This is a genomic window from Legionella taurinensis, assembly GCF_900452865.1.
Lineage (GTDB): Bacteria > Pseudomonadota > Gammaproteobacteria > Legionellales > Legionellaceae > Legionella_C > Legionella_C taurinensis.
In genome coordinates this window covers 2,945,001-3,060,343 of the sequence record NZ_UGOZ01000001.1, presented here as the reverse complement: position 1 = coordinate 3,060,343, position 115,343 = coordinate 2,945,001, and the positions used below count along the sequence as shown (strand labels likewise).

Below are 115,343 nucleotides of genomic sequence, written 5' to 3'. Positions count from 1 at the left end.
AACCGTTGCGGATTTGTTTCAAAATACTCAACCAGGGCTTGAGCCACACGCTCATTGTCGGGGTAAAAAATGATGGCATTGTAGACTTTGGTGATGCCTTCATGCTGCGCTAGAATGTCATTTTCGATTTCATCAACCGTTTGAGTATCCTCGGCTTCTTTAAGCCGCTGCCGAAACAATTCCTTTTGAGCATCAAGCAGTTGTGCAACGGAGCTTAATTGCTTAAGCCGCTGCATAAAATCTTTCGCCATTTGCAACTCGTCACCACTTAATTTGGCATAAAGCGTTTGTTCGCCGAGCCGTTCCCGCGTAGTAGTGATTAAGTTGGCGAGGCTATTGTCGGCGTGAAATACCGCCATGATTTCGGTCAATTCACTGTCGCTTTCGCATTGCTGGCAAATGGCGTCAAACAGGGTTTTATCCATGCCGGAGGCGGCCTTTTGCAATAACTGATTCAGTTCTTTTTCCCGTTGATCAATACCCTGCACCAGGGTGGTCAATTCATCCTCTTCGCTGACCGTTTCCAGTTGCTTTTTAAAATCCTGCATCGACTCTTTAAATAACATGATCTGGGGTCTAAGCTGCTTTAAGGCGCTAATGATGGTGGTCAATGTCGTTTGCTGGTCGTTGGGCATCATCAATCCGGATGGTTAGAACAGGGTTATAGTAGCATAGAGTGCTGCTTTAAGAGAAAAGGCTTCTCACGTATCGCCCAAAAGCATCTTGTGCGATAATCCCTGCTTCACTTAACTCCTGTACGATGGCATGAAATATACTGATTTACGTGATTTTATCGACCAGCTTGAATCGCGTCATTTGCTGCAACGCATTGATTACCCGGTGTCGCCCATTCTCGAAATGACCGTCATCAGCGATCGGGTTTTACGCAAAGCCGGCCCGGCTTTATTATTCACCAGCCCCAAAGGGGCGGCCATGCCGGTATTGACCAATTTATTCGGTACCCCCGAGCGTGTGGCGCTGGGAATGGGAGAAGAATCGGTCCGTGCGTTGCGGGACGTGGGTGTCTTGCTGGCTGCGCTTAAGGAGCCCGAGCCGCCGAAAGGTTTTAAAGACGCATTCAGCAAATTGCCCTTGTTGAAGCAGGCGCTGACGATGGCGCCTAAATACATCAGCCAGGCCCCCTGCCAGACCCATGTGTTTGAAGGCGATGAGGTTGATCTTAGCCGTTTGCCTGTCCAGACCTGCTGGCCTGGCGATGCAGCGCCTTTAATCACCTGGGGTTTGGTGACCACTAAAGGCCCGCATCAGGCGCGTGAAAACATGGGTATTTATCGTCAGCAGGTCATTGGTAAAAACAAAGTGATCATGCGTTGGCTGTCTCATCGGGGCGGTGCACTGGATTACCAGGCCTGGCAGGCCGCCTATCCGGGGGAGCGTTTTCCCGTGGCCGTAACGCTTGGCGCGGATCCTGCCACCCTGCTTGCGGCGGTGACGCCTGTACCGGATACGTTATCCGAATATGCCTTTGCCGGGTTATTACGTGGGCAGCGTACGCAATTAACACAATGCCTGGGCAGTGATCTGCATGTTCCTGCCAGCGCCGAAATTATTCTTGAAGGGTACATTAATCCCGGAGAAGAAGCGGCTGAAGGACCGTTCGGCGATCACACCGGTTATTACAATGAAGTGGACCATTTTCCCGTGTTGACGGTCGAGCGTATCACCCATCGCCCGGATCCCATTTACCACAGCACCTACACTGGCCGTCCGCCTGATGAGCCGGCCATTTTAGGGGTGGCCTTAAACGAGGTATTTATTCCCCTGTTACAAAAGCAGTTCCCAGAAATAGTCGATTTTTATTTGCCACCGGAGGGTTGTTCCTACCGTCTGGCTGTCGTTACCATCAAAAAGCAATACCCCGGCCATGCCAAACGCATCATGATGGCTGTCTGGTCGTTTTTACGGCAATTCATGTACACTAAATTTGTTATTGTCTGCGATGATGACATTAATGCGCGTCAATGGGAGGATGTGATCTGGGCGATGACCACGCGTGTTGACCCTTCGCGGGATACCGTCCTGTTGGATAATACCCCGATTGATTACCTTGATTTTGCTTCACCGGTATCAGGATTAGGCTCTAAAATGGGTATCGATGCGACCCATAAATGGAAAGGTGAAACCCAGCGCGAATGGGGTAAGGCCATTGAAATGGATGATGAGATTATTCAGCGTGTCGACGGCTATTGGGATTCTCTGGGACTGTCGTTATGAGCATTAAAAAGACCTGGGCGCAGGTGGAGCGCGTTACTCCCTTAACCGACAGTATTATTGAATTAACTCTTTCGCCGCAACACTTCATCGACTATCAACCCGGCCAGTATTTAAAAATTCTTTGTGGTGAAGACGCATTAAGTTTTTCCATTGCCAATGCCCCGCTGGGTTCGCATAAGTACGAATTGCACATACGCCATGAGCAGGGGAATCCCTACAATCAGCCGTTGTTTGCAGAAATAAAACGCGAAGGCCGTGTGCAGATAGCCTTGCCTTATGGCGATTGCTTTCTCAATCAGTTGCACCCGGATCGCCCTGTGCTATTCCTTGCTGGCGGCACGGGTTTTGCTCCCGTTAAGGCCATGATCGAACAATTACTGGCTACCGGCGATGCCCGGGCGTTTGCCCTCTATTGGGGCGCGCGCTCACAAAGCGATTTATACATGGATGATAAAGTGAAGCAGTGGCAGGCTCATGTCAGCCGCTTTCGCTACGTCACTTTGCTGTCAGGGGAGAGCCGCGAAAACGTAGCCTCCGTTGTGCAAACGGATTACCCTGACACCTTGCTGAACCACCAGATTGTTATCGCCGGACCGTTTGACATGGTGTATGCCATCCGCGATGCCCTGGTGGCCTCTGGCATGCCGCGTGAACAATTATTTTCAGATGCATTCAGTTTCGAATCGGAGGACAATTAATGGAAACCTTATATCAAATACTCGGGCTTATTGGCGCAGGTTTAATCATTTGGTATTTATTCCGCACGGTCAAAGGGCGGCCTGATTTATTTACCAGTGAAAATTTCAGTAAAAGCTTTGCCACCATGGGCCTCCTTGCGCTGGTGCTGATTGCCTTTGTTGCCTTTCTGGTTTTCATGGTGCGAAGCACGTAACCTCAGTGGCGCTTGGAATTACTGGAGTAACCGTTCTTTTTTTCAATGAGGTAATCACCTACATTGGGATTGTCTATCCACAACGGAATAGTATCGGGCGTTAGATGGCATTCTTCAACATAGGTAATCTGGCTGCAGTTGTCGACTAAAAGCCGGTACCAGGGATTGCGGGTTGCAAAAGCCCGTTTACTGGCCTGAGGATTGTAACGTCCGGAGGCCTGAAAAACAGGATCCGCGTCAATGATCACGGCACGATATCCCAGTTGCTGATGCCATACCCGATCGCCTATATTAAATTTCGCATTTTTAATCATGATACACCTCACCGCGTGATCAAATTTGCCTTTTAATTAATTTATCGGTTAGCCTGAGCGAATCTTGAATGCCAATGCAACAATGAATGAATAAAGAGCTCTTTCGCTATAAAACCGCCTTCGTGACCTGGGTTCTGGTGATAAGTTATGCCTACATGCACGTGAGGCTAACGGGCATCTATATCGATACGGATCTTGAAAAACTCATGAATTTAAGCGCCAGACTGCCTTTTGGGCAGCGCATGCTGGTTCCAGCCCTGGCCAATGGTCTGCATCGTATCCTGCCCTGGTCCCCTGAAGAGATTTTTTTTCTACTGGAACTCTTCTTTGTCAGTCTTTTGTTTTTTACCCTAAAACGTTTGTTTCAGTTTGCATTTAATAAAAACCAGTCGGAATTGTTCAGTTGGTTTTTTCTGCTGTTACTGCCGTTAATGAGCGTGGTGAACTATCGCTTTACTACTCAGGGTGAGGCCACCTTTTTTTATCCCTATGACAGCGCCTGTCTTTTTTTTATGGCCTTGGGCTTTTTACTGTGTCTGCAAAAACGTTGGGTTGCGTTCACGCTGGTGGTGTTAGTGGCTACGTTTAATCGTGAAAGCAGTGTGTTGCTGGTCTTGCTGATTCCAGCCCTGCACTCGCAGGAACGCCGCGGCATGCTCAAGCCCCTGGCGGCTGCCGCCCTGGCCTATGCTTTCGCCCGCCTGATGATCCTGTTTCTGGTCCGCCATTTACCCGGCGCTTGGACGGAGTGGTATTTTCTTTCGTTTGCAGAAACGCATTTTCACAGCAATTTAATCTGGTTATTTAATCAGCAGCATCTGTTGCTGTTTATGTTTTGTTTTGCCGGATTGCCTTTATTCTGGTTTGCTTTTTATGATTACATCCCCAGGCGCTACAGGCCGCTGCGCTATGTCGCTTTTTTTTATTTTACCGCGCTGCTTTTCATCGGTAATTTTATTGAGGCCCGCGTATTTCAGGAAATTCTCATGTTGCTTTATTTGCCGGTGTGCATTGCCATTAGTCGCTGGGTGAGCGGTCAGGAACCGGACTGGCAGGCTCCTTTAGGCCCGCTTGATTACCTTAACCGTTATGCGATTTTTATCATGATGGCAGGCCTCCTGCTGTTACGCCATCCCTTGCAGGCGCTTGCAGTAAGGTTGTCTGCCTGAGTTAACCTTCTGCGCTGCGTTGAGGCAGTGTCGCGGGCTTGAGGCGTTTATTCCAGACGGCTAGCCAAATCCCGGCTTCGTACAGAAGGCATAAAGGCACGGCCAGGATGACTTGCGACAAGACATCCGGCGGCGTTAGCAACATGCCGAGGGTAAAGGCCGCCACGATAATGTAGGGTCGTACCTGCCTTAAGGTCGCCACGTCAAGCCATTGCAGGCGCACCAGGGTGGTGCACAGCAGAGGAACTTGAAAGCAGAAGCCAAAAAGAATCAGCATGCGGGTAATAAAATCAATGGCATCATTCATGTCTGGCATAAGTTTCACGCCGTCGGGAACTGCCTGGGCAAAGAATTGAAACATAAAGGGCAGGACGATATAAAAGCAGAAAAGCAATCCTGCCATAAACAAAACCAGGCCTAAGCTCAAGGCGCCGACGATGGACTGGCGCTCACGTCGGTAGAGGCCTGGGGCAATGAATAACCACAATTGGCTTAAGGCAAAGGGGGCGGTGACCAGCAGCGCGGTATCAGCCGCAAGCCTGACCGGGGTGAGGACTGGTGAGGTAATTCGGGTGGCAATCAACGTATGGTTTGCAGGCAATTGCTTAAGCAGGGGCGTCACCAACGTGTGAAACAGGGCATTGGCATAAAAAAAGAAAAAACAAAAAAGCACCAGAAAAAAAATCACTGTTTTCAGCGCCCTGTGCCGTAGTTCGATTAAATGCAGAAGCATGATAAGGTTCATGAAAAGAGAGTTCTGATTAAGCTATCACGGAAGCGGCTGTATCGGTAGCCGTCCGATTGGCAAATCGGACAAAAGCTGAAAAATCCGGTATAATGAGTGCGATTTTAAACGAGGTAAAGTCCGGTGAGTCATCGTCCACGCAAGCGTTTTGGCCAGAATTTTTTACAGGATCAGGCGGTCATTGGCCGTATCATCGATGCCATTAATCCGCAACCGGCCGACACCATGGTCGAAATCGGTCCAGGGCTTGCGGCATTGACTGTGCCGCTTCTGGGTCGACTCAATCAACTCATTGCCATCGAAATTGATACGGATTTGCAGCAAAGGCTCCTGGAGTTGCCTAAAGCGAAAGACAAATTGCAGTTGCTTGGGGCGGATGCCCTGAGCGTGGATTTTTCGCAGTGGGGCAGACACTTGCGTGTGGTTGGCAATTTGCCGTACAACATTTCAACGCCCCTGCTGCTGCATTTGCTGCATCAGGTCACGTTCATCCGGGACATGCACTTTATGCTGCAGAAAGAAGTCGTCAGCCGAATCGCTGCGGAACCGGGTTCAAAAGCCTATGGACGATTAAGTATCATGGCTCAATATTACTGCGAGGCGAGCTTTTTGTTTGACGTGCCGCCCGATGCGTTTTATCCGAAACCCAAGGTGGATTCCGCCATCCTGCGCCTCGTGCCCTACCCGCAATCCCCGTTTGAAGAAGTGGATTATGGCGTACTGGAAAAAGTGGTGGCCCTGGCGTTCGGAATGCGTCGAAAAACGCTGGCTAACAATTTAAAACCGGTACTAAGTGCTGATCAGTTGCAGGACATTGGCATTAACCCTGTCATGCGGCCTGAACAGGTGTCTGTCAGAGAGTATGTCCGCATAGCCAATGCGGTTGGCAATAGTATAAAATTATAACTGTAGTACAATTTTTGGAGACTCCATTGTTCCATCGTCCTGGCAAAAAAGGCAAGGCCTTGCAGGCTCGCCCGTTGAAAGATATGACTCGTGTTCTTGCTGCCGAAGTACTGCTGGCTGAAGAAAAAAGAGTCACGTTGCTCAATCAGATCAAAGACACGCTGGCCCTCGATTCCACCCGGTTTGAGACACTTTGCCAGGCGTTAATGAACCATTTTGTCAACCACTGTCAGAATTTGCCGGAAACGTCCAACAGTTATTATTCGCAGCCCGGGGGTTTTCTTGATCACGCCTTAAACCGAACTGAGGCAGCACTGAATTTGTTTAAGCAGTTTATTTTGCTGGACGGTGCTGCGGAATTGTCTGAAGAGCAGAAACTCTGGCAATACACCCTGTTTTCAGCCGCCCTTCTGCAGGGAATAGGTAAACTGCAAATCGATTTGAAAGTAGAACTGTTTGATAACAACGGCTTGTTTTTAAAACAATGGAATCCGCTGCTGGAGAGTCTGGCTGCTGTCGGAAGCCATTATGTCTATGAATTTTTGAAAGAATCCGATGTGGAGTTTCGGCGCCGACTCAATTTGCTGTTGGCAACTCGTCTAATGCCCGCCACCGGATTTGCCTGGATTGCTTCCAATCCCCAGGTGCTGGCCATCTGGCTTGCGTTATTGAACGAAGATCATTACGCCGCCGGAACCTTGGGCGCGATTCTCATTCGCGCTGATGCGATTGCCATTCAGCGTTATTTCAATCAGTTAATGGCTCGTAATTACGGTTCCCGAGGCGGCAACCGTTATGGCCGCGTCAGTACTTTTGCGGGCGGCGTGCCGGAATCCATCAGCAACATGGAACAGCAGCTTGGCCTGGAGTTTATCCAGTGGCTGACCAAATCGCTGGAAAGCGGGCGAATAATGATTAACAAGGCGCCCCTGTTGATGGTTCCCGGTGGTCTTTTAATGTCGCCGGACATCTTTAAATTGTTTGTGCGTGAGCATCCTGAGTTTAAAAACTGGCAGGCCATACAAAATGGATTTCTCTCTTTAGGCTTGCACAGGGCAGGTCCCGATGGCCAGGTGGTTTCACGTTTTGAACAATTGAATAACCAGCAGATGCACAGCGGTATCGTGTTTGCCGATTACGCCATTGCCCTGCCGGCGGAGGTGTCTGTTCATTCCCTGCAATCTGGAAAAGTAAGCACGCTTTCGGCCACCGAATTCATCCATCAGGCGCAAGTGAATCATCAGTTTATCGGCCACGCATCCCATGCTGCGATTCAGGCATTGCATCACCTCAATGCCGAAGGCCGTTGGCAGACGGTAGCGCCGGCTTCAGCCCAGGCGAAACCCGGAGTATTAAACGGTGCCTGATTACGCGATAGGCGATATCCAGGGCTGTTATGAACCGTTACTTCGTTTACTGGACCACATTCAATTTAATGAGCATAGCGACAGGCTTTGGTTTGTCGGGGATCTGGTCAATCGCGGGCCGCAATCGCTTGCGGTATTGCGTTTTGTTAAAAACTTGCCGCTGACGCCTTATGTCACCCTGGGTAATCATGATTTGCATCTTCTGAGCCGATTATTTACCGATTCTCTCCGTCAAAACCAGGATGACACCCTGGACGACATCCTTGCCGCCCCCGATCGTGACGACTTGGGGCATTGGTTACGGCACCAGTCTATTCTCCATCACGAAGAGGCTTTAAATGTGGTGATGTGCCATGCCGGCATTGCGCCGGTCTGGGATTTAACCCAGGCGAAACAGCTTGCTGGTGAACTTGAGCAGGTGCTGTCTGGACCCGATTTCCGGGAATTCCTTGCCCACATGTATGGCAATAGTCCCGACCACTGGTCCGATGAACTCCGCGGCATGGAGCGACTGCGTCTGATTACCAATTATTGTACTCGCATGCGCTTTTGCGATGCTGAGGGGCGTTTGCTGCTGCATCATAAAGGCCCCCTGGCCTCGGCCTCGGTAGAGATGCTGCCCTGGTTTGATGTGCCGAGCCGGCGTGGGGTTGAGGCTGACATTGTCTTTGGTCATTGGGCGGCATTGCAGGGCCACTCGCCCAATCCCCGTATTCATGCCATCGACACCGGCTGCTTATGGGGGGGATCGTTAACTGCTCTCCGGTTACAGGATAAGCAACGGTTCAGTGTGCCCGGCTTAAATGCGGCCTAGGTTCTTCTCCCTGCAGCACGCCTTAGTGATCAAATTAAATACATATGATAAACTCCGGTCGCCACAATCAGTGGTCATTAGGAGATTTAGATGAACGTAACACCAGCAATCGCTTTAACCCTGCTCATGAGCAGCAGCGTCATGGCTCAGGACATTCACATCCAGGGAACTTTTTCCAAAACCATCAAGGCCCCCATCGTGCAGGGCAAAAACAGCCTGCAGGCGCCCAAGATTAAAACCATCAAATTACTCAAAGTCGAACTTTCAGCGCACGCACAGCAAATTCTGGCAGCCAGAGCGGCTGCAGCCGTGAACAAAACGCAACAATGGACGTCCCCCTCCAGCAGCAAGTACCCTCCCCAGGTGGAATTGGGCATGAATGACGTGCCGGTACTGGATCAGGGCTTCCATGGCTCCTGCGTGACCTTCGCGTCCACGGCGGCCGTGGATGCCGTGTTGCAAAAGGGCGACTACGTCAGCCAATTATGCCAATTGCAGTTAGGCAATTACCTGGAAAAACAAGGGTATGCCTTAAGCGGTTGGGACGGCTCACTGGGACGATTTGTTTTAAGCCAGATGGACATGTTTGGGATCGTGCCCAAAGAGCGTGAAGCGGCTCAGGGATGCGGTGGTTTGCACGAGTATCCGCTGGAAGGCGAAAGACCGTTTGACGTAATGACGCCTGAGGAATACCGTGAAATCAGCCTGCCCATGGACGAACGCGTAGCCTGGTCTCCTGTCCTGGATGTTATGGATGCCTTTGATCGTTTTGACACCAATCAAACCTTGTCGCAGGTGAAAGCCTCCCTGTCCGCGGGTGATCGGGTGACATTCGGTGTGTTGTTGCTTGATTTTGATCTCGGTACCATGGGGGCAGTCGGCACGCGCAATTCCACCAACGACAGCTGGGTACTGACACCGCAAATTGCCCGCGATGTTTACCAAAGACCCTTTTTTGGTGGACATGAAATGGTCATTACCGGCTATGATGACAATGCCGTTGCAATTGATGATGAAGGACGTGAGCATCGCGGTCTGTTAACCCTGCGTAATTCCTGGGGTGATCGTCTGGGAGATCATGGTGATTTTTACATGTCTTACGATTACTTCAAGCTGCTGGTTATCGAAGCCCAACGCATTCGCTCGCTGGGTGAAACCGATGAAGGCGGTGATGAGTCCGCTCAAACGCATTAATGCCTTGTCCTAAGTTGTTCCTTATCGCGGCTTGCCTGGCTGGCCGCGATAAACGCCAGAATACAATCACGTCATCAATAAATTAATTGCCACGTCCAAATCGCGATTTGCTGAAAGCGACCCGCGCAGGAACGGATTCTTTACCCAACGCCGCACGTGCTTCAATCTCACGGTAACGGGTTAAGCCCCCTTCGCGATTGGCAATTTGAATATTAAGGCCGGGACGGGCATTCAGTTCCAGCATAAAAGGACCGTGCTCTTTATCAAGTACAATATCCACGCCCAGATAACCCAGACCGGTTAATTCATAACAACTGGCGGCAATTTCAAGAATTTTATCCCAGTAAGGGACTTCAATGCCGACAATGGCATTGAGCGTATCGGGGTGAAAATCAATGGCATCGTTGTGGAATACGCCGCCTAAAGTCTTACCGCTGGCTAAATCCACCCCCACCCCTATTGCGCCCTGATGCAGGTTGGCCTTACCTCCGGATAAACGCGTGGGCAACCTGACCATGGCCATGGCTGGATAACCCAGAAGGGTAATAATACGGATGTCAGGAATGCCTTCGTAACTGACTTCTTTAAACACCGGATCCACCACCACGCGGTGTTCAATGATGGCATAATCCGCATGGCCGCCCAGGCTGTAAGCGCCGGAAAGCAGGCAGGACAAGTGATAACTTAATTCTTGGCTAGTGGTTAACTTGCCATTGATTTGACGGTAGCGTCCAAATACTCGATCGGTGAACACAAGAATGCCATCGCCGCCTGCGCCATGTGCGGGTTTGACCACAAAATCCTTATACGGCGAAAGCAAGTCATCGATTGTCTTGATTTGATGTTCATTTTCAATGGTCAAATACAATTCCGGCACGGCAATGCCGGCTGCAATCGCCAGGCGTTTCGTTTTTAATTTGTCATCCACCAGCGGATAAAGTTTGCGTTCATTGTAGGGCAAGACATAATCACAGTTTCGTTGATTAATGCTTAAAACACCACGCTCACGCAAATGACGATAGAGTTTCCACATCATTGCTCTCCGCCTAAGACTTTAAAGCGCTTCAGCTCGGACAAACGATAACCCCGGTATTGGCCGAACCAGATAATCAGTGCCAGCAGAACGAGTAACAATTCCGGAAACGCGAAAACCAAATACTGCATGGGGGCATAATTCATGGCGCCAAACGCGATGACTGCCGCAATCAAACTGCCGATGCCGGATTTAATCGCTTCCGATGCCCCCCGCTCATCCCAGGTGATGCACATCCTTTCGATGGTCATCGTCAGAATCACCATGGGGAAGAGGGCCACGGACAAGCCCGATTCGAGACCTAAATTCTGGCTCATGACGCTGATAAAAATCATGAGAAGAATGACCACCGTGAGGATGGCGGCTAATCGCGGCACCAGCAAAAGCCGCAATTGATCCAGGTAAAATCGCGCCAGCAAACCGAATGACACAATGATCACAAACAGGGTGATTCCCCAAATGACATGGGTTTCACGGAACGCCAATGCAATCAATACTGGCATGAACGTACCGAAGGTTTTCAACCCGACAAAATTACGCAGCAAAAGGATAATAAAGGCGCCTATGGGCACTGTTAGGAGAATTTTATAGGTTTCCTGAACGTTGACTGGCAATTGCAGTAAGGAAAAACGCAACAGCTGCGAATCAGTCTGCAGCCCGCGTGCCTTGGCAATGGTCAGGGCATTGATTGGGGTTGGGGAAATGGTCAGATTAAAAACCGGTTTCTTGCCGCCGGTAACCTGAAACAGGGGTTCAGCACCATATTGCCATACCAGAAAATTCCTGGGAAACCCGGCGCCGCCTGTTCTGGGATTGATATAAATCCACTCTTTCCCATTGTAAACCACGAGGTAGGATTTGAATTCTGCCTTATTCTGCTGGCTTAAATTCAACCCCTTCACCGGCATGGCATAAATTCTGGCCTGATTGAGCACGGTGATGGCGGCTTGAATCACGTTGTCGTCAGTGAAATCAGGCCCTACCAGTAACTTGGCATTGCCGTCTTTTTTATTGAGCTCCTTGATGGTGCCCTGAGCAAAGGTCTGGATATCGGCCGACGATTGCCGCACCAAGGTGGTAATGGTATCCACAGCCGACTTCTGGTTTTCGGCCAGGGGTTGGGCTTTGACGATGGGCGGTTTGCCCAGACTGGATTCATTGCCGTCTGTTTCACGGAAAATGGCGCGGTAATACAGTGACTGCGCACCGCTGCCACGACGCAGCGACCAGACTGTTTGACGATTAAAGCCGCTTAAATTGGTGGTGACCCCGTAATTATGGGAGACAAAATATTCGTCGAGAATGGCAAAATAAGGGGGCATGTAAGGGATAACAAAATTGGCTTTGACCGGCGTATTGCGATTGGCTACAAAGCGTAAATTCGCTTCGACCATCCAGCTGTTGACAGTTTCAGTATCGGTAAGGGGAACATCCAGCGCCAGGTGACGGTAGAAAAAAAGGCCGAGGCCAATGACAAACAGCGAGATGATCAGGCCATACACATGGCGTTTGTTTGATTTCATTTTGGTTCAACTTTTTCGGTTTTAATAGTAAAAGCTAAGCTGGGATCGACTAAACCATCGAAGGCTTTAATGGCGTCACGTCCCAATAATAAAGGGTAATTGAAGCGTTTGCGGTTAGTTAAATTGACCGCGATAAGGCGTTCCCTTTCGCCGATTTTAATCCGGATAAGCACGACAGGGCGTTTGATAGGCGCGATTTTGGAGATGCCCTCGTGTCGCTCCCCGGCACGCACTTTGATTTTGACTTTGCCGATGTATTCCGAAGTGAATTCCACATTGCCTATTTTGCTGGGGACAATGTAGCGCAGGTAAGATTTGCCGTCTTTTTCAAATTCCTGAATGTTGATTGCGCTTAAAGAGGCCGATTTCGCTCCGGTATCCAGTTTGGCCGACAGCATCAGATTTTTTTCTACCAGTGTTGCTTTCTCGACATAGCCATAAATTATTTTTTCATTTGCTGCCATGGAACACCCTGATAATACTGCCCAAACCATACCAATCAAACCACTCAACTTCATTCACTTGACCTTTCGATAAATGCTGACAAGACTGCTAATACTAGCAGGTTAGTGTAATTACGCACAGTTCCGGCAAGGGGAATTGCGTATAAAATCAGTGCCGTACTATAGCATTATTCTTGCCTCAGGGGGAGTAATTGTTGTTTTTTTAAGCTAAAATTGTGTTCAATTTAATCAAAAAAACCGGCCTTCGTGCAGGCGGATTGGAATCGCATGATTTTTAAAGCCGATTGGGAAGCGGCAGGACAAGCTGTTGTCCTGCCTAATGCTGTTATCGACGCGATGGTCTCTGAGGCCTTGCCTGACAGGAAACGCTACCGTTGGGAGCGGCTTGGCGGCGGATGCGCCAATTGCTCTATTCTTATCCGTCGCGAGCATGAGCCGGTGTATGTCCTTCGCATTTACCTGCGCGACCAGGATGCCGCCTTTCGTGAGCAGCAATTGGCAAGCCGCCTGGCACCGCAACTGCCTGTCCCGCAAAGCCGCTTTGTCGGGGTTCAGTCGGGGTATCGTTTTGCTTTAATTGATTATTGCCGGGGAATCAGCCTTCGCGAGGTGTTGCTTGGCAACGAAAAACAGCACGGTGATTCTCTCCTGTATCAGGCCGGGGTTTTACTTGGCCAAATCCAGACTCACCGCTTTAACTCGGCGGGCTTCTTCGACCGGGAATTGCATATCGTAAAACCTGAAAACCCGACGCTTGCGGCCTTTGTTGACAGGCAACTTACGCACCCGACTGCCTCAGCCCAACTGTCTACCGCGCAAAGGCAGAGAATAGCGACGTGTTTCAGCCGCTTTGCCGCCTGCCTGCCCAATGAATCCCCGGCGCACCTGGTCCATGGCGACTACGATCCTGCCAACCTGCTGGTGGATAAAAGCGATGGAGCATGGCGCATTACCGCTGCCCTTGATTGGGAGTTCGCCTTTGCCGGGTCACCGCTTTGGGATGTGGCGAACATGTTGCGTTATGCGCATGCCATGCCCGCGTCCTGGGCGTCGTCGTTTGTTGACGGTCTACAGGCAACCTGTCTGCTGCCAAACCAGTGGCAGGTGACGGTTCACCTGTTAAACCTTGCGTCCCTGTTGGACTGCCTGTGCCGTACCGAGCCCGCGAGACAACCGCGCCGGCTTCAGGATATTTTGACTCTGATGAATACCATTATCAGTCAGTTATCCCTTGAGGCCTGATTGATTCAGTGCAGTGGGTTCAAGGTCTGGGGGTGCAGAGACAGGGAGTTGCCGTTTCAACGTTTCCAATTGAGCGCGCAGACTCTTTTCGTAGCCTTTGCCTGCGCTTGCCCGCGGTGAAAAATTCGTTATACCCTGGTCCAGGCAATCAATCAGTGACTGGTAGTTCGCCGGTGTAGGTTCCTTCTGATACAGGTCAAACTCGCTTTTTAAATCGAAAATATAACGGGTACGCCGCTCCTTATCGCTTCGGCAGCCGGTACGGGCAAACCAAGAGCATGTCCATTCACTGATTTTATCTTTGACATAATAGGTCTGGGAGCGCTCCAGCAAGTAGTTATCCAGCGGTTGTAAATCACAGTTTATTCCCTTCTCACCGCTCAAATTAACCGGCTCACGGCGAGCCGGCATAAGGGAGGAGGAGGGCGGCGCTTCGCCAAAAAACAGACGCTCTGATAAGGTTTCTGGCGCCAGAATATCGCGCTGTAATGCCATCGCACTGACTTTGGACACCAAGTCTTCAACGAGGGGCGTGCGTGGCCTCGACTTTAAGCGGTGTAAAAGCGGTTCTAAACGGCCATTGCCAAAAAAAGCCTCATAGGCTTCATACAAACCCGCGCGGTTGCCGTGTTGATTAAAGCGGCCCATTAATGCATTGCAATCCTGTAAAAGATCCCATGCCTCGCGTCTGTCATTTTCTTCCTCATAGCGCATCATGTGCGGTTTAAGCTGGGAGAGGAGGGTATCCAGTTGGAGCCGTTTAGACGCCACATCCCTGTTCTGATTTCCCTTTGTGGCTTCCAACACTGCTGCCGTGTTGAGGCTTAGTGCGTTTAATTCACGCATTCGTGCGCTGGGGTTGCTTTCGACAACCGCTTCCTTGCTGACGATGTGAAGCGTCTGTGCAATGCTTTGCTGCTGTCTGGTTAATTGCAATAAATCATCCGCGGACTGGTAACGTTCAAGCTGAGATTCGATTAAGGTTGCCGCCTGACGCAATTGTTTGGAATGGCAGACAACAGTCGGGTCGCTGCGTTTTTCCATCTCGCCAAGTAGATTGATTGTTGCCGTGAGCAACGGCTGTAATTCAGCAACCAGAAGGGCAGGCTCTCTCGTCCTTTCATCGTTGGCGAGTCGCGTTAAAACGGTTTCAATGTCCTGCCGCTGCTTCATCAGCCGCATGACGTCAGACATTGCATGCAGCTGTTGCACTTTTTCATTGTTTAAGGCGGTAAGGCGCAAGGCTTTTTCCTGTAAACACTCAAACTCCGCCAGCAGGTTGTCCTGAAACCCGTTGAGTTGAGGATCTGGTGCGGCTTTGCGGCAGGAATCGATTAAATCCCTGAGATTTGTTGTTTGTTTAATCCGTTCTTGTTCAAGGGCTGCGGCCAGTTCACTGAGTGACAAATCATGAAACGATGGGCGTGAGGTGATAAGGGCGGTTGCATTTATCCCTGCCGACACGTCCGACGGAGTCTTATTTAAAAAGCACTGGAATGCCTCATTGGGCTCTTTCGTTTTTAATTCTTGAAACCACGTAAGCGACGCGTCTGTTTTTTCTGCTAGCTGAACCAGTCCCCATTCAATTTTAAGAATAGTCAGCGCCAGTTGGGCCTGCTGATGTTCACAATAAGCGAGCTGTACCGTGTATTGGCTTTGCAGCAAACGCTTCGCCATGCCTTCGATGCTTCGTTGCGAAGGTTCAAGGACTAAGTCTTTTGCCTGCTGCAACGCCTGGTTTTCTTTAAGGGTTGTTGTGTGGATTTTATGGAGCGCTTCTTTTCGCTTAAGAAGCGGGCCTTCGTCTGCCTTCATTGTCCAGAGATTTCTCTCCGGCAAAAAAGAGGTGGCCTGGTGTTTTTCAGTCGCCAATTCCCCCTCATGGGTGTCCTGTTCCAGAGCTTCCCCGCTCTCAAAGGATGTTAATTCGTAATCAATCCATTTTAATTTTTCCTTGAAGCAGACCAGAAGATCAAACAAATCTTCTTCGGCTTCGGTGGCTTGAAAAAAAGTCGTGTAATAAAGCCAATGCTGATGAACATTGTGACGGTTGAAACCAAAATAGGCATTCCCACGGCTCTGGTTTTCATAAACACGGTCAATGGCTGCGGTCATTTTTGAATGGGTGCATTCAAGATACCCCCGTAACTCCTGAGCTGGGATGTCAGTCGGAATGTAGAGTCCTTTATCGGCGCTTAAGCGCTTATGGAATTCGCTTAATCGTGTTTTTGCCATTGAAAGATGTTCTTTGCGGGTTTTAATCTGCAAAGTCAGGGTTTCTATTTCCATGGTCAGTTGCTGATGCTCCGTCTCAATCTGCAACAGTTGCTGCTGCTTTTCCTTGATGAGCGGGTCAAACTGGCTATCAGCGTCATGGCAGGCGCTTCGATAATGCTCGGTTAACAGGTCCATCGTTCGGGTTTGACGGGAAAGTGTTCCTCTGGCGTCGCTCAGCCATTTAAACGCCCGGTTAACGCGTTCACCGGCGCTCAGACGCTGCTCTTCCCGAGCTCTGGAAGAGCGTTTCGCCATCTCTTCCAGACCCTGGTTGTGTTGCTGTGTCTCTTTGCCCATTCCAATACCCTGTTCAAACGGTTTATTCCATTGCTGCGTTTGATAGTATTCGATTTTAGCGAAGGAGTGAAAGCCCCGCTATCAATAAGGTCATTAAGGTAATGCTGTAAAAGGCCAGCGCTTTAAGGGCAGGCTTTTTCCGCAAAACAAGACCAAGCAGCGTCAGGGCGATGACGCCTGGGTAAGTCAATTCAAGTACTGGCGCTAAAAACGCAGCGATTCCTCTGAAGTCCAGCAGAGAGACGACAAACGACGTCAGGGTGGTGCCGGCAAGGAGGAGTGGAAAGCGGTTTTCACCCAGCTTTAAGGACGAATGCAGGTAACGTGCAAACAGATTATTCAGCGCCACAGCCGTGGTCAGACAGGAGAAGAACATGGCGACACCCATGATAAGGGTAGCCCGGCTGCCCAGGGTATTGGCAGCGATTGCCGGTAACATCAGTTCAGGTTTCACGTGTTCAAGCAGGGCCTGGTAATGCGCACCCATGTAGACAAAGCCCAGGTACACTAAGGCCAGAAGGCTTGCCCCCAGAAGGCTCGGTTTGATGGCAAAACGTATAATGTCGCTCTGACTGGCGTTGGGAAATTGTTGCTGAATCTGGTTAAAAATCAAGGCGGAAAAAAAGAAGGCAGCAAACAAATCCATGGTTTGATAGCCAGTCAGAAAGCCATTGGTTAGCGAAATGGATGGTTTGATGGCCTGAGAGGTCTCCGGGGACTGGATAACCGCCATACCTATCAGGATGAGTAAGGTTATGATCAAGACCGGACTCATCCATTTGCCGAGTATTTTGACCATGATGCGATCGTCAAGGCAGCACAGGAAGGTAATGAGGCAAAAGAAAAGGCTGAAGGGCAAAAGATGAATCTGGGGAATTAAGTAACTCATGCTGCCGTAGGCGACAGTGATGCATCGCGGCACAACGCCAAAGGAACCGAGTAAAGCCAGCATCAACAGTGGCAGCAGCCCACCGGCCAGTTTTCCAGCGCCATTAAAAAAAGCACGGTAATCGCCATGGTGCAGTTTAATCACAAACAGCCCGGCCAGCGGCAGAAAAATACCGGTCAGTAACAATCCAAAAAAACCATACACCCAGCTCCCGCCTGCGGCATGGCCTATTTCGAGGGGGAAAACAAGATTGCCCGAGCCAAAAAACATGGCAAAAATAGCAAAGCCATAGACAAAAATGGATTTATAGTGCGGCATAAAAGCGATTCCTCAAAGGGGTTAATGGGCAGTCTGAATTGGGGGGGAGTCGAGGGCCTAGGCGGCCACATTCACCACAGGAGAAACGCAGGAGGCCAAATCATGCACGACGCGACGCGCTAACGCGTTTAAGGTGGAAGAAGCAGAACAGGGTATGAATTGGCTTATAAACATTATGGTTTGATTAAATAAATGGCAAACAATTCTCTTTATACTCAATTTTTGCCGGCTTGGCAAGCCAATAATTGCTGTTGAATCAATGAAAAGTAATAGGAATATTGATTTTTCTTGTGGTAAAATACGCAATGGCCTTGCCATTTTTGACTTTTTTTGAGTCATTGTGCGAATTTTCTTGTCAAAAACGCATGATTTCGGTAGAATGCGCACATCTTTGGCAATGCACAGACTAAATAAGCATGACCGAGGTTAATCCCAAAACTGCTGATACCCAAAACGATCCGGATGAAACTGTTTATCTGATTGCTGGCAGAATGGATGCGCAAAGCCGGTTACTGGCCAAATGGTTACATACGAACGGTAAAATATACCTGGCTTATGCTTGCCTTGACGGTTGGAATCTTTCCTACAGTACTCTCAAGTATTTTTTTGATGTTGCCCTGACCAACAGTGATCGATCGTCTTCGGATGTCATGCATGAATGGCTGCTGACTCCTGCCGGTATCGCGGTCGCTGCAACAGAGTCCATTACCCTCATTGTTTTCGCCATGCTGGCCACCCACTTTGATGACAACCCTGACAAATTAAAACGCTTCATTGCGGTTGTCTGGCCTTATTGCCGCGACACCATGAAAGGCTTGAAAAATGCTTATAAAGGAGTACGCAGCACCATTCAGATGCTCAATGTGTTGGGCGGTACTAACCTTAATTTTCTCATGCTGCCCCTGGCCCTGGCGCTTGGCGGTATTTCCATAGCCAACCGGCTATGGTTCCGCCACATGCTGAGCCAGCGCAAAGACATGATGAAAAATAACAAGCTTTTGCTGGAAGAGATTCAAAACGCGGAATCTTTAAACAAAGAAGAGTGTCAGCTGCTGCGGGAAAAAATACAGCGTCAGACGCTGAGTACTCGCCGTGCCGCTTTGTTTTCAGCTGCTTTAGGGGGCGCCATCGACAGCCTCTACCTGTACGTGGGTATACTCTTTTTAGCCCCGACGGCCTGGCCGGTCTTTGTTACCCTGTCTGTCTTTTGCATGGTCTTCTCACTCCTGTGCGTGGCCACTCGTATCTATGAGGAATATGATTTTCAAAAGAAACTGCTGATAGCCCAGGCGAAAGTGGAACTGGCGCTTTACAGTAAAGAACATGGCCAGGAAATCATTGAGTTGCTGAATGAGTTGCAGCGGCTTTCCATCGAGTTATCAAAATTTGCTCCTACAGAAGAAAATTACGAAGCCATTCAGAAACTTGAAGAACAACGCAATGCGCTTTCCCGCGACATCCACCGCATTAAGCAGGAATTTGAAGGCAAGCGGGAAGAGTTACAGTCCTTACTGACCTTGTCCTACGCCTCCGCCTTTTTAGCCGGGGCTAAAAATGGTCTGGCCGCGTTTAGCGCCGTCACCAGTATTTTATTTACCTTGGGTACGGTGTTTGTTCTGGCCTCAGCCCCTTTTCCACCGCTGCTGTTAATTCTGGGGGCAGGCCTCGGGATGGCCTTATTGATTGGCTTCATCAGCCAATCCCTCATCCAGAACTGGCGTCATCATCAGACCTTGAAGGAGCGGGAAAAGCCTTATGAGCCGCTTGCCGAGATGCTGGAAAAGATTAAGGACATCAAAAATTCCGCTCAGGAAATGAATGTCGATGAGGAAGTAAGAAGCGCTATAGACAGCGGTTTGACCCTGGATTATTCGCCCCAGTACTTTTTTCAGGAGTGGTTTGAAGTGATTCGCTCCTTCTTTTCCGGGTTAGGGAAAGGCTCCAAAGCGGTGGATTATTCCATGAATCCCCTGCAGGAAATGAATGACAAGGGGCATTATCAGGATACGCCAGCGATGCTTGGCGTGAGTGCTGTCATGTCTCTGTTTTATGCCGCAGTCCTGTCCTTAAGGGCACTGGCACGCGGCTTTGGCCGCCCGCCGCTGGATCAAATGCCTTTGATTAAAGAGGCAAAAAGTGAAGAGCGCGCCGCCTCATCGCTGCTGATTAATGAAGAAGGGGTATCGGATGAGGAAAACGACGCGTCCGGTATGGAGGTCCTATCGACCGATTCGTCGCGACGGGAACCAAATCCGCCGGTGAAAAAATTTGGTTCCCGTTCTAATCTTACCTCTTCCTGGCCCGGCTTTTTCACCCCTTCTCAATCCAAACCTATCCCCATCCCTCGTCGTACTACCTCACAACCCTCTCATTTCAACGATGTCGATATATCTCCGGGTTTAAACTAGGATCGTTATACATTTTGAATTGATGATAGACTCTGAAGGTCCGCTGTTTATTTTTAACGTCATCCAATAATTGCGTTAAGCAGGACAATAACTGCAGTTGCTGCGCATGGATAATCAGTAATTTGCGCTGGCAGGTTTGACGATGGGATTCATCCGCATCGGAACGTTCTGTCTGCTCCTGCATATGGTAAGCCTTGAGCGCCAGAATGGAGAGGCGGTCAATCATCATGCCGGGTGTTTCCGAGTGAACCGGGCAGGCATCAGGCGCCTGAGGCTCCAATTGCTGATAAAGCCATTGATCCATGGCTTCCATGCGATCGTTGCGCTGCTGGTTGCAATAATCAATTTCGCGTTTAGCTTTATAAACGAATTCAAAACCCATGTCTTCACGTCGCGCCCGATCTTCAGCATGCCATAACTGATAATTAAAGGCGTGGTTTTGTTCTACCAGGCCCAAAAAGCCTTCTTCATGGGTGGTTATGCCCTGCTGTTTCCAATCAATGATGCGATGATGATGTAACTCTTTAATTGACTCGACTAAAGTACTCATGGAATCTGACCTTGGCAAAAGGCCTAGTGTACCATGACTTAAAGCCGGTGTTGTACTTTACCGATCTACAAACGCAGGGCTCCAAAATAGCGGGAGTATAGTTTAAGGTAAGCGCCGTCGTTTTCCATGGCCAGCAATTGCCGGTTGACCGTTGCAATTAAATCCTGGCGGCTTTGGTTTGCCATGATGCCATAGCCTATACCAACGGGCAGGCTTTCGCCGATGGCTTTAAACGAGCCGCTGTTATTAACTACCCAGTATTGGGCGGCACCGGTATCAATCAGGGCCGCATCGATTTCCTCATTACTTAATGCGTTTAAGACATCCTGCTGCGTAGCGTATTCGCTGATGTCGATGGCATCCTGGTATTGCGCCTGAAGCATTTGTTTAAAGACGGTGCCCCGTTCAATGCCGACGCGTTGATTGCGGATATCCAGGATGGTATTAATGGGCGATTGGCTTTTGGTCAGAAACTGGGCGCCGCTGGCCATGTAAGGCAGGCTGAACAGGAAATTTTTTTGACGTTCGCTGGTGATGCTGATGGCACTGATGGCCAAATCGATGGTGTTGTCTTTCAGTTCAGTAAACAACTGTTCAAAGAGCATCCCTTTAAATTGGCAACGCCAGCCTGCACGCTGACAAATTTCCTGCATGAGCTCAATGTCAAAGCCATACATGTTCTTTTGCCTGTCGGCCTGCATTTCAAACGGTGGTGCGTACAAGCCGGTACCCACACGGATGGTCTGGGCATATACATTGACGCTGAGTAACACTAAAAACAGCTTTGCAAGGAAGCGCACGCTCAATTTCCTGAATTTTTTACTCAAGACTACTTTACTTGTACCGGATTGCCAAGGTAGCTTACATGCAAATTTTTAAGCGTACCCAAGAGGAGTCGTCCATGAAGTATCTGTTAGCCCTGTTAATGCTCGTTTCAGCCGCTGTGAACGCACAAGACCAGGCCCCTGCCTCGTGTCAGCCTGTGGCGGTTCAGGGTGAATCCGTGATGTTGTCGGCAAAAAAACCAGTGTTGATTTTGATTCATAATTTATCTAAAAATGATCTCTGGATTACCCATCCGGTTTCCGATCCGAGTGCAAGCGCTGGGTGGAGCAGCCGTTTAGAAAGCGATAAATGGTCGGCTCTGGCGCTGGATAAGGACGCGTTTGAATTAAGCTGTATCGAGTCGAAACCGGGGCACGAGCAGCAAATCCCCTGCACCGGTGCGATTGCGGTCTGCCAATGGCCGGTCGTGACCATGCCTGCCCAGTCAAGCGGTACGTATTGGGCCGGTGAAGACATGGCGCTTTCGGCGTTGTTGACGCATTTGGGCGGAAATGGATTTGGATTACCCCCTTCGCCCTAATCAGTGATAGACTGTAGGGAATTCGTAAAAAGACAGGTGACTGTGAGTAAGAAACGCAAAGATCCCCACTATAAGAGGGAAAAGGAAAAATACAAGCTCCCCATTCCAAGCCGTGAATGGATAATGCAGGTACTGGAAGAATACGGACGTCCTATGTCTCGAAATCAATTAATTGATAAACTCGAGATTGAGGAGCAGGAGCAGGAAGCCCTGGGCTTTCGCTTAAAGGCCATGGTGCGGGATGGGCAGATCATGCAGGATCGGCGAGGCCGCTTCTGCCTGCTCGGGCGCATCAACCTGCAACGCGGTACCATTCAGGGGCATCCTGACGGGTACGGTTTCTTTATTCCCGATGACGGCAGTGACGACATGGTGGTTTCGGCCAAAGACATGCGTGAAGTCATGCATGGCGATGTCGTGCTTGCCTACCAGAGTGGTGTCGATCGCCGCGGACGTGCGGAAGTTAAAATCCATGAAGTCGTCGAACACGCCAATACCAATGTCGTCGGGCGATTTTTTACCGAACACGGAGTTGGCTTTTTAATTCCTGATAACAAACGTCTGACGCAGGATATCTCCATTCCTCTCGAATTTGCGGGCAACGCCCGCAATGGTCAGATTGTTCTGGCCGAAATCATCGCCTTTCCCACCAAACGCAATCAGGCAATTGGCAAAATTATCCATATTCTTGGCGAGCACATGGCGCCGGGGATGGAAATTGAAGTCGCGATTCATGCCCATGCCATTCCTGCCTCCTGGCCGGAGGAAGTGCTGACAGAAGTGGCTAAAATTCCCATGCAGGTCAAAGAAGGCGATTTGAAGGGCCGTACGGATTTACGGGATTTGCCTTTTGTAACCATTGATGGCGAAGACGCCAAGGATTTTGACGACGCGGTGTACTGTTACAAAAAAGGGAAAGGCTACCAGTTGTATGTGGCCATTGCCGATGTCAGCCATTACGTGACCAAGGATTCGGCGTTGGACAGAGAAGCGGCGAATCGCGGCAATTCGGTTTATTTCCCAGGGAAAGTGGTGCCCATGCTGCCTGAGGCTTTATCCAATGGCATTTGCTCGCTCAACCCCAAGGTTGACAGACTCTGCATGGTCGCTGAAATGTCCATCAGTGCCGAAGGAAAAATTACCCGCAGCCGTTTTTACCGGGCGGTATTCCACTCCCAGGCAAGGCTAACCTACACCCAGGTGGGGCGCTGGATGGAAAGCAACACCATCGATCCGCAATACCAGTCGCTGCAACCAATGCTGATGTCGCTCTATGAGCTGTACCAGGTGCTGCACAAGGCACGCAAAGTGCGCGGCGCCATTGATTTTGATACGACTGAAACCCGAATCGAATTCGATGAGAACCGTAAAATTCAACGTATTCTTCCGGTCATACGAAACGATGCCCATCGACTGATCGAGGAGTGCATGCTGGCGGCCAACGTGGCTGTGGCGCGATTCCTTGAAAAGGCATCCATCTCTGTGCTTTACCGTGTTCACCCGGTGCCTGATGAAGACAAGATCATGGCGCTGCGCCAGTTTCTTGGAGAATTGGGCCTGACCCTGGGCGGGGGTAAGAAACCGCATCCTAAAGATTTTCAAAAAACCATGGGCATGATTGCCAACAGACCGGAAAAACACCTGATCGAAACCGTCATGCTGCGTTCGCTCAAGCAGGCGCAATACCATGAAAGCAACGATGGTCATTTTGGTCTGGCTTATTCAGCTTATACCCATTTTACCTCACCCATTCGCCGTTATCCGGATTTATTAATCCACCGCGCTATCGGTCACCTGATCGATAATCATGCGGTTGATCAGTTCAGTTACAGCGAAGACGACATGAATCGACTGGGCCGGCATTGCTCAGCCACCGAGCGGCGCGCGGATGAAGCCACACGCGAAGTGGTTGCCTGGTTGAAATGCGAATACATGCAGGACAAACTCGGGCAGGTCTTTAATGGCACCATTTCAGCGGTAACGGGGTTTGGCATTTTTGTGGAACTTGATGAAATCTACGTCGAAGGCCTGGTCCATGTGACGTCGCTGCGCAATGACTATTATGCCTTTGATGCCGTCAAACACCGCCTTGTTGGTGAGCGCGGCGGGCAGGTGTATCGTCTGGGCGATAAAATGAAAGTCCTGGTGGCGCGGGTGGATCTCGATGAGCGTAAAATTGATTTTGAGCCGGTCGAGTCAGAGAGTAATCATGAGTGAGCAGTATGTCTATGGGCTGCATGCAGTCAAAGCCCTGTTAGGCAATCCCTATCGCACCATTAGAAAACTGTATGTGAGCCAGGAACGCCTGGATCAAAAAGTACAGTCCATTCTGGAATTGGCCGAGCGCCGGAATGTCGCTGTGGAAAAATTAAATCAGCAGACGATGAATCAACGCTTTCAGGCCTTTACCCATCAAGGCCTCGTGGCGGAAGCCACACCGGTGCGTGATTTTAATGAAAGCGATTTGAAGGATCTGTTGTCAGCAAGCCAATCGCCCGCGCTTATCCTTATTTTAGACGGTGTGACCGACCCGCATAATCTGGGTGCCTGTTTACGCTCAGCCGATGCGGCCGGGGTTCGTTTTGTCATGATTCCCAAAGACAAAAGCGCCAGCATCACGCCGGTGGTCAGTAAGGTGGCCTGTGGTGCGGCGGAGTCAGTTCCCCTGGTTCGAGTGACGAATCTGGTTAGGGCAATGGAAATCATCAAACAGGAAGGTGTCTGGATTTATGGTGCCGCCGGTGAAGCGACTCAAAGTCTTTATCAACTGGATTGCCGTTCGTCCATTGCATTGGTGATGGGGGCGGAGGGCGATGGGTTAAGACGGCTGACGCGCGAGCATTGCGACGGGCTTTTTTCACTGCCCATGCTGGGCAGTGTAGAGAGTTTAAATGTCTCGGTGGCCACAGGCATTTCCCTTTATGAGGCGGTTCGCCAGCGTCAAAGCGGCTTACAGGGTTAAGTCCATGACAATGTCCTGAGAGGGGTAATGAAAGGCATTGGGCAACTGAAGTTTCAACAGCATCGCTCGACTGACAAAGGGTCGAAGGTAATCATAATGCCCCTGATCGGTATGGTGCGGGTAATGGTATTTCGCTAAAAGACTATCCAGCCCATCGCGAAAAGCGTGACGCTCCGTTTTATTCGAGATCAATTCAAGTTGAGTCCGTATGCAATAAATTCCGCCGACCAGTTCATATTCTGACAGGGGTTGTGTCGTTAAGTCTTCAAACCATTGCAACAGGGCATTGTATTGCGAGGAGTGCCAGGAAGAAAACGCCTGGAACAGACCGAAACAGTTAAAGCGGTGTTCATTCACCCATCGGTGGCAGAATGCCCTTAACTGCATGAGCTCATACTTTATTTCAATCGAGCGCAAATAGCCTGTGGCGGTACTCAGCGTTTTATGGGCCTGGTGGAGGGTTTCCTCGTCCTCAGACGTCAGCGATTTATTCCCTAACACCATGGCTAACAGATTGGCGTAATTATCAATGGCCGTGGCGACGACCCTGATTTTGATTTCCAGGGCTTTGCGGCTATCGCTATCAGCCGGATTTTGCGGCTTGATGGCCACTTCAATTTCAGCGTTATTCAGCGCTTCCTGCAGGTAATCATTGAATTTGCCCTGGACGCTGTCTTGGAGCAGCAGCAAAATGTCCTTAATGGGCAGCATGGTGCTCTTAAAAAGCCCATGAGGGGTTGGTTCCTCTTTTTTTAGCGAGAGAAACGAGGCCAGGGGGCTTTGATTCACTGTCTGCCGTTCTTCATTTGAAAGTTGCTTCAACTCCAGGCGTTTGGGTAATAAATCCTTGCGCAGACTCTCGAGGCTTTTTAAGGGATCCCGGTTAGCGTATTTCATGGTGCGTCCTGTTCACGTCCGTGTACGATGTTTTAGTTTAAAGGTTGACCAGGGCGATTAGCAAGCCGCCCCCGTTCACTGACTTGACGCGTGTGATCAACTCTGCCTATGCTAATTGAAACTAGGGAATGGTTATGGCTAAACACACAAAAACAATCAATCTGGCCCTACAGGGCGGCGGTACACACGGCGCTTTGGCCTGGGGGGTGCTGGACAGGCTTCTTGAAGACGGCAGCATTGAACTGGATTGTATTTCAGCCACCAGCGCCGGGGCAATGAACGCCGTCATTCTGGCGCAGGGAATGGCCAACGGAGGACCTGACGAAGCCCGTAAATTATTAGCCCATTTCTGGAAAACAATAAGCGAAGCCGGCGTTTTCTTCAGCCCCGTCAAGGTCACCTGGCTTGAGCAATGGCTGGGAATCACCCCTGAATTCTCCCAGGGCTATTTTCTGTTCGATATGATGACCAAATTGTTCTCTCCCTACGAATTTAATCCGGGCAATGTCAATCCGTTGCGGGACATTGTGGAGTCCTTAGTCGACTTTAAACAAATCAGTCAAAGCAAAGCCCTTCGTCTGTTTATTTGTGCAACCAATGTAAGAACCGGCAAAATCAAGGTCTTTCAAAACGAAGAAATCTGCCTTGATGCCGTCATGGCTTCCTCCTGCCTGCCTTTTCTTTTTCAGGCAGTTCAGGTGAAGGAGGATTATTATTGGGATGGTGGTTACATGGGAAATCCTGCCCTGTTCCCTCTTATTTATGAATCCCATCATAACGATATTCTGATCATCCACATCAATCCCATTCAGCGTGAAAAATTACCGCAAAAGGCTTCAGAAATCATAAACCGCATGAATGAGGTGAGTTTTAATTCGTCGCTGATGCGCGAAATGCGGGCGGTCGCTTTCGTCAGTAAGATGCTTGATGAAGGCTGGATTAAAGACGAGTATGCCCGAACCATGAAACGGATCTATATGCACGCCATACGGGCAGATAAAGCGATGGAAAATTATTCCGTGGCCAGTAAATTAAATACCGATTGGGAGTTTATCCTTCACCTGTTTGACCTGGGGCGTCATTTGGCTGATGATTGGTTAAAGGAAAACGTTATCCACCTGGGTAAACGCTCAAGTATCGATATTAATGAATATCTTTAAGGCCAGTTCAATCACCACGACTGTGTTCGCCGGTTTACTCCTTGGTACCCTGGTGGCCGTGGATTGCCTGTCGTACGCGTCGCTGATTTTTAGCGGGCCTTTATCGTCTGATCTATTGTATGGGATTTCAGCCGGCTTATTAGGCTCGGGTATCCTGTTGATTCTTATGGCCTCGTTCAGTTCGTCCCGATACACCATTGCCGCCTCTCAGGATATCTTTGCCATCATCACCGCCCTGGTGGCGGCCTCCCTTGCCAGGGAATTGCTGGCACTGGACAAAGGACTTGACCCGTTACCGACGGTGATGATGGCGATCGTCATCATGGCCCTGCTTTTGGGCCTTACCATGTACGTCTTAGGAGCGTTTAAGCTTGGAAAACTGGTTCGTTATATTCCGTACCCGGTGATTGGCGGTTTTTTGGCCGGGACAGGGTGGTTGCTCCTGGTCAGTACCCTGCAGTCTATGGTCGGCGGCCATTCTACCCTGGCCATGTTTGAGGCGCTTGTTCAGGAGCAGACGCTGGCATTATGGATTTTACCGGCGGCATTAGGCGGTAGCATCCTCATTCTGGAGCGGTTGCTGGGAAGCAGCCGCGTGTTCCCAATGATGGTTATTTTAAGTTTTGTCGGGTTTTATCTTTATTTGCTGGTTCAGGGTATTTCACTGAATGACGCGAAACAGGCCGGTTTGATGCTGGGACCCTTTCCTGACGGCAGACTCCCGTTGTGGCCCGGTGAAAACGTGCTGAATCAGTCCGTGCAATGGCGCCTGCTGCTTAATCACATGGCGGATTATTTTGCCTTGGCGGTATTGGGTATGATCAGCATGCTTCTCAATATATCGAGCTTTGAGATAAGCAGCCGCGAAAACATGGATATTAACCGCGAATTAAAGGCCAATGGCATTGCCAACAGCTTAATCAGTTTAGGCGGCGGGTTAGGCGGTTATCATGTGCTGTCGTTCTCGAAAACCAATCTCCATTTTCGCCTTGGCCAGCGCGCTGTGGGTATCCTGGCTGGTATTTTCTGTCTGATATTGATGCTTGCCGGGGCAGAGTTGTTAACCCTGTTGCCGAAATTTATTTTCAGCGGCCTGCTGCTCTATGTGGCGTTTGATTTTTTGCTGGAATGGCTGGTAACGATCAAGACGAAAATTTCCTGGTTGGATTACCTGATTGTGCTGATGATTATGGCCACCATCGTGTTTTTAGGTCTGCTGACGGGAATCATGATTGGTTTGTTATTGTCCTTAGCCATCTTCTTTTTCCGTTATAGCCGTATCCCGGTTGTGTCTTCCATGCTTTCCGCCGAAGTCTTACACAGCCACGTCGAACGCAATGAAGCAGACAAAATCCTATTGGAACAACACGGCAATAAAATTTTAATCGTCAATGTCAGAGGGTATCTTTTTTTTGGTAATGCCTATGACATCCTGAATCGCATTCGCAAGCACCTGGATAAAGGCGCGCACGGGGATTACCTGATTATTAATTTTAACCAGGTGACCGGGATTGAGGTGTCGGGTGCCTTAAGCTTCATTAATTTGCTGAATTATACCCAGAAACAACGCGTCAAGGTGCTGTTTACTCATCTACCTCGCGTGATTGAGCAGGAGATCCAGCGTTTTGCCGTCACGGAGCATAAAAAACTGGCCTATAAAAAATTCCCCGATCTTGACCATGCCCTTGAATGGTGTGAAAACGCGTTAATGCAAAAATACCAGACCAACAGGAAAGAGGATTACAAGTCGCTTTTTAATTTAAGTTTTCCTGACATTCGCGAGATTGATGATTTATTGTCTTATGGCGAACGATTGACGTTCAGCAAGGGAAGCATTGTCTGCGAGGAGGGAGAAGAAACGCGGGAACTGTTCTGGATAGCAGAGGGTGAATTGGAAATCATTTTAGGCTATGGCACAGCGAAAGAAAAACGGTTGCGCCGCCTGCTTGCCGGCACCATTGTGGGTGAAATGGCGTTCTATTTAAATCAACCCCGCACAGCCTCAGTCGTGGCGGCCAATGACTGTTTGGCTTATCGTTTTACTGCAGAGAGCCTGACTAAAATGACAGATGAGCACCCGGAACTGGCGGCGGCTTTCCATAAGGGCATCGTCAAAATAATTGCCAAGCGCTTGTTTTATGCCAATCGCCTGCTGGCCAGTGATTCCATGTAATGCGGTTGACGATGTGTAATCAGGCAGAGTACGATTGCTAACGGATGAGAGAATTCAGGGACATACTCACATGAAAAAACTGCTCTTTTTTTGTTTATTGGGTCATGCTTTTGCGGCTTATGCACAGCAGGCCATCGGCACCGTGCTGTTCGCCAGCAATCAGGTGACGGTGGAGCGCAATAACCAAAAAGTTCCACTGACGCGCGGCGCTTCCTTTTATGTGGGGGATACCATTGTGACTGGGGCCAATTCCCAGGTCCAGATTCGCTACAGCAACGGCACCTTAGTGGCATTGCAGCCCAATTCGACGTATGAGATTACCAGTTACACCCCTGAGAGTAAGGGCATCCAGAGTCAGGCCAATTTAAAAAGCGGCGGTGTGGAATCAACGACCAAGAGTCAGAAAAAAGCCATTTTAAAAACCCCGGTGATCGCCCTGGCAATTTCCGGTACCTCTTACAGAGCAATGGTGGTAAAATCGCCAACGTCAGAAAAACGATGCAAAGACAACAGGAATATCAACGCCACCCGAATTGCCACGCAAGTCTATCAGGGGCAGGTCACCATGGGGAGCACCCGTTTGGGGCCTAAAGAAAAATACAAAAGCGCTACCTATGACTGCGTTTCAGGTCAGGTGACGCCAGGGACTATTTCCTGGGGCGCATTAGGCTGGGTAGTGACTGCCGCGTCCAAGGTGGAACCGGCGTTAATGGCGATTGATGTGATTGGGCAACTGGTCCCGAGCAACGTGACCGATACCGCGGTAGAATCACCGCTGGGGCCGACACTCACCGTGACGCCTGATTTTCCACCATTCCTGGCAACCTAGTTGCAGGGAGTGATTTAATGATTTTGCTCGATTCTGCTGAATAAAAAGCATTATAATTTTAGGTTAACAGGGGCCTGATGCCGAGTTGGCAGCCTTTTTAGGGCCAAGTAACCTGCATGGAGTAGCTATGAATAAGAATAAGTGGTTATGCTATGCCTGTCTGCTGTTCCCTTTGATGGCGACTGCCAGTACAGAGCAAAGCAAAGAAATTGATTCCCCGGTGGACAATGTGCCTTCGGTGAGCCGGTATGATCTGGGTGCCGCCTACAGCTACCAGGATTTTAAATTTGATTCGTCCAAATTACTCACCTTTAACCGGTTTAATGGGCATTCCAACCTGTATGGCGTGGGCGGCAATAATTTTCAATTTAATCAGCGCATTTCCGGTGGCTTTTTTATTTACAAACTGGATACCGAACTCAGTTCGCAACTGCAACTGCTTTCCCTGCCGCTGGTTTCGTCCACGCAATCAATCCGCAACAACAGCATTTACGCCCACGTATTAACGCGCCTTATGCAGCATTTTTTCTTTGATTTGGCCGGCGGCTATGGCCAAAACAGTTTAAGCTACAATACCAGCACGCGGTTTGAGTTCCAGCAGAAAAACGGCTACGCCAATGCCATCAGTAAAAACTGGTTTGCCAGTGTGTCTGCCCTGTTTACACACACCTGGAAAGAGTTTGTATTTAACGCCAACCTGCGTGCGCTGCGCACGGAAGTAGATCAGGATCCTTACGCCATTCATTTTGCCTTTGATCCGGCAACACAGAGCGTTCCATCCTTAACCAATAAAGTATCTTATTTACAGGAAAATGCGGAACTTGGTTATAAAATCAATGACAGCGTTCAGCCGTTTGTTGAGGGCGGCCTGTTGCAGGTTCTGGATTTTTCTAATAGCCGTCCTGCGCTGACCGGCGTGATTTTAGGACCTGTCCCCGAGTTCAATCTGGACATGAATGGTTATAAAGTGGGCGGTGGTATTGCCTTCAATTACAAGCAATACGTTTTCCGTCTGGAGCAGCAGTACTTCCAGCGCGGCAGTGTCTACCACAGCAACCAATCGACTCTGTCAGTGAAAATGAACATAGGATAACCAACGAGTGAGTAATCGTTGGTTTTAAGCGGCATCTTACAGGTACTATCATGAAAGTGACTGGACATGGATGTTAAGGCTTCTTTCAAAGCCAAACGATTGCAAATTCTGGCCGGTTTTCTTGTTGTAATAGCCAGTCTCTGTCTCGAGCAATTCCGTGTTGTGGAGTCCAGTCACTTCCTGCATCGACTCGATAATTATTTTTACGACATTCTGGTCAGGAACAGCCCCAGGCCATTGCCTTCTTTCCCGCGGGTTGTCATTGCCGACATTGATGACTACTCCGTGGCAAAAAAGGGTCGCTGGCCTTGGCCGCGCGCCATTTTTGCCCAGTTGATTGAACGCCTGAAAGAGTATGGCGTCATCCTTGTCGCCTTTGATGTTGTTTTTTCCGAGCCAGAAATCAATTATGCGCTGGGTTTAAAGGACAAGATTATTCACCTGCCCTCGGCCAATTCCTGGCAGCCATTAATGGATACACTGGACAAGCTCGCGCCGGCGGTTGACAATGATTTGCTGTTCGCCAGGGCAATGCAAACCCACGAAACAGTACTGGGGTATTTGTTTTACCAGGCTAAACTCAACAAAGGCGCACTGCCTGCCGCTTTACTGAACGAAAAAGAGGAGGCTATTCAATCCAACGGGTTGTCGGTCATTCAGTTTCAAGGCTATCAATCGAGCCTTAAGTCCTTCATTGAGGCTGCTCGTTTTGGCGGGTTCGTTTCCAATTTTCCTGATGCCGACGGATTGGTCAGACACGGTCTGCTGGTCGCTGGGTTTGAAAACAAACTATACCCCAGTTTAAGCCTCGCGGTGGTCATGCGCTATCTGCTGGTGGATCATGTGTCGCTGTTAACCCGGCCAAACGGCGAGGGAAAGGCCATTTTAACCGGGCTGAATGTCGGTGGGACGGTCATTCCGCTTAATCCCTCGGGGCAAATTCTCATTCCATTTTTTGGTGAAGCCGGCACACTTCCCTATTATCCCATTGCTGATCTACTCGATAAAAAAGTTCCCGCGGAGGAACTGGCTGGGGCCATCGTCATTGTCGGCTCGTCAACCATTCTGCTATCCGATCGTCACCCGACGCCTGTTTCCGAGACGTTTCCCGGTGTAGAAATCAATGCCAATGTCATTGCAGCGATCTTAAACCAGCAAATTCCAACCATTCACCATTCGCATCACGCGAAAAAGTTGGTGGAAATGTCACTGCTTGGGGCACCGCTCATCGTGATTATGCCGTTTCTTGGCCCCGTGTGGCTGATTATTCTTTATCTGCTCTTAACTGCGGCCCTCTTGTTGGGTTCTTTTTTATTGTTTACCTATAAAAACATCTATTTTTCGGTGGCGAGTTTCTGTCTGTTGCTCTTGTTGCTGGCGCTGGTTAATTTTCTTTATGAATTTGTGTACGAGCGGCGGCAAAAAAATAAAATCAAACGGTTATTTGGGCAGTATGTGCCGCCTTCTCACATCGAGGAGATGACCAATGCGGCGGAGCATTTCAGCATGGAAGGGGAAACGCGGGAAATGTCTGTGTTATTTTCCGATGTCCGTGATTTTACCGCCATTAGCGAAAGTCTGGATGCCAGCACCGTCAAGTGGCTGTTGAATGCCTTGTTTACGCCCATGACCCGTATTATTTTTGAACATCAAGGCACCATAGACAAGTACGTGGGCGACATGGTCATGGCCTTTTGGGGTGCGCCGCTGCACGATGAGCAGCATGCGTTTCATGCCGTGGCCGCGGCCTTGGCAATCAAGACCACGTTACCAAAAACCATTCACCACGGGCAGGTTGCTTTTCCTGAAATTAAACTGGGCATTGGCATTTCCACCGGCAAAATGGATGTCGGAGACATGGGTTCGGAGTTTCGACGGGCGTATACCGTGATTGGCGACACCGTGAATCTGGCTTCGCGGCTTGAGCAACTCACTAAATTCTACCGCGTCGATATTTTAGTCAGTGAGGCGACACGGGCTTCCCAGGATGCCTTTGTCTGGCAGCTCATTGACAAGGTTACCGTGAAAGGCCGGCAGCAACCCGTGGCGATTTATGAACCCTTGGGCTACCAGCAAGAGGCCGATGCGGCCTTACTGACGCAATTACAGCATTATGAGACTGCACTGGCACTTTTTTATCAACAGCGCTGGACTCAGGCTTTAACCGCATTTCAGGCGCTGCAGAAATGCTATCCTGATAGATATCTGTATGAACTTTATATTCAACGAATTATGCACTTGCGCACCCAGGACTTACCGCCGGATTGGAATGGGGTTTTTGTGCATACGCATAAATAGGACAGAGTATGAAATTATTATTTTTAGGTACAGCCAATGGCTTATCAGAAGATGCGGGTAATTTTCATTCCAACATGCTGTTGATCACCGATGAGGGGAAAACATTACTCATTGATTGCGGTACCGATGTTCGGTTCTCCTTAGCGCATGCGAACTATGCTGCAAAAGACATTGATGCCATCTACATCAGTCATTTGCATGGGGATCACTGCGGCGGACTTGAATGGCTGGGATTTAAGCGCAAATTTACCACGGATTTGCCCAAGCCCGAGTTACTTATCCATGAAAGTTTAGTCGATCCCTTGTGGCAGCATCGCCTGGAGGGCGGTATGGCGACATTAAAAACCGAAGAAGCCTCGCTTTCCAGTTATTTCAATGTTAGGGCCATGACGGATACCATCCCGTTTGTCTGGGAGGGGATTTCATTGACTCTGATAAAAACGGTGCACATGATTTCTAATGGCGTACTGAAACCAAGCTATGGTTTGCTTATGCAGGCGAAAAAAAACAAGATTCTGCTGACGACGGACACCCAATTTAATTTACACAGGCTGCTGCCTTATTATCAGCAGGCCGACCTTATTTTTCACGATTGCGAAACGTCAGCGTATTTAAGCGGTGTGCATGCCAATTTTGTTGAGCTGAGTCAATTGGATGCCGGAATCAAAAGCAAAATGTGGTTATACCATTACAATGACGGGGAATTACCCGACGCTCAACAGCAGGGATTCTGCGGTTTCGTCAAGCGCGGGCAGGTGTTTGATCTCACTTAATCATCCTGCCCGTTAATGGCGGGCAGAATTAAACTCAGCTGACTTCCTTCGCTTTCAAGGCGATGAATTCATGAATGGTTCTGCAGACACGCGAAACCAATTCTTCAATTTCATTTTCACTGATAATTAAAGGCGGCAGCAGGCGGATGACATTTTCCGCGGTGACATTGAACAAAACCCCATGCTTAAGCCCAATCGCCCGGGCATCATTCGCGGGTCTGTCGAGTTCAATTCCCAGCATGAGGCCGCGGCCGCGGATGGCGCGCACCGCCGGATGATCGTTGAGTTCACGCATGAGTTTTTCTTTAAGAAAGTTGCCGTTACTTGCGGCCTTCTCACACAGTTTGTCACGCTCAATGACCTCAAGCACGGTCAGGGCCGTCGCGCAGGCTAATGGATTGCCGCCGAAAGTGGAGCCATGATTGCCCGGTTTAAAGAGGTTGCAGGCGCGCTGACTCATTAAGCAGGCACTGATGGGTACGCCATTGGCCAATCCCTTAGCGGTCGTGACGATATCCGGACGAATATTGGTGTGCATGTAAGCAAACCATTTACCGGTGCGGCCGTTGCCCGTCTGGATTTCATCGAGGATCAGCAGCCAGTCATGTTGGTGACAAAGTTGTTCCACTGCCCGTAAGTAAGAATCATCCGCGGCAAAAATACCGCCCTCACCCTGAACGGGTTCAAGCATGATGGCAACCACATCGTCGCGATTCGCCGCGATGGTATGCAGGGCTTCCAGATCATTAAATGGCGCACGGATAAAACCCGGAACCAGAGGCTCAAAGCCGGCCTGCACCTTGCGGCTGCCGGAGGCTGTGAGTGTCGCCATGGTACGGCCGTGAAATGCACGCTCCATGACAATAATGGACGGTGTTTCGATGCCTTTTTTATGTCCGTACAGACGGGTCAGTTTAATGGCCGCTTCGTTGGCCTCGGCGCCTGAATTGGCAAAAAAAACCTGTTCCATGCCGGTAATTGCCGTTAACTTTTCGGCAAGCAATTCCTGCTCTTTAATGTGGAAGGCATTGGATGTGTGCAGCAGTTTGGCCGCCTGAGTTTGGATGGTTTTAGTGACGTCGGGGTGAGCATGACCCAACCCGCAGACGGCAATACCGCTTAAGCCATCAAGGTAGGCCTTGCCGTGTTCATCATAAAGCCAGACACCTTCTCCATGAGTAAAAGTAATCGGCAGCGGGTTATAACTCGTAATTAATGCCATTAAAACTCCTTATTAATCATCAGGCGGTTAAACCTGCACTATTAGCGCAGGTTCTCTTCTACAAATTGCCAGTTCACCAGATTCCAGAATGCACTGACATAGTCAGGACGGGCATTACGGTAATCGATGTAATAGGCATGTTCCCAGACGTCACAGGTCAACAGGGCATTCAATCCCTCTGTCATCGGGGTGCCGGCATTGCTGGTACTGGTGATTTTCAATTCGCCGTCCTTGTCCTGCACCAGCCAGGCCCAGCCTGAACCAAACGTGGTAATGGCCGCTTGACTGAATTGCTCTTTAAACGCGGAAAAGGAACCAAATTTTTTAGCAATCATGTCAGCCAGTCGCCCTTTGGGTTCGCCGCCGCCGTTAGGGCTTAAACAATGCCAGTAAAAGGTATGATTCCACACCTGAGCGGCATTATTAAAAATACCGCCTGAGGACTGTTTGATGATGTCTTCAAGGCTTAACTGCTCGAATTCGGTACCGGCAATTAATTTGTTAAGGTTAGTCACGTACGCATTGTGATGTTTGCCATAATGATATTCCAGGGTTTCTTTGGAAATGGTGGGCGCTAAGGCTTCGAGACTGTAAGGTAAGGGGGGTAAGCTGAATGCCATGAATCATTCTCCAGTTTTATTTTTGAGTTAGTAAGTGTAGCAGGATGTTCAACATATTCAATGCGGGTAAAGGGTAACCCCAGTTGCTAACTGGTCTTATTTTCGCCATAATTGGCGGTGTTTTTTTAATTTTCAAAAATGTAGGTGACTTTGTGGAAACCATTGATAAAATCAAACAACAAATTGCTGAAAATGCGATATTGTTATATATGAAGGGCACGCCTAAAATGCCTCAATGCGGCTTTTCTGCCCGTGCTGTCCAGTGCATTGATGCGTGTGGTGTTGATTTTGCTTATGTCGATGTACTTGCCAATCCTGACATCCGTCAAACGCTTCCTCAATATGCTGATTGGCCCACCTTCCCGCAGCTTTGGGTAAAAGGTGAATTAATCGGGGGTTCTGATATCATTGCCGAACTCTATCAGCAGGGGGAACTGGAAGCCTTGTTAAGAGACGCGATTGCTCTCTAAGCCATTGCACCCTGTACACTGTGAATTTAAATCCGCGTACCTGGTACGCCTTTCCTAAGGAGAAGCAGATGAGTGTTTTAGTTGGAAGAAAAGCCCCGGACTTTACTGTACCTGCCGTACTCGGTAATGGTGAAATCACTGATAAATTGAATTTGCATGACACCATCAAAGGAAAATACGGGCTTGTTTTCTTCTACCCCCTCGATTTCACCTTTGTATGCCCTTCCGAGCTGATTGCTCTGGATCACCGCATGCATGAGTTTAAAGAGCGCGGAGTGGAAGTGATTGCGGTATCCATTGATTCGCAATTTACGCATAATGCTTACCGTAACACGGCAGTGAAAGACGGGGGTATTGGCCCGGTCAAATTCGCTCTGGCGGCTGACATTTCGCATACCATTTGCCAATCTTACGGCGTGGAACACCCTGTTGCCGGCGTTGCATTCCGCGGGGCTTTTGTCATCGATAAAAATGGCGTGGTCCGTTCACAAATCGTGAATGACTTACCCATTGGCCGAAATGTGGATGAAATTCTGCGTATTATCGATGCGGTCCAATTCTTTGAAGAACATGGCGAAGTCTGCCCAGCCGGCTGGCAAAAAGGCAAGGCGGGTATGAAGGCTTCTCCCAAAGGGGTTGCCGAGTACCTGGCGTCTCACTCTGACTCGCTGTAACAGTTTTCTGCCGGCGTTAGCGCCGGCAGTCTTTTTTTATTCCTGAACAGTCTTTGTCAGCGTTTTATGCCAGGTGTTGATCATCCTGCAAAAGAGCTCCGCTGTTTTTTCCGCATCATAAATGGCTGAATGAGCCTCCTCAGTATTGAAGGGAATGCCTGCGGACGCCGCGGCTTTAGCCAGCACGGTTTCTCCATAAAACAAACCCCCAAGCGTTGCCGTATCAAAGCAGGTAAAGGCATGGAAGGGGCTTTTTACGCCAGTACGCTTCACGGCTTCCTTAATAAAAAGCAAATCAAACCAGGCATTATGGCCGACCAGCACGGCGCGCTGGCATTTGCTTTTGTCCAGGGCGGCAAGGATGGGGGTAAACAGGCGTTGCAGGGCTTCCTTCTCATCGACCGCGAACCGCAGGGGTTGAAAGGGGTCAATTTGATTAAACGCCAGAGACTTGGCATCCAGTTCCGCACCGTCAAAAGGCAGAATGTGTTCAAAATGCGAGGCTGCCGGGTAATAATGCCCCTGCTCGTCCATGTCGAGAATAACAATGCACATTTCCAGCAAGGCGTTTTTGCAGGGATCCACGCCTGCAGTTTCGATGTCGACGACCACCGGGAGGAAACCGCGAAAACGGTGTTTAAGGCTCGACTTTAATAATGCACTAACCTTCATGAACACTCCAGGCTAATGTGTCGCCCGCGGCCATGGGGATGACGCTGTCCTTCCCGAGTGGCAGGCTGGGAGGTACGGTTAGCGGCTGCCGTTTAAGCAGCAATTCACTTTTATTGATGGGTAATCGATAGAATGACGCGCCGAAATGGCCCATGAAGTGATTTAATTTTTCAAGCTGGCCGAGTTCATCAAACACTTGGGCGTAAAGTGAAACGGCATAAGGCGCGGAATAGATGCCGGCACAACCGCAGGCAGTCTCTTTGGTCTGGCGGGCATGCGGGGCGCTGTCGGTGCCGGCAAAAAATTTAGCATTACCGCTGATGGCGGCTTGTTGTAAAGCCAGTTGATCACGCTCTCGTTTAAGAACCGGTAAACAGTAATAATGGGGTTTAATTCCGCCACTCAACAGTTGATTGCGATTATACATTAAATGATGCGGCGTAATGGTGGCGGCAACCCGCTCGCTGGCCTCACTAACAAAATCGACGGCGGCTTTGGTGGAAATATGTTCCAAAACGATGCGAAGCTTTGGGAAATCGCGGGTTAAGGGCAATAACCCTTCGGTAAGAAACGCGGCTTCGCGATCGAAAATATCCCCGTGAGTGATTTCGCCATGGATCTGCAACACCAGATCCTGCTGCTGCATGAGCTCCAGTAAAGGGTAGAGGGCGCGTAATGAATGAGCCCCTTCTTCTGAATTGGTGGTGGCGCCGGCGGGATAGAGCTTGGCGCCCAGAATGGCATCGCCTTCCTTAATGCCTAGCATCTCCTCGGGCTGTACCTGTTCATTGAGATAAAGCGTCATGTAAGGAGTAAAATCATAGGCTGAGTTCAGCGCCTTCATAAGACGTTCCCGATAAGCCAACACGGACTTAACCGACGTCAATGCCGGCTTTAAGTTAGGCATGGCCAGCGCACGCGCAAAATGCCTCGCGGTGGCGGCGACTGTCTCTTTAAGCGCGTCGCCGTCGCGAAAATGCACATGCCAATCGTCCGGACGGGTTATAACGAGTGTTTGCAAAATAAAGGTTCCACAAAGTTAGCCGATAATAGGGAGCATAACACGGAATAACAAAGCAGGATGAACAAAAAATGGCTTTAAAGCAGTTTTTTACATGTTCCGTTTTGCCTTTGATCGTGATTGGCAGCTTGTGGGGAGAGCAGGCAAAGGCAGTCGTGCCGGTTCAATTCAAAAGCCCCATGGGGTTTGAGAAATGGAAAATGACCGGCAACCGCCTGCGTTGCGGCCTGTCTTTGGTTATACCCAACTACGGCATTGCCTATTTTGAGCAATATGCGGCCAAACCGCCGCATTTCATCATGAGCAAATGGGAGCAGGTGCAAAGAGAGCTGCCGGCGGTGGTCTATGCGAAAGAGCCTGTATGGAAACCGCGCGCACTGCGCTTTCCGATTACTAAAACCGTACTGACCCCAGGCGAATTCGCACTTTTCCTGCCGCGGGACCCGGCTCTCAGTACCCTGACTTATCTGGCCAAGGGATATAACACGCGTATCCAATACCGTTCGGAACAAGGATTTCCAGTCACGGTGATTCTCTCCCCTATTCATTTTCAGAAAGTGTACGCCAAATACCAGCGCTGCCTCGGGAATCTCCTGCCGTTTAATTACGAGCATGTTAAAACCACCGTTTTACTGTTTGATACCAACGATTACAAACTGGAAGAAGCCCAACTGCGGCAACTCAAACGCATCGTGATCTATGTGAGTGCCGATCCGCAAGTCAAGAAAATCAACATTTACGGGTATTCGGATGATCGGGGCCGTAAATCCATTAATAATGCGATGTCGGAAGCCAGGGCTAAAGCGGTTGAGAAGTTTCTATTAAGTCAGGGCATTAACAAAGACATGATTTATACCACCTGGTTTGGCATACTGGATCCGGTCGCACCGAATACCACAGAGGCTGGCATGGCATTAAACCGTCGCGTGGTGGTCGAAATAGAGAAAAAAATATAGGCTGGTTACAGTTCATTCAGTGCATCGATACATTATATATAGTTCTTCACGCCGTGTTGATTTAAACGCTGGCGTTCAATACGTTGATCATGGTATTTAATTTATCTTGTTGTATCAATAAGATGCATGCTTGGCGATGTTCGCATAAAAACCAAAAAAAAAGCTTACTTTCAGGTGGCAAAACTAAAAAAATTCATGTAGCCTTAACCATTAAGCCTGCTTGTGAGAGTTCTGCATTATATTTTTCAGGCTGAATAAAATATGAGCGAATTCGAGGAAAATATTAAGATTGTTGATAAAACTTGCAATTTTAATGTTGACTTTACAAGAATTGGACTAGATAATTTGCCTATGTACGTTCTCGGATAGAGCGATGATTGCGTACTGTGGTCAACACCTTGTTGTGATTTGACAGCAAAACGGAAAGTTAATAATAAAAAGTGGAGATGAAGCAATGTTAAATTTGAAAAAAACAGCGGTAGCTGTTCTTGCTTTAGGAAGCAGTGCAGTGTTTGCTGGTACCATGGGTCCTGTTTGCACCCCTGGTAATGTTACCGTTCCTTGCGAAAGAACTGCTTGGGATTTCGGTGTACAAGCCTTATATTTGCAACCAGTTTATGACGGCGATTTCGGTTACCGTTTCGCTACAACTGATGCTGCTGGCAACACCTACTACCACGACTTAGATCTGGATTGGGGTTGGGGCTTCAAGTTAGAAGGTTCTTACCACTTCAGCACTGGTAACGACATCAACATCAACTGGTACCACTTCAGCAAAGACACTGATTTCAATTTCACTGATGATCTGTTTGCTTTCGGTGGCGTTGCCAGTGTTGAGCCAAAGTGGGATGCTGTAAACTTTGAATTCGGTCAACACGTTGACTTCGGTGAGTTCAAAAACATCCGTTTCCACGGTGGTGCTCAATACGCTCGTATCGACACTGATTTCTGGTCTCAAGTTAACGCTTTAGCTGTTCGTGATACAGCTGACCTGCGTTTCAACGGTTTCGGTCCTCGAATTGGTGCTGACATGTCCTACGATTGGGGTAACGGTTTCGCAGTTTATGCAAACGGCGCAACTGCTATTCTGGTTGGCGACAGCAAGTTTGACACAGCTCGTGTAGTTAACGGTGTTACAGTTGCTACTACTCACGGTTCCAGAACTGCTATCGTTCCTGAACTGGAAGCTAAACTGGGTGCTAAATACACTTACGCTATGGCTCAAGGCGATCTGACTCTGGATGCTGGTTACATGTGGGTTAACTACTTCAATGCTCAGCATATCGGAACTAGCCCATTGGTCCTGGGTACTAACGTTATCGAAACTGACTTCGCACTGCACGGTCCTTACGTCGGTCTGAAGTGGGTTGGCAACGTTTAATTAGCTACTCGGTAAGATTTAAGCCCATCACCTGTGATGGGCTTTTTTTTGGATTAAGGGAGTAAACATGTTTAAAAGAATAACCCTGGCAATTCTAGGAATGAGTATCAGTGGTTTTGCAGCAGCGGGTATGTATGGTGCTCCGCCGGCTCCGACTTGTACCCCGGGCGATGTCACAGTCCCCTGCGAAGCAAAAAAATGGGATCTCGGCATACAGGCATTGTACTTAAAGCCTATTTACGACGCTGACAAGGCTTACGGTCTCGCTGCCTCTTCCCTGAGTGAATACAAAGATGTTGATAATGAATGGGGATGGGGATACAAACTCGAAGGATCCTACCATTTCCGCACAGGCAATGACATCACTGTTGATTGGTTGCATTATGATGTGGATAGCAACAACGGCGCATTCACTGGCGTTTTCCCCTCGCCGCTGGGTGGTGTTGTAAATGCCAACTTTACCCACACATTCACCAACAAATTTGATCGTGTGAATGCTGTGATGGGTCAACACGTGGACATGGGCATGCGTAAGAACGCCCGTTTTTATGGCGGTTTCCAGTATGCTGACATTCGTGTCAACAGCAACTTGGCTTACAGCGTTGTATCTCCCACCATCCTCTTATTGACCTCTGGAGTGTTTGGTACGCAAAATACCGACTTCAATGGTGTGGGACCCGTCGTGGGGGTTGATTTTTCCTATGATCTGACGGAAAGCTTTAGCATTACAGCCAATACTTCCGGCTCTATTCTTTATGGAACTGGACGTTATAACGAAGCAACCTTCTTTGGTAATAATCTGGTTGCGTTCACTCGTTACGGTACGCAGAAATCAGTGGTTCCCAGCGTAGAAGCCAAATTAGGCGCTAACTATGCTTATGAAACAGCGAATGGAACACTGAATATTGAAGCAGGCTATCAGGTATTTAACTACTTCAATTCATTACAGCACATTAACCCATTGTGCGGATGCTTAAGAATTGATATGTCTGACTTTGGCATGTACGGTGTTTACGGCGGACTGAAATGGGTTGCCGCAGCTTAATGCCAATCCCGCTTTGAGAACCCATCTTCGGATGGGTTTTTTATTGCAAAAAATTACCTTTTAGACAAATAGAATGAACAATCGCTGGCCAGCCTGACTCCCGCCAGTTATAATCAACTCGCCGAAGCAAGTGGAAGATTGAATTATAATCAGGAGTATCGGTTGTGAAACACAAAGTATTATTTATGGCCCTGGCGGCATTGGCCAGCCCGGGTTTTGCGGTAGCGGATAAGGAATTGTTGCAAGAAATTCAACGTCTTCAAAAGCAGACGAAAGCACTTCAGGATCAGATTAACACACTGCAAAAGCAGGTGATCTCGCAATCCACACAACCGGCGGCCCCCCCCAAATCCAATAAAAAGCCATCCAGTAAAGCGCCTGCAACGGCTAATCCAACGAATCCGATCCCCCGAGAAGGCCCCTTGTCATTCCATAGCAGCTTGCTCAGTGTACATACCATTGACAGCCATCCAGAATCCATCGGCTTTTACCCAACCGCATTGGTTGCCGATGAGCAAGTATTGACCTACATTGCCGGTACGCCCGTTGTGACCTCGCCCTACCTTGGTGACAGGCCCGCCTTTGATGGCTCTGATTACATTGTTAATATTTCCAGTATTAACCGCGATATCCGTTTGATGCAGCAGCGTCGACGTCTGTACCGAGCCTATGAGCGCATTGGTTATCCTGTCCCTACCATGCCCATTATTGCCATCAGCGGTAAAACGGAACCCGTGGCCACGCTCTCGAGGCCTTTTGTTGGTAATTCACAGGGTGATATTACTTTAGGATCCAGTGAGTTGGATGTTGCGGCAGCCTTAAACGACATGGTGGAAGCCTTCATCGGGATTGCCTATGATGAATCACCGCCCGATCTCAGCAATCAACGCGTCGCCAATTCATCCTTTGATTTGAACCTGGGTTTTGTCAACATTGGTAATCTGGACAAATCGCCCTTCTATTTTACCGCAGGCCAGTTATTTGTTCCTTTTGGAAAGTATGCAAGCGCCATGGTGAGTTCGCCCATTACGATGATCATGGCGCGTACTAAAGCCAGACCGATTATCCTGGGGTATAAATCACAACAGGGTTCCGGACCTTATGCCCAGGCTTACGCCTTCCGTTCCGATACCACCCTCGGGCGTGATGGTGTAGGGGGTGTCAATGCCGGTTATACGCTGGAAAAGGGTGATGTCACCGGCGAGATCGGTGCAGGGTACCTTGGCACGATCGCTGACGCCGGCGGTATGCAGAACACGGGTTCCCCCGCAGGCACCACCTTTGGCGGCTTTGGCTCAATTACCAATGGTTCTGAGGCCGTTGGCAAAGTACCGGCCTTTAATATTCATGGTAATGTGAGTTTCGATCGTTATACCCTGGCTTTAGAATGGGTCGGCGCGACCAAAGCATTCAATCCCAATGCCTTAAGTTTTAACGGCCGAGGGGCAAAACCCCAGGCTGCTCAGATTGAAGGGGGCGTGACATTCAAAGCCTTTGATAAACCCGCCTCGTTGGCATTGGGTTATCAATGGTCTAAAGACACGCTGGCACTCAATTTACCGCGGGAACGAATCAGTACGGTTTTCAATATTTCCCTGTGGAAAGACACGGTAGAAAGCCTTGAATACCGCCATGACATTGACTACCGCAGTGGTGATTTTGCCAACGGTATCGCCCCTCCAGGTGTAATCAATGCCAACAGCGTCGGTACAGGTAAAACAGCCGATACCGTGGTTGCACAGATTGGTGTTTTCTTCTAATGATGAGGTCAGCCGTTAAGGCTGACCACGCTGTCACCTGGGTCACTCCCTGGCAAAGCAAGGTTAAATGCTATGCTTAAGGAATGGGAGACAAACAGGATGTTGTATGAACCCGCACAAACGACGTGCCTTTTTTGTGAAATGGGCTATTTGTTTAACACTGTTGCTTATTCCGGCCATCACCTACGCTGCGAAAATTATTGTTCTCGACGTAGAAGGCGCTATTGGCCCTGCCATGGCCGATTACATTCATCGCGGCATCACTCAAGCCGACAAAGCATCATTGATTATCCTGCGTATCAATACCCCTGGCGGATTGGATAAATCCTTACGCCTGATTGTTCAGACTATTCTGTCGTCTAAAACACCGGTGGTTGCATACGTCGCTCCCAATGGCGCCAGGGCGGCCAGCGCCGGTACGTATATTCTTTATGCGAGTACCCTGGCGGCGATGGCACCTGGTACGCATTTGGGCGCGGCAAGCCCTGTGCAGATCGGTGAGGAAAACAAGGGCTCAGACGATAAAAAAAATAACTCAATGATGGGCAAGAAATTAACCAATGATGCACAAGCTTATATCCGCACCCTGGCACAGTTGCGCGGACGCGACCCCAAATTTGCCGAAAAAGCCGTTACCGATGCCGCCACCATGACCGCACAGGAAGCATTAAAGGCTGGTGTAATCAATTTCATTGCCGACAGTGAGAACGATTTGCTACAGCAATTGCAGGGGCAAGTGGTGATGCAAAATGGCATGAAAATTCAAATTGATACTGAAAAAAACAGCATTGAACGCATTCATCCTGATTGGCGTACGCAATTGCTTTTGATTATCACCGACCCCACGATTGCCTACCTCCTGTTGCTTTTAGGCATTTACGGCATTTTTTTCGAGTTAATGAACCCGGGTTTTGTATTGCCTGGTGTCATTGGTGCGATTGCGATGTTAGTTGCACTGTATGGTTTGCAATTGTTGCCTGTCAGTTACGCCGGTTTGGGCTTAATTCTGCTCGGTATCGTTTTTATTATTGCCGAAGCGTTTTCCCCAAGTTTTGGCGCGTTGGGGATTGGCGGCAGCGCCGCCTTTATTTTTGGGTCTATCCTGTTAATTGATACTGACCATCAAAGCTATCAGGTCGCCTGGTCTGCTATTTGGGCCATGGCGGCAGTCAATATCCTGGTGCTGTTTACTCTGCTTGGGATGGCCATCAAGTCACGGCGCCATGAAGTTCAGCACGGCACGGCCATTCTCGTGGGCGCAGAGGGGAGAGCCATGGAGGACATTGATTTACAGGGTCAGGCTGTTATTCGCGGGGAAATATGGAATGTGCATGCGTCGCAACCCATAAGCAAGAATAAGAAAATAAAGGTCATTGCCGCGAAAGGCCTGCTTTTGGAAGTGAAGGAAATGAAACCTGCAAAAAAAACACGGCTGGAAAATAGCAACGCCGTGAAGAAGCAGGATAGTTAGGAGGATATTATGGCACCCTTTCTGATGTTCGCATTAATCATACTGGCCTTGCTGTTGCTCTCAACCTTCAAGGTGCTTCGTGAATACGAGCGCGGCGTTGTTTTTATGTTAGGGCGATTCTGGCAAGTGAAAGGCCCCGGCTTAATTATTGTGATCCCGGGTGTTCAACAAATGGTCCGTGTCGATTTACGGACGGTGGTGATGGATATTCCCAGCCAGGATGTTATTTCTCGTGATAACGTGTCAGTCAGAGTCAATGCGGTTCTTTATTTTCGTGTTGTTGAACCGAAAAATGCGATTATTCAGGTGGAGAATTATTTTGAGGCCACCAGTCAATTGGCGCAAACGACCCTGCGTTCCGTTTTAGGGCAGCATGAACTCGATGAAATGCTGGCCGAACGTGAACAATTAAACAGCGACATTCAGCGCATTCTCGATGCGCAAACGGATAACTGGGGCATCAAAGTGGCCAACGTGGAAATTAAACACGTGGATTTGGATGAAAGCATGATACGCGCGATTGCGAAACAAGCTGAGGCTGAGCGCGATCGCCGCGCCAAAGTCATTCATGCGGAAGGGGAACTGCAGGCTTCAGAAAAATTATTGCAGGCCGCCAAAGTGCTGGCTGAACAACCGCAAGCCATGCAACTGCGGTATCTCCAGACTTTAGCGACCATTGCCGGAACGAATAATTCCACCATTATTTTTCCTATGCCTGTGGAATTGGGGGATTTGTTGCGGAAATTGAGCCCTTAAACGAACTGACGGCGAGTGAGCTTGTGACCTCTGGTTTTGACGGGGAAGACCCTTTAAAAAAATGACCATAGGCTTTGGTTAGGCACTGCCTCAAAGCAGAAGCGGAATCCTTGGGTGTTGAGGCTTGATGGCTGGTAATGGCCTCGATGGCCGCCTGATTATCATAAACGGCGGCCAGTTCCACAATGGGCTTACCTTCAGGAGACAGGGTATTGGCTCCGCGTTCAAGCAAGGCTAAAAAAAGCGCACGGTTAGCGGTTGTGCATTCGGAGGTGCAGGCCAGCATCAAGGGGGTGTATCCCTCTTTGTTGATGTAATTCACGTCCACTCTCGGGTCACGCAGCAATTCACACACGGCTTCCGTATGTCCTTCCCGACAGGCGAGACCCAGCATGCTGTTGTGGTCGGAGTCACAGGGAGTATTGAGATCAAGACCCGCTTTTCGACGAAGCATTTTGAGAATGGCCGCATGATTGTAAGCGGCGGCATAAAAAAGCGTACGCTTAAGCTGGGTTTTATTAAGAAAGGCATGCTGATTATCCAGCGTCAACAGCTCCCTCACGGTAGGCACATCATTGCTTTGCGTCGCAATAGGCAACAAACCATAACCGCGCGAATTGGTGATGGCCATGTTTTTTTTAGTGACCGGGAACATTAAATCCAGCTTTTTTAAACGGTGCAGCAAGCTGGCATTGGGGCTGGCGATAAAGCAGGTGGATAGGATGAAATGGTTGCCCTTTTCAAAAAGCGTTTCATACAACCGTTCTGCGAGTAGTGCCGTTGACAGGATTTGCTGCGGGTAGTCTTTTGATTGCTTGTACAGGTTATTGATATCCATGAACAGCCATCCTTTGGAATGAACCCGAAAGCCAACACTATGCTCTTCGCTGCCCGCAAGAATGGCGACATGATCCCCCAGTCTGAGCAGCAGACGCATTTGCTGCAGGAATTCCTGCAGCCTGGCTTTTGAAGCACAGGGCACGGTTTTTTGATACAGGCATTGGACGGTTTGATGTTCCGGCGTTTTTTGATGGCGGATCATTTTAAGGATTGGATTAATGGCGCTTTGTGCCAGCGGTTTATTATAGACCTCGTGATAAACATCCGGATCCTGGGCGAGGCAGATAAGGCCTAAAAGCGATTGCAACTCGCCCAGGTGTATTTCCTTTTTATTCAACGGCAGGTGATTTTTTACCTTTTCGCTGATGGATTTTGATTGATCAAGCAGAACAGCCTTATGCGTCCTTAAGGTGTTCAGCAGATTAAAAAAATAGTTTTCCGATTTACCTGCGGCAGCCAAAGCCCAATTTAAAGTAAAGCCGTGACAGACACCATCAATTTCGACAGGGGTGTACTCAAAAAAATGCAACAGCTGAAGCAGGTCGTTGTGGCTCAGCGTGGTCGCGTTCGTCAGGGAATGGTTCTGGCTTTTGATTAAGTAACCCGGGAAGATCAGAGGGGTTAGCAGGTAAGCCAAAGCGCACAGTAACAGGAAAATGATGAGATAGATCATGCGATAAACCCCTTGCCTCTTTTTTACAATAAAACATAAAGAAAATGGGATTGCAACGCGCGTTGTGACGGGAGTGGACGGCGATGCCTGTGTGGGGTTCTGGCCAAAAAGGCCTGGCGCTTCCGAACCTGTGGCTGATGCAAATGGCATGGCCGAGGCTTTCGACAAAACATTTAAGCAGGATTACGCGGATTTGATGATCCTAAGATGCTCAATCACGTATGAATAAACTTCCCCCCATGGTTTTGCGATTACAACAACGTTGACCCTCAGAGGGGATTGATCATGGCTCTATTTTAACGGGGGAATGCCATGAACAAGCGAAATCCGGTGGTAATATGAGCCACAACATTTAATTCGCAACGGATGTATCATGTCAAACAAGAAAAAATGTACAGGGATTACCATTGAAACCCTTGTTTTAGTTGCTGTTTGGGAAACCCCTTTTATTTTTCAAGGATGCTTTAAAATCACGGAATTAGAGGGTAGCGACAGTGTTTTGTTTTTCTTTAGATGTCAGGGGAATCATGCGCAACAGCCAGATATTCTTCACACTGATTTTTCATCTGAACACTATGAGTTTAGTCACTTCTATCATGAAGAAGGTCTGATTCACTTAGGTCACCTGGATAAAACGCAGGAAGATGCCCTGTATTTATTAAAATATGCTCTCCATGTCACCCTGGGAGAGATGATATCCAGTAGAAAAAGGCATTTTACATCAATAGATGATATTGCCATGCAGGCACTGATTGATAAAGTAAGGGTAATTTTGAAGAAAGAGTTCACTTTACCTGCAGAGGATCACATTGGGTTTGCTGTTGCCATGGATTTCCGTCCAGAGGTAGACAGGGCGTTATTGGCTGCATTGACCTTACTGGGTAAATTAAAAAAGACAGGCTCTAAAGCCAGACACACTCATTAGAAATGAGGATGAATCCTTACTCATTCAATCCTGTTGCATCAGGGCGCACGTTTCGAAGCACGAGGTTAAAACGATGATTCTGAAGGTATCGCTGGCGTGCACCCCTGCTGGTTTATTGATTGATAATTGCGCTATACCTTCCCCTGCGGCATGCTTTGTGGTAGAAAATCGGTTTTAAAATTTATACAGGGTTGCCATGTCAATTAAATCAGATCGCTGGATAGAGAAAATGGCCATGGAAGAAGGCATGATTTCTCCCTATGAGCGCCGGCAGGTAAGGGAAACGGGAAATGGTCGTATCATTTCCTATGGTGTTTCCAGTTATGGTTACGATGTGCGCTGTGCGGATGAATTTAAAATTTTTACCAACATCAACTCCGCCATAGTTGATCCTAAAAATTTTGATGCCAACAGCTTCGTCGATGTTCAATCCGATGTCTGCATTATTCCGCCGAATTCGTTTGCACTGGCTCGCACGGTGGAGTATTTTCGAATTCCTCGCAATGTCCTGACCATTTGCCTTGGGAAATCCACCTATGCACGCTGCGGCATTATCGTGAACGTGACCCCGCTTGAACCGGAATGGGAGGGGCATGTGACGCTTGAATTTTCAAACACCACACCCTTGCCCGCTAAAATTTATGCTAACGAGGGGGTTGCGCAAATGTTGTTTTTGGAGTCCGACGAGGTCTGTGCCGTGTCCTATCGCGACAGGGGCGGTAAATACCAGGGGCAAACCGGCGTTACCTTACCCCGAACCTGAACGCGCGCATTACTCGTCTTCTTTCGCAAGCGGTATTTTGCCTCGTGAAGCATCTACCCGTTCACGAAGCTCTTTCCCGGGTTTGAAGTGGGGGCTGTATTTGGCTTCAGTGACCACTTTTTCCCCGGTTTTGGGGTTGTGGGCATTGCGGGGTGGACGGTAATGCAGTGAGAAGCTGCCAAATCCTCTAATCTCAATGCGCTTTCCATCAATCAGGGCCTGGCTCATTAAGTCGAGAATTCGGTTAATGCCGTCAGTCACTTGCTTCTCAGGAAGGCGTGTCATTTCAGCAGCAAGGGTTGCAATGAGTTCCGATTTAATCATACCCACCTCGGTTAGCCGCGTTCTAAGGTCTACCATTACCAGAGCACTGCCGGTAATGCCTATTTTATGGTTTTATATTCAGTATAGACCCGAGAATAAATTATTCAATGTTATCAATTAACTGTAACAAGATTTAGCCAAATAATGCAAATGCAGCGGCCTGACCGGCGTTTACTTCGTGTGCAAACGGTGCTGTAAATAGGCTGTCACTCGTCCCCAGCTCATTTGCAGGACGGTGGTTTTTAGTACGTAGAACGCCGCGGAATCCAGGGGTTTGCTGGTACTGATCACCTGCGTTCCCGGTTTCAATTGTTCCAGATGACCGCTAATTCTGCGCCAATAATCGCCAAAAAAGGCAGTGGAATTAATAAAAATCAAGTCAGCATCACGCAAATCAGCCTCTAGAAAATCGGCCTGTCTGAATTCTATGCGCTTGGCTTTAAGCGCATACTCAGGCCATGCCTGCAACCGAATGCGCAGCTCATCAGCGGCTTGATGAAGTGGCGCGAACAGTTCAATCCCGCAACTGCGCCCCGGGGAGTAGACCATGGCACAGGCAACGATCGCTTTGCCACAACCGCTGCCTAAATCATAAAATACGGTGTGCGGGGTGATGTGACAAAGCGACAACAAGGCGATGAAGGGTTCAAACTCAATTTCACCATAAACGTATTCCATCGCATCCTGATGGGTCCGGCTTAAACGGGATAACGCAAAGCCATCCACATTCTGGTAAAGCGCCGTAAAGCGTTTGGCATGATGGTGAAGCGCAAGCGTCTGACGCCATCGCCGCAGGCGCCGGCGTTGTTTGAAGGCAGGCCAGCCCAGGGCGAGCAGGGACGTGATGGCGGCAAAGACTAAGCCAGTCAAGACTTGTTCCTTTTCCCACCGGCAACGATGTTGTCTTTTTCCTGCTGCGACAGCATGGGCCAGGCTCTCATCAGTAATTTACCCGCTTCGCGTTCGTTGCGTGCCTGCTGGTGCATTTCCCAAGGCATTTCATTGTTGACATACAACCCTACGCCGAACGCCGTCAGCAGCGTTGTTAAACAGGCGAATGCGGCGGCGCGCCATTGAAAGGTTCTGAGCAGGCGTGTGCTTTGGGCGATGGCCTGACTGGCTGCTTTTTCCACGTATTCACAACTTTCATTCGCTACCCGTTTGAAATGCTGCACATCATAGTCAGCCAGCAACGTGCCTATTTTTTGAATGGCTGTCAACGCATAATCATCGAGCTGCGCTAAACTTTTCTCGACGGTTTTAGTGAACTCCCGATGCTGAGACTGCATATCGGCGAGCATTTGCTGACTGGTTTTCTGCAGGGAATGGAGATGGCTTTCACCCTGTTTCAGCGTTTGTTCGGTCTGCTGGCGAAGGCGTTGCAGCCCTGCCTGGGTTAATACCTCATGGAAATTTTCAAGTTCCTTGCGCAGGCTTTGTAACTGTTCCTGTGTCTGTTGCTGCTGCAATTGCGTCTGCAATTCGATGTCCTGGCGCCATTCCATCATTTTAATTTCAGCCAGTTCAAAATAGGCAATGAATTCACTGGCATGCCGCAGCAATTCCTTTATTCTCAGCAAATCTTCTTCCCGCACACGGTCCATACCATCTCCTTGCTGGGTACAGTGTCTCCCGGGTCGTGTATTGTTTGAATGGAGACCCTGCTTTAAAGTAGAGGACTTCGCCTTCTAATGACGCAATAATGAAACAGTTTCTTTGGGCGCTTGCCTTTGTGTTCACTCTGCTTATGTTGCTTCTGTATTTTTTACAGCGGCATCTTATGTATTTTCCAGCAAAACAAATGCCAAGTCGACAGCATTTCCATGCACAAACGATGCAGGATGTTAAATTAAGCACACCGGATGGCCTTCAGTTAAACTCGTGGTACAAAAAAGCGGCGACGGGAAAACCAACCATTCTCTATTTACATGGTAATGCTGGGCATATTGGTTTTCGCATGCCGCTGGTGACAGGGTTTTTAGATGCCGGATACGGGGTTTTGCTGCTGGAATACCGCGGCTATGGCGGTAATCCTGGAAGCCCGGGGGAGGCTGGCCTGTACCGCGATGGCGAGGCGGCGATGACTTTTTTACTCAACGAAGGCGTGACCAGCGATAAGGTGGTTCTTTATGGCGAATCCTTAGGCAGCGGTGTCGCGACCAAATTGGCTGAACAATACCGCGTTTGCGCCGTGATTCTGCAATCCCCCTACACCTCCATGACAGCGGTGGCTCGATTTCATTATCCCTGGATTCTGCTGCCGCCCTGGGATAAGTTCGATTCCTTATCCCGGATTGACCGCATTGGTGCGCCACTGCTTATTCTGCATGGGCGTTTAGACCGGATTGTGCCCTTTGAACAGGCTCAGGTTTTGTATAAAAAAGCCAAAGAACCTAAAAAATTGATTGAATTTGCAGATAAAGATCATAATAATTTGTGGGATAAGGATTTTTTTGCGCAGCTTATGCAATTTATTCGCTCCCATTGCCCGGGGAGTGATTAAAATTGGCTTTGTTGGGTAATTGAACAAACAGTATTCCTAAATCTAGTTTGATTAGAATGGAAGAATAACCCGACACAGAGGTGTGCGATGAGTACATCAAGTTTTTTTAGAGACCCGGCCAGGGTCAAGCCCAACCAGGGTGTGGCGCCGACTTATTCAAAAGTAGTCAAACGTCAGGAACCTGCGTTCGTCGATGTCGGCGGTCACGGCGATTGCGGTTTTAGAGCGATTGCAGCGGCCTTGGTTGATAAGCTGTTGACTAAAAACAATTTTCCCATGAATGCCCGTTCCCGAGGCATCGAAGACCTGTTTAAGCGTTTATTAGCACGTCATTTTAAATTATTCCCCATGAAGCATGGCTCTGGATTAAAAACAGTGACTGAGCGTGTCCGCGATTTAGTCGATTCACCGGCAAGAATGGTGGATTCACCTGTCAAAATGGCTGAATTCATTGATAAATTGGCGTATACCCTGCGCCAGATTGCAGTCGATGAAATGGTGACTTATCCCGAAAACTATCGAGGTGCTTTCGTTGATAACACGGAAGGCACGTCACCGGCTGAAATGCGCCAGCAATCCACCTGGATTGATGAAACGGCCCTTGCCGCCTTGGCCAATGCCCTGCACATTCCGATTACCGTGAAAATGGTCGAGCCCAACAAAGAAATACCCGCAATGAAGTACCATGGTCAAGCGGAATCTCAAGGGGTGGGCGAGGTTGTGATCCAGTTGCAGGGACAACACTACATTCCTCGCGTATCCCAACCCGAACGCTTTCAACTGGTTGCCAATCAACCCGTTCCACCCATTGAACCGAACCCTGAACAAAGCAAGCCCGATCCGGAAATGCCGGCCATCCTGGCGCGCATTGAGGCGGAAGACAAGCGGTTGCTGGCGGAGTTTGATTATTATAAAAGCCTGCTGGCCAATATGGTTCAGTATGGCAATTTGAACAAAGACCAACTGATTGCCATGTATGTCAAAGGATTAGGCAGCAGTGATTACCTGCGAGGGCGCATTCGTCAGGTAGGACTTGAGTACGGTAATGAGCATTTCTTTGCTGAAATCACGTCCAGAGCTCAGAACAAACCCGCCATCATTGCCTTGAACAGGGAATCCAATGAGTCGCAAGTGGTTAACGAACTTATCCATGCCATTGCCCGCGCGGTCAGCATTGGCCAGCTTGACTCCAAACTGGTACTTGACATGATTGAAAACGACAATCAGGAAAATACCCGCAGTTCCATTTCGGCCATTAAATGAAGGCAACTCCCCTGATCAGGGGAGACCATCGTCTTACAGAAAACCCTGCTCTTTCATCCACTCATCGTTAGCGAATTTGGACATGTAGTTGCGGATGGAATCGGGCAGGATAACCAGGCATTTCTGATGCTTCCCGAGTGTTTTTGCCGCTTTAAGGGCCCCCCACATGGCGGCGCCACAGGAGCCGCCGACTAACAAGCCTTCCTCGCGAATCAAGCGCCTTGCCATGGCGAATGAATCGGCATCTGTCGTTTTAATGTATTGGTCTATCAAGTCATTGTTTAACACGTCGGGAAAGAAATCATAGCCAATCCCCTCGACGAGATAAGGTTTAATTTCCGTACCGCCGCCAAGGATTGAGCCTACGGGATCAACGCCGACAATCTGGATGGCCGGGTTGTATTCTTTCAGTCGGCGGGCAATGCCGGTGATGGTGCCTCCTGTCCCCACGCTGGCAACCACCATGTGCAAGTCCTTTCCGAAATCATCAATAATTTCCTGCGCGGTCCCGTAGTAATGGGCATTGGGATTGTCGGGGTTTGCGTATTGATCGAGGATATGGGAGTTGGGAATTTGCCGCTGTAGATCCTTAGCCAGGGAAATATGGCTGTCCGGATCGCTGGACGCTGCTTCAGTCGGTGTTCTGTAGATGGTGGCGCCCAGGCGTTCCAGTACCGACTGTTTTTCCTGGCTCATTTTGTTTGGCATGGTAATAATGACATGATAGCCCAACACGGCACCGGCCAAGGCAATGCCTATCCCCGTATTCCCGGACGTGGGCTCTATCAGGGTATCGCCGGGTTTAATGCGTCCGGCTTCTTCTGCTTTTTTAACCATCTCATAGCCGATACGATCCTTCACTGAGCCGCCGGGATTAAAAAATTCACATTTGGCATAGAGTTCGCAGTCCAATTCCTGGCTGATTCGGTTAATGCGGACGACAGGGGTCTGACCTATGGTTTCAAGAATAGTCTGGTAAATCATGAATGAATCCTTTTAATGATTGGGTTGCGCTTTGCACGCATAAGACATATTTATCCCAATTTTGCCGTATTAACAAGTTGACGTTTTACAACGTCGGGAGCACCCGCTAGAATCTATACGACTGTATCTCCAATTATTTCAAGGATGACGATATGCAAAAACTGAAATTGCGCACGGTCTATATGACTTCATTGTTACTGGCTTCACCGTTGGTAATGACAGGGTGTGACACCATGCAAAGCTTAATGGGCGGCTCCAGCGGCAGGGATGACACCACGTACCATAGCAGCTCCTCGGCCAGCGTCACGACCTATGATCGTGCGAATGCGCCAAGCAGCGGATCCAGCACAGCCGGTCATTCGTCTTCCTCCTCCGCAGCGGCTTCCAACGCGCCCAACCCCTCTGGTCAATCCATAACGACCAAACCGGCGGTGCCGATGTCAGCACCCACTGTAGGTCAGTAATTGACACTAACGCCTGGCGCTAAGGACTGAACATGGCTACTGTTGCGGATGTTTTTGTGGAATCGTTGGAAAAGGCAGGAATCAAACGCATTTACGGTATTGTTGGTGATTCTTTAAACGGCATTACCAATGCCCTGCAAAAACGCAAGATCATCCGCTGGGTGCATACCCGCCATGAGGAGGTGGCAGCCTTTGCTGCCGGCGCCGAGGCCCAGTTGACCGGCGAGCTCACGGTCTGTGCCGGAAGCTGCGGGCCGGGTAATGTGCATCTGATTAACGGGCTTTATGATTGCCAGCGCAGCAATGCCCCGGTTTTAGCGATTGCCGCGCATATCCCAACCCCGGAAATCGGCGGGGATTATTTTCAGGAAACCCATCCTAATATTTTATTTAAAGAATGCAGCTGTTTTTGTGAAGTCATTTCGTCGGTCGAACAGGTGCCGCGTTTGCTGAAAATTGCCATGCAGACCGCCCTGGCCAAACGGGGTGTGGCCGTGTTGGTGATCTCTGGCGATTTGGCCTTGCAGGAAATGCGGGCAGAGGCGATGCCGGCGTGGATGCCTATGCCGCAACCCGCGGTGATTCCGCAGCCGGATTTATTGGATGAATTGGCAAAGCGGTTAAACAGCGCAAAAAAAATCACCATTTTTGCCGGCATCGGCGCGGCTAACGCCCATCGATCGCTGATGGCCTTGTGTGAAAAATTGCGTGCGCCGGTGGTTCATACCCTGCGCGGAAAACCTTATGTCGAATACGACAACCCGTATGACGTCGGCATGACAGGGCTGATCGGCTTCTCTTCCGGTTATTATGCGATGGAGGCTTGCGACACCCTGCTGCTGCTTGGAACGTCCTTCCCTTACCGGCAATTTTATCCGGGTAAAGCAGACATCATTCAAATTGATTTGCACGGCGAACAATTGGGCAAACGCACCGATCTCGCACTTGGGGTGATTGGCGATAGCGATGCCACTCTCAAAGCCCTGCTGCCTTTGATTGAGACAAAAACCGACAGCAGTCATCTGGAACAGGCGGTTAGCCATTATAAAAAGGCACGCCGTGATTTGGATGCGCTTGCTAATTATAACCCCGGCAAAAAGGTTATCCACCCGCAGTTTTTAACCCGTCTTATCAATGAAGAAGCGCACGTCGACACGATTTTTACCTGCGATGTCGGTACGCCGACGGTCTGGGCAGCCCGTTATCTCAGCATGAATGGCCAGCGGCGTTTACTGGGCTCCTTTAATCACGGCTCTATGGCTAATGCACTGGCTCAGGCCATCGGAGCGCAAACTGCCTTTCCCGAGCGTCAGGTGGTCGCTTTATGCGGTGATGGCGGATTCAGCATGCTAATGGGGGATGTTCTGACCCTGGTGCAGCAGAATCTGCCCGTCAAAATTGTTATTTTTAATAACAGCACCTTAGGCTTTGTGGAGATGGAAATGCACGTGGGCGGCATGATGGAATATGCCACCGAGTTGGAAAACCCCAATTTTGCCCTCATGGCCGAAGCGATAGGGATTAAGGGGTTTCGGGTGGAGGAGCCTGAGCAATTACAACAGGCTTTGCAGGTGGCTTTCAGCCATCCCGGACCTGCATTGGTGGACGTGCGGGTTAACCGCAATGAACTGGTCATGCCGCCGACCATCACCACAGCGCAGGTCAAAGGGTTTAGCCTCTACATGATGAAAGCCATTATCAACGGCCAGGGAACTGAAATTCTTGATTTGGTGAAGAACAGTTTATGGCGTTAGAATGCGGCTTTTCACCCCAGTGAGTGCACGATGAATGAATTAAAGCAACAGGCTGCCAAAGCGGCTCTCGCCTTTATTGATGACAACATGATTGTCGGCGTAGGCACAGGCTCGACGGTCAATTATTTTATTGAGGAATTGGCGGCTATTAAGCATCGCATTGACGCCTGTGTCGCCAGTTCAGTGGCCACAGAAACCCGTTTGCGGGCCGCAGGAATTCCGGTGATTGATTTAAATGCCGCGGGTGAATTGCCCATTTACATTGATGGGGCGGATGAGATCAATGCACAGAACGAAATGGTAAAGGGCGGCGGCGGGGCCTTAACCCGCGAAAAAATCATTGCCACCGTGGCTTCTGAATTTATCTGCATCGTGGATGAATCAAAAATCGTCAATCGTTTGGGCGCTTTCCCGGTGGCGGTCGAGGTACTTCCTTTAGCCCGCAGTTACGTGGCACGCGAACTGGTTAAGCTCGGTGGCGACCCGGAATACCGTGAAGGATTTAAAACCGACAACGGCAATATTATTCTTGATGTTTATCATTTAGATATAACCACCCCCATCCGTCTCGAAGAGTCTATCAAGCTCATTCCCGGGGTAGTCGAGTGCGGTCTTTTTGCTAAACGCCGGGCCAACAAAGTCATTGCCGCTCACTCGGATGGCCTGACGATCAGGTAAGTTTTTCTTAACACAGGAACAGACTGCCACGCAGTCTGTTTTTTTAAAAAATCCGTTAAAAATCAATAATCTATTTTAAAAGCGACTAAAAATATTTATGAAATTGCAATAATTCTTAAGTTTTTCTTAAGGTTTGCTCGGTATACTGCAGGCATTGATTCAAGGAGTTTTCATGCGTGTATTAATTGTCGAGGACAATGCATTTAATGCCTTTTGCTTAACACGTCTGTTGCAATCCGTGCAACCTGCAGTGCAAGTGACAGTGGTCAATGACAGTCTCAACGCGTTAAATGTGATCGAATCAGACGAGGTGTCTTTAGTGATTGTCGATGGCGATTTGGGTGCCAGCGATGGATTATTGTGTAATGGACCTGCCCTGGCGGATGCGCTCTGGGAATTGAAGCCCTCATTGCCTGTCATTGCCTGGACTGATTCGGAAATGATGCGAAGCGCCTTCGCTGAAACGTTTAAACAACAACAGAAATGTTTTAACGATATTTATTGCTGGCCTAAAATCGTCAGTCAGGAACGCATTTCCTTAGCCTTGAATTACCTCGGCAAACAAACCGGCGCCACGCCCGCCGCCAACCTTACCGCCGTTACAGACACACTGCACGCTTAATTACAGCAGGGGATGAAGTCTGATTTCCCGGTCAAAATCCACCAGCAGCAGGTGATTGGGGGGCACGTCCTGCCATTCCGCTTTAAATTTAGTTAATTTTTCGGACGCCACCAGCACGCAATGATGATCGTCGGTTGAATGACCATGATTGTGTTTATGCGGCGTAAAACAGTGTCCGGAAAAATAATGCATGGATTCGGGTTTTAGTTTCTTGTCAGAACAATAACGGCTTGCCAGTAAGCGCTGCCCATCGGTAAGGCAAATATTAAAATAAGACGCTTCTTCCGCACCGAAATCATTGACCAGCCGATTGATTTCGGTCACCGTCGCCTGAAAAATTTCAGCGACAGTGGATAATTGCGATAAATCTTTTCCCTTGGCCAATTGCAGAAACAAAGCAAAAAAATGCTCCGAATCGGTTTCCCCCTGAATCCAATTATAAATGTCATCCTCCAGCATGTGGCGCAAGTGACGTTTAACGGTGATGAAATTGTCAATGCCGCCGTTGTGCATCAACATCCAGTTACCATGAATAAACGGGTGGCAATTGTAGTTGGTCACACCTCCCGCACTGGCCGCGCGTACATGCGCAAAAAAACAGGTGGATTGAATTTTAGCAGTCAAATGCAGTAGGTTTCTGTCATTCCAGGCCGGTGAAATGGAGGTAAACAAGGCCGGCGCAGGGCTGAGGTGATGGGCATACCAGCCTAAACCGAACCCATCGCCATTGGTTGGAATGGTGGATTCGCGAGCGTGAAGGCTTTGCATAATGATGGAGTTGGTGGGCTTCACCAGCACGTCCTCCAGTAACACATCATCCCCGAGATAAGCAACAAGTCGACACATGATTCCTCCTTGGTTTTATTAACTATAGCAATAAAACCTGAGGAGGCGCGCTGTATTATTGGGGTTTAAACGCCGTCACGGTTGGAAAAAGGCGTGCTTTGTCATAAATAAAGCGGATGGATGAAAACCCGGCCTGCGAGAGCAGGGCCTCTGTTTCCTGCGACGAGCGGAAGCAGCGGAATTTGCTGTCGATAAGCGTTGTGAATAACAGTTTCTGTAAGCGCAGGTGCTCTAAGTTTATCTGCGACAGATCCCATTCTCCGGGGTGAGTTTCCGTGGGGGGCGGAGTGACAAAGCTGGTGACTAATTTACCGCCTGGCTTTAATGCGGTATAAAAGCGTTGATAGAGCTGCAAAAGCCGTTCGGTGCCCGGTTCGTAAATGCTTAAGCCATTGCTTGAAATCAAATCGTATTCATCCTCGGCCGTGATTTTCCAGGCATCTGCCTGTTTTAAAACCAGCCATGGGTTTAAGCCTTTTTCGACGGCTAATTGCTTTGCATCCCTCAGGGTGTCGGCATCGTAATCAATACCCACCAGTCGGCAATCAGAAACCCCCTGAAAATCAAGATAAAGCAATTCCCCCATCATGCCGCAGGGAATACAAGCCAATGTGGCCCCAGGGCGCACCCCGGTCTGGTTTTCTTTAAGGAAAAACGTGAAGCGCTCCTGGGTGGCCAACATTAAGGGGGAGTCATCAAGAATAAATTTTTCCAGTGGCGAAAACGCGTGGCCCCGGTTATTCTTTCCGGTTAGCCGGCCATGAAAGGGGTGCGTTAACATGTAATGTGTCCAAAACCCATTAATGCCCTGGTTCTGTAAAAGAAAACGCCCAAAGTCAAAAGACTGCAATTCCTGCAGCAGTTCCAACTGCTCTGCAACGGAAAAGCCATCCTGCCTGCCCTGTTGTTTAATTTTCTCAGCGACACGCGCTGCTACTGCGGACAGGGCTTCCGTTTCCTGTTGATGAGAAATTAATACGTCAGTCATTCTTGTCTTGAAAAAAGGGATAGACGCTTAAAGTAATGGAAAAGGAGGGTTATGGCAAATTTTCAGGTTGGGCCATGTGAAACCCAACCTGAACGTATTCAAGGCTGTCAGGAGAGTTGCAGGGTTTTGGCGGTATTGCCGGGTTTTTCCTGTTCGGGTTGTTGTTTACAAAAAAGAGACAATGACAGCAGGGCAACGGCTGCCTCCTGGTCGGGCATGACCTGTTCAGTCTGGCTTTTTTTCTTTTTAGGAATAGAAACAGGCGTTTTAAAGACGCTTGCCTGCGTGGAGGGCTCCGTAATTTCCTCATTCTTCCTTTTGGATGGTGCTTTTAACAGGTCGTTAATGGAATTCAAGATCTGATTCACTTCGTCCTCGAACTCGGCGGTAATGTTTAAGGATTTCCGGTAGAACGGATTTTTATACCCCTTTTTGAGCTTTTGATTAAACCCACTTATTTCTTGTTGAATTTTTTGCAGGCGGGCCTGAATGCCTGAATCAGGTTGGTTATCGGATTGCATCTGTTTCTTAAGGGCATCGAATTCCCCTGCTGCTTTCAAGTAAGCTATTTTTAATCCACTGAAGTCGGCTTCCAATTCAATAAGGCTCAACGCGGTTGTCATTCGGACCGGTTGAATCTGCTTAACGAGATTGCTAGTTAGCTCATAACAGTCGAGGGCATGCTCCAATAATTGGTGATGCTTGTTCAAGTCGGCTTTATTTTCAAGCGCTAAAGCCACATAACTTTTTGCTGCCCACAGGAGGGCATCAAGACAGGCAGGTAAGTCCGTCAATGCAACGCTGCTGAGCAAATGGTCTAATTTTGAAAGATCGGGTATGGTCTTTTCAAATGCCTCAATGCCGGCTTTTAAATGAGTAATATGACTTTTGTCTTTTTGATAAGCAATGTAATTGCTGCGCAAAGTGTCGGCCAGTTTAAGCAGTTCTTGTTTTTTTGCCATGGTCTCTCCGTTAGGCTTCATCAAGGAGAGCCGATTATAGGCAGAAAAGCGTTAAGGGAAGCTTAAGGCCCCCTTTTATTTTTGCTGAAAGAACCCGCGAATGCATTCCGGTACGGGGACAGACTGATTTTTCTGATAATCAACCCAAACAATTTTACTTGTGCCCTGCGCCATCAGTTGCTCATCCTGAAACAAATCGTGATCCATCACGAAACTGGAGCGTCCCAGGCTATGCACGCTGCTGGTTAAGGTTAATGTGGCCGGATAGACCACGGGCTTTAAAAACGTGCAGGCAATGTGAATAACAACTGGACCAAGCGTTTGCCGCATGTCGAGATTCAATTCCTGCAGCCAGTCAATGCGCGCCTGCTGAAAATAGTCGAAATAACGGCCGTTGTTGACATGACCCAGCGCGTCCATGTCGCCCCAGGCAATGGCAAAGGTTTTTTGGTGAACAGCAATTTTGGCATCGGTCATGTTAAATCCATGGGATCCACGTCGATATTCCAGCGGACGTTGTGTGATTTATCCATTGTTAACCACTCCCTTAAGGTCGTCAATGACTGTTGCAGTAATTTACGGGAGGATGATTTTAATAATAATTGCATGCGGTATTGATTGGCTTTACGCGGCAACGGGGCCGGGGCTGGTCCCATGATGTCAATGGCTTGATCCTGTAACTGATTCTTCACCGCATGCAGAAACTGAAGCAGCGGCGCCGGCTTTTTATCCTGGGCGCGAATCACGGCAAGGTAATGGTAAGGCGGCAGGGCAGCCTGCTGGCGGGAGGTCAGCAGGGCTTCGGCAAAGGCATCGTAGCCTTTCTGCACCAGCGTGTTTAACAGCGGGTGGGTCGGGAAATGGGTTTGAATAATCACCTGTCCCCGTTTGTCAGCGCGTCCTGCACGCCCTGCCACCTGGGTTAATAATTGACCTAAACGCTCCAGGGCACGAAAGTCCTGATTGTAGAAGCCGGCATCCACGTCGACAATCACGACCAGGGTCAAGCGGGGGAAATGATGCCCTTTGGCCAACATTTGCGTTCCAATGATTAATTGGGCCTCCCCGCGATGGATTTGAGCCAGCCGTTCATCCAGTTCATTTTTTTTACGCACTTCATCCCGATCAATACGCATCACGCGGGTGGTTGGGAAGTGCTGGCTTAAATAATCATAAAGCCGTTGCGTCCCCACGCCGACAGGAACGAGTTCCCGGCTTTTACATTGTTTGCATGCCGAGGGAATAGCCTGGCTTAAGCCGCAATGGTGGCAAAGCAGCTGCTGGCGTTGGCGGTGCAGCGTCAGATGGCTGTCGCAGGCACGGCAATCCGCCATCCAGCCGCATTGATGACAAAGCAGAACCGGTGCGTAACCGCGGCGGTTAATGAAAACCAACACCTGATTGCCCTCGTTCAGATGGGCAGCCATGGTGTTAAGGGTCGAGTCGGCCAGACCGTCTTTAAGCGGAACGTTGCGTAAATCGGTGATTTGAATATGCAGGGGGGATTGATTGAGCGCTTTTTGATTTAAACGCAGCAAGCTGTATTTTCCCTGCAGACTGTTTTGCAGGCTTTCAAGGCTTGGGGTGGCTGAACCTAAAAGGATGGGGATGCCTGCAAGGTGCGCCCGCATCAAGGCGGTGTCGCGGGCGGAATAGCGCACGCCCTCCCCTTGCTTTAATGAGGGATCGTGTTCTTCATCAATGATAATCAAGCCCAGGTGGGGCATGGGTGTAAACACGGCGGTGCGGGTGCCGATGACGACGTTAACGGCTCCGATTTTAGCCAGATGCCAGGCTTGCTGACGCTCCTGCTCGTTGAGACCGGAGTGAATCACGGCCATGGGCACGCTCAGTCGCTGGCTAAAACGATGAATCAATTGCGGTGTTAAGCCGATTTCCGGGACTAAAACCAGAATCTGACGGTTTAAAGACAGCCAGGTGCTAATCACCTGAAGGTAGACTTCTGTTTTACCGCTGCCGGTTACACCCTGTAAAAGATAACAATGATACCCAGTCGTGTTGGCGGTTATTTTTTCGACCGCTGACTGTTGTTCTTCATTTAACACGAGCGGGGCCTCGGGACTGCGATTACCTGCCATTGGCAAGGCTAACTCCTGCCGTCGCTCCAGAATGCCGCGCTCGCACAGCGTGCTCAGCAGGATAGAAGTAAATCCGGCTTTCTGCAATTCGCTTTTGCTGACCGCCTTGGGGTTGATCATGAAATGATCCAGCACTTGCTGCTGTTTTCGCGCCCGGGGATTAATCAGACGCAAAACCTCCTTTGCAGGAAGGGCCAATTGAAAATAATCGACGTAAGTCAATTGCGCTTCTTTGCCGAGGCGATAATTTTTAGGGAGGGCTAGGGGGAGTACTTCGGACAGCGGCGACTGGTAGTAGCGGCTGACCCAGTGACACAATTCAAGCAGTGAGGGTGTGAACAGCGGTTCTTCATCAAAAAGCCGCTCAATGGTTTTTAAGCTGGTAATTTCCTGCTCTGTCTCACCGAATCCGGTGACGAAGCCGACGCGAATTTTATTACGGAACGGTACAAGGACACGAGAACCGGCTAAAGGCAACGCGTCCGCCGGTAAATAATCGAAATAATCGCGGTGAGTGTGTGGAATACAGACTTGAACGACTTGAGTCATTGTTAAGTGCGTTGCCATTCATGACTGGCGGATTGCCCGGGTGCTGAAAAAACCTTAACCACCACTTTTTCAATACGGTGACGGTCCAGCTCGGCGGTGTCTTTAATCAATTCCTGCACAAACCAGCGTGATAACTCTTCCACAGTAATGTTAGTCAAGGGCATGAGCGTGACGTCTTCTTTAAGGAAAGGAATTTTTTTGTGATTAAAAGTGAAATAAAGATACGTTTCATCTTCAGCGTATTGCAGAAAGGGGGAGAATTGCGGCATCAGGAATGTCTGATTCAGCTGCCTGCACAGCTTGTGAATGCGCTCCTTGTAGTAGCGGTAATCGAAGGTCATGCCATTCTCTTCAACCCAGGTTGTCAGTGCCAGATAAACGTTGTACATATGGCCATGTAAGGGTTCGCGCTCGGTGGCTGAAAAGATGGTCGTATGGCCCGCGGAAAACTTCATGGATTCTTTTTGTAATTCCACAGTAGTTAAATATTTGCTCATATCACAAACTCACTCGCTTATCATGAAGTAGAAAGCCCTGCAGGGGGAAGTCGATGCCTTTGGTCAAGGCAATCACCTTAAAAAGCTCACCCATTTCCTCGGGCTGAATTAACTGTTTAACCGCTTGCTGAGCTCGAATGCGTTGCGGCTCACCGGCTATACGCTCCAGTAAGCTTAGCAAACCGTTCGCAAGCAAGAAAGAGGCTTGATTGGTGTAACCGGCGACATGAAAACCCGCCTCGTGCCCCGCTTCGGCCACCTGGGTGAAGTCCACGTGTGCGGTAATATCTTGTTCGCCGACATGAATGAGCGGGTTACTGTGGGCGTGATGGCGGAAATGGCACATCAAGGTGCCTTGATTGCGATCGGGATGGTAATATTCATGGCGCGGGAAACCATAATCAATCAGCAGCATCGCGCCCCGATGTAAAATCCGGCTGCATTCCTTAAGCCAGTCCTCCGTGAATAAATTCACTTCCGATTGATAGGGGCAGGGTAGGTCGGGTAAGGCCTGTTGCAGGTAATTGATCAGGCGGGAATTGTCGCAGGGCTTAAAACGCTCGCTGAGTTGGCCTTGTTCATCAACGCTTACCCAGCTCTCCAGCAGGCCCTGTTCCGTTTGCAAAAAGCGATGAACGGGCATGGCGTCCAGTACTTCATTGGCAATCATGACGCCATCAAAGCCCTGCTCTGGCCACCGCTCCAACCATTGGACGCGCGTTTGAAGGTGAGGGATTTCAGCTTGAATCAGTTGGTGTTGTCGTTGGCGTAAATTGCCGCTGACTTCCATAATCAGGTATTGCTCTGGCAAGCACTGCAGTGCGTCCAGGGCTTTGAGTAAATCCACACAAAGACGTCCTGAACCTGCACCAAACTCAAACAAAACCGGACGGTCCAGTTCCTTAAGAATCTGTTGACACTGTACCGCCAGTGTTTGTGCAAAAAGCGGGGTTAATTCAGGAGCTGTGATAAAATCACCTTCTGCACCAAACTTCTGCAATCCGGCGCTGTAATAACCGCTGCCTGGTGCATAGAGGGCGTGTTGCATGAATTCCACGAAGGGAATTTCACCGCATTCCTGCAAGAGGTGATGAAGCGAAGTAGGATTGCTCATAGGAAAATACCATTAAAAACGGGGAAAATACCTTGAATCAAATGACTAAACAAGAAGGCCGTGTTGCCCTGGTGACCGGCGCTGCTCGCCGTATCGGGGCAGCCATCGTCCAATTCCTGCATCAGGCAGGGTTTAAAGTGGCCATTCATTGCCATCAGTCGTCGACCGAGGCCGCTAATTTAGCAAAAATATTGAACAATTTGCAAGCCGACAGTGCCCGGGTCATCCAATGTGACCTGTTACGGGGCGATGCCGGACAGGTGATTATCGACGACGTGACCCGCTGGGCAGGCCGTCTTGACCTGTTGGTGAACAATGCGTCGCTGTTTTTCCGTACCGATGTTCAGCAATGGCATGTGACGGATCAGAGTCGATTATTTCAGGTGAATGTGTTTGCCCCTTTTTCGTTAAGTACGGCCGCTTTCCCCTGGTTGCAGCAACAGAAGGGAAGTATCGTCAATATTACCGACATCCATGCGGATAAGCCTTTAAAGGGCTATGCTCTGTATTGCCAGTCCAAAGCGGCCTTAGCCATGCAGACCCGAGCGCTGGCCCGTGAATTTGCGCCGCTTGTGCGCGTAAACGCGGTAGCGCCGGGCGCCATTGCCTGGCCAGAGCATGAAAACAGCTTAAGTCTTAATGCGCGTGAACAAATCATTGCCCGCACACCCTTAAGAAGTCATGGCCAACCGGATTACATTGCTCAGGCGGTGCTGGCCTTAGCGGATAATGCCTTTATCACCGGCCAGATTTTAAATGTCGACGGTGGTCGCAGCCTGACTTAAACACCACTGCCGCATGTAGTCCTTGATGGCAGCAAGGCTCGTTAAGGCATAGAAAGACGACAGATCAGAGGGCGTGAGGCGGTTTTTAAAATAATAACGGATAAGGGATTTGCTTTGTAAAACCGCCTGGTATTCAGTGTCCTGCTCACTTAAATAAGTCAGATGCAACAGAAATAATTCGCTTGCTTGCTCCGTGTCTGCACGCAGTGTGGGTTGTTGCAGCAATTGCTGATAAAGCCAGGGTTTGCCGGTGCCTGCTCTGGAGATCATGAACGCATCACAACCGGTTTCCAATCGAGCGTTGTGCAGGCTGGCTAAGTCATGGATATCGCCATTGGCAATAACCGGTATGCCAATGTGGCGTTTGATGCGGGCAATCTGTTTAAAATCACAGGCAATAGCATAATCATCCACCCAGCGGCGTCCATGCACAATCAGGGCATCGGCACCGGCTTCGGCAAGTTGTTCTGCCAGCATGAAGTCCTGATCATTGCCCTGGATACGGATTTTGACAGTTAAAGGACAGGGGCTCACGTCTTTCACGGCGCGAACAATCGCTTTTAGGGTGTCGGGTTGTTGCAGCAGGGCGCTGCCAGCCCCTTTTTTGCGAATCTTGGCTTTGGGGCAGCCGCAATTAATATCCAGCAAGTCGGGGGCGAGCGCCGCCAGTTTAGCCGCCGCTTCAGCCATCAGGGCCGGATCGTTGCCGGCGAGTTGATAACATAAATGAGTCTCCTCCGGCGCACGAAAAAGGTAGCGGCTGCTAAAATGATGTTTATAGACTACATCGTGAGCGGACATCATTTCGCTGACACAGTAAGCCGGCGGTACGAAGCGATAAAACAAGCGTCGGAACGCCGCGCAGCTGAATCCAGCCAGGGGGCCCTGAATCAGGCGGTTAGCCAAAGTCAGGGTCCCGATGGTCAGTGGTGTGTTGAGAAAAGATTGCATGGGTTACAATAAAATAAAACAAACATGAATTGAGAGTATTATACACATCCATTATCATGATGCATGATTGCTCCGCTTAAGGCACACAACCTAACGAGGAATGCCATGGACAAACACTACTACTCGCCCATTGAGATGCTTAAGATAGCAAGCCAGCATGCCTATTGTGCGCAGCATTTGCTGGCGAATGACGCGGAAGTCAATATTGCCCGTTATGGTGTCAGCGACGCCTTAGCGCCCATTTCATCCCTGATGTATACCGCGTTTGAAATGATGTTTAAAGCCTTCCTGCTGCATGATCACCGCCCGGTTAAACAACATAAAAATTTACAGGAACTGGTGGAGTTAAACATTGATCTTGGTTTTTCCAATCAGGACATTCAACTCATGAAAAAGCTGTCGCGCCAGGTGGCTTTTCGCAAAGGAATTGATTACGAATTGTGGGAAAACCGCCAGCAACAGCATGTTTTTTGCATCGACATTCTGCGGCTTTTTCAGCGATTGCATGAATTAATGCCGCTGGAATTGCAATACGATTATCAGGCCTGATAATCAAACAACCTGGACTAACCTTGAATGACTGCTCAAGGTTAACCGGTGGGAGAGCAAAGGCTGTTTAATTAATGGAGCGGACAACGTCAAATTCTTCGTATAAATCCACGTCTCTGCTAATGAGCGTTTTTAAAAATTCTTCAAGCTCATGCTGAGTCAAAACCAGAGAGGCTTCCTCACTTCCTTTTTTCACTTTTGGGGCTTCCGTGTCATTCATGGTACGCTTCCTTTCTTTTCTAATCCGGTATCTTTAAGGATAGTGCAAGAAAAAGAATTATCCAGTGATTGTTATCAAGCGGATAAAAACTAACGGCTCTTTTTGGGATGAGTTATACTGACCTGTTTTTGTTGAACGTGCTTTAACTGACACGGCAGTGTAACGGATCGTATGAATATTTTACTTGTAAGAATTGGCCGTCTGGGCGATATGGTGATGATCTTGCCCGCGGTGAAAGAAATCCAGCGTTTGTATCCTGAGGCAAGGATTCATGTCATTACCAGTCTGGATGGCATTCGCCTTCTGAAAGCCTTTGGTCTGAGTCCTGAAACAATGGTTCAATACAACAATCATTTTCTGTATCGGTGGTGGGAACTCTACAAAATCAGGCGATTTATTCGCCAACAGTCGTTTGATTTGGTTTATTGTTTTGAGAGGAAAAAACGCACGGTTTCCTGGCTGCCCGCGCAGGCTAAAATAATAGAAGAGAGCCCGCAACTGCAACATTACGCCTGGCGTTGTTTGACATTAGTCACGCCCTCGCCTGAAACGAATTACCAGCGTCATTACCTGCCCTTTAACGCTCAAAAAGCGTCGTTGCTTAATGAATTTTTAGAGGCTCAGGGCATAACGTCCAGTACGGTTTTGATTGGACTGCACCCAACCTACAGCGGATTTAATAAATGGGGTAAGGGCCGGGAGAGTATTCATCGATTGTGGCCTTGGCAACACTTTGCCAAACTGGCTGTGATGCTCGCTGAGTATGGAAAAAACAGGGGCATGGATATTCGGGTGGTGATGGACCTGCTTCCCGAAGAACGAACATTGGGATTGCAAATACAAAAAGCCAGTCAGGGCTGCGCGGTGTTATTGCCGACTGAGCCCGATTTCCAACGGTACCTGTGTTTTCTTCATCGCTTAAATGGCCTTGTGGTAGCCAATACCGGGGTCATGCATCTTGCAGCGGCTCTGAACACGCCGTTGGTGGCTTTATTTTCAGCGCTTCATCCCGGCGACTGCGGCCCTTATATGCCTGAAGAAAACTGTAAGGTTCTGCGCGCTGAAGACACGGCCAACCCGAAACTTGGTTTGCAGGCCATTTCAGTGGACGCCGTTTTTGATGCGGTTCTGGCATTGCTTGCGGCAAATAAATCCGCTCCCATTTAGGAGCGGATTACGGGGTTAGAGGGTAAGCATGAAGGCAACCAGATCCTGCTTTTCTTGGCTGTTAAGCTGCAATTCCAGCACCTGATTAAAAAACTCAACGGTATCATCCAGCGTCAACAGCCGGCCATCATGCAGATAGGGTGGACTGTCTTTAATGCCGCGCAGCGGGAAGGTTTTAATCGGACCGTCCGCACTTTCCATTAACCCATTGACCAGTTCGGGCTTGAAAAAACGCTCGGTGTGGAGGTTATGCATGGTATTGTCCGTGTAGTAGGGCGGTGTATGGCAGGTAGCGCATTGGGCTTTGCCAAAGAATAAAGCCTGCCCGCGTAATTCTGCTTCAGTGGCTTTTTTAGGATCCAGTTTGCCATCCCATCGTAATTTGGGGGCGGGGGGAAAATCCAGCAGTGCCTGAAATTCCGCCATAAAGTGAACCTGGCTGCCGCGTTCGAGAATATTCACCCCTTTTTTCGTGGCAATGACCGGATCCCCATCAAAGTAAGCGGCGCGTTGTTCAAATTCCGTAAAATCCTCAACGGTTTTTAAGGCACGCTGAGAGCCAAAGAGGCGCTGGATATTCACTCCCCTTAAACTGGGGGTATTGATACGGTGCCTGAATTCCTGGGGACGGATATCGCCCACCAGATGGGTGGCTTTGTTGGTGTGTCCGTTTGCATGGCAATCAAGACAGGCAACGCCGCGGCTTGGCGTTAAGGTGCGGCGATCATCGGTCTGGTTAAACTGTTGTTGCGGAAAAGGCGTCACCAGCAGGCGCAGGCCTTCCAGTTGTTTGGGATTTAACAGGCCGTTAAACAAGTCAAAATAATTATTGATGGTGACCAGCTGGCCTTTGGAGACATCCCCCAAGTCCGGACGTGTGGTCAAAAAGATAGCCGGGGGAAACGGCGGCAGAAAATGATCAGGGATATCAAAATCCAGATCAAAGCGGGTCAGATCCCGCTGTTCCTGACGTTTAATCTCATCGATAACAAACTGAGGAAACAGCATGCCGCCCTCGGCATGGTGCGGGTGGGGCAGGGGTAAAAAGCCTTTGGGGAACACGCCTTTTTCCTTGATTTCCTCAGGGGTCATTTTTGACAGGGATTCCCAGGTGACGCCGGCTGGTAATTTGACTCGCACCCCTTCCTGTACGGGTTTGCCGCCGGTCATGGCTGCGGTTTTGGAGGGTTTATTGCTCAAATCATACCGTTGATTCAAGAGCTCGTTGTGTTGTTTGGCCAGGGATTCTTTTTGTGATTCCATGCGCTTGACCACGCTTTGGAAGTCTTCTTTCATAATAACCGGCATATAGCTGGTGGGCGGATCGGCCTGAATCGTCAATGAAAGGGCGCCCAGCAATGCGAAAGCCAGACCTTGCTTTTTCGTATGCATAAAATAATCCTTATTCTGATTTTCCCTTATTGATGTCTGTAAAGGAAGGCAAGACGTGAGTTTTTTATTATAAGGTCTATGATTACACAGTGAAAGTCTTTCCCTGCATGCCCCGCCAATAAAGAGTTGTTTTATAATTAACATATCACTCCGTGGATTGAAGGAACAACCATGAGGCGGGTACCATTTAAAAAGTCCCTGGTGGGCTCTATCGGTGTAGAGCTCGAATTTCAAATTGTCTCACCACAGACCTATACCTTGATTCCGCGGGCAAAGGATCTTATCCGCAGCATCCGTGAAAGTGATTTCAGCAGGCAAATCATTCCTGAAATTACCCAGAGCATGATTGAAATCAATTCGTCCGTTCATCATTCTCCTGCTGAACTGCTCCGGGAATTTGCGGCAATTCATGATTTTTTAATGCACAAGGCTGAGGCATTGGCCATTCGATTCTGCGGGGGCGGGGTTCACCCGTTTCAACGATGGAACCTGCAAAAAATATTTCCAACGTTACGCTATAAAAATTTATCGCAGAAATACCGATACCTGTCCAAGCGTTCCACGGTTTTTGGACAGCACATCCACGTGGGCTGTGCCAGTGCCAGGGATGCGCTTTACCTCACGCATGCGTTGGGTCGTTATGTGCCTCAGTTTATCGCCTTAAGTGCCTGTTCCCCTTTCTATCAGGGGGTGGACACAGGGTATTATTCGTCCCGCTCCACGATATTTACCAATTTTCCCATGAGCGGTGTCATCCCCTACTTCCTGACCTGGGAAGAGTTTTCAGACTATTTTTATAAGTTGCGGCGCCTGGGTGTGATTAAAAGCATGAAGGATTTTTACTGGGATGTGCGGCCAAAACCTGAGTTCGGCACCGTGGAAATCCGGGTGTGTGATACGCCGCTCAGCATGAAAAAGGCAGTGGATATCACGGCTTATGTTCAGGCGCTGGTGTTTTATCTGTTGCGTGAGAAACCCATCACCATTTCCCACGATCTGTATTACCTCTATAACTACAACCGTTTTCAGGCAAGCCGCTACGGCTACGAAGGGGAATTCATCCATCCTGACTCGCAGACTAAACTAGTCATTCGTGACGATATTCTGCACACCTGGGAAAACATCCAGGATGTGGCGGATGAATTAAATTCGCGGGAAGCGATTGAGCGTTTACTTGAAGGGGTAAAGACAAATCAAAGCGATGCACTCTACTTAAGAGACATTTACAAGGAAAAAGGAACTTATCCGCAAGTGGTGGCAGCACAATGTCAACGTTGGGCTGAGCCTCTGATGTAGCTGACTTAACCCAATGCCCGTTGTGATGGTTGTCCAGCCAGGAGGTAAAGGGGAGCAGGATACTCCCCTTGCCGATGATTAATCGAAACGCTTACAGGTCATGCCCCAGCAGGCACCAAAACAGGTGGATAAGGCACCGATAAAGAACAGCACGAAAATAACAAACCCGTTCCAGGCTAAGTTGGAGGGGCTTGTATCAATTCGCATGCTGTTATCAGCAGCGGCTTGCTTTTGAGCCTCAGGCGCTGAAGCGCTCGGTTTCACTGCTTCCGTGTTGGCTGTGACTACGGGAATCATTTGTTTTACCGAATGAGGAATGGCGGTCGGGTAATTGGCAACGTATTGGCTAATGTGGCCAATGGCTACGGCGCTTAACAATAAAGCCACCGTCCAGGTTGTAAAACCATACACAATGCCAAGGTTTCTTTTGGGGCAGTAAAGACGGCCAAGATAGCCTGCGGCGTAACCGGCGGTCAGCATGGAGGCGATTAAGCCAATCACTACCCCGAGAAAGCCGCCAATTGCCAAAACGATGGCGCCATTACTGCTTAAAGTGAAGAGACTGAGACCAATGGCCATACTAAACAGGGTCAGTAAAAATCCGAGTCCTACCCCGATCAGCGCACCGACAAAGATTGCTGTCCAGGAAATACGCTTGAAATGATGATGGTGGATTGTGCAGTGTTCTTCATGAACCTCTTGCACAGGGATGGTTTGTTCAATCATGATAGCTTTCCTTGTCTATAGTCCATTAAATTAAAAGACGCGAGATACTAGCCAAATCAACACTAAAACACTTAATGGTACGCCCAGTAACCAGGCAATCAGGTATTTAAGCATTTTTTTTCTCCTTATAAAACACCAAAGATGCCAGCGCATCTTTGGTGTTTGCTTTTGTTATTGCTGAGTAGTCCCATAATAATTATGGATTGTTGTGCTCCAGTTGGGACTGGACATATCAGGCCAATGATCTTTATCAAAGCCCGGAGAGTTTTTAAGTCTCTCTTTACTGATATTGATGATGTAACACTCGTTTTCCTTATCATAGGAAAAAGTGGACCAGGGCAGGGCAAATAATTTGTCACCCATGCCAAACAAGCCTCCAAAAGACAATACGACATAGGCGACATGTCCGTCCAATTTATCAATCATCAGGGCTTCAATTTTACCAAGGTCCTCGTCCTGAAGGTTCCTTACTTCAGCGCCAATGACATCATTGGCGTTTACTATTAAGCTTGTCATAATGATTCTCCTTGTACTTCCGTTTACTCCGGGTTAACTGAATAACGGCCGTTATTCAGCTAATGAATCATGCCCGGAAAGCGTTAGCTGATCGTCAACCCCTTGCACACCTTTGACAGAGTTTACGACAGTCATAATGGCTTGCTTCTGTTGAGCGGAAGCGACCTCACCGGATAAAATGACTTTTCCGTTTTTGGTTTCAACGCTCACAGACCAGCTGGGGATGTCTCTTCCCATGATGTCCGATTTTAAGATGGCCGCTTTCACTTTGGCTGTGATGTAGGTGTCTGCCAAGGGAGCCCGGCTGTCTTTTACGGTCAGGTTATCGGCATTGACATCACCAATCCCTTCCACGGATTCGGTAAGTATGACCACTTTTTCATAGTCGGTATCGGAGGCTAACTGCCCGTCCAAATAAACAATCCCGTTAGTGACAGTGACTTTGACATCGGGGTATTGCGCCAAAGCGGCTTCGACAGCATGCTGAAAGTCAGCGTCGCTGGTTTTAACGGTTGCCGTGCCTTCCGTCGCCGTTCCCTCCGTCGTCGTGGTTGTTGTTACGGGCGTTGTGGTTGTGGTCGTCGTGTCAGCTGGGACGGCATTCGCGCCGACCAAGGGGCTGAACGACAGGCCGCCCAAAATGAGAAGGGCTGTTGCTTTCAAACGTAATCTATCCATGATATCTACCTCTATTAATGTCCCGGTTTTATGCAATAGCGGTATTTAATAAATCAGAGATTAAAAGAAGCATCATTTCCTATTGTGCTTCAATTAAACAGAGAGCCATATCCAACTATAAAACCGCCTTAAATTTTAATCTATACAGGATTTATATTAATCCATAAAAATATGGCTTGTCTTAAGATTAGACCATTGTGCGATTTTTGGCAAAAAATTTAACTATATATATCAAGTAGATGTTTGTTTTTAATTTAAAAAATACACGGATGAGTTATCGCCAGAAATCAATATTCTGGCGATATTTTTTTCTTAGTTTCTTGGAGTGTTGTTTTGACGTGAATTAACATTTCTTTGAGACGCTTCATCACGGCTATAGGATTGTTTTTCTTGCTTTTTATTGTCTCGAATGTCAGCTCTTTCTTTGCTGTCGCGAGCGGTTCGAGAGAGGTTTGAGTCGTGGCGTTTTTCTGATTTGTCCGCATTATTTTTATCATGATTCGGGTGGAATCGGGCATTGTCTGATGCGGAATTAATTTTTTGTTGGCCATGATGTCCCTGATCGTTTCTTTGTGTCATTTTTCATTTCCTTATGGATTAATTAATAAAGACAGCAAAATTAATAGTAGTCTCTGTTTTTTAATATTTCCAATAATTGAAACATTTTTTTTATCGCCTTGTTTGTATTGCAATTTTTTATTTCATTGTCATGCGGGTGGCGGAGAGCTTCGGCCTATGGTGGCGTCAATTTCCTGCTCATTGAACGCGGGTGTTTTACTAATAAACATACCGTGTTTTCCTGACGCGGTGGTGACGGCAGAGGTTTCTTTCTTCCAGTAGTGTTCGAGCCATTGATTTAACTGATCCGTAGTTGATTTTCTTTTTATTATGACCGGGATCAAGGCTCGCCAGGCGAAGCGCGTTAACTGGTTTTTATCGGCCAGAAAATCCGCTGCTGCCTGCAAGGCCGGCAACTTGTTGATGTGCTGCTGAATGAAGGCGTAGTCATCCTCAGTCAATTGATCATGGAGATGGTTTAAGCGCGGTAAGAAAAGCAGTAAGGCATTGCCGTGAGCAGGATGCGTCAACAGGCAACGGCGGATGGGCGGGGTAAACAAGCCCATTTCGCTCAGTAAGCACAAGTGCTCCAGTGTCTCCTGCTGCTGTTTAGGCGATAACGTCACAAGGGCCAGGAAATCGTCAGGAACCACTTGATTTTTTTTGGCTAAGCGCTGAATTTTATCCTGAAGCTTAAGTCTTACTGCGACGGTTTGAGCATTCAGCAGTAAATCGAAAGTGGACTGGTTCAGTGCATTCCAGCCAGCAAGCGCATGACAAATTGCTGATAATTTTTTAAACTCCGTTTCTGATGAAAAAAGCCGCTTGAGAATGGTGTTGTCAAGAGCGGGCAGTTGTTGCAGGAGTTTAAGGGTATGAATGGCAGTTATTTTGGTGAAGGCGAGCGCTTGACAACACAGGGTGTGGTCGGTGGTTAGATTGCACTGTTTTAGCGTATAAATAAGTCCCAAAAAAACGTCGGTTTCCCTTAGAAAAAGCAGTGAAAATTTTTCAGGATTTTCTGCCTCAAACAAGCGTATTAATTGACATATATTCTCATCAAATAACGTGGTTTCAATGCTGTCAAACTGACTGTCGGTATGCAGCGAGTCCACTGCAATCAATCGGGCAAGGTCATCCGGATCCCAGCCGAGCTTATTGTCAGAGAGGCGACGTCTTAGCGCATCACGGCGTTGGTCAAGATCACGTTCTGCCACAACAAATTGCAGGAACGAATCCAGGTGTTGTTTTCCTTGAAGCATGGGGTCGGTTAAAAACAGCAGCGGCAGGTTTGCCTCATGCACTAAGGCCGCCGGTGTTTTCCCACCCGCGCCAAGGGAAAAAAGACGGTATTGCGGGTATGCCAGCAACACGGCTCGACCGTATTGCTGCAACAGGTAGATACCGGCGGGTTCATCGGTCGATCGCAGGCTTTCGAAGGAGTCCAGTACCAGTCCTGAGGAGGAATTCCACAGGTAACCATGGGCGACAATCTCATAATCCGAGTAACGGATTGCCCCTTGCAGATCGCAAGGAGGACCGGCACCAGGCTTCTTTTCTTTAAGCAGAACCAGAAAGCCATTGTTCTCAAAACGCAGGCCGTCACGGACAATGGATTCACTGGCTGCCCCCATGGACTGGCAGCAGTGGTTGATTTCCCCAAGCAGGTAGGCGTTAGGATCATTCGCCGGCAGTTTGACGAGACTATACCCTCTGTAACCAAAATCCCTGCCTTCAATAACAAGGCCTGGCAGCCTGTCACGGGTTTTAATGAGCGGCCTGAGTGCCAGGCATTGGTCAAACAGGCTTTGCGGACGATTGTATTGGTAACAGAGGCTGGCGAGTTCGGGGTATTCTCTGGCACGCTCATAACGCAAAGCGGCGGCCTGTTGTATGGCAGCGATCAAAGTCAGTCTGTTTTTCTTTAAGCCCTGCTCAATGGCCTGGGCCTGTTGTAAAAGAAGAATGGCGATTTGACCATGCAATGCAATGAGTTTGCGCCATTGTTCAACTTTTTTAATGGGCGGATCGTTGATAGGCAAATCAGGCTTAAGGCTGTCGGACAAGGGTTTGTCAAGCGATGCGCCATGCGTGTTTACATGACTTTCAATGCGTGCAAACGGATTGCGGCCCGGAGTATACCCATGCCAGACTAGCATCTTGTAAGCCTGTAAGCCGATGGCTTCATCGCCTGCCCCGCTTTTTTCGAGGTAAAGGTTAACCATTTTGCCTATTTTAAAAAAAAGGCTGAATTGCTGGGCCGCTTCGTCATCGTCCCGTTCAAAAAAAAGATAACGGGCATTTAACGGCTTAAAAAAAGCAAAAATCGTTTCATCATCCGGTATTTCATACCCAGGCATTGCTGGGCCCAATGGGTCTTCCTGATTGCCATACAATACCCCTTCCAGTTCGGAGCCTGTCTGACGCAGCATCCGCCTGAAATGCAGAGACAAATCACTATCCTCGGTAATAGCCTGAAATTTTTCTTTGATACAGGCAATAATGAAATGCCTGCGTTGCGCCTGTCTGGCAGGGGGAACCTGGGAAAGATCAAGGCGGGCATGACCGGCTAAGACGTATTGATAATACTCAGAAAGCGAGGGCTTCATGGGGCAGCTCGTTATCGGCCATAATCAAAACATAGCACAACAATTGCTGTTTTTTGGTCAACTGTATCAATCGGTAACAGAGATGGTTATATCCTGCGCATGCGACAACCCGTGGTCGTCCACCACGCGTACAATAAAATGCCCAGGCTTTGCCTGCCACCAATAGGTTTCATCACGGGATGTTCGGGTGAGATAGGTGTCATTAATAAACCAATAGAGAGTCGCTACATCGGCATCGGTCACCGCACTTAAAGGAATCCTGGTTGTTTCTGCGGAGTGAGCCTGAATCATGTAGCGCAGTTCATGCTGGGGCGAGGTGATCTGCGGCGGTAAGCCTATGCTGCTGATGCGTTCGCAACCCGGTTCGTAGACCGGGGGAGAGCGGCGTTGAATTCCTGCTTTTTTGAAAATCCTGAGTAGATCAGACGGCCAGAATTCGTACACTTCGAAATGCGTGTATTCATTAAAATGGCAAGTCCTTAATCCGGTGCGGCTGTCGATCGCCACTTCCCGGTAGATGGTATCGCTTTTTATGGGCGATTTGCCAGGGATAAACCAGGTCCGCTCCGTCTCTTTGCAATAGCGGGTTGGCAACATGCCTGAGGCTTTACAGACCTCGATCTGCCGTAAATTCATGGTTTGAGGGGCTTGGCGCAGGTTGGGCAGGGGACCGTATTCCTGTCGAATCGCTTCCGCGACTTCAAAAAACAAAGGGGCCGCGATGTCTTTGCCCACCAGGGCTGGGTTGCTTTTGTTATTAAAATTGCCAACCCACACGGTAAGAACATAAGGGCCAAAAACACCGACGGTCCAGGCATCGCGAAAACCGGAGGAGGTGCCGGTTTTCCAAGCGATTTTAAGCTTGTCCTGGTTAAAAGGATGAGACACGCCAGGTCCTGGCGTCTGCGTCAGCATATCCAAAACCAGAAAACTGGCTTCCGGACTTAACAGGCGTTTGCCGGCATCCCGACCGTCATTGGCCTGCGCGCGCAATTCATGCCACACCCCCTCATTGGCCAGCATGGCATAGAGGGAGGTCAGTTCTTTCATCGTCAATTCCGCACCGCCCAAACTGAGCGCCAGTCCATAATAGGAGGCGGGTTTGAGTTGAGTGACCTGAGCTTCAACCAGCAACTGATGCAAATCAGGATGACTGAGCTGGTTGGCCAATGCAATGGCAGGGATGTTGCGGCTTAAGACCAGGGCGTCCCTGGCCTTGATCGGGCCCATGAAATCATAATCAAAATTTTCAGGGTTGTAGGCGCCAAAACGGTGGGGAACATCTTTCAGCACAGTGGCGGGATGGATTAAGCCCTGATCCAGAGCGAGGGCATAAATAAAGGGTTTCAGGGTGGAACCCGGCGAGCGTTTAATGTCCGTGCCGTTGATTTGCCCGCCGATGTGCTGATTAAAAAAATCAGCCGAACCAACCATGGCTTTAATGCCCATGCTGCGCGTGTCCACCAGTAGGAGGGCGGCATTGTCTACGCCCAACCGTTTGGTTCGGGTTAAGTAGTGATGCAGGACACGCTCGGCAATGCGCTGCAGACGACTATCCAGCGTGGTTGTGACGGTGGTGGGCAGGGGGTGGCTCTTTGTCAGGGAATTAACAAAATGAGGTGCTGAAAAGGGCATCTGGCGGATACTGCGCATCGAGAGAGGCAGGCTCATGGTTGCCTTGAATGTGTGGTCTTGCGGGTGTAGGGAAAGCCAACGTTTGAACAATTTGTTACGGATGCTTTGCAACTGCCGATTATCAGGGGTACGGTGTGCAGGATTTTGTGGAATCACACTGAGCGTCAATGCTTCAGGCAGCGTTAGCTGCTTTGCCGGTTTGTTAAAGTAAATCAGGCTTGCAGCCCCCACCCCCTCGATGTTATTGCCGTAGGGTGCAAGATTTAAATAGGCTTCAAGAATCTCGTTTTTGCTGTAATGCCGTTCAAGCTGTAAGGCGCGGGCCATCTGCATCAGCTTGCCGGAAACCGTTTTGGAGTTTAAGTGAAAGCGGATGCGTGCCAGCTGCATCGTAATGGTTGATGCTCCCAGCCGCCGTGTTCTCATCACATACGTCTGCCAGATGGCTTTGCCAAGAGCAAAGGGGTTGATGCCCGGGTGCCGATAAAAGTATTGATCTTCCTGCAGCAGCGTCGCTTCAATTAAGGGGGATGCAATGGCTGACCGGGGGGTGTAGAGTCGGTATTGGTCGTCATGGCTTAAACTGAGCCGTAAGAGTTGCCCCTGTTCATCGAAATAAGCCCGCGAATAATCGACGCCCTCAAGCAGCGGCGGTTTGGGAATGAAAAAATAAGCAGCCGATCCACTGACAAACAGCAAAACAAATATTATTCTAGAGGGTCTGAGGAATTTCATGGCCATACTATACCGCAACCGCATGCGAGTGGGTTATTTTTTCCCGTCAATTCGATAAAAAAGATAAAAAAATGGACTTTGAATACCTCAAGCAAATTGAATTATTAAGTGCCACCCTTTCATTGGACCCAACATGAATAACAATCCTGTTTCACGTTTCTTTGCTGCACTGGGCTCTGTCCTGTCGCGACTCGTTGGTCGTATCAGCTGGAGTTCTCCGCCCTGGGTCCAGGAATTAGGTCAGCGAGCCCGCCGTAAACCCGCGCAATTCGTTGGTACCCTGGTTTCGGCCCTCATTCTGGTGGCGGCACTGGCTTATGCCTATCAATGGTATAAAAACCGCCCGGTTCCCGAACTGATTACCGCGAGGATTACAGCACCTGAAATAACCCCCGTGGGGGATGAATTAATTCCTGAACCGGTGATTTTTGATTTTGGTGTGAACCGGGATGGCGGGTTGCAGAGCCAATCGGTGGCCCCTCTAAAGCTCATCGGCAAGGAGGTCACTGAAGGCATTACGCTGTCTCCCGAGATCCCAGGTCTTTGGAAATGGGAAAATGATCACCGTCTGATTTTTACCCCCAACCAGGATTGGCCTGCTGGTCAAACCTATCAGGTCACGCTGGATAAAACCGCTGTCGCCGACAGCAGTCGGATGGACACCCTGACGTATCGTTTTGCAACCCAACCGTTCAACGTCAAAATCAGTCAATTGAAATTTTATCAGGATCCGGTAAAACCCAATGTACGGCAGATAGTAGCCACCGTGCGATTTAATTACCCTGTGGATACGTCCAGTTTTGAAAACAACACCCGGTTGATACTGGAAGCCATTAAAAAAGACAAACTGGATCTGGCCGCACAACAGTATCAATTTACAGTCACGTATGGCAAGCACAACCGCGTGGCGTATTTGCGTTCAGAGACGCTGCAACTGCCCGAAATCTCGCGTTACCTCGTCTTGTCCATCGGCCCCGGGGTTAAATCAGCCAGTCAATCGAGTGAAACGGAGGCGGCGGTCAGCAGGAACGTGCTGCTTCCTGACATGGGCAGTTACTTTAAAGTGGTTAAAGTGGATGCCACCATTGTACGCAATAACAATGATCAACCGGAACAGGTTCTGAATCTGGAAACGTCCGTGGGTGTCAATGAGGCAGAATTAAGCAAATACCTGCATGTCTACCTGCTGCCTGAGGATTATCCCGCCACGCGTACACAAGGCGAGATTAAAAATTATCAGTGGCAGAATCCTGGTGAAGTCACAGCAAACATCCTGGCGCTGGCCACACCGCTTAATAAAACAACCATTCCTGCTGCCCATCATTTCGCTACGCTGCACAGTTATCAATTCACAGTGAATGAACCCCGTTACCTGTACGTCAAACTCAACAAAGGCATCAAGAGTTTTGGCGATTTCGTCTTAAGCAGTGACTACGCGGCAATTATCAAAGTGCCGGAGTTCCCGCGCGAAATCGGCTTTTTACATAAAGGCGCTCTGCTGGCCTTAAACAGCGAGCGGAAACTGTCGGTGACCGTGCGCGGGCTTTCTGCTGTTAAATTTGAAATTGCCCGGGTTATGCCGGATAACATCAATCAGCTGGTGACGCAGACACAGGGGGATTTTAATAACCCGTATTTCATCAATCAAAGCTTTAATCAGCAGAACATCAGTCAGCTTTTTTCTGAGATACGCCAGTTCGATAACTCGGATTTAAGCAGACAGCAGTATACGGCGCTGGATTTGGGCAAGTACGTCAACACCGAGATCAACAGTCAGGGACCGCAGGGTTTATTCCTGCTCAAGGCCACAGGCTGGGACATGAGCAACAATACCCCGCTTGATGTCAAAAACAGCCGCTTGATTTTGATGACGGATTTAGGCTTGATTGTTAAAGACAACAGCGACAAATCCCATGATGTGTTTGTGCAGTCGATCACGGGAGGGACTCCCGTGGTGAATGCCATGGTCGCGGTTTTGGGTAAAAACGGGCTGCCGGTATTAACACGTTTTACCGATGCGCAGGGTCGCGCCAATTTCCCTCCCCTCAATGATTTTATCGAAGACAGGGAGCCTGTGGCTTATTTAGCCAGTTTCGGCAGCGATGTCTCGTTTATTCCCTACAACAATCCCGGCCGGCAATTGAATTATTCCCGTTATGATGTCGGAGGGGTTTACAATGCCGATGAGAAAAACCGTCTCAGTGCCTTCCTGTTTACTGATCGCGGCATTTATCGCCCTGGGGATGAGGCGCACATTGGCGTCATTGTCAAACAAACGTTCGCCAAACCTCAACCTGCGGGTTTACCCCTTCAGGCCACGGTCACTGATCCGCGTGGCACGACCGTTCTGGATAAAAAATTCACCCTGGATGCGTCAGGTTATATGAGTTTTGATGTCGCAACCAATGCTACGTCTCCCACGGGACCATATTATGTTAACCTCTACATCGTGAAGGATAACCAGGCTGACAGTTACTTAGGCTCGGTGAATTTCCGCGTGTCTGAGTTTCAGCCGGATCGCATGCGCATCACTTCGCAATGGTCGCAGCCTCGCTCGGAAGGCTGGATGTCGCCTGCCGATTTAAGCGCTAAAGTGGGTCTTTGGAATCTGTACGGCGCCCCTGCGGCTGAGCGCACTGTCAGCGCCAAAATTTTACTGACCCCGCAACGCGTGGCCTTTGATAAATACCCCGATTATGTTTTTGCCGATCCCCTGCTTGATCCTGACAAACCCGCGAAAGTGTTTACGGATAATTTGCCGGAGACTAAAACGGATGCGGACGGCATGGCGGTATTTAATCTGGACCTTGAGCGATTTGACAAGGCGACGTATCAGTTGACCTTTTTTGCTGAGGGCTTTGAAGCCCAGGGTGGTCGAAGTGTCGCTACGCAATTGACGGCTTTGGTCAGTCCTTTAAGCTACCTTATCGGTTATAAACCGGATGGCGATTTAAAGTACATCAAGCAGAATACTGCTCGACAAGTCCAGTTTATCGCCATCGATCCCCAGTTAAAGCCTATGGCTGTCAACGACTTGAAACTGAACCTTTACTCATTAAGGCCGGTTTCAACACTGGTTAAAAAACCGGATGGTACTTATCAATACCAATCCATTATTCAATCCACGCTGGTGAACAGCCAGCCGCTTGCTATTGCTGAACAGGGCATTCAATACCCCCTGCCGACTAATCAGATCGGTGATTTTTCCGTTCGGGTGATGGATAAAAATAATACCGAGTTGAGTCAATTCACCTTCAGCGTGGTTGGCGAAAGCCAAATTCCGCTGGCAAAAAATGCCGAATTAACCGTCAAGCTCAGCAAGGAAGAGTACAACGCGGATGAAGACATTGAGCTGCAGATTACTGCGCCTTATACTGGTGCCGGGTTAATCACCATTGAGCGGGATAAAGTCTATGCAACCCAGTGGTTTAAAACGGAGACGACCAGTTCGGTCCAGACTATTCACATTCCTGCCGATTTTGAGGGCAACGGCTATGTGAATGTCGCCTTTGTTCGGGATTGGAATTCACCTGAAATCTTTATCAGTCCTTTAAGTTACAGCGTGATTCCTTTTAAGGTCAGCCATGACAATCATGCGGTGAAAATTGCACTCAACACGCCGCAACTGGCAAGACCCGGTGAAACGTTTACCATCGAATACCAGACGGACAAGCCCGGGAAAATCATCGTGTATGCTGTCGATGAAGGCATTTTGCAGGTGGCTAACTATGAGGTGCCCGATCCGTTAAGCTTCTTTTTCCAGAAAAGAGCACTCGAAGTGTTGACGCAGCAAACGGTTGATCAGATTCTGCCTAAATTTGTTCAGGAGCGTGAATTGTCGACGGTGGGCGGCGATGGCGGCGAAGAGTTCCTGGCGAATCACTTAAACCCATTCAAACGCAAAACCGATTTACCCGTGGTATATTGGTCAGGGATTATGGACGCGGATCAAACCCCGAGGCAGGTCCAATACCAGGTGCCGGATTATTTCAGTGGTACTTTAAGAGTCATGGCGGTTGCCGTGGCCGAGGATGCCGTCGGTGGGGCGAGTAAGGAATCGCAGGTGCGCGGGCATTTTGTCATCAATCCCAATGTGCCCACGTTTGTGGCTCCGGGGGATGAGTTTGAAGTGACGGCGAGCATTGCCAATAACATCAAAGACTCAGGGGATGCTGCTGCCATTGATGTCGCGCTGACGGCTACTCCCGGATTGGAGATTATGGGGGATGCCAAGACCACGCTGACCATTGCTGAGGGCAAGGAAAAGACGGTCAGTTATAAATTACGGGCTAAATCTGTCCTTGGTTCCGCCTCGGTGACTTTCGTAACCAGTGCAGGGGATAAGTCCAGTAAAATGGAGGCCACCTTAAGTATCAGGCCCCCGACGGCTTTCCTCACCTCGGTTAAAAGCGGCAGTACCACCAGTGGAGCCAAAAGCCTGACTCTGGATAGAAACCTGTACCCCGAATACAGGCATGTCGAGGCAGCGATGTCCAGCAGCCCGCTGATTCTCATCACGGGTCTGGAGCGCTATTTAAATGATTATCCCTATGGGTGTACGGAACAATTGACGAGTAAGGCGCTGCCTTTACTGGCCATGGGTAAGCAGCCCTGGTTTAACAGCAGCGCCGCCTCCATTACCGATCGGTTGACAACGACCTTCCAGATGCTTGGACAACGTCAGATGACCAGCGGGGGGTTTAGCTACTGGCCAGGAATGACAGCCAGTGACAGTGATCGCTTTGTTTCTGTCTATGCCATGCACTTTATTACGGAAGCGAAAGCGCAGGGTTATAACATTCCCAATGAACTGTATTATGCGGGCATGGCCTTTTTAAAAGAACTGGCCGCTCAAAATCCCCGAAATCTCGAAGACGCGAGGTTACAGGCCTATGCCATTTATCTATTAACCCGCAATGAAGTCGTTACGACCAATTACTTAACCAACCTGCAACTTTATCTGGAAAAAGAGCAGGCGAAAGTCTGGCGTGAGGACATTCTCGGGGCTTACATTGCTGCCAGTTATCAATTGCTGAAAAGCGAGGATGAAGCGCAGCAACTGATCGGCCGCTACAAGGCGCCTGTCGATGCCTCATCCACTGATTTTTATAGCAAATCGATTGCCAATGCCCAATACCTTTATTTAGTCGCCAGCCATTTCCCGGAAAGGCTCGGAAAAATGACTGACCAGTACGTTATCCCACTGGTGTCGGCGATGAATAATGGCGAAATCAACACCTTGCTGGCCGGTTATTCCAGTTTGGCGCTGGGTGCGTATGCCCAGGCCGTGGAAGCGGATGGTTCGGGAAGCTTCTCAATGACCGAAACCCTGGCGGATAATACATCCAAAGCATTACCCGCCAGCAATCCCGTTTTCCAGAAGGCGCTATTGGAACGCGAGGTTAAGGAAATTACCTTTAATAATCCAGGAAAGCAGTCTATTTTTTATCAACTGATTCAGGCGGGCTTTGATCAACAGGCACCCACTGAGGCCTTGAAGCAAGGGATAGAGATTGACCGTGAATACCGTAATCTGGATGGCGATGTTATCGACGCCATTGCCCTGGGTAAAGAGATGGAAGTCCATATTCAGGTCAGGGCATTGGATGATCGGTACTTGAATAACGTGGCCATTGTCGATCTGTTACCGGGGGGCTTTGAAGTCGTTAGGGATTCCGTGAATGCGAAATACCTCGATTATGCTGATGTGCGTGAAGACCGCGTCATCTTCTTCACCGGCCTTGGCTCTGAGGCGACTGAAATTGTTTATCGTATTAAAGCGATTAATAATGGGGAATACATCGTACCGCCCGTGTATGCCCAGGCGATGTATCAGCCCAATGTTCAGGCTTACAGCGCCGCTGGTAAGTTAAGCGTCACTGCAGAGGAGTAATCCTTGAAAAATCAGGATTTTGGGGGAGTAAAATAGCGTACGCAACGCACTCTCTCAAAATCATCTTCGCCCGAATCATGGTGAGCCTGGTCTGAAAAATAAAGATCCCAGGCACTGTATTCGGGATAACCTGCAAATTCGCTAGAACTCCAGTAATAGTCCTTCGCAAAACCACCGATTTCCTTGTGATGCTTATAAAGACAGTGCAGTTGCTTTTTAGCGGGCAGAAACCAGTCACGGTAACAGGGTTTATCGTCCTTGCAGGGAGTATTGCCTGCCGCATCGACTTCATAATCAAGACAGAGTTTCGCAGCGTAACTGGAGTCATCACCTAATTTTTCTCTAATTGCCTGGCTATTCGCCAAACCATCCGTTTCGCTTTGGGCGGAAGGGCCAATGGCAATTCCCTGTCCCCCCCAACTGATGCCATCACTGTTGTCTTTGTTTGCGGCGATAAGGTTATAAAGATCCCCGTTGCTCTGCAGGCAGGCAACCACGCCGCCTTCATACGCGCGACCATAATGAAGCGTTTCGTCTGGGTTTGAGGCGAAGGCAGGCAGGTTGAGCAAGGCAATAAAACACACTGAGAGAGTGATTTGACTGGTCCCTTTCATTTCTCTTCCTTATCGATGGTCAGGGTAACGCAGCAGTTTCTCTCAGTATAGTTAAGGGCAGATGATTCTGCTTATTGGTATTTCAAGGGCTGATTTTCTGGCGCTGTGGGTGCTTGTTTTACAGGGCGCACGATAAAAAAGCCAGAGGAATGGGTGTCGGTCTGAAGGGGAGTAGTATTCCCTGCCTGCGGCGGCTCAGGCGCTTCGTCTAACGGGGGTGGGGCTATGAAGCTGTAGAGATCAACCTCGCCAGGCATGGCAGGAAAATGTTGGGCAACTTGCTGTAACAGTTCAGGACTCAGGTAGTCAGGGGATAAAATTTTAAGGCTCGTCAGAATGTCATACACATCGTTACTGACAATTTGAATGAAGCGATTTTGCGACAAGGTTAAAGCCAGATGATAGGCTTCGTTATGTTTATTGCATTTCAGGGGTATTTTGGTTTGAGTCAGGCGAAAATACACTTTAGACAAGGCTTCCGATTTGACTTCAAACGCTATTTTGACCCCCAGGCACCCGGACGTAATACGAACGGCAGTGACGCTGTATAAATGTGGTTGCTTTTCTGAGAAAGTCTGGATTTTTGGGCGGTTATCCGCTTTTTCAGCCGGGGTGTTCGCCTCAAGCAGACTCAATCGGTTGGGGGTATTGTCCGCGGAAAAGGCTTTGGGTTTAGGTTTTTTCTTCTTAAAAAAGTCTAAGAATTTATCAAGTTTCAATTTCATGCAACAGCCTGATGGGTTGAATTGGGTGACCAGCATTTTGCGAATAACGACGGCAGTTAGCAAGACGATTAACCGTCAAATGAATTGAAACGAGGTAAAAATAATTTTTCAAAGGTAATTGCGGAACAAGTTGTACAAATTTAAAATAACCTCCAACCGAGTGACTCTGTTGTTCTCCACGTTCAAAATGAATAATCATTACCCAAGGATAATAAAATGACTACACGTAAAGGCAATGCAGCTTGTATTGGCTTGTTTCTCGTAAGCCTCCTTGCCAGTTTTAATTGCCAGGCCTGGTCAGCGGTAAGCGTTGGTGTGGGCTGGTATGGCGGCAATACCCATTATCACCCCGGCTATGGGCCGCGCGCTTATTATTACGATCCAGGCCCTTACTGGGGTCCTCCTGTACCCAATGTCATTATCAATGTGCCAGTGGAAAATTATTATGTTCCACGCTGCCAGGAGTATGAGGTTTGCGATAATTATTATGATGAATGCTGGATAGAAAGACGCTGCAATTAAGCCGCTGTCTTGCGGGCTGCAGGCTTTTGCAGGCAGCCAGCTTGTTTGATTTTTAAACTTAACACTATTTTTTCACCTGGTTTTAAAAAATAATGGTCTTTTTAAGTTAAAATAACGGGTATTGTTTCAAGCGGTTTTCCATTATGCCTTTTGCCCATGTGTTATTAGCCCTGGTTGTGGTGCTTGTCTGGGGTGTTAACTTCCTTTTTGTTAAATTCGCCCTGGATGAAATGTCCCCCTTGCTGCTCTGCGCCCTGCGCTTTGTGCTGGCAAGCCTGCCGGCTGTTTTTTTTATTAAACCGCCGAAGGTCCCGTTTACCTTAATTGCCTCCTATGGTCTGGTGATGTTTGCCCTGCAGTTTTCTTTGTTGTTTTTGGGCATGCATGCCGGCATGACTCCCGGAATGGCTTCGCTGATTATTCAGGTGCAGGTTTTTTTCAGCCTGTTCTTTGCCGTGGTTTTTTTAAAAGAGCAGCCTCATCTGTTGCAGATCATGGGAGCCATCGTTTCATTTGCCGGCATCGGCCTTGTCGCCTTGCATCTGGATAGCCACATCACCTTAACCGGATTCCTGTTCATTCTTGCTGCTGCCGCCACCTGGGGTATTGGCAATCTGATTACCAAAAAATTTCAAGGCGTCAATATGATGGCGGTGGTGGTTTGGGGCAGCTTTGTAGCCAGTATCCCCATGCTGCTTTTATCCCTCCTGCTGGAAGGGCCGGCGAGCATGGTTTACACCTACCACCATATCAACTGGCTGGGCATTGGTTCTCTGCTTTACATTGTGTACATCTCCACCTGGGTGGGCTATGGGGTATGGAACTGGCTAATAAGCCGTTACCCGGTCGGTATGGTGGTTCCCTATACGTTATTAGTACCCGTCGTCGGCGTTTTCAGTTCAATCATTGTATTAGGTGAGCCCTTTGAGCTTTGGAAAGTGGCAGCCGGCTTGCTGGTTATTTGCGGTTTAATGATTAATATTTTGAGTACGCGTCTAGCCCGAGTCAAATTACAACCGGCGACCTAACCCGGAAAGGGATGGAAAAAGGTGGCTTCATGCTTGTTATGAAACAGATTTAAAACCCGGGAATTGGGAATGTTTTGCAATTCCCTGAGGATTTGCAGATCCGTTTCCCCCTGCAGTTTAATGGTAAAAATCAATTGCTTCGCTTTTCCTGAAGCTATCCATTGTTTGATCAATCGGAAAGCCCGCTCGGGATAGCAGGCCACGTCGGACAGCACCCAGTCATAGGGTTCCGTCAGTTTATCGGGATGAAGTGCGAAAGCACTTTGCTTTAGGAAATGAACGCGCGGCAAGCGTGCGATTGGATCAGCCAACGGTGCTTTGTCAACCGCCGTGACGCTGGCGCCCAGACTTTGCATGACAAAGGTCCAGCCGCCGGGTGAGGCTCCCAAATCAAGGGCTTTTTCCCCTGCTTTGGGATAATGGTTAAGCAGGGTCAGGGCTTCCCATAATTTTAAATAAGCCCGATTGGGTGGATTGACCTTGTCTTCAATGAATAAACAGTCGCCGTCCGGCCATGGATTCGTTCGCTCCGTGCTGTACACCAGGGTATTCTTATCGAGAAGAAAAAAGACATTCACTGGCGGCAGATCGTGTGTTAGTGGAAAATGACGCAGCAGGGATGGTGTTTTGCGTAATTTTTCTTCGATTAAGCGCCCGCGTCGAACATGCGTTAAGGGATGAAGGTACCAGAACTTGCCCGCATTTTTTAATGCAGCGGCCGCTTGGGAAATGGATTCAAATTCAACGAATTGAGGATTGAGCCAACTGTCTTTTGCAAAGCAGACAGTCTGCGACTGACGCGGCGAGAAGAACAGGTCTCCAATCGTCAGGCTATCCTGGCCAAGTTCTTCTGCCAACTCCTTGTGGTATTCGGGTTTGGCAAGATAAATTGCCGCGGCTTTCTTTAATGTATCCATATTACTCTGCATGCATCCTTAGTAACAGCATAAAGCCCCGGGTGGCGGTTATCGTCAAGTCATTGATCAGGGATGAGCTCTGCTTTAGTTTACGCAAAGCCTGGACGCTGCCCATCCAACCCAATAGCGCGATACAGCATTCCCAAAAGATGATGAAAAGAAAAGCAGCGTGCACGAGCAGAGGATGTTGCATGGCCGGTGATCGCGGTGTACTGGAAACAAAAACATCATCCATGGTCATGATTCTGGCGACATAAGACAGGTTTGATGAGTAATCAACCCTGTTTTCCCATGCAATCAGCGTGGCGACGCTGACAATGAGTGGAATTTTAACGAAACGAATGGCAGTGGGCATGTTCAATGCAGTTCTCGCAATGAATTAAGACTCGATCATGTCATCAAGGCTTTTTTGACGGTGTTTGTTTTTCCACTCGAGATCAATGGTGCCCTTTTGCAGAGAAGCGAGCGACTGATCAACGGCGACGCGATTATCAAAAACGAAACAACTCCCTTGCCATAAGGATTCGTGTTCGGGGATTTTTTCAAGGTAATTAAGAATTCCGCCTTCCAGGTGATACACCTTTTCAAAGCCGAGTTGTTTTAAGTAAGCGGTGGATTTTTCACAGCGTATCCCGCCGGTACAGAACATGGCTATTTTTTTATCTTTATTTTCAAGCAGGTTTTTTTCCACGTAGTCTGGGAAATCGCGGAAATTAACCGTTTTAGGATTAATGGCCCGCTTGAACGTGCCTAATTCAATTTCATAGTCGTTGCGGGTATCGATGACCAGCACATTGTCATCGTCAATAAGGGCATTCCACTCTTCCGGTTTCACGTATTCACCGGCATGGGTTTGTGCATCGACGTTGGCCACGCCCATGGAAACAATTTCTTTGCGTAACTTGACCTTGGACTTGTCGAAGGGGTTGCTGCTGTCGTAATTTTCCTTGAAATGAATGCCTTTAAATTCAGGGTAGGAGCTAAGGTAGTCAATAAACGTATCCACTTGCTCCCGGGTGCCGCTGAAGCTGCCGTTGATTCCTTCGTTTGCCAGGATAAGGGTGCCCTTGATATCCAGTTCAATTAATTTCGAAAGAAGAATTTCACGCAATTGTTCTGGGTTGGCGATGTGGGTGAATTTATAGAAAGCAATAATAACAAACGAATTCATAATCCTACCTGTTGGAGTTAAAGCAACGAGTGCCGGCATATTACCATTTTGCCATTAAAAAAATCTGCCCCTGTTTCAGATGGGAGGCAATAATGCTGTAAAATTATACAGGATTTCCCTGGGTTCAACCAGTAACCCCTCTGCAATTTCACTGCTTGCTTTTTTTCGTTACAATCGTAAGTCCACGTTATTTTAACTGTTGCAGGTCCATTATGCCGTCATTTGATATTGTTTCCGAAATTAATGAAGTTGAGCTTAAAAATGCTGTTGATAATGCGGTACGGGAAATGGGGACGCGCTTTGATTTTCGCGGGGTGGAGTCCAGCATTGAATTAAAAGAAATGACTGTCACATTAAAATCAGAATCAGATTTTCAGGTCAGACAACTTGAAGATTTATTTCGTACTCATTGCAGCAAACGCGGTGTCGATGCGTCCGGTGTGGACATGGAAGACAAACCGGTACACAGCGGAAAAACCTTCTCTCTGACGATGACGTTTAAACAGGGAATTGATCAACCCATGGCCAAGGAAATCGTTAAAATCATTAAGGACAGTAAAGCAAAAGTACAAACGTCTATTCAGGGGGATAAGGTGCGGGTCACAGGGAAAAAACGCGATGATTTACAGGAAATAATTGCCTTATTGAAAAAATCTGACATTAAAATCCCGCTGCAGTTTGATAATTTTCGCGACTAAAATTCGCCAATAAATCGAGAGGTTTTTTAATCATAAAATCAAAATAATTCTGCCAGAAAACTGGCAGAATTTTAAGTGGATTTAGCGATTAGCGTCGCATGGGGTCATCAATATTATTGCGCCCCTGACTAACCTTTTCCTGATTTTGGGTGTTGCCTTTACCTAGATTTTGAGATTGTGTGGATTGGCCTTGGCCGCCTTTAACCGTTTGATTTTGACCGGGTTTTTGATTAATGCCCGCTTGTTTTTGGCCTTGCCCCTGGGTTTGAGTTTGATTTTTCCCCATATTGCCCGGGGTTTGGTTTTTCCCGGATTGTTGATTATGATCCATGATAATTCTCCTTATCATTGCTTGTCCAAAATTGAAGTAAGCTTAAGTAACCATAGAACATATGAAAGTATTATGCAAATGGTTAATATTTTTCATAAAATTTTTTACATGAATCAATCGATTGATATTTAAAAATTTTTCTTCACATTTTCAAATGTCGTTTATCAAAAAAATGGCAAAAATAGTTATCCCTTACTATACTTAGAATGTGGGTAGTAACGAAATGAGAATTTCGCTTAGTTACCGACAGCAAACAACCACCCTCGGGTGGTTTTTGCTTTTTCGTCACAGCAAAGGAGTGGTACGATGTCAACGTTTAAACATTCAGGGAAAGGGAATACTCATCCGGCAGCAATTCCCCTCACCAATGACGAAGAGGAAGAGCGTCTGGAAAATGATCATGGCTTTCAGGGCCCCGCCCCCATCGATGCAATCAATGAGCAATCACTGAAAAAAAATAAAAAAAACAACCGGAAACTACAAAACCAGCCCCTTTCCAAAAGTAATTTTGTATAAATTATGCACAACCGGCGCTTAATGGTCTATTATATTAGACATATAGGTGATGACTGCCCTGGCTGAACCTAAATCAAATTTCGAATACGGAGATTGGTTTTGAAGAGCGGTGTGCGTCCTTGTGAATTAAGGAAACCTAAAGTCCTTCATAGATCGCCACAGTAAGAGCAGTTGCGGCTCAGAACTCAGGAAAGTCGTTACCTGTATCGCGAGGATCTTTCTTCTTTTTTTAAATTCCTATACTCTTTATCGTTTTACCATGGAAAGCAATGATGGCATGGATAGCGCTGTTTCTGGCTGGCTTTTTTGAAATTTTCTGGGCCATTTGCCTCAAATACACGGAGGGTTTCTCGCGATTATATCCTTCGCTCCTGACCGGTGCAGGCATGGCTGTCAGTTTTTTCTTTCTTTCCTATGCCCTCAAATCACTTCCCCTGGGAACAGCGTATGCAGTTTGGACCGGGATCGGGTCGGTTGGCACGGTCATTTATGGTATTTATTTTTTTGGCGAGTCGACGTCGCTGCTGCGTCTCACCTGCATCAGCCTGATTTGCCTCTCCATCATTGGTTTGAATCTTAGTGAGAAATAAGACCTCAATTTGTTAATAATTTGTTCTTGTCGTATACTTTATACACGTCTAAGACAAGGACAACGTCATGAAAAAACTAATTCTACTAAGCAGTCTTTCTTTGTCCGCCTTCATGCTCTCCAGTTGCACGGTGACCAGTAGCACGTATTCACCCGGTTACAATAGCGATTATGTCTACTCCGTTGGTTATTATGGTTATCGACCCTATTGGGGAAGCTACTACAGTTCCTACTATCCTGGTGTGACCTGGAGAAACAGTTACTGGTACGGTAATCGCTCCCTTTATGGCGGTTACTATGGTAGCTCTTATGGGGTCGGTTTATTTGGCCGCAGGTGGTAATTTCCTGCGGCGGCAACAAGAGCCCTTAATAGGCGGAATGAGAAATGGACTGATCGGCCTGGTTAAAGTGATTCCTTAACGTCTCAGCGACCTGGTGGGATGAGGAGCCGGCAATGTTTTTTGCTTCAATTGTCGCCGCAACGGATTGAATCATCTCGGCAAGAATGTCCTGTATTCTTTGGGGGGTGAGCACTTCCAGTTGCAAGCCGATGTCTTCAATTGCCTGAATAAAGAAGCTTCTCGGGTCCTGCTGTCGAGTCCCTCTCATGGCAAAACGATGATTATCCCGTATTTCGGGGAAACGTTGAATTTGCTTTTGATTGGCTCTGGCCACGACGTGGTTCGGATCAATCGACAAGGCAGCAGTATACAAATCATTGGCCATCAATAGGCGATTTTTAAATTTAAACTGGCAATGTTGATAGAAATAATCCCCTGCCACCGACAGGATATTGGCAAAAAATTTCTCATTTTTTGCCTGATCAGTAATCGCCCTCATGGCGGTCACAACGTTCATCGTTCCGGTATGTTCGACAGGCGGTTGAAAAAATAACCATGGGCTGGAATTCGTGGGCAGCGGCGACGGGCCAGCGGTCAAGGGGCTGGTGGCTGCGGCAGCCGGCCTGGTTGGAGGCACGATGTCTGGCTGAGGTGGGGTGGGCATGACGTTCGAGTCATCGTCCATGGGAGGCTCCTCGAATGCAGAGTCATCCATGCTATCGGAATCGAGGTGATCATCTGCATAATCATGGGGGTCTGGGGAAGGCAATGGGTTCCTGTAGCGTTTAATCAGCGCGTTGGTATCGTCCACCACGAGCAACTCACTGGCAGACGGATCGAGTCCATCAATAAGGCGCTGACAGCGGGCCATAAACAGGCCGCAATCGTCTTTTCGCAATTCAAAGGCCGCCAGTGCGCGATAGTAACACACTTCCAGTTCCAGCGTGGCGGGTAATGCTGTGGTGAGCAGCTGGCTGCTTTCCGTATAAGAAAGCATTTCGTTCATGGTTTCAGGGTTTGGATCCAGCTTAAAGAGTGATTCCAATGCATTTAAATAGCTTAAGTGTTGGTCAATTGAGCTCAAACCCGCCTGATGACGGTAGTGTATGGCTTCCCTTATCCAGGACTTGCCTGCCTGCAGCAGTGCTAATCGAGCGGGTAGAAATTCTTGATTGTCCTGTAAATCAAGCAGTTCATCGCTGATTTTTTCACAGGTTTCGGAAGCCAGACTTAAGAGGTTGTTAATGAATGCCTGATCGCATTTGATGTGACTGTGATTTCTGATTCGTTCAAACACCTGGATAATTTCAGGAATTTTTCCCCGGATTTGCTGCCAGAGCGTCTCTGTTTCCTGCTGTGAAAAACGACCGTCATCGATAGACGTCTGGATGATCATGCACTGCGTGTGGGCAATTTCAACATTGACATAGCACAACGCATCATAAAATGCAGAAGGCGGATGAAAATGGGGTTGGGCCGCATACCGGTTTAGGGTTTCGAGTGCGCGGTGGTAATGGGTCAGCGCCTCATGGTAATTACCGCTGACGTAAGCTTCATCGGCTTTAACCTGATCCGGGGTGCCAAAATAATAAACCATAATGATGCTCTGCCTGATAAATAAAAGAGGCTAGGCTAACACATGAATTTTTTTTGTTCAATAGGGTCAAAAAATCGATAAAAATAAAAGACTTAGCAGATAAATTGAAAGAATTAAAGAAAGGGGAGCGCGGGAAGACTCCCGCACCAGGCGCCATTACTCTTTGGCGCGAGAAACGTATTCGCCTTTACGCGTATCCACTTTAATCAGTTCACCGGTTTGGACAAACAGCGGAACACGGACCACAGCGCCCGTTTCCAGCGTCGCGGGTTTACCGCCGCCGCCAGACGTATCGCCTTTTAAGCCAGGGTCGGTTTCGGTGATGGCCAGAATAACAAAGTTCGGCGGTGTGACCTGAATGGGTTCGTTATTCCACAGAGTCACAATGCAGATATCCTGTTCTTTTAACCATTGAGCGGAGTCTGCCAAGGTGTCGGTGCTGATGGCATATTGTTCAAAGTTGTCTGGTACCATGAAATGCCATTGTTCGCCATCATTATAAAGGTATTGCATTTCTACATCGGTGACATCGGCAGAGGATAACGTCTCGTTTGATTTCAAGGTGCGCTCGACGACGCGGCCGGTTTTTAAATTGCGGATTTTGATGCGGGTAAAAGCCTGGCCTTTGCCGGGTTTGACGAACTCGCACTCAACAATGTTGCAGGGCGAGCCGTCCACCATGACCTTCAAACCATTTTTTAAATCATTACTGCCGTAAATAGCCATTCGTTCTCCACAGTTGAGATTTTGTCGTAATTTCGCTAAAGTTCACGCAGTTTACCAATTTTGTACAATTAATGCGAGATGCTTCTGTGAGCTGGCAAAAAATTCTGGCACAAGGTTTTGCCACAAAAGAGGCGTTGCTGGATTACCTTTCCCTGCCCCACACGCTGGGCAGCGATGGGGCGGAGCAGCAATTTAAGACCCGTGTCCCGCGCGGTTTTGCCAGGCGGATGCAGGCGGGAAACCCGACTGATCCCTTGCTGCTTCAGGTATTGGCTGTGGAACAGGAACTGCATGAGACCTTAGGCTACAGCGTCGATCCACTGGCGGAGACAGCTGCCAATCCGCTGCAGGGTTTAATTCATAAATACCAGGGCCGCGTGCTGTTAACATTGACCGGTGCATGTGCTGTCAATTGCCGCTATTGTTTTCGCCGTCATTTCCCCTATCAGGATAACAATCCGGGCCGTGAAGGCTGGCGACGTGTCGTAGACTATATCCGTGAGGATTCAGCCATTCATGAAGTGATATTGAGCGGCGGCGATCCGTTGATGGCGGCGGACTTGGTTATGGGCGAATTGCTTACGGCACTGGGTGAGATAGACCATGTACGCACGGTGCGGTTTCATACCCGCATACCCGTCGTCCTGCCGGAGCGCATCAATGCGGCGTTATTAGCGCAATTGAAGGCTTCACGTTTGCGCAAAGTCATTGTTATGCACTGCAATCATCCCCAAGAGATAGACGAATCGGTCGCGAAAGCCTGTCTTGCCCTGCATCAGGCTGGTTGCCAGTTGCTCAATCAATCGGTTCTGCTCAAGGGCATTAATGACAAACCAGACGTCCTTGCCGCCTTGAGCGAGCGCTTGTTCGATTGTAAAATCCTGCCTTATTACCTGCACGTGCTCGATAAGGTCAAGGGCGCCGCGCATTTTGATATCCACGATGACGAGGCTCTGGCCATTTATCATCAATTGCAAGCGCTGCTTCCAGGTTATCTGGTTCCGCGTCTGGCCAGAGAAGAGGCGGGGAAAAAACACAAAACCCTGCTGGTGTAACCGCTATTCAATGCTATGAGAATACAGGTCAATTAATTTTTCCTGAGCGCTGTAAGCGCCATGGGTTAAGGCTTTGTAACTGCCGTCTGCCTGCATTTCCCAGGCATTGCGATTGTCCTTCAGGTAATTTCTAAAAATTTCATTTTTTATGCGCCGCTGGCAATCCTCATCGAGAATAGGAAACATGATTTCGATGCGGTTATAAAGATTGCGCTCCATCAAGTCTGCACTGGAGCAGAAATAAAATTCCTCTTCCTGTTTGCGGAAATAATAAATGCGATGGTGCTCAAGAAAGCGCCCGACAATGGAGATGACGCGAATATTGTCGGAGATGCCGGGTATTCCCGGTTTAAGGCAGCAGAGGCTTCGCACCAGCAACGTAATTTTTACTCCTGCCTGAGAGGCAAGGTAAAGCGCTTTGATCATGACCTTGTCGGTCAGGCCATTCACCTTGATAATAATTTCAGCTTCTTTGCCTTCTTTGGCGGTGACAGCGCAATCCTCAATCAATTGCAACAGGTTTTTCTGCAGTGTAAACGGTGAGTGGCACAAGGCTTTGAGCTTGACCGTTTTACCCAAACCGGTCAGTTGCTGGAAAATAATCTGCGTGTCGGCGGTAATGGTGGACTCGCTGGTTAACAAGCCTAAATCGGTGTAGCGTTTTGCAGTCTGCTCATGGTAATTTCCTGTGCCGAGATGCACATAGCGCTTCAGCTTGCCGTGCGTTCGTCTGACCACCAGCGTCATTTTGGCATGGGTTTTATAGCCCATTACGCCATACAGAACCAGCACCCCTGCCTCATGCAGGCGGTTCGCTAGTTTAAGGTTTGATTCTTCATCGAAGCGGGCTCGCAATTCAACGACGGCAGTCACTTCTTTGCCTGAGCGCGCCGCTTCAATCAGGGCTTTAACCATGATGGAATCGGAGCGAGTGCGGTACAAGGTTTGTTTAATGGCCAGCACATTCGGATCGGCCGCGGCCTGGCGCACAAAATCAATGACCACATCAAAACTCTGGAAGGGATGGTGCAGAAGGATGTCCTGCTCATCCAGGACGTTAAACAGGTTGCGCTTATGGGTGAGAAACGTCGGGTATTGGACATGCAGCGGCGGATAATTCAAGTCGGGTCGATCGATTTGATTGATGACGCTGGCATAGCGCTGCAAATTAACCGGCCCATCGCAGTAATAACTGTCTTCATGGTGAAGGTGGTGTTTCTGCAGAAGAAAATCCACGATGTGCGGGGGGCATTTTTTGTCGATTTCAAGCCGGACCACATGACCGTAGTGGCGGGAGAATAATTCACGCTGTACAGCGACTGCCAGATCTTCAATTTCTTCTTCGCGCAAAAATAAATCACTGTTTCGTGTTAAACGAAAAGGATAACAGCCATTGATTTCCATGCCCGGAAACAGACTGTGAATGTGCGTTTGGATAATGGATGAAAGGTAAACAAAGTAACTGCCGCCTGAAGTACAGAGTTCGGAAGGCAGGTGAATCATGCGCGGCAGAGAACGGGGTGCGTGAACCACCGCGTAATCGATGCTGCGATCGAATGCGTCCCGGCCCTGCAAAGCGATAATGAAATTGAGGCTCTTGTTAAATAAACGCGGAAACGGATGCGCCAGATCCAGTGCAATGGGGCTGACGATGGGCAGAATTTCATTTTTAAAATAATGCTTGGCCCACAACTGAATGTCGTCGCTCCACTCATCAATTCCGAGGAAATAAATGTTTTCTCTGCGCAGCGCCGGCATCAGTTCGCGATTGAAAATCTCATAAAGTTCATCGCTCAGCAGATGGGCTTTGCGGCTTAAATGATTAAATACATCATCGGCCGTTAACCCGTCAATATTGGGTTTGCGTGACGACAGGGCGATTTTTTCTTTCAGACCGGCGACACGAATTTCAAAAAACTCATCGAGATTACTGCTGCATATGCACAAAAAACGCATGCGTTCCAGCAAGGGGACGCGTTCGTTTTTAGCCAGTTGTAAAACCCGTTCATTGAATGCCAGGGCAGTGAACTCGCGATTGATGTAATATTCCGGATTGTCCAGAGATTCGCTCACACCGATCTCCTCCATTAAGATGGCCTCATTCCAATACAAGCAAATTTCTCGCCTGTTTATCTTACTATAAAAAAGCAAATGCCGATAAAGGCAATAAATCCCCAAAACGGCGATAACTGCAAATAAACCAGGGCAATGAAAAACAACACCGTCGCAATACTGATGGAAAGAGAATAATACATACTCACTACCCCCTGAGCCACCGAAAACGACGCAGCGGCCAGCAAGGCCAGGGCCCCATACTGAACCGAAACCATGATTTTATGAGCCATGACACTGGTGCTGTTGCTTAAAAAGCGGTAACCCAGTACGGCTAAAATCAAACCCGGTAAATTAATGCTGACAACGGCCAGGATGAGTCCCCAGAAGCCGGCGGCTTTGTAGCCGATGACCGCGGACAATTTCACGGCCGTTAAGCCGGGGAATAAAAAGGTCGTACCGACCATGTTTACAAATTCTTCGGGACTAATCCAATGCCGGTAGACGACAGCCTCGTATTCAATCAACTTCAGCATGGAATTACCGCCGCCCAGTGAGATAAAGCCAATTTTGCCGAAACTTGCCATCAACGCCAGGAGAGTACTAATCATGGTCAACCTGCTGTTTCAGAAAGCGCACGTAATCGCAAGGCTTGAGATCGGGGAAAAGATGCCGCGCAAGGGCTTGAACCAGGGCCTGCGACCGCCCTTCCAGGCAGGCGCTAAAAAAAATGCGGGAACCGAGTTTAAGCCGCGACAATTCCAGTTTAATGGTTGGCTCATGGGTCAACTGATGAATGAGCGCATCCTTTTCTACGGTGATGAGCTGGGACCCTTTTTCAATTAATTCCAGCAGTTGCCGAGCTGAAAGCCCGTCGGTTCCGGGTAAAACCGCCTCAGAAGGTTGTTCATGGAGGGGTATTTTTTTACCAAACCCCAGTAACAGCGGGGTTTGGTCGAGTAACGGCTTGTACAGAAGTTCGCCCCGCCTGACTTTAATATTGAAATCAAAGGGAAGAAGCAGGTGATAGGTGTCTTCTCTGTGTTTGCTCTCATAGCGGGTTAAATCAAGATAATAATCGCTTAAGCCGTTAAGGACTGCAATGTCATTTTCCGTCCAGAAATAACGTGCTTCCCAACGCAGGGATTCTTTGGCGGCAGGCACGAGGGTTGGGAATTGCTCGGCATGCGTAGGGTCAATTTCAAAATTCCAAACCAGGCGTTTTTTCATAGGCGGATTGACTGGGTGATTCTTAAGTTAGTCTATTTCATGGGGGTGGGCGATTAAAAGCCTTTTTTTCTTCCTGTGACAAAAAAGGGTTACCGCTGGCGTCAATTTTTCAAAAGGCAGGAACCATTCGCGATGGCATATCATATTCCCTTAATAAATAGGTTTTATACTCAGTGAATAATAGTTGGGCATTTGAGTCATCATGCGTACAAAAATAGAGAGCAATCTGATTGCTGAAGATAAAAAAAGGTTAAGCCAGTTCATTCTGGATTTATGTGGTTTTACTCTAGACAAAGCCGGCTGCAATCCCACAGCTTATGCGTTTCACCTGCACATCGCACTGCGGCGGCAAATGGTGCTTAAAGCGGACAAATGGAACAAATTATGCCAGGCTCTCCCTTTAGCATGGCATGATGAAGCCAGTGCCGGCACCCTGATTCTGCTCAAAGAATTTGCCCAAAGCATCGTCGATGAGGTTCAGCAGGCCAATCGTGATCCTTGGGGAGTGAAATTACTAAAGACCGGCTACTTAAGCGAACTTGATAAAGCCCGTAAAAACACCGAGACGGCGATAAGGACCCTGGCTAATGCCCCGGAGGACATGTCGGTTAGCTACATTCAGGGGGAACAATTCGCCGAAACCTTAAGCAGGGAGTATCTCGATGCCCTGCATGCACACCGTAATTATTTAGATACTCTGTTGACGCTGCCTTTTGTTCTGGAAAAATTCTGTGTTGGCGTAGCCAATAACAAGGGCATTAATTACGTTCCGCGTAAAAGTGCGGAAATGCTGACCCGGGTACTTGACGTGGTTAGTTTGTCGCTGGATGAGCACCAGTTGACGCAGGCATTGAAACTGGCTGTACAGATTGCCTTGCCGGAATTACCCATCGATGAACAATTAATTGATCAAATCAAAGACGAGCTTTTACCCTTCATCGTGCAGGTCATGCAGAATAATGAACGCCTTGTAAAGGCCAAGGGGAAAATTTTCCCTGTCGATGATCCGAAAAAAACCGCTGCCCGTCAGAAATTATTGTCTCATCTCGGCATTCATTTTGATTCCCTGCAGGATGTTATCCAAAATACCTTGCTGAATCCCGTTCATCAGTGCGAGCAATTGGCGAGCGGCCTTTGGGGCGCCGCGGAGGCGACAGGGAAAGCCATTGCCAATGACAATGTGATCGACCGAGCCGCCCAGATTGGCAAAATCTTCGCTAACCTTGAGCAGATGGCCGATGTCACCGCGCAGGTGGATGAAAGCCTGCTGCCGTCCTGGTTGCGAGAAACCAGCCGCTATTATCAGGAATTGCACCAGAAGGCGGATGGCATTCAGAATTTAATGCAGGCGGCTTATGAGGGATTCGGCGTATTTTACAACCGGTTGACCTACTTTATCCCGGAGTCCGTAAGACAGTATTTAACCAACCGGCAGGATGATTTTGCCGAAATTTTCCGTACCTTTGGCGCTAAGGCTGGTGGGGCGGAAGCCGTGCTGGTGTATCTCACTTTTTATGAACTGGCTGTCCGAAGCGATATTCAGGAACCCTTGATTGAGCGATTCTTTAACGCGTACATCCGCGATTTATACAAAGACACGCAAACCAAATTCCCTTACTCCGAGTTTAAAGCCTTCAGAAAAAGCCTTCATGAAAGCGATCTGGCCATTCCGTTACATCAACGCCTGAAGGATTTTGCCGACCAAAAAAGCGACAAACCGACGCCAACCTTACTGGGAAGCGAGGATTTCCGGGCTTTTGACGTGGTGTTAATGGTGCATCAGCTTAAGGAATTGCAGATTCAATTTAATGCGGCATTGCAGGCCAATGATATTAAAGCCTTATCAGAAACCCTGGCGGCCTTGAAACTGGCGATGGATGCGATAAACAGCAGCAAAGACAATCCCACCCTGAAGGCATACAGCCAACGCTTTCTGAAACCCGCCATTGAAGCCATGCTGCTTGATGCCATGGGAAATGAATTCATCCCCCTGCTGGAGCGTGTCATCGGCTACGATAAGCCGAGAGTGGACCCTATCAATAAGGCTGACACGAATCATCTGCCCTCGATTTACGCCAAGCTTAAGTCCAGACAGAGATTATCGACAAAGGATTACGAGTCCCTTAAATCAGTCTTTGCTGCCACGGCCGAATTTACTGCCTGTCAGGACTTGTTTACTGCGGCCTCTTCGCTGGAAAAATCATTTTGCAAATCATTTCCGGCCAGCGAGGCTATCCCTGAGCCTTGCCCGACACCGCATCAATCACGTGTTCGATTTATTACGGCCCAGGCGTTTCCAAACATTAAAATAACCCTGCAATACCTGCTGCAGGGACTCGATGCCCAGAAACAGGAATGCAACAGATTATTGGATTTATGTGATGCAGGAAGCGACTTGCATGCACTCTGTCTAAAGAAAATTGAATACATCGACAGCGTTAAAGCTAGCATTAATCAACTCAACGATGAGATTACCAACCACCCTGATACGCTGGCTCAGTCGCTGGATGGTTGGCTTAGCGGACAAAAAGTCGAAGACGGGATTAAGCATTTGTCCTTTACGTCCCTCAGTGGAAAACTGGTTCGCTTTGCCTGGACGGTCTGGCCGGCGAATGAACCTAAACCGGATGATAATTTTCTCCATAATCTCCTGACTTATTATTTTAAGGATTCGGATGCCAGTGAGATTTACCAGGCGCAAAAAACATTTTCCGATGAATTAAACGCCAGACCTATTCCTGAGTTAATGCCCCTACTGACAGACCCCTTAAGTGTCGACCATCTTATTCCGGCTAAAGAAGCGCAGATGGATCAGCTGTTAAATACCCTTCTTGGCATAAATGAGCAATCATTTCTGGCCTGGGGCAGCCAATTCCTTAAAACATCGGTACAAAAAATAGTGAGCAGCATTAACAGAGACACGTTAATGAGTTTGTTCCCGTATCCTTTCATGGGCATTATTGCCTATCAGATGATGCAGAGTGAGGAAATGCGGGAGCTGCTTGGACAGTTTCTTGCGGTAATGGCCACGGAATACGGGGATGTGATCGCTGACAAAACCCTGCAGGTGGCTAATGTTGCCAAAGAAAGACTCTACATGTTGTTGGGCGTGCAGTTGAAAAAGACCATGGAGAGTCGTGCCTACGCTTACGCAATCAGCGCCGATAAGAAAGCCGCCTCATCGGCTGACAGGGATGCCTTCGCTTATTACTACCTCCAGTACCAGGCCCTGAAACGGCAAAGCCCGAAGGCGAGTCCGGAATTCACCTCCACCTGCGTCGACTACCTGTTTAATGCCTTTCTTGGAGAAGAAAAGGACGCGGTGGAAAAAGAGAAGAAAAAAGACGCGATGGTGGGCGCGTTCACTGCGCTGGATCAGCGGTTACAGGATAATACCCAACTGGTTCGTAAGGAGCGTTCGGCTGTAGAGGAAACGCAAGATCAGCTTCTATTTTTAATTCAAAACCTGAATTTAAGCGATCCGGACAATGACAACATTATCCGCATAGCCTTAATCAACCGCTACCTGCTGATGGCACTGGAGGCATCTGAAAACCTCGATGCCGATCAAAAATACAAATTACAGCAACAGGCGATAGAAACCTTAGCCAACGTCCTTAAAAAAATGGAAACGGATGAGGCTTCTCATAAAAAAGAAGAAGAAAAAGCTGTTGCTCAATCATCCGCCAGACTGATGCAGCTGTTAAAACCCGCGAAAGAAAAAGCAGCCGCCGCACTTCAGCAGCGGGCTATTAAGCGGCTTAGCGATGCAAAAGCTGAAATTCAGAAAGAAATCAACCTTCGAGAGGAATTGAAAAAGGCGAAACCGCCGCGTCTCGGACGAAGCGTCGTGTCAGTGGAATACGACCTTGATAAAGGCAATAACCCCCGTCTGGCGGTAACCGTCCTGCGATGGCTTTACGAAGCGGTGAGTTTTACGTCTCTCTGGGTATCCATTATTGCACCGCTGATGACCCTCGGGGGCGCATCTGGCGCGTTGCAATCCTTTTTGGTGTTGCTTGGCGTCGGGGGCGCGGTAGGTGCGACGGCGTCGATCGCTGGGGGAGTGGTTCTTGGCGTTATTGCCCTGGTGCGCTTTAGCATCAAAATGGGTAAAGAGATTTTTTCACACCGCAAGGAATTCAATGACATCAGCAATCACCCTGATTATTCCAATGCTAAAAAAGCGGGATTAATCACAGTGGTTGTCTTGAAATGTTTAGGGTTGGCGTTACTTAAAACCCTGTTGACCGATTTTCTGGTGGCCAAAATTGCCAATGCGTTTGCCTTCGGGCCCATCGCGCGGTTGCGCAATGCCTTTCGGGTGTACCCCACTGAAGACCAGATCGAGGAGGAGTTGGCCGCACTGAATGACGTCGACAAGGCCATGAGTCAGGTCAACGCCCTGATTGCCCAACCCGAACAGGGCGACCTGCAAATGGCCCTGGAGAAACTGGATAAGGCAATCGGCGCTGCGGAAAAAGCGCTGACATTGTCCATCAATGATGCACGAAAAACGGACACCTATGAGCAGGAACTGGCAGAATACAAAGCCATGTTCGAGGAGATTAAAAAATTACAGCCGTCTTTTAATGTGATGCAAAAGATGACTGATGCCATGCAAAACCCTGACGAGCCTGTCCCTCTCGTTCCTGTCGAGCCTGTAAAAAAACAGGAGGCGAATCCTCTGCCAGCCGAGCAAAGCGCATGGATTGATCTGGATGCTTATTATGAAAAAACTCATCCCAAAACGCTGGAAACCGTGCAGGGTGTTGATGCTTCGGGGTATACGGCTACCTTAGTCAGCGGTTTCTTCCGTGTAATGGACTATGTCGGGCGGCTATTTAGCTGGCAAAAGCCGGAGCAAAACGTGGAGGAGCAGAACGTGTTAACCAACGAGGGTAAAAAATCCCTGGATGAGAGCAGCCATCTTGGTGAGTCCAGTTTTATCCTGCTTGACATTAAAACCGAAAAGCCCAAGGTGGTCGTGAGCGAGGAAGTGGATGCATTATTGACCAGTATTTCGGTGATCCCGGATGTGGTCAAAGCCGAACCGTTAGAGCCAAAATCGCCAACCACCGGCTGGTTTAATTTCTGGCGCAAACCCAAACCGGCTGCGCCTGAGGTTGGGCCAGAGGCGACGCTCAACAAAGTTCTCGATAGTTAATCAGGATTTCAATCGTATCATCTCGCCAATTTTGCTATTAACAGTATATACTTAGGTTTCATTTCGACTCTTTTTGGCTGTTAAAAGGAAGACCATTATGGCCGCTACGTTCTTGTTGATTGCCTACCTGGCATTTACCCTGATTGTCCTTTATCGGGCGATGAGTCCCATCATCTGGGAAGCCGGCAGTATTGTGTATCTGCTTATCGCGACGGTGTACCTGGATATGCATTGGTTACCAACGATCATTATCGCATTGGGTATTCTCGCGGCTGTGGCGGTTATCCGGGCCGAACCCTTGCGCCAGGCCCTCACTGATTTTTTTTATGCTCGCTCAGGAAAAGCCATCCCTAAACTGTCCAAAACCGAAGAAGAAGCGTTAAATGCCGGTGAAACCTGGTTGGAAAAAGACATTTTTACCGGTACGCCGGATTGGCAGAAACTCAGCGCGGTGTCCACGTCCTTAACCGACGAAGAGCAGCATTTTCTTGATAACGAAACCAAAACGCTGTGCGATATGCTGGATGAATGGGAAACTATTCAACACGGGGATTTACCGGAGAAAGTCTGGTCCTACTTAAAAAAGAATGGCTTTTTCGGCTTGGTCATCAGCAAGGAATTTGGCGGCAAGGGTTTTTCTGCTCGTGCCCATTCTGACATCGTCATGAAGATTGCCAGCCGCTCCGGTGTTGCCGCGGTGACCGTGATGGTCCCCAACTCGCTTGGCCCGGGCGAGTTGTTGCATTACTACGGTACGGATGAGCAGAAGCAGCAGTACCTGCCTAATCTCGCTCGAGGCGTCGACATTCCCTGCTTTGCCCTGACTGAACCGGGCGCCGGGAGCGATGCGACTTCCATCCAGTCTGAGGCGATTGTGATGAAGAAAAAGGTGGGCAACAAAACGGAATTGTATTTAAAAATTGATTTGAACAAACGCTGGATTACCCTCGCACCCGTCGCCACGCTCATCGGCCTCGCGGTTAACCTCAAAGACCCGGATGGCTTGTTACAGGGTGAAGGCGAAGAAGGGATCACCTGCCTGTTGATTCCGCGCGATACCGAAAATCTGGAAATCGGCAATCGCCATTTGCCCGCCGATCAACCCTTTATGAACGGCACTATCCGTGGCAAAAACATTGTGGTCCCCATCACCACCATCATCGGCGGCCAAAAAAATGCTGGGCGCGGCTGGCAAATGCTGGTGGAGTGCCTGTCCATCGGCCGCTCGATTTCGCTGCCCGCACTGGGTGCCGCATCGTCCACCATCGCCTATCTGGCTACCGGTGCCTTTGCTCACATTCGCCGTCAATTCAATGTCGACATCGGCCAGTTTGAGGGGATTCAGGAAAAGCTGGCGGAAGTGGCTGGTTTGAATTACCTCATCAACGCCACGCGCCTGCTGACGGTGGCAGCGGTCAATCAACATAAAAAGCCTTCTGTGGCTTCGGCGATTACCAAATACTTCAATACCGAGCTTGCCCGAATTGTCATTAATGATGCCATGGATATCCATGCCGGGCGTGCGGTAGTGGTGGGTCCACGCAATTACATGACCAGCTTTTATTTAGGCATTCCTGTGTCGGTGACGGTGGAAGGTGCCAATATCATGTCCCGCAATCTGTTGATCTTTGGTCAGGGTTCGATGGCCTGTCACCCCTATGTCCGCGATGAATTTTATGCCATTTCACGCGAAGACAAACCGGCCTTTCATACCCTGCTGTGGAAACACATCCATTATTTCATGCAAAATTTTGCCAAGACCATTTGTTCTGGCTGGACTGGCGGCCTGTTTATCAGTGCCCCCAACAACGGCATGAAAAGAGCTTATCAACGCCTGGCGCGTTTAAGTCATGCATACGCTTGGTTGGCCGATTTATCCCTGATTTATCTTGGTGGGGATTTAAAACGCCGCGAGCGCCTGTCGGCGCGTCTGGCAGATGGTCTTTCTTATCTCTACATGGCCATGGGCGTTCTTCTCACTTACGAGCAGAACGAAGAACATGCGGATGAGAAACTGCATGCGCAATGGGCGGTGGATTACTGCTTTTATCACGCCCAACGGGCAATGATTGCCTTTTGTGCCAATTTCCCTTCCCGTACGCTGGGTGTGATCATGCGGCTGCTGGCTTTCCCCTTGGGACAAACCATGCGCTACCCCAGCGACAAGGCCGACCATCAATTGGCCAAACGGATGATGACCAATAACCATTACCGCGATCGCATTAAGAAACGCATCTACCTCTCAGGCGATCGGCGACAACCCGTGGATAAAATGGAAGAGACGCTGCAGATGGTATTGAAAAGCGCTGATCTGTATAAAAAAGTCAGTGATCTTCGCCGCTTAAAATTCGATGACATGAAAGTAAAGCTGGCGGAAAAAGTCAGCCAGGGGCAATTGACGCAACAGGAAATGGATGACTTGATCGCGGTTGAAAAGGCGCGATGGGATGCGATGCAGGTGGATGAATTCACGTTCGAATCCATGAAAAACAAAACATTCACGTCGGTGGCGGATAATTTACCCAACCCGGTCGATTAAACTTTACGTTCTTTTAACCATTTCTTTGAAATAATCGGTACTGCTTTGCCAGTACCGATTGCTATAATTGATTAATAATTAACAAAAATGCTGAACGTCCTTCCCAGCATTTGCATTGATAAAGATAGCGAGAGGTAAGAATGCCTAAAGTAACACCATTACCCGACAAGGATGCCCTCTTAGCCTGCTTTAAATTCCCTGAGGCAGCCGATTATTTTCTGGAGCAATTTGAAAATATCCTGAAAGAAGCTGGCGGCGATGTTTATAAAAAGTCAGAACCCATTCTCAATAAAATCAGGGATTTTGTTAAAAATACCCATTACCAGCGTGATGCCCGTGGCTTTCCCTGGGATGGCGACACGCAGATGCGCACCGATTTTCAAAACCTGCAGCATCATCTGGCCGAGGCCGCTGTCCGAACCATTACGGCCATCATCAAAGGCATTGTCAAAATGGATGTTGCGGTCGGCAGGGCGGCGCAGTTGCTTCGCGGGTACAGTGAAGAAGGCGTGGCTTTGAAAGGCGTGCCGGTAGAGTCTCTCGATAAATTGTTTAATGCCTGGCTGGCAGAAAATAATTATTTAAGCAAAGGCAGCGTTATCTATCAAACCAATGAACACGGTGATATTGTCAAAGACAAGGAGGGTAACCCCTTAAGGGCCGATGCTGAAAAAATCATGCAATTGATGGGGGATGAGAAAAAAGGATTTGGCCGGTTTCTTCAAGACCGGGGCCTGGAAGTCGTTGTGCAGCAGCATCAGTACCCCGAGCAAGCTCAGGCGCCCGATAAGCAGCGCGGAGCCCAGGATACCGCCAAAAAAGGAAAAGCGGTTCCTGCTCCGCAGGAAACCCGTCCGGAAGTGCCTTCCACGGCCGAATCCCCGACAAGCGGCGGGCGCATGGGCGGTTAATCATCTGTCCATGGGCCCCATTAATCGGGACAAGTCAGGTTAGTCACAGGCCAGGGTATTGGCCTGGTTAAGCCTGTCGGTCGAGCCGATATCCAGCCACACACCCTCGAACAATTCCCCTGTAGCCTGCTGGTTTCGCACCAGGGCACGCATCAGCGGCACTACCGAATAGCGTCCTGGCAGGCAATGCTTAAGCGCTTGAGGATGATAGCAGGCAATCCCCGGATAGGTGTAAACCCGATCGTTGGTTAACCGGCCTTCGGTTGTCAAACCAAAGTCCCCTGCCCGGTTATGGGCCGGATTGGGGACCAACACAAGGTGCAGCAGTGAATCCTGAGGCAAGGCAAGACGGGTGAAATCATAATGGGTTATGATGTCGGCATTGACCGTGAGGAAGGGGGCATCGCCCAACAGCTGAAGCGCATTCTGAATGCCGCCGCCGGTTTCAAGCCCCCCCGGGGGTTCTGGGGAGTAATGGATAGTCACTCCAAAACGTCGGCCATCGCCGAGATGATGGCGAATCTGCCCACCCAGGTAGGCATGGTTGATAATGATTTTTTCAAATCCCGCCCGCGCAAGATTCACCACATGGCGTTCAATGAGCGGTATGCCCTGGACGCGGCACATGGCTTTAGGGGTATAAAGTGTCACTGGCTTTAAACGTTCACCGCGCCCAGCGGCTAAAATCATCGCTGTTTTCATGGTAATTGAATCCTGCGTTGCATGAATTGGTAAAAGGGCTGCAATTCTTCACAGGACTCCAGGAAGGCCAGGGTATAATGCAAGGTCAGTGGCAAGTCGTTTAAGTAGCCTGGCTTGTGGTCACGGATAAACAGGCGCGAAAAGACACCCAGGACTTTTAGATGCCGCTGCAGACCGCACAATTCGAAAGCGCGGAAAAAATCCTGAAATGGCAATTGTTGGGCAATGGCGGATTGGGCGTGGAAGCAGTGGACCCAATCACGGACCTGCTCGCAGGGCCACTGGATGTAGCAATCCTTAAGCAGCGACACCAAATCATAGGTTAACGGGCCCTTCATGGCATCCTGAAAATCAATAATGCCCAATTCCCCCGATTCAAGGATCATGATGTTACGGGAGTGATAATCCCGGTGGATAAAGACCTGAGGCAGACGGCTGATTTCAGTCGTTAACCAGTCAAAGGATTGTTCCAGCATGGTCTGTTCAGCCGAAGTCAGTTTAACTTTCAAATAGCCGTCGAGAAACCAAGTGGAGAACAACTCTAATTCCTGCCGCATGAAGGACCGGTCAAAGGAGGGGAGCGAACAGTCATGCGTTGCTGTTGCGCATTGCTGCATGATGACTAAACTGGCAAGCGCCTGACGGTAAAGCGAGTCGGCACGATCGGGCGTCAATTGCGAAAGCAGCAGCGTGTCGCCAAAATCGTCGAGTAGGGCAAATCCCTGGGCTTCATCGCAGGCATACACCGTGGGTGTCTTGACTCCGGCCTGTCGTAATAACTCGCCAACCAGCAAAAACGGCCGCATGGTTTCCTTATCCGGCGGCGCATCCATGACGATGCGGCTGATGCCGTTATAACGGAGGCGATAGTAGCGTCTGAAGCTTGCATCCCCGGTTAAAGGCACTAACTCATGGTGTTGCCGGGGAAGCACGTTCTGAAGCCATTTGCTCAGTGCGCTTTGACGATGTTGCATGTTATACTCCAAACCCATTGCCTGCCTGAAATATCAGGGGCGTTTAAATGACTGTGCACAATGTGCACCAGGATCATAAGGTATTTTGGTGACGGTGAACATTAGATATTATCGATTAATGCGGCGCGGTTTAAAGCCGGTTGCAGCGGCGGGTTTCGTCCTGATAACGCTTGGGATTCTGCTTTACCAGGATGTTTCCAGTGCGGCCGAAACCTGGCTTGAACCGGTGCAGGCCTGCATCATTCCACGCGAGGCGGTGCTTAACCCCATGCTTCGAGCCAGGATTGCCCAATGTTTGGGTTGGGAAGACAGTTCGGCGCTGCCGATGTGCCGAGGTGCTTACCGCCCGGTGGATGTTGAACCGTTGGCAGAAGACGATGAAATCCGCATACAGGCGGATGAAGTGTCCTTTTACAATCAGGGCCGCTCAACACTGAAAGGCAATGTCGAGGTTCATCAAACCGGCCGTATGGTTAATGCCGAGACCGCTTATGTGTACCGTGACGCCAAAACCAATCAGGTTAACCGTATTGAATTGTTGGGTCGGGTAAATTACCTCGAGCCCGGACGCCTGATGATTGCCAGGAAAGTGAACATCAATCCATCGGATCGTTCCGGACAGGCAGAGGACGTGTTATACCGCTTTAATTCGCCTCGCCCAAGCGCGTCCTTACCGGCCTGGGGGCGGGCCAGCTTTATTGAGCGCTTTGCCAACAAGGATTATTTTTTAAAAAAGGCAACGTACACCACCTGCGCCCCGCAGGACAAAGCCTGGCAGATTGAAGCCGATTCCATTGCCCTGGATGATGCCACCGCCACCGGTGTTGCCCGTCACGCCCGTTTGCGCGTCAGAGATGTCCCTGTTTTTTATACGCCTTATTTAAGTTTCCCGACCTCCAAAGACAGAAAGTCAGGGTTTCTGCTGCCTACGCTGGGTTCATCCAACATTGGCGGGTTTAATTTTGCCCTGCCGTATTACTGGAATATGGCGCCTAATTATGACGCCACGATAACCCCTGAGATTTACACACGCCGCGGTGTGATGCTGGGGGGCCAATTCCGTTACCTGACCGAAAACTCAACAGGTATTTTTAACGGACGCTTTCTACCCCAGGATCGTGCGTTTAAGCAGTTTCTACGCGATAACGAACTGGAATTTCCGGCATTGCGTAATGAATCCAGTAATCGCTGGTCTATCCAATACAATGACATCACCCGACTGGCTCCAAACCTGCACCTGCGGGTTAATTACCAGCAGGTGTCGGATGATTATTTTCTACAGGATTTCAGCAGCAATCTGTCGGTGCTGACTGAAAGGCAGTTGTTACGTCAGGGGGATTTAATCTATACCACGGATCACTGGCTGTTCCGTTCAACCCTGCAAAGTTACCAGACCCTGCAGCCGGTCAACCAGACCCCCGTCAGCGACATTTATGAGCGCCTGCCGCAATTGGTGGCTTTAGGCAGCTACAACGACTTGCCTTTTAATGGCAATTTGATTTTGCATAATCAGTTTGATCAATTCCACTGGCCTGATAACAGTTTCACTGAACAACCGGAAGGGCCGCGTTATCATTTCAATCCGGTGCTTTCCCTGCCGCAAATGAAGCCATGGGGGTATTTCACGCCAACGGTTGAGTTGGTGCAGAATTATTACAATATCCGGGGTAACGGGGTGATGCCGGATTCTGAATTCAGCCCCACCATTCCCCGGTTGAGTGCCGACGGGGGCCTATATTTTGACCGACCCCTGAGGATAATGAATCGCTCATTTACTCAAACGCTGGAGCCCAGACTTTATTATCTGTATACCCCCTTTGTGGATCAGTCCGAGATACCGGTTTTTGATTCCGCCTACATGATTTTTAACACGGATCAGGTCTATCGTGCGAATCGTTTTTCCGGCTACGATCGCATCAGCGATGCCAATCAATTGGCCTACGGTGTGACTTCACGATGGATTTCGGATGAGTCTGGGGTTGAAAAAGCCCAGGTGACTGTGGGGCAAATCCGTTACTTTGAAGACAGGCGCGTCCAGCTTTGCCGCAATCATCCCGGCAATCCGGATTGCATCGATCCCCCGACCTTGCTGGGCTATTTATCACCACTGGCTGATTTTTCCCCTGTGGCCACGAGAGCCATGTACCGTTTTAATCCCGTGTGGACCGTAACCAGCGACTACGTGTGGGATCCTTATACCCGAAGTACCGATAACAGCAATGTCTATTTCCACTACCAGCCTGAGGCTAACCGCATTATTAATCTTGGGTATACCTACCTGGTTAATGGCGACATCACTCAGGTGGCCCGCAGTACGGTTAAACCGCAGAAAAATCCACTGCATCAGGCCACAATATCCTATGCCTGGCCATTCAATGATCGATGGAGCACCCTGGGCGCATTCAGTTACAACATCAGCAAGCGGTATGAAATGCTGTCCTTTCTGGGCGTGCAGTACGATAATTGTTGTTGGGCAGTGCGGCTGGTCGGGGGACGTTCTTTCCAGAGCCTGAATAATACCCTTGAGCCTCAATACAACAACCATGTTTATTTACAGTTTCTGTTAAAAGGCTTAGGCTCATTGGGATACAGCGATCCCATCGGCATGATTCGTACATATTTGCCGAGCTATGTGGATACTTTTCATCAATGAAGGCATAATGCCGTTTAATTAATCAAAGCTTGTTTTTTGGTTATAAATAAACCAAAATGGCGGCAAAAAAACAATTTAGAGGAAAATTGGATGTTAAAGCGGATTGTCTCTTTGGCCCTGATACTGCCAACCCTTGCCTTAGCTCAGCCTTTAGACAGCGTGGTGGCTATTGTCAATGACGGCGTCATTACCTCAAGCGAACTCAATACTCAGGTGGACGCGCTGCGTCAGCAGATGCAAGCCAGAAAAATGCAGATGCCTCCTGAAAAAACCTTACGTAAACAAGTATTGCAACACTTGATTGATGTGGATTTGCAATTGCAGCTGGCTAAGCAGAACGACATGACGGTCGACAGCACGGAGCTGAATGAGGCCATCAACAAGATTGCTGCCAATAACCACCTGACGCTCACGGAATTGCGTGAAGAATTGACCCGTCAGGGGATCAGTTGGCAGAGCTACCGCGAAAACATTCGCAAGGAAATTTTAATCAGCCGCGTGCAGCAGAAAGCCGTGGGCAAGGACGTGTCGGCCATCAGCAATGAGCAGGTTGAAGATTACCTTAAAACGGCGCAATTTCAGGATAAAACCCAATTTACCTATCACTTGCAGAACATTGTCATCCCGTTGCCGGAAGAGCCGACGACCGAACAATTAAACAAAGCCCGCCAAAAAGCGCAGGAATTGTTGGCCAAAATCAAAAAAGGCGAAGACTTCAACCGGTTGGCGATTGCCGAATCAAGCGGAGAGTTTGCTTTGGAAGGCGGCGATCTGGGTATGCGTCATCTGGCGGAATTACCCGAAGTGTTTGCCAAACAGGTGGTGAACATGAAAACCGGCCAGATTGCCGGTCCCATCCGAACAGGGAACGGTTTCCAGCTGATCAGGCTGATTGCTATTGGCGGGGCAGAGCAGAAGCATGAAGTCGTAAAGACCCATGTACGCCATATCCTGCTGAAACAAGATGCCAGCATGACAGCGGCAGAAGCGGAAAAACAGGCGAACAATTTATACCAGCAATTGAAATCGGGTAAAGATTTTGCCCACATGGCCAAGCAGTATTCGCTGGATGCGGCAAGTGCAGTAAAAGGCGGCGATTTGGGTTGGGTGAACTCCGGGGAACTGGTAATGGAGTTTGAAAAAGCCATGGATGCCCTGCCCATTAACGCGATCAGCAAGCCGGTTAAATCGGGCTTTGGCTGGCATATCATTCAGGTTCTTGGGCGTAAAAAGGTCGATGACACCGAAACATTCAAAAGACAACAGGTCCGCGCCTTCCTGCAGCAGCGTAAATTTACCGAGGCGGTGCAAAACTGGCAGCAGCATTTAAGAGCGGATGCTTATGTTAAAATTTTGGATAAGGATTTAGCATGAAGCCACTGCTGGTCAGCAGCGGTGAACCGGCTGGCATAGGACCTGATTTGTGCCTTTCGCTGGCCGGACTTGACTTACCTCTTGTGGTCATTGGTGACAAACAGCTTTTAATGCAGCGCGCCAAGGCGCTTGGTTTCGAGGTTGAAATCCAGGATTACAAGCCTCAAAGCCCTCTCAGTGCCCAACCCGGGCAACTCACGGTGTTATCCTTACCCTGTCCTGCTCCCGTAGTAGCGGGTCAGCTTGATGTTCGCAATGCCCCTTACGTGTTGGATCTGTTGACGAAGAGTGCCAACGCTTGTCTTGCAGGTGAATTTTCGGCGCTGGTGACAGCACCGGTTCACAAGGCCATTATTAATAAGGCCGGTATTGCCTTTACTGGCCACACCGATTTTTTTGCTGATTATTGCGGCGTCAACCAGGTTGTTATGATGCTGGCTTGTGACGCCATGAAGGTTGCTCTGGTGACCACCCATCTGCCGTTAAGTGAGGTGCCGCAGGCAATAACCCAGGATTTGATCATTGGCGTGGCCAGACAGGTTCATCAGTCCCTGCAAAGGGATTTTGGTATCCGGGAACCGCGGATTGCTGTTGCCGGACTAAATCCTCACGCTGGCGAGGGTGGGTATCTGGGGCGAGAGGAGATTGATGTTATCGAACCTGCGCTGACTTCATTACGCCAACAGGGGATTGACGTGAGCGGGCCTTACCCGGCGGATACCCTGTTTGCAACACAAAAGGCTACCCAATGCGATGTGTACCTGACCATGTACCATGATCAGGGATTGCCCGTGCTTAAGTATGCTGGTTTTAATCATGCCGTGAATATTACCCTGGGTTTGCCCTTCATTCGTACATCGGTGGATCACGGCACGGCGTTGGAATTGGCAGGAACAGGACACGCCGACACAGGAAGCCTGTTCGCCGCAGTGCGTACCGCGTTGACCATGGTTCAAGCCAGGGGCCACTCATGACCCTTATTAGCCTCATTGCCGCGATAGACGAAAATCGCGGCCTGGGTAAAAACAACCAGCTGCTCTGCCATCTTCCCGCTGACTTGGCTCATTTTAAAAAAATCACCATGGGCAAACCGATTATCATGGGCAGGAAAACGTTTGTCTCAATTGGCCGGCCATTGCCGGGCCGTTTGAATATCGTTCTCAGTCGGACTGAGTCCATGATTCCTGGCGTGGTTACGGTTTCATCCTTGCCCGAGGCTCTTGAACAGGTTTCGGAGTTTCCTGAAGCCATGATTATTGGAGGGGCGGAGCTCTTTGAACAGGCCTTGCCGTTGGCTTCCCGCCTTTATCTGACGGTCATCCATCACCTTTTTGATGCGGATGTCTTTTTTCCGTTATGGAATGCGAACGAGTGGTCCTGTCTGGAGACGCTGTCCAGACAGGCGGATGAGAAGAATCCCTATGATGTTACATTCTATTCTTATGAACGCCGTTAATCGCACTGGATCCTGTTAAAATTATCCATTCTGCAATTTCTGCCGCAGCGAATCTCGTTAAAGGAATTGATGACGCAATTTTCAGAGCGCTTCCTGGCACAGGCAACTTTCAACGGTGACTGCACGCACCCATACCCACAGGCAATGCGCCCGAAGTTATCACTGACACATTGTTGATCCATCGAGGTGGCGCAGGCGACATTATTCGTGGATTTAATGCAGTTAAAACCACAGGCTTTATTACCGAAAGGCCCGGTAATGCACTGTTGTTGCTGTGCATTTTGACTGGCGTGCTGGTGAAAATTGGCCTGTCCGCTATCCGAGCCCAGAATCCGGTAATTGTCAGTAATGATTTCGTGTCCCGCATAAGAAATATTGCAGTGGTTGTAGCCAGGCCAGGTTTTGCCGGGTTGTTTACTGCCTTTAAAATAAGCCTGACATAAAAACAAAGGATTGCCGTTGGTGTCGCGGCCAATGGCAAGCGGCTGGCCGCCTGCATTCTGCCAGAACACATTGCCAAAGGCATTGGCTGGCGGAACCTGGTAATCATTAACGATGTATTCCTTACCACCATACGGCACATTGCAGCGACCGTACCCTGCCCAGGTTTTTCCCGGTTGCGTACTGTTAAACAGGCGTCCCAGGCAGAGAAACAGCGGTT

Annotated in this window: 104 protein-coding genes (2 of these 104 cut by a window edge); 53 read left to right on the top strand and 51 right to left on the bottom strand. The window is 48.9% G+C overall.

From position 1 onward, the window contains the following. Positions 1-638: the 5' portion of a hypothetical protein gene (locus DYE45_RS14070; RefSeq protein ID WP_133138197.1), read on the bottom strand. It extends 82 nt beyond the left edge of the window; only the first 638 of its 720 coding nucleotides appear in the window; the start codon lies at positions 636-638; its stop codon lies beyond the left edge, outside the window. 127 nt (positions 639-765) lie between these two features. Between DYE45_RS14070 and ubiD the strand changes: the two genes are divergently transcribed. The 3 genes from ubiD to DYE45_RS14055 are packed head-to-tail and all read left to right on the top strand — an operon-like array spanning position 766 to position 3,127. After that, a complete protein-coding gene (ubiD, locus tag DYE45_RS14065) occupies positions 766-2,235 on the top strand; it encodes a 4-hydroxy-3-polyprenylbenzoate decarboxylase (RefSeq protein WP_108290942.1) in 1,470 nt (489 codons plus the stop codon). Then, positions 2,232-2,933, top strand: coding sequence for an NAD(P)H-flavin reductase (locus tag DYE45_RS14060; protein ID WP_108290940.1), 702 nt, complete (start codon positions 2,232-2,234; stop codon positions 2,931-2,933). The genes ubiD and DYE45_RS14060 overlap by 4 nt, the downstream gene beginning before the upstream one ends. After that, entirely contained in the window at positions 2,933-3,127 is a 195-nt protein-coding gene (locus tag DYE45_RS14055; RefSeq protein WP_108290938.1) for a hypothetical protein, read from the top strand. Before DYE45_RS14060 ends, DYE45_RS14055 begins: the two co-directional genes overlap by 1 nt. Positions 3,128-3,129: 2 nt before the next feature. Here the strand turns inward: DYE45_RS14055 and hspQ are convergent, their stop codons facing one another. Beyond that, positions 3,130-3,441, bottom strand: a complete 312-nt coding sequence (hspQ, locus tag DYE45_RS14050) for a heat shock protein HspQ (RefSeq protein ID WP_058532575.1) — start codon at positions 3,439-3,441, stop codon at positions 3,130-3,132. Positions 3,442-3,527: 86 nt separating this feature from the next. On the opposite strand from hspQ, the gene DYE45_RS14045 reads away from it, so the two are divergent. Next, positions 3,528-4,610 (top strand): hypothetical protein, encoded by a 1,083-nt coding sequence (locus DYE45_RS14045; RefSeq protein ID WP_115301017.1) that lies wholly within the window; start codon positions 3,528-3,530, stop codon positions 4,608-4,610. 1 nt (position 4,611) lies between these two features. Here DYE45_RS14045 and tatC read toward each other — a convergent pair whose 3' ends face one another. Further along, positions 4,612-5,343 carry a twin-arginine translocase subunit TatC gene (gene tatC / locus DYE45_RS14040; protein WP_115301016.1) on the bottom strand — a complete coding sequence of 244 codons (732 nt, stop codon included), beginning with the start codon at positions 5,341-5,343 and terminating at the stop codon, positions 4,612-4,614. A gap of 135 nt (positions 5,344-5,478) precedes the next feature. On the opposite strand from tatC, the gene rsmA reads away from it, so the two are divergent. The 4 genes from rsmA to DYE45_RS14020 all read left to right on the top strand — a co-directional run bounded on the left by rsmA (position 5,479) and on the right by DYE45_RS14020 (position 9,636). Beyond that, a complete protein-coding gene (gene rsmA, locus DYE45_RS14035; RefSeq protein WP_115301015.1) occupies positions 5,479-6,261 on the top strand; it encodes a 16S rRNA (adenine(1518)-N(6)/adenine(1519)-N(6))-dimethyltransferase RsmA in 783 nt (260 codons plus the stop codon). A gap of 26 nt (positions 6,262-6,287) precedes the next feature. Further along, complete coding sequence (locus DYE45_RS14030; RefSeq protein ID WP_174703695.1) at positions 6,288-7,628, top strand: TraI domain-containing protein; 1,341 nt, start codon at positions 6,288-6,290, stop codon at positions 7,626-7,628. Next, positions 7,621-8,442 (top strand): symmetrical bis(5'-nucleosyl)-tetraphosphatase, encoded by an 822-nt coding sequence (locus tag DYE45_RS14025; RefSeq protein WP_108290930.1) that lies wholly within the window; start codon positions 7,621-7,623, stop codon positions 8,440-8,442. The genes DYE45_RS14030 and DYE45_RS14025 overlap by 8 nt, the downstream gene beginning before the upstream one ends. 90 nt (positions 8,443-8,532) lie before the next feature. Then, positions 8,533-9,636 (top strand): C1 family peptidase, encoded by a 1,104-nt coding sequence (locus DYE45_RS14020; RefSeq protein WP_108290928.1) that lies wholly within the window; start codon positions 8,533-8,535, stop codon positions 9,634-9,636. Positions 9,637-9,718: 82 nt separating this feature from the next. On the opposite strand, the gene DYE45_RS14015 is transcribed toward DYE45_RS14020, so the two are convergent. From DYE45_RS14015 to DYE45_RS14005, 3 genes are read right to left on the bottom strand one after another with little or no spacing between them, the layout of a single operon-like run. After that, a complete protein-coding gene (locus DYE45_RS14015; protein WP_108290926.1) occupies positions 9,719-10,669 on the bottom strand; it encodes an alpha-L-glutamate ligase-like protein in 951 nt (316 codons plus the stop codon). After that, positions 10,669-12,192, bottom strand: a complete 1,524-nt coding sequence (locus tag DYE45_RS14010; protein WP_108290924.1) for an inactive transglutaminase family protein — start codon at positions 12,190-12,192, stop codon at positions 10,669-10,671. The genes DYE45_RS14015 and DYE45_RS14010 overlap by 1 nt, the downstream gene beginning before the upstream one ends. Next, on the bottom strand, positions 12,189-12,656 hold the full coding sequence (locus tag DYE45_RS14005; protein WP_242602712.1) for an ATP-dependent zinc protease family protein: 468 nt from the start codon (positions 12,654-12,656) through the stop codon (positions 12,189-12,191). Before DYE45_RS14005 ends, DYE45_RS14010 begins: the two co-directional genes overlap by 4 nt. Positions 12,657-12,902: 246 nt before the next feature. Between DYE45_RS14005 and DYE45_RS14000 the strand changes: the two genes are divergently transcribed. After that, positions 12,903-13,898, top strand: a complete 996-nt coding sequence (locus DYE45_RS14000; RefSeq protein WP_133138198.1) for a phosphotransferase family protein — start codon at positions 12,903-12,905, stop codon at positions 13,896-13,898. Here the strand turns inward: DYE45_RS14000 and DYE45_RS13995 are convergent. The 3 genes from DYE45_RS13995 to DYE45_RS14610 are packed head-to-tail and all read right to left on the bottom strand — an operon-like array spanning position 13,881 to position 18,018. After that, complete coding sequence (locus tag DYE45_RS13995) at positions 13,881-16,472, bottom strand: hypothetical protein (RefSeq protein WP_115301013.1); 2,592 nt, start codon at positions 16,470-16,472, stop codon at positions 13,881-13,883. The two genes, DYE45_RS14000 and DYE45_RS13995, sit on opposite strands and share 18 nt — an antisense overlap. 55 nt (positions 16,473-16,527) lie before the next feature. Then, on the bottom strand, positions 16,528-17,679 hold the full coding sequence (locus tag DYE45_RS13990) for a branched-chain amino acid transport system II carrier protein (protein ID WP_108290916.1): 1,152 nt from the start codon (positions 17,677-17,679) through the stop codon (positions 16,528-16,530). A gap of 57 nt (positions 17,680-17,736) precedes the next feature. Then, positions 17,737-18,018, bottom strand: a complete 282-nt coding sequence (locus DYE45_RS14610) for a hypothetical protein (RefSeq protein WP_133138199.1) — start codon at positions 18,016-18,018, stop codon at positions 17,737-17,739. A 77-nt stretch (positions 18,019-18,095) separates the two neighbouring features. Between DYE45_RS14610 and DYE45_RS13985 the strand changes: the two genes are divergently transcribed. Then, positions 18,096-20,087: an AAA family ATPase gene (locus tag DYE45_RS13985; RefSeq protein ID WP_115301012.1), complete on the top strand. Its 1,992-nt coding sequence runs from the start codon at positions 18,096-18,098 to the stop codon at positions 20,085-20,087. On the opposite strand, the gene DYE45_RS13980 is transcribed toward DYE45_RS13985, so the two are convergent. Together DYE45_RS13980 and DYE45_RS13975 are read right to left on the bottom strand one after the other, a co-directional pair. After that, positions 20,053-20,637: a DUF4254 domain-containing protein gene (locus DYE45_RS13980; protein WP_108290912.1), complete on the bottom strand. Its 585-nt coding sequence runs from the start codon at positions 20,635-20,637 to the stop codon at positions 20,053-20,055. The genes DYE45_RS13985 and DYE45_RS13980 overlap by 35 nt on opposite strands. A gap of 65 nt (positions 20,638-20,702) precedes the next feature. Beyond that, positions 20,703-21,437 (bottom strand): transporter substrate-binding domain-containing protein, encoded by a 735-nt coding sequence (locus DYE45_RS13975; protein ID WP_108290910.1) that lies wholly within the window; start codon positions 21,435-21,437, stop codon positions 20,703-20,705. Between the two features lie 101 nt (positions 21,438-21,538). On the opposite strand from DYE45_RS13975, the gene DYE45_RS13970 reads away from it, so the two are divergent. The 3 genes from DYE45_RS13970 to rlmB all read left to right on the top strand — a co-directional run bounded on the left by DYE45_RS13970 (position 21,539) and on the right by rlmB (position 24,965). Next, positions 21,539-22,003 (top strand): hypothetical protein, encoded by a 465-nt coding sequence (locus tag DYE45_RS13970; RefSeq protein ID WP_108291372.1) that lies wholly within the window; start codon positions 21,539-21,541, stop codon positions 22,001-22,003. Positions 22,004-22,156: 153 nt separating this feature from the next. Further along, entirely contained in the window at positions 22,157-24,220 is a 2,064-nt protein-coding gene (gene rnr / locus DYE45_RS13965) for a ribonuclease R (protein ID WP_370447874.1), read from the top strand. Beyond that, positions 24,213-24,965: a 23S rRNA (guanosine(2251)-2'-O)-methyltransferase RlmB gene (rlmB, locus tag DYE45_RS13960; RefSeq protein WP_108290906.1), complete on the top strand. Its 753-nt coding sequence runs from the start codon at positions 24,213-24,215 to the stop codon at positions 24,963-24,965. The genes rnr and rlmB overlap by 8 nt, the downstream gene beginning before the upstream one ends. Here the strand turns inward: rlmB and DYE45_RS13955 are convergent. After that, complete coding sequence (locus DYE45_RS13955) at positions 24,954-25,862, bottom strand: hypothetical protein (RefSeq protein ID WP_108290904.1); 909 nt, start codon at positions 25,860-25,862, stop codon at positions 24,954-24,956. The genes rlmB and DYE45_RS13955 overlap by 12 nt on opposite strands. Positions 25,863-25,996: 134 nt before the next feature. Here DYE45_RS13955 and DYE45_RS13950 point away from each other — a divergent pair, with 134 nt between their 5' ends. The 6 genes from DYE45_RS13950 (at position 25,997) to DYE45_RS13925 (ending at position 34,188) form a co-directional block, all read left to right on the top strand. Then, positions 25,997-27,022, top strand: a complete 1,026-nt coding sequence (locus DYE45_RS13950; protein WP_108291370.1) for a patatin-like phospholipase family protein — start codon at positions 25,997-25,999, stop codon at positions 27,020-27,022. Beyond that, the gene (locus tag DYE45_RS13945; protein ID WP_108290902.1) at positions 27,009-29,195 is read left to right on the top strand and encodes an SLC26A/SulP transporter family protein; all 2,187 of its coding nucleotides are present in this window, start codon (positions 27,009-27,011) and stop codon (positions 29,193-29,195) included. Before DYE45_RS13950 ends, DYE45_RS13945 begins: the two co-directional genes overlap by 14 nt. A gap of 70 nt (positions 29,196-29,265) precedes the next feature. Next, the gene (locus DYE45_RS13940) at positions 29,266-30,024 is read left to right on the top strand and encodes a FecR family protein (RefSeq protein ID WP_115301011.1); all 759 of its coding nucleotides are present in this window, start codon (positions 29,266-29,268) and stop codon (positions 30,022-30,024) included. Between the two features lie 127 nt (positions 30,025-30,151). Further along, entirely contained in the window at positions 30,152-31,117 is a 966-nt protein-coding gene (locus DYE45_RS13935; RefSeq protein WP_108290898.1) for a hypothetical protein, read from the top strand. Positions 31,118-31,183: 66 nt separating this feature from the next. Next, complete coding sequence (locus DYE45_RS13930; protein ID WP_108290896.1) at positions 31,184-33,415, top strand: CHASE2 domain-containing protein; 2,232 nt, start codon at positions 31,184-31,186, stop codon at positions 33,413-33,415. A gap of 8 nt (positions 33,416-33,423) precedes the next feature. Next, a complete protein-coding gene (locus DYE45_RS13925; RefSeq protein ID WP_108290894.1) occupies positions 33,424-34,188 on the top strand; it encodes an MBL fold metallo-hydrolase in 765 nt (254 codons plus the stop codon). 34 nt (positions 34,189-34,222) lie between these two features. Here the strand turns inward: DYE45_RS13925 and DYE45_RS13920 are convergent, their stop codons facing one another. Beyond that, entirely contained in the window at positions 34,223-35,410 is a 1,188-nt protein-coding gene (locus tag DYE45_RS13920) for an aspartate aminotransferase family protein (RefSeq protein ID WP_108290892.1), read from the bottom strand. A gap of 41 nt (positions 35,411-35,451) precedes the next feature. Next, positions 35,452-36,030 (bottom strand): superoxide dismutase, encoded by a 579-nt coding sequence (locus DYE45_RS13915; RefSeq protein ID WP_108290890.1) that lies wholly within the window; start codon positions 36,028-36,030, stop codon positions 35,452-35,454. A 152-nt stretch (positions 36,031-36,182) separates the two neighbouring features. Here DYE45_RS13915 and grxD point away from each other — a divergent pair, with 152 nt between their 5' ends. Both grxD and DYE45_RS13905 read left to right on the top strand, forming a co-directional pair. Beyond that, positions 36,183-36,500, top strand: coding sequence for a Grx4 family monothiol glutaredoxin (grxD, locus tag DYE45_RS13910; protein ID WP_108291368.1), 318 nt, complete (start codon positions 36,183-36,185; stop codon positions 36,498-36,500). 68 nt (positions 36,501-36,568) lie between these two features. Continuing rightward, positions 36,569-37,174 (top strand): peroxiredoxin, encoded by a 606-nt coding sequence (locus tag DYE45_RS13905; RefSeq protein WP_058532548.1) that lies wholly within the window; start codon positions 36,569-36,571, stop codon positions 37,172-37,174. Positions 37,175-37,210: 36 nt separating this feature from the next. On the opposite strand, the gene rnt is transcribed toward DYE45_RS13905, so the two are convergent. Beyond that, positions 37,211-37,846 (bottom strand): ribonuclease T, encoded by a 636-nt coding sequence (gene rnt, locus DYE45_RS13900; protein ID WP_108290888.1) that lies wholly within the window; start codon positions 37,844-37,846, stop codon positions 37,211-37,213. Further along, complete coding sequence (gene pyrC / locus DYE45_RS13895; protein WP_115301010.1) at positions 37,836-38,867, bottom strand: dihydroorotase; 1,032 nt, start codon at positions 38,865-38,867, stop codon at positions 37,836-37,838. The genes rnt and pyrC overlap by 11 nt, the downstream gene beginning before the upstream one ends. Before the next feature lie 71 nt (positions 38,868-38,938). Between pyrC and DYE45_RS13890 the strand changes: the two genes are divergently transcribed. The 6 genes from DYE45_RS13890 (at position 38,939) to DYE45_RS13865 (ending at position 46,236) form a co-directional block, all read left to right on the top strand. Continuing rightward, on the top strand, positions 38,939-39,823 hold the full coding sequence (locus tag DYE45_RS13890; RefSeq protein ID WP_108290884.1) for an OmpA family protein: 885 nt from the start codon (positions 38,939-38,941) through the stop codon (positions 39,821-39,823). 454 nt (positions 39,824-40,277) lie between these two features. After that, complete coding sequence (locus tag DYE45_RS13885) at positions 40,278-41,204, top strand: Lpg1974 family pore-forming outer membrane protein (protein ID WP_108290882.1); 927 nt, start codon at positions 40,278-40,280, stop codon at positions 41,202-41,204. 67 nt (positions 41,205-41,271) lie between these two features. Further along, positions 41,272-42,249 carry an Lpg1974 family pore-forming outer membrane protein gene (locus tag DYE45_RS13880; RefSeq protein WP_108290880.1) on the top strand — a complete coding sequence of 326 codons (978 nt, stop codon included), beginning with the start codon at positions 41,272-41,274 and terminating at the stop codon, positions 42,247-42,249. 164 nt (positions 42,250-42,413) lie between these two features. Beyond that, positions 42,414-44,009: an LbtU family siderophore porin gene (locus DYE45_RS13875; RefSeq protein ID WP_115301009.1), complete on the top strand. Its 1,596-nt coding sequence runs from the start codon at positions 42,414-42,416 to the stop codon at positions 44,007-44,009. A 106-nt stretch (positions 44,010-44,115) separates the two neighbouring features. After that, positions 44,116-45,480: an NfeD family protein gene (locus DYE45_RS13870; RefSeq protein ID WP_165481703.1), complete on the top strand. Its 1,365-nt coding sequence runs from the start codon at positions 44,116-44,118 to the stop codon at positions 45,478-45,480. 9 nt (positions 45,481-45,489) lie between these two features. Then, positions 45,490-46,236 (top strand): slipin family protein, encoded by a 747-nt coding sequence (locus DYE45_RS13865; RefSeq protein ID WP_108290874.1) that lies wholly within the window; start codon positions 45,490-45,492, stop codon positions 46,234-46,236. Here the strand turns inward: DYE45_RS13865 and ankG are convergent. After that, on the bottom strand, positions 46,190-47,749 hold the full coding sequence (ankG, locus tag DYE45_RS13860) for a Dot/Icm T4SS effector AnkG/AnkZ/LegA7 (RefSeq protein ID WP_160160739.1): 1,560 nt from the start codon (positions 47,747-47,749) through the stop codon (positions 46,190-46,192). The genes DYE45_RS13865 and ankG overlap by 47 nt on opposite strands. 373 nt (positions 47,750-48,122) lie before the next feature. On the opposite strand from ankG, the gene DYE45_RS13855 reads away from it, so the two are divergent. Both DYE45_RS13855 and dcd read left to right on the top strand, forming a co-directional pair. Next, the gene (locus DYE45_RS13855) at positions 48,123-48,674 is read left to right on the top strand and encodes a hypothetical protein (protein ID WP_115301007.1); all 552 of its coding nucleotides are present in this window, start codon (positions 48,123-48,125) and stop codon (positions 48,672-48,674) included. 196 nt (positions 48,675-48,870) lie between these two features. Next, entirely contained in the window at positions 48,871-49,437 is a 567-nt protein-coding gene (gene dcd, locus DYE45_RS13850) for a dCTP deaminase (protein WP_058532536.1), read from the top strand. Positions 49,438-49,446: 9 nt separating this feature from the next. Here dcd and DYE45_RS13845 read toward each other — a convergent pair whose 3' ends face one another. The 3 genes from DYE45_RS13845 to DYE45_RS13835 all read right to left on the bottom strand — a co-directional run bounded on the left by DYE45_RS13845 (position 49,447) and on the right by DYE45_RS13835 (position 51,365). Then, entirely contained in the window at positions 49,447-49,761 is a 315-nt protein-coding gene (locus DYE45_RS13845) for an integration host factor subunit beta (RefSeq protein WP_058527790.1), read from the bottom strand. 171 nt (positions 49,762-49,932) lie between these two features. Further along, positions 49,933-50,631, bottom strand: coding sequence for a class I SAM-dependent methyltransferase (locus DYE45_RS13840; RefSeq protein ID WP_242602713.1), 699 nt, complete (start codon positions 50,629-50,631; stop codon positions 49,933-49,935). Then, the gene (locus DYE45_RS13835) at positions 50,628-51,365 is read right to left on the bottom strand and encodes a hypothetical protein (RefSeq protein ID WP_108290868.1); all 738 of its coding nucleotides are present in this window, start codon (positions 51,363-51,365) and stop codon (positions 50,628-50,630) included. The genes DYE45_RS13840 and DYE45_RS13835 overlap by 4 nt, the downstream gene beginning before the upstream one ends. A 98-nt stretch (positions 51,366-51,463) precedes the next feature. On the opposite strand from DYE45_RS13835, the gene DYE45_RS13830 reads away from it, so the two are divergent. Beyond that, positions 51,464-52,264 (top strand): alpha/beta hydrolase, encoded by an 801-nt coding sequence (locus tag DYE45_RS13830; protein ID WP_108290866.1) that lies wholly within the window; start codon positions 51,464-51,466, stop codon positions 52,262-52,264. A gap of 87 nt (positions 52,265-52,351) precedes the next feature. Then, the gene (locus DYE45_RS13825; protein WP_108290864.1) at positions 52,352-53,527 is read left to right on the top strand and encodes a hypothetical protein; all 1,176 of its coding nucleotides are present in this window, start codon (positions 52,352-52,354) and stop codon (positions 53,525-53,527) included. 33 nt (positions 53,528-53,560) lie between these two features. Here the strand turns inward: DYE45_RS13825 and DYE45_RS13820 are convergent, their stop codons facing one another. Then, positions 53,561-54,511 (bottom strand): pyridoxal-phosphate dependent enzyme, encoded by a 951-nt coding sequence (locus DYE45_RS13820; RefSeq protein ID WP_108290862.1) that lies wholly within the window; start codon positions 54,509-54,511, stop codon positions 53,561-53,563. 152 nt (positions 54,512-54,663) lie between these two features. Between DYE45_RS13820 and DYE45_RS13815 the strand changes: the two genes are divergently transcribed. The 4 genes from DYE45_RS13815 to DYE45_RS13800 all read left to right on the top strand — a co-directional run bounded on the left by DYE45_RS13815 (position 54,664) and on the right by DYE45_RS13800 (position 58,029). Further along, positions 54,664-54,975, top strand: coding sequence for a hypothetical protein (locus DYE45_RS13815; protein WP_108290860.1), 312 nt, complete (start codon positions 54,664-54,666; stop codon positions 54,973-54,975). Between the two features lie 32 nt (positions 54,976-55,007). Beyond that, the gene (gene poxB / locus DYE45_RS13810; protein ID WP_108290858.1) at positions 55,008-56,729 is read left to right on the top strand and encodes a ubiquinone-dependent pyruvate dehydrogenase; all 1,722 of its coding nucleotides are present in this window, start codon (positions 55,008-55,010) and stop codon (positions 56,727-56,729) included. A gap of 30 nt (positions 56,730-56,759) precedes the next feature. Further along, positions 56,760-57,407, top strand: coding sequence for a ribose-5-phosphate isomerase RpiA (rpiA, locus tag DYE45_RS13805; protein WP_108291364.1), 648 nt, complete (start codon positions 56,760-56,762; stop codon positions 57,405-57,407). 172 nt (positions 57,408-57,579) lie between these two features. Then, positions 57,580-58,029 carry a response regulator gene (locus DYE45_RS13800; protein WP_108290856.1) on the top strand — a complete coding sequence of 150 codons (450 nt, stop codon included), beginning with the start codon at positions 57,580-57,582 and terminating at the stop codon, positions 58,027-58,029. Here DYE45_RS13800 and DYE45_RS13795 read toward each other — a convergent pair whose 3' ends face one another. The 7 genes from DYE45_RS13795 to DYE45_RS13765 all read right to left on the bottom strand — a co-directional run bounded on the left by DYE45_RS13795 (position 58,030) and on the right by DYE45_RS13765 (position 65,084). Then, entirely contained in the window at positions 58,030-58,875 is an 846-nt protein-coding gene (locus tag DYE45_RS13795) for a class II glutamine amidotransferase (RefSeq protein WP_108290854.1), read from the bottom strand. Positions 58,876-58,930: 55 nt separating this feature from the next. Then, the gene (locus DYE45_RS13790) at positions 58,931-59,863 is read right to left on the bottom strand and encodes an SAM-dependent methyltransferase (RefSeq protein WP_108290852.1); all 933 of its coding nucleotides are present in this window, start codon (positions 59,861-59,863) and stop codon (positions 58,931-58,933) included. A 107-nt stretch (positions 59,864-59,970) separates the two neighbouring features. Beyond that, positions 59,971-60,825, bottom strand: coding sequence for a hypothetical protein (locus DYE45_RS13785; RefSeq protein WP_108290850.1), 855 nt, complete (start codon positions 60,823-60,825; stop codon positions 59,971-59,973). A gap of 75 nt (positions 60,826-60,900) precedes the next feature. Next, positions 60,901-61,302 carry an acyl-CoA thioesterase gene (locus DYE45_RS13780; RefSeq protein ID WP_108290848.1) on the bottom strand — a complete coding sequence of 134 codons (402 nt, stop codon included), beginning with the start codon at positions 61,300-61,302 and terminating at the stop codon, positions 60,901-60,903. Then, complete coding sequence (locus DYE45_RS13775; RefSeq protein WP_108290846.1) at positions 61,299-63,473, bottom strand: primosomal protein N'; 2,175 nt, start codon at positions 63,471-63,473, stop codon at positions 61,299-61,301. Before DYE45_RS13775 ends, DYE45_RS13780 begins: the two co-directional genes overlap by 4 nt. Before the next feature lie 2 nt (positions 63,474-63,475). Then, positions 63,476-63,970 carry a 6-pyruvoyl trahydropterin synthase family protein gene (locus tag DYE45_RS13770; RefSeq protein ID WP_108290844.1) on the bottom strand — a complete coding sequence of 165 codons (495 nt, stop codon included), beginning with the start codon at positions 63,968-63,970 and terminating at the stop codon, positions 63,476-63,478. A 1-nt stretch (position 63,971) separates the two neighbouring features. Beyond that, positions 63,972-65,084: a class I SAM-dependent methyltransferase gene (locus tag DYE45_RS13765; protein WP_108290842.1), complete on the bottom strand. Its 1,113-nt coding sequence runs from the start codon at positions 65,082-65,084 to the stop codon at positions 63,972-63,974. A gap of 32 nt (positions 65,085-65,116) precedes the next feature. Between DYE45_RS13765 and DYE45_RS13760 the strand changes: the two genes are divergently transcribed. Beyond that, positions 65,117-65,869 (top strand): pteridine reductase, encoded by a 753-nt coding sequence (locus DYE45_RS13760; RefSeq protein ID WP_174703694.1) that lies wholly within the window; start codon positions 65,117-65,119, stop codon positions 65,867-65,869. Here the strand turns inward: DYE45_RS13760 and DYE45_RS13755 are convergent. After that, entirely contained in the window at positions 65,837-66,820 is a 984-nt protein-coding gene (locus DYE45_RS13755; protein WP_108290838.1) for a tRNA dihydrouridine synthase, read from the bottom strand. The genes DYE45_RS13760 and DYE45_RS13755 overlap by 33 nt on opposite strands. Before the next feature lie 105 nt (positions 66,821-66,925). On the opposite strand from DYE45_RS13755, the gene DYE45_RS13750 reads away from it, so the two are divergent. Further along, complete coding sequence (locus DYE45_RS13750) at positions 66,926-67,369, top strand: hypothetical protein (RefSeq protein ID WP_108290836.1); 444 nt, start codon at positions 66,926-66,928, stop codon at positions 67,367-67,369. A gap of 67 nt (positions 67,370-67,436) precedes the next feature. On the opposite strand, the gene DYE45_RS14730 is transcribed toward DYE45_RS13750, so the two are convergent. Then, positions 67,437-67,589: a hypothetical protein gene (locus DYE45_RS14730; protein ID WP_160160737.1), complete on the bottom strand. Its 153-nt coding sequence runs from the start codon at positions 67,587-67,589 to the stop codon at positions 67,437-67,439. Positions 67,590-67,760: 171 nt separating this feature from the next. Here DYE45_RS14730 and DYE45_RS13745 point away from each other — a divergent pair, with 171 nt between their 5' ends. Further along, a complete protein-coding gene (locus tag DYE45_RS13745; protein ID WP_108290834.1) occupies positions 67,761-68,756 on the top strand; it encodes a glycosyltransferase family 9 protein in 996 nt (331 codons plus the stop codon). 15 nt (positions 68,757-68,771) lie between these two features. On the opposite strand, the gene DYE45_RS13740 is transcribed toward DYE45_RS13745, so the two are convergent. Continuing rightward, positions 68,772-70,148 carry a cytochrome B6 gene (locus tag DYE45_RS13740; protein WP_108290832.1) on the bottom strand — a complete coding sequence of 459 codons (1,377 nt, stop codon included), beginning with the start codon at positions 70,146-70,148 and terminating at the stop codon, positions 68,772-68,774. A gap of 171 nt (positions 70,149-70,319) precedes the next feature. Here DYE45_RS13740 and DYE45_RS13735 point away from each other — a divergent pair, with 171 nt between their 5' ends. Further along, positions 70,320-71,444, top strand: coding sequence for a YbdK family carboxylate-amine ligase (locus DYE45_RS13735; RefSeq protein WP_108290830.1), 1,125 nt, complete (start codon positions 70,320-70,322; stop codon positions 71,442-71,444). Positions 71,445-71,522: 78 nt separating this feature from the next. On the opposite strand, the gene DYE45_RS13730 is transcribed toward DYE45_RS13735, so the two are convergent. The 6 genes from DYE45_RS13730 to pbpC all read right to left on the bottom strand — a co-directional run bounded on the left by DYE45_RS13730 (position 71,523) and on the right by pbpC (position 78,907). Beyond that, a complete protein-coding gene (locus DYE45_RS13730) occupies positions 71,523-72,170 on the bottom strand; it encodes a hypothetical protein (protein WP_108290828.1) in 648 nt (215 codons plus the stop codon). A 171-nt stretch (positions 72,171-72,341) separates the two neighbouring features. Further along, positions 72,342-72,686: a PRC-barrel domain-containing protein gene (locus tag DYE45_RS13725; RefSeq protein ID WP_058525416.1), complete on the bottom strand. Its 345-nt coding sequence runs from the start codon at positions 72,684-72,686 to the stop codon at positions 72,342-72,344. A gap of 51 nt (positions 72,687-72,737) precedes the next feature. Then, positions 72,738-73,364, bottom strand: a complete 627-nt coding sequence (locus DYE45_RS13720) for a BON domain-containing protein (RefSeq protein WP_115301006.1) — start codon at positions 73,362-73,364, stop codon at positions 72,738-72,740. Positions 73,365-73,676: 312 nt separating this feature from the next. After that, entirely contained in the window at positions 73,677-73,943 is a 267-nt protein-coding gene (locus DYE45_RS13715; RefSeq protein ID WP_133138200.1) for a hypothetical protein, read from the bottom strand. Positions 73,944-74,071: 128 nt separating this feature from the next. Then, on the bottom strand, positions 74,072-76,531 hold the full coding sequence (locus DYE45_RS13710; RefSeq protein ID WP_108290820.1) for a hypothetical protein: 2,460 nt from the start codon (positions 76,529-76,531) through the stop codon (positions 74,072-74,074). Between the two features lie 66 nt (positions 76,532-76,597). Then, entirely contained in the window at positions 76,598-78,907 is a 2,310-nt protein-coding gene (pbpC, locus tag DYE45_RS13705) for a penicillin-binding protein 1C (protein WP_370447873.1), read from the bottom strand. Between the two features lie 127 nt (positions 78,908-79,034). Between pbpC and DYE45_RS13700 the strand changes: the two genes are divergently transcribed. Next, positions 79,035-84,794 (top strand): alpha-2-macroglobulin, encoded by a 5,760-nt coding sequence (locus DYE45_RS13700; RefSeq protein ID WP_115301005.1) that lies wholly within the window; start codon positions 79,035-79,037, stop codon positions 84,792-84,794. 11 nt (positions 84,795-84,805) lie between these two features. On the opposite strand, the gene DYE45_RS13695 is transcribed toward DYE45_RS13700, so the two are convergent. Both DYE45_RS13695 and DYE45_RS13690 read right to left on the bottom strand, forming a co-directional pair. Then, positions 84,806-85,408, bottom strand: a complete 603-nt coding sequence (locus DYE45_RS13695; RefSeq protein WP_108290816.1) for an Lcl C-terminal domain-containing protein — start codon at positions 85,406-85,408, stop codon at positions 84,806-84,808. A 71-nt stretch (positions 85,409-85,479) separates the two neighbouring features. Beyond that, positions 85,480-86,133: a hypothetical protein gene (locus tag DYE45_RS13690; RefSeq protein ID WP_115301004.1), complete on the bottom strand. Its 654-nt coding sequence runs from the start codon at positions 86,131-86,133 to the stop codon at positions 85,480-85,482. Between the two features lie 216 nt (positions 86,134-86,349). On the opposite strand from DYE45_RS13690, the gene DYE45_RS13680 reads away from it, so the two are divergent. Continuing rightward, a complete protein-coding gene (locus DYE45_RS13680) occupies positions 86,350-86,655 on the top strand; it encodes a hypothetical protein (protein ID WP_108290810.1) in 306 nt (101 codons plus the stop codon). Positions 86,656-86,798: 143 nt separating this feature from the next. Next, positions 86,799-87,683 carry an EamA family transporter gene (locus DYE45_RS13675; protein ID WP_108290808.1) on the top strand — a complete coding sequence of 295 codons (885 nt, stop codon included), beginning with the start codon at positions 86,799-86,801 and terminating at the stop codon, positions 87,681-87,683. Here DYE45_RS13675 and DYE45_RS13670 read toward each other — a convergent pair. Genes DYE45_RS13670 through trhO form a run of 3 tightly spaced genes read right to left on the bottom strand, consistent with a single transcriptional unit; the run spans position 87,680 to position 89,771 of the window. Continuing rightward, positions 87,680-88,600 (bottom strand): SAM-dependent methyltransferase, encoded by a 921-nt coding sequence (locus DYE45_RS13670; RefSeq protein ID WP_108290806.1) that lies wholly within the window; start codon positions 88,598-88,600, stop codon positions 87,680-87,682. The two genes, DYE45_RS13675 and DYE45_RS13670, sit on opposite strands and share 4 nt — an antisense overlap. Position 88,601: 1 nt before the next feature. Next, positions 88,602-88,955 carry a DUF2165 family protein gene (locus DYE45_RS13665; RefSeq protein ID WP_108290804.1) on the bottom strand — a complete coding sequence of 118 codons (354 nt, stop codon included), beginning with the start codon at positions 88,953-88,955 and terminating at the stop codon, positions 88,602-88,604. 24 nt (positions 88,956-88,979) lie between these two features. Beyond that, positions 88,980-89,771: an oxygen-dependent tRNA uridine(34) hydroxylase TrhO gene (gene trhO, locus DYE45_RS13660; protein ID WP_108290802.1), complete on the bottom strand. Its 792-nt coding sequence runs from the start codon at positions 89,769-89,771 to the stop codon at positions 88,980-88,982. A gap of 212 nt (positions 89,772-89,983) precedes the next feature. Between trhO and DYE45_RS13655 the strand changes: the two genes are divergently transcribed. Further along, positions 89,984-90,469 (top strand): YajQ family cyclic di-GMP-binding protein, encoded by a 486-nt coding sequence (locus tag DYE45_RS13655; RefSeq protein ID WP_108290800.1) that lies wholly within the window; start codon positions 89,984-89,986, stop codon positions 90,467-90,469. A gap of 88 nt (positions 90,470-90,557) precedes the next feature. On the opposite strand, the gene DYE45_RS13650 is transcribed toward DYE45_RS13655, so the two are convergent. Next, complete coding sequence (locus tag DYE45_RS13650) at positions 90,558-90,800, bottom strand: hypothetical protein (protein ID WP_115301003.1); 243 nt, start codon at positions 90,798-90,800, stop codon at positions 90,558-90,560. A 306-nt stretch (positions 90,801-91,106) separates the two neighbouring features. Between DYE45_RS13650 and DYE45_RS13645 the strand changes: the two genes are divergently transcribed. Then, positions 91,107-91,316: a hypothetical protein gene (locus tag DYE45_RS13645; protein ID WP_108290796.1), complete on the top strand. Its 210-nt coding sequence runs from the start codon at positions 91,107-91,109 to the stop codon at positions 91,314-91,316. 269 nt (positions 91,317-91,585) lie between these two features. After that, a complete protein-coding gene (gene sugE / locus DYE45_RS13640) occupies positions 91,586-91,906 on the top strand; it encodes a quaternary ammonium compound efflux SMR transporter SugE (RefSeq protein WP_278043087.1) in 321 nt (106 codons plus the stop codon). Positions 91,907-92,271: 365 nt separating this feature from the next. Here the strand turns inward: sugE and DYE45_RS13630 are convergent, their stop codons facing one another. Then, entirely contained in the window at positions 92,272-93,843 is a 1,572-nt protein-coding gene (locus DYE45_RS13630; protein WP_108290790.1) for a hypothetical protein, read from the bottom strand. A 156-nt stretch (positions 93,844-93,999) separates the two neighbouring features. Beyond that, positions 94,000-94,569: an elongation factor P gene (efp, locus tag DYE45_RS13625; RefSeq protein ID WP_108290788.1), complete on the bottom strand. Its 570-nt coding sequence runs from the start codon at positions 94,567-94,569 to the stop codon at positions 94,000-94,002. A 71-nt stretch (positions 94,570-94,640) separates the two neighbouring features. Between efp and epmB the strand changes: the two genes are divergently transcribed. Next, positions 94,641-95,624, top strand: coding sequence for an EF-P beta-lysylation protein EpmB (gene epmB / locus DYE45_RS13620; RefSeq protein WP_108290786.1), 984 nt, complete (start codon positions 94,641-94,643; stop codon positions 95,622-95,624). A gap of 3 nt (positions 95,625-95,627) precedes the next feature. On the opposite strand, the gene ppk1 is transcribed toward epmB, so the two are convergent. From ppk1 to DYE45_RS13605, 3 genes are read right to left on the bottom strand one after another with little or no spacing between them, the layout of a single operon-like run. Continuing rightward, entirely contained in the window at positions 95,628-97,697 is a 2,070-nt protein-coding gene (gene ppk1 / locus DYE45_RS13615) for a polyphosphate kinase 1 (protein WP_174703693.1), read from the bottom strand. Between the two features lie 56 nt (positions 97,698-97,753). Further along, on the bottom strand, positions 97,754-98,287 hold the full coding sequence (locus DYE45_RS13610; RefSeq protein ID WP_108290782.1) for a chromate transporter: 534 nt from the start codon (positions 98,285-98,287) through the stop codon (positions 97,754-97,756). Continuing rightward, complete coding sequence (locus tag DYE45_RS13605) at positions 98,280-98,906, bottom strand: hypothetical protein (RefSeq protein WP_108290780.1); 627 nt, start codon at positions 98,904-98,906, stop codon at positions 98,280-98,282. The genes DYE45_RS13610 and DYE45_RS13605 overlap by 8 nt, the downstream gene beginning before the upstream one ends. A gap of 202 nt (positions 98,907-99,108) precedes the next feature. Here DYE45_RS13605 and DYE45_RS13600 point away from each other — a divergent pair, with 202 nt between their 5' ends. The 3 genes from DYE45_RS13600 (at position 99,109) to DYE45_RS13590 (ending at position 107,523) form a co-directional block, all read left to right on the top strand. Next, the gene (locus tag DYE45_RS13600; RefSeq protein WP_115301002.1) at positions 99,109-104,073 is read left to right on the top strand and encodes an AAA family ATPase; all 4,965 of its coding nucleotides are present in this window, start codon (positions 99,109-99,111) and stop codon (positions 104,071-104,073) included. Between the two features lie 97 nt (positions 104,074-104,170). Further along, on the top strand, positions 104,171-106,612 hold the full coding sequence (locus tag DYE45_RS13595; protein WP_108290776.1) for an acyl-CoA dehydrogenase: 2,442 nt from the start codon (positions 104,171-104,173) through the stop codon (positions 106,610-106,612). A 140-nt stretch (positions 106,613-106,752) separates the two neighbouring features. Continuing rightward, complete coding sequence (locus tag DYE45_RS13590; protein ID WP_108290774.1) at positions 106,753-107,523, top strand: hypothetical protein; 771 nt, start codon at positions 106,753-106,755, stop codon at positions 107,521-107,523. Between the two features lie 39 nt (positions 107,524-107,562). On the opposite strand, the gene murU is transcribed toward DYE45_RS13590, so the two are convergent. Next, positions 107,563-108,225: an N-acetylmuramate alpha-1-phosphate uridylyltransferase MurU gene (gene murU / locus DYE45_RS13585; RefSeq protein ID WP_108290772.1), complete on the bottom strand. Its 663-nt coding sequence runs from the start codon at positions 108,223-108,225 to the stop codon at positions 107,563-107,565. Next, entirely contained in the window at positions 108,222-109,199 is a 978-nt protein-coding gene (locus tag DYE45_RS13580) for an aminoglycoside phosphotransferase family protein (protein ID WP_108291360.1), read from the bottom strand. The genes murU and DYE45_RS13580 overlap by 4 nt, the downstream gene beginning before the upstream one ends. A gap of 118 nt (positions 109,200-109,317) precedes the next feature. Between DYE45_RS13580 and DYE45_RS13575 the strand changes: the two genes are divergently transcribed. The 4 genes from DYE45_RS13575 to DYE45_RS13560 all read left to right on the top strand — a co-directional run bounded on the left by DYE45_RS13575 (position 109,318) and on the right by DYE45_RS13560 (position 114,682). Next, on the top strand, positions 109,318-111,852 hold the full coding sequence (locus DYE45_RS13575) for an LPS-assembly protein LptD (protein WP_115301084.1): 2,535 nt from the start codon (positions 109,318-109,320) through the stop codon (positions 111,850-111,852). A 90-nt stretch (positions 111,853-111,942) separates the two neighbouring features. Beyond that, positions 111,943-113,226 carry a peptidylprolyl isomerase gene (locus DYE45_RS13570; RefSeq protein WP_108290768.1) on the top strand — a complete coding sequence of 428 codons (1,284 nt, stop codon included), beginning with the start codon at positions 111,943-111,945 and terminating at the stop codon, positions 113,224-113,226. Continuing rightward, on the top strand, positions 113,223-114,200 hold the full coding sequence (gene pdxA / locus DYE45_RS13565; protein ID WP_115301001.1) for a 4-hydroxythreonine-4-phosphate dehydrogenase PdxA: 978 nt from the start codon (positions 113,223-113,225) through the stop codon (positions 114,198-114,200). The genes DYE45_RS13570 and pdxA overlap by 4 nt, the downstream gene beginning before the upstream one ends. Further along, complete coding sequence (locus DYE45_RS13560) at positions 114,197-114,682, top strand: dihydrofolate reductase (RefSeq protein WP_108290764.1); 486 nt, start codon at positions 114,197-114,199, stop codon at positions 114,680-114,682. Before pdxA ends, DYE45_RS13560 begins: the two co-directional genes overlap by 4 nt. Here the strand turns inward: DYE45_RS13560 and DYE45_RS13555 are convergent. Next, positions 114,679-115,343, bottom strand: partial view of a DUF3421 domain-containing protein gene (locus DYE45_RS13555; RefSeq protein ID WP_108290762.1) — the 3' portion only. It continues 145 nt past the right edge of the window; only the last 665 of its 810 coding nucleotides appear in the window; its start codon lies off the right edge, out of view; the stop codon is at positions 114,679-114,681. The two genes, DYE45_RS13560 and DYE45_RS13555, sit on opposite strands and share 4 nt — an antisense overlap.

What these genes read in the sequence shown, in the direction of transcription:
- DYE45_RS13845 (WP_058527790.1), bottom strand. Translation starts at nt 49,761, where the DNA reads ATGATTAAATCGGAACTCATTGCAACCCTTGCTGCTGAAATGACACGC.
- DYE45_RS13675 (WP_108290808.1), top strand. Translation starts at nt 86,799, where the DNA reads ATGCCTTTTGCCCATGTGTTATTAGCCCTGGTTGTGGTGCTTGTCTGG.
- DYE45_RS13930 (WP_108290896.1), top strand. Translation starts at nt 31,184, where the DNA reads ATGGATGTTAAGGCTTCTTTCAAAGCCAAACGATTGCAAATTCTGGCC.
- DYE45_RS13855 (WP_115301007.1), top strand. Translation starts at nt 48,123, where the DNA reads ATGTCAAACAAGAAAAAATGTACAGGGATTACCATTGAAACCCTTGTT.
- DYE45_RS13715 (WP_133138200.1), bottom strand. Translation starts at nt 73,943, where the DNA reads ATGACACAAAGAAACGATCAGGGACATCATGGCCAACAAAAAATTAAT.
- DYE45_RS13570 (WP_108290768.1), top strand. Translation starts at nt 111,943, where the DNA reads ATGTTAAAGCGGATTGTCTCTTTGGCCCTGATACTGCCAACCCTTGCC.
- DYE45_RS13820 (WP_108290862.1), bottom strand. Translation starts at nt 54,511, where the DNA reads ATGATTTACCAGACTATTCTTGAAACCATAGGTCAGACCCCTGTCGTC.
- rpiA (WP_108291364.1), top strand. Translation starts at nt 56,760, where the DNA reads ATGAATGAATTAAAGCAACAGGCTGCCAAAGCGGCTCTCGCCTTTATT.
- DYE45_RS13750 (WP_108290836.1), top strand. Translation starts at nt 66,926, where the DNA reads ATGGACAAACACTACTACTCGCCCATTGAGATGCTTAAGATAGCAAGC.
- dcd (WP_058532536.1), top strand. Translation starts at nt 48,871, where the DNA reads ATGTCAATTAAATCAGATCGCTGGATAGAGAAAATGGCCATGGAAGAA.
- DYE45_RS13970 (WP_108291372.1), top strand. Translation starts at nt 21,539, where the DNA reads ATGAAGTATCTGTTAGCCCTGTTAATGCTCGTTTCAGCCGCTGTGAAC.
- DYE45_RS14045 (WP_115301017.1), top strand. Translation starts at nt 3,528, where the DNA reads ATGAATAAAGAGCTCTTTCGCTATAAAACCGCCTTCGTGACCTGGGTT.
- DYE45_RS13890 (WP_108290884.1), top strand. Translation starts at nt 38,939, where the DNA reads ATGGCTTTAAAGCAGTTTTTTACATGTTCCGTTTTGCCTTTGATCGTG.
- DYE45_RS13600 (WP_115301002.1), top strand. Translation starts at nt 99,109, where the DNA reads ATGCGTACAAAAATAGAGAGCAATCTGATTGCTGAAGATAAAAAAAGG.
- DYE45_RS13950 (WP_108291370.1), top strand. Translation starts at nt 25,997, where the DNA reads ATGGCTAAACACACAAAAACAATCAATCTGGCCCTACAGGGCGGCGGT.
- trhO (WP_108290802.1), bottom strand. Translation starts at nt 89,771, where the DNA reads ATGAATTCGTTTGTTATTATTGCTTTCTATAAATTCACCCACATCGCC.
- DYE45_RS13765 (WP_108290842.1), bottom strand. Translation starts at nt 65,084, where the DNA reads ATGAGCAATCCTACTTCGCTTCATCACCTCTTGCAGGAATGCGGTGAA.
- rnr (WP_370447874.1), top strand. Translation starts at nt 22,157, where the DNA reads ATGTCTCGAAATCAATTAATTGATAAACTCGAGATTGAGGAGCAGGAG.
- efp (WP_108290788.1), bottom strand. Translation starts at nt 94,569, where the DNA reads ATGGCTATTTACGGCAGTAATGATTTAAAAAATGGTTTGAAGGTCATG.
- DYE45_RS13740 (WP_108290832.1), bottom strand. Translation starts at nt 70,148, where the DNA reads ATGCATACGAAAAAGCAAGGTCTGGCTTTCGCATTGCTGGGCGCCCTT.
- DYE45_RS13780 (WP_108290848.1), bottom strand. Translation starts at nt 61,302, where the DNA reads ATGACCGATGCCAAAATTGCTGTTCACCAAAAAACCTTTGCCATTGCC.
- DYE45_RS14015 (WP_108290926.1), bottom strand. Translation starts at nt 10,669, where the DNA reads ATGTGGAAACTCTATCGTCATTTGCGTGAGCGTGGTGTTTTAAGCATT.
- DYE45_RS13785 (WP_108290850.1), bottom strand. Translation starts at nt 60,825, where the DNA reads ATGGCAAAAAAACAAGAACTGCTTAAACTGGCCGACACTTTGCGCAGC.
- DYE45_RS13800 (WP_108290856.1), top strand. Translation starts at nt 57,580, where the DNA reads ATGCGTGTATTAATTGTCGAGGACAATGCATTTAATGCCTTTTGCTTA.
- DYE45_RS13865 (WP_108290874.1), top strand. Translation starts at nt 45,490, where the DNA reads ATGGCACCCTTTCTGATGTTCGCATTAATCATACTGGCCTTGCTGTTG.
- DYE45_RS13745 (WP_108290834.1), top strand. Translation starts at nt 67,761, where the DNA reads ATGAATATTTTACTTGTAAGAATTGGCCGTCTGGGCGATATGGTGATG.
- DYE45_RS13710 (WP_108290820.1), bottom strand. Translation starts at nt 76,531, where the DNA reads ATGAAGCCCTCGCTTTCTGAGTATTATCAATACGTCTTAGCCGGTCAT.
- DYE45_RS13935 (WP_108290898.1), top strand. Translation starts at nt 30,152, where the DNA reads ATGAATAAGAATAAGTGGTTATGCTATGCCTGTCTGCTGTTCCCTTTG.
- DYE45_RS13690 (WP_115301004.1), bottom strand. Translation starts at nt 86,133, where the DNA reads ATGAAATTGAAACTTGATAAATTCTTAGACTTTTTTAAGAAGAAAAAA.
- DYE45_RS13695 (WP_108290816.1), bottom strand. Translation starts at nt 85,408, where the DNA reads ATGAAAGGGACCAGTCAAATCACTCTCTCAGTGTGTTTTATTGCCTTG.
- DYE45_RS13735 (WP_108290830.1), top strand. Translation starts at nt 70,320, where the DNA reads ATGAGGCGGGTACCATTTAAAAAGTCCCTGGTGGGCTCTATCGGTGTA.
- DYE45_RS13720 (WP_115301006.1), bottom strand. Translation starts at nt 73,364, where the DNA reads ATGGATAGATTACGTTTGAAAGCAACAGCCCTTCTCATTTTGGGCGGC.
- DYE45_RS13815 (WP_108290860.1), top strand. Translation starts at nt 54,664, where the DNA reads ATGCAAAAACTGAAATTGCGCACGGTCTATATGACTTCATTGTTACTG.
- DYE45_RS13560 (WP_108290764.1), top strand. Translation starts at nt 114,197, where the DNA reads ATGACCCTTATTAGCCTCATTGCCGCGATAGACGAAAATCGCGGCCTG.
- DYE45_RS13795 (WP_108290854.1), bottom strand. Translation starts at nt 58,875, where the DNA reads ATGTGTCGACTTGTTGCTTATCTCGGGGATGATGTGTTACTGGAGGAC.
- DYE45_RS14060 (WP_108290940.1), top strand. Translation starts at nt 2,232, where the DNA reads ATGAGCATTAAAAAGACCTGGGCGCAGGTGGAGCGCGTTACTCCCTTA.
- pdxA (WP_115301001.1), top strand. Translation starts at nt 113,223, where the DNA reads ATGAAGCCACTGCTGGTCAGCAGCGGTGAACCGGCTGGCATAGGACCT.
- rnt (WP_108290888.1), bottom strand. Translation starts at nt 37,846, where the DNA reads ATGAAGGTTAGTGCATTATTAAAGTCGAGCCTTAAACACCGTTTTCGC.
- DYE45_RS14730 (WP_160160737.1), bottom strand. Translation starts at nt 67,589, where the DNA reads ATGAATGACACGGAAGCCCCAAAAGTGAAAAAAGGAAGTGAGGAAGCC.
- DYE45_RS13790 (WP_108290852.1), bottom strand. Translation starts at nt 59,863, where the DNA reads ATGACTGACGTATTAATTTCTCATCAACAGGAAACGGAAGCCCTGTCC.
- epmB (WP_108290786.1), top strand. Translation starts at nt 94,641, where the DNA reads ATGCGAGATGCTTCTGTGAGCTGGCAAAAAATTCTGGCACAAGGTTTT.
- DYE45_RS14010 (WP_108290924.1), bottom strand. Translation starts at nt 12,192, where the DNA reads ATGAAATCAAACAAACGCCATGTGTATGGCCTGATCATCTCGCTGTTT.
- DYE45_RS13730 (WP_108290828.1), bottom strand. Translation starts at nt 72,170, where the DNA reads ATGATTGAACAAACCATCCCTGTGCAAGAGGTTCATGAAGAACACTGC.
- DYE45_RS13610 (WP_108290782.1), bottom strand. Translation starts at nt 98,287, where the DNA reads ATGATTAGTACTCTCCTGGCGTTGATGGCAAGTTTCGGCAAAATTGGC.
- DYE45_RS13650 (WP_115301003.1), bottom strand. Translation starts at nt 90,800, where the DNA reads ATGGATCATAATCAACAATCCGGGAAAAACCAAACCCCGGGCAATATG.
- DYE45_RS13755 (WP_108290838.1), bottom strand. Translation starts at nt 66,820, where the DNA reads ATGCAATCTTTTCTCAACACACCACTGACCATCGGGACCCTGACTTTG.
- DYE45_RS13915 (WP_108290890.1), bottom strand. Translation starts at nt 36,030, where the DNA reads ATGGCATTCAGCTTACCCCCCTTACCTTACAGTCTCGAAGCCTTAGCG.
- DYE45_RS13725 (WP_058525416.1), bottom strand. Translation starts at nt 72,686, where the DNA reads ATGACAAGCTTAATAGTAAACGCCAATGATGTCATTGGCGCTGAAGTA.
- DYE45_RS13700 (WP_115301005.1), top strand. Translation starts at nt 79,035, where the DNA reads ATGAATAACAATCCTGTTTCACGTTTCTTTGCTGCACTGGGCTCTGTC.
- murU (WP_108290772.1), bottom strand. Translation starts at nt 108,225, where the DNA reads ATGAAAACAGCGATGATTTTAGCCGCTGGGCGCGGTGAACGTTTAAAG.
- DYE45_RS13680 (WP_108290810.1), top strand. Translation starts at nt 86,350, where the DNA reads ATGACTACACGTAAAGGCAATGCAGCTTGTATTGGCTTGTTTCTCGTA.
- DYE45_RS14005 (WP_242602712.1), bottom strand. Translation starts at nt 12,656, where the DNA reads ATGGCAGCAAATGAAAAAATAATTTATGGCTATGTCGAGAAAGCAACA.
- DYE45_RS13770 (WP_108290844.1), bottom strand. Translation starts at nt 63,970, where the DNA reads ATGAGCAAATATTTAACTACTGTGGAATTACAAAAAGAATCCATGAAG.
- DYE45_RS13595 (WP_108290776.1), top strand. Translation starts at nt 104,171, where the DNA reads ATGGCCGCTACGTTCTTGTTGATTGCCTACCTGGCATTTACCCTGATT.
- DYE45_RS13630 (WP_108290790.1), bottom strand. Translation starts at nt 93,843, where the DNA reads ATGGTTTATTATTTTGGCACCCCGGATCAGGTTAAAGCCGATGAAGCT.
- DYE45_RS13980 (WP_108290912.1), bottom strand. Translation starts at nt 20,637, where the DNA reads ATGAGTACTTTAGTCGAGTCAATTAAAGAGTTACATCATCATCGCATC.
- DYE45_RS14020 (WP_108290928.1), top strand. Translation starts at nt 8,533, where the DNA reads ATGAACGTAACACCAGCAATCGCTTTAACCCTGCTCATGAGCAGCAGC.
- poxB (WP_108290858.1), top strand. Translation starts at nt 55,008, where the DNA reads ATGGCTACTGTTGCGGATGTTTTTGTGGAATCGTTGGAAAAGGCAGGA.
- DYE45_RS13645 (WP_108290796.1), top strand. Translation starts at nt 91,107, where the DNA reads ATGTCAACGTTTAAACATTCAGGGAAAGGGAATACTCATCCGGCAGCA.
- DYE45_RS13945 (WP_108290902.1), top strand. Translation starts at nt 27,009, where the DNA reads ATGAATATCTTTAAGGCCAGTTCAATCACCACGACTGTGTTCGCCGGT.
- DYE45_RS13825 (WP_108290864.1), top strand. Translation starts at nt 52,352, where the DNA reads ATGAGTACATCAAGTTTTTTTAGAGACCCGGCCAGGGTCAAGCCCAAC.
- DYE45_RS14055 (WP_108290938.1), top strand. Translation starts at nt 2,933, where the DNA reads ATGGAAACCTTATATCAAATACTCGGGCTTATTGGCGCAGGTTTAATC.
- DYE45_RS13830 (WP_108290866.1), top strand. Translation starts at nt 51,464, where the DNA reads ATGAAACAGTTTCTTTGGGCGCTTGCCTTTGTGTTCACTCTGCTTATG.
- ankG (WP_160160739.1), bottom strand. Translation starts at nt 47,749, where the DNA reads ATGATCTATCTCATCATTTTCCTGTTACTGTGCGCTTTGGCTTACCTG.
- DYE45_RS13880 (WP_108290880.1), top strand. Translation starts at nt 41,272, where the DNA reads ATGTTTAAAAGAATAACCCTGGCAATTCTAGGAATGAGTATCAGTGGT.
- hspQ (WP_058532575.1), bottom strand. Translation starts at nt 3,441, where the DNA reads ATGATTAAAAATGCGAAATTTAATATAGGCGATCGGGTATGGCATCAG.
- DYE45_RS13885 (WP_108290882.1), top strand. Translation starts at nt 40,278, where the DNA reads ATGTTAAATTTGAAAAAAACAGCGGTAGCTGTTCTTGCTTTAGGAAGC.
- DYE45_RS13940 (WP_115301011.1), top strand. Translation starts at nt 29,266, where the DNA reads ATGAAAAAACTGCTCTTTTTTTGTTTATTGGGTCATGCTTTTGCGGCT.
- DYE45_RS13835 (WP_108290868.1), bottom strand. Translation starts at nt 51,365, where the DNA reads ATGGACCGTGTGCGGGAAGAAGATTTGCTGAGAATAAAGGAATTGCTG.
- sugE (WP_278043087.1), top strand. Translation starts at nt 91,586, where the DNA reads ATGATGGCATGGATAGCGCTGTTTCTGGCTGGCTTTTTTGAAATTTTC.
- DYE45_RS14610 (WP_133138199.1), bottom strand. Translation starts at nt 18,018, where the DNA reads ATGACTCAAAAAAAGTCAAAAATGGCAAGGCCATTGCGTATTTTACCA.
- DYE45_RS13590 (WP_108290774.1), top strand. Translation starts at nt 106,753, where the DNA reads ATGCCTAAAGTAACACCATTACCCGACAAGGATGCCCTCTTAGCCTGC.
- DYE45_RS13905 (WP_058532548.1), top strand. Translation starts at nt 36,569, where the DNA reads ATGAGTGTTTTAGTTGGAAGAAAAGCCCCGGACTTTACTGTACCTGCC.
- DYE45_RS13670 (WP_108290806.1), bottom strand. Translation starts at nt 88,600, where the DNA reads ATGGATACATTAAAGAAAGCCGCGGCAATTTATCTTGCCAAACCCGAA.
- DYE45_RS13985 (WP_115301012.1), top strand. Translation starts at nt 18,096, where the DNA reads ATGACCGAGGTTAATCCCAAAACTGCTGATACCCAAAACGATCCGGAT.
- DYE45_RS13575 (WP_115301084.1), top strand. Translation starts at nt 109,318, where the DNA reads ATGCGGCGCGGTTTAAAGCCGGTTGCAGCGGCGGGTTTCGTCCTGATA.
- DYE45_RS13775 (WP_108290846.1), bottom strand. Translation starts at nt 63,473, where the DNA reads ATGACTCAAGTCGTTCAAGTCTGTATTCCACACACTCACCGCGATTAT.
- DYE45_RS13995 (WP_115301013.1), bottom strand. Translation starts at nt 16,472, where the DNA reads ATGGGCAAAGAGACACAGCAACACAACCAGGGTCTGGAAGAGATGGCG.
- DYE45_RS13665 (WP_108290804.1), bottom strand. Translation starts at nt 88,955, where the DNA reads ATGCCCACTGCCATTCGTTTCGTTAAAATTCCACTCATTGTCAGCGTC.
- ubiD (WP_108290942.1), top strand. Translation starts at nt 766, where the DNA reads ATGAAATATACTGATTTACGTGATTTTATCGACCAGCTTGAATCGCGT.
- tatC (WP_115301016.1), bottom strand. Translation starts at nt 5,343, where the DNA reads ATGCTTCTGCATTTAATCGAACTACGGCACAGGGCGCTGAAAACAGTG.
- DYE45_RS13580 (WP_108291360.1), bottom strand. Translation starts at nt 109,199, where the DNA reads ATGCAACATCGTCAAAGCGCACTGAGCAAATGGCTTCAGAACGTGCTT.
- DYE45_RS13605 (WP_108290780.1), bottom strand. Translation starts at nt 98,906, where the DNA reads ATGAAAAAACGCCTGGTTTGGAATTTTGAAATTGACCCTACGCATGCC.
- DYE45_RS13990 (WP_108290916.1), bottom strand. Translation starts at nt 17,679, where the DNA reads ATGCCGCACTATAAATCCATTTTTGTCTATGGCTTTGCTATTTTTGCC.
- rlmB (WP_108290906.1), top strand. Translation starts at nt 24,213, where the DNA reads ATGAGTGAGCAGTATGTCTATGGGCTGCATGCAGTCAAAGCCCTGTTA.
- DYE45_RS13655 (WP_108290800.1), top strand. Translation starts at nt 89,984, where the DNA reads ATGCCGTCATTTGATATTGTTTCCGAAATTAATGAAGTTGAGCTTAAA.
- DYE45_RS13870 (WP_165481703.1), top strand. Translation starts at nt 44,116, where the DNA reads ATGAACCCGCACAAACGACGTGCCTTTTTTGTGAAATGGGCTATTTGT.
- pbpC (WP_370447873.1), bottom strand. Translation starts at nt 78,907, where the DNA reads ATGGCCATGAAATTCCTCAGACCCTCTAGAATAATATTTGTTTTGCTG.
- DYE45_RS13920 (WP_108290892.1), bottom strand. Translation starts at nt 35,410, where the DNA reads ATGGCATTAATTACGAGTTATAACCCGCTGCCGATTACTTTTACTCAT.
- DYE45_RS13955 (WP_108290904.1), bottom strand. Translation starts at nt 25,862, where the DNA reads ATGAAATACGCTAACCGGGATCCCTTAAAAAGCCTCGAGAGTCTGCGC.
- DYE45_RS13925 (WP_108290894.1), top strand. Translation starts at nt 33,424, where the DNA reads ATGAAATTATTATTTTTAGGTACAGCCAATGGCTTATCAGAAGATGCG.